The following is a 111,002-nucleotide window of genomic DNA, read 5'->3' on the forward strand; positions in this document are numbered from 1 at the left end:
TCGCGCAACGGCGCTACGCTGCCGTTGGTGCTGTACAGCGCGTCGACCACGATCAGCCCGCGACCGTGGCGCGCCAGCTGCTTTTGCAGATGCTCCAGGTCGTTGTGCAGGAAGGGCACCGGCAGCGCGCCGGCCGACTGCACGCCCTCCCACAGCGAGGCGTGCGCCTGCATGTCGAGGTAGACCGGGATGCCGGGCGCCGCCAGCGTCTGCACCAGGCCGACGTTGGCGGCCCAGCCGGACTGCGCCAGGATGCCGTCCTGCGCCCCCATGAAGCGGGCGAACTTGCGCTCCAGCCGGTGCTGCGCGCTGCCTTCCTGCAAATAGACGGCCGACATCAGCAGCTCGCCCTGGCTGTTGGCCAGCGCCGCCATCTGCGCCTGCATCAGCGACGGCTCGCCGGCCAGGCACAGGTAGTCATTGCCGGCCAGAAACACCGCGCCGGCCGGCGTCGGTTGCCACGCGTGCGGGTGTTCACCACCCAACAGTAACTCGATACGGGTAACGTAGTGTTCATCCATGCGACGGGTGACAAAGTCGGGCATGTGCTGCTCGGCTGGCAAGGCAAAAATCCGGGCCTGGACATGATCTTGAGCAATCGCGTTGGGCATTTTTCTGGTTCCTTTCGTTGTTTCGGAATGGTTGTTTTTTTATGAATCCAATGCCAACCTTGAGGCCAAAAAAACAAGAGGTGATTGATACCGATCAATTAATGATTTGATATGCGTGAGCGCGCTGCAATTTAAGGCGATCATGGCACCTTGATAAAAGTCAATTTGCTCATGACGCCTCCCCTGCAAGAACGCTGGAAACACTGGCAGCACGGCATGCTCCAGTCGCTGTTGCTCTACCATGGCCGCGAGGACCATGCGCTGGTGCGCGTGCTGTTGCTGGCCAGCATAGGCACGGTGGGCATGCCGCTGTACTACGTGATCTGGCAGAATTTCTTCCCGCAGGAGTACGAAAGCCTGCCGCTGCGCCTGCTGGGCATCCTGCTGTGCGCGCTGGGCCTGTTCGCCCGCCAGTTCAGCCGCCGCATGCTGTACCTGTACCTGCTGGTCACGCTCAGCTACATCTTCCCGTTCTTCTTCACCTTCATGTTCCTGATGAACCACGGCTCGGGCGTGTGGAGCGAGTCGCTGCTGATCGGGCTGGTGGTGTTGTTCCACTTCGACACCAGCCTGGCCGCCAAGGCTTACCTGATCGGCACCACCGTGGCCTGCGTGGCCGCCGCTGCGCTGGGCGAAGGCGCGGCCATGCTGAGCCGGCCGGTGCTGCAGCAGTTGCCGATCCACCTGTTCACCATCGCCGCGCTGTCGGCCGCCAAGATCAGCCGCCACGTGCTGGCGCAGGAAAAGCTGGCCGGCCTGGGCGCCGGCCTGGCCACCGTGGCGCACGAACTGCGCACCCCGCTCACCAGCGTCGACGCCAATGTGCGCGGCCTGCTGCGCATGTACACCGACACCACCAACCGCTCCAAGGAAGACCGCCTCGGCGCCATCGACGCGCTGGCGCGCATCCAGTTCGAGGTGCGCCATATGAACCACATGATCGACCTGTTCCTGCTCAGCGCCACGGCGGTGCGGCAGAACCTGCGGCCGGTGGAGGAAGTGAGGATGGAGGGCGTGGTCGAGGCGGTGCTCAAGCGCTACCCCTTCTCCAACGTCACGCAGCAAAAACTGGTGACGCTGGAAATTCGCCGCGACTTCACCTTCGCCGGCCAGACCGAGTTGTCGGTGGTGATCCTGCTGAACCTGCTGCGCAACGCCCTCAAGGCCGTGCAGCGCGCCGGCAAAGGCCGCGTGCGCATCATCGTCGACGGCGCGCACCGGCCGCCGCGCCTGCTGTTCATCGACACCGCCTGCGGCATCCCGGCGCAGCAGATGCCGCTGATCTTCCGCCGCTTTTATTCCCATCCGCCGCACAACGGCGCCGGCATCGGCCTGGCCTTGTGCGAGGAGATCATGCTGGCCTGGAACGCCAGCATCCATTGTGTGTCGCGCGAGGGCGCCTACGCCATCTTTATCCTTGAATTTCCCCAGCAGCAGCCCATCCAGAGGTGACCCATGCATTTGCCAGTCTATTCCCATCCCACCCTGACCGTGCTGGTCGACGACAGCGATTCCTTCCTGCGCAGCCTGTCGTTCCAGCTCGACCCCAGGCTGGCCAGCCAAACCTTCCACGACACCACCACCGCGCTGCAGTGGCTGCGCAAGGAACCGCAATCGGGCTGCGTGCCGCTGCATGTCAACTTCGACATGCACAACCTGCCGGCCGACCAGTGCAACGTGGCGCTGGACCTGGAGCGCATCTACCGCATCGGCGAGCAGCGCCATCGCTTCGCCACGCCGTCGGTGCTGGTGGTCGATTATTCGATGCCGCAGATGAACGGGCTGGAATTCTGCGAAGCGGTGGCGCACCTGCCCTGCAAGAAGATCCTGTTCACCGGCGCGGCCGACGAGAAGATCGCCGTCAGCGCCTTCAACCGCGGCCTGATCGACCGCTACATCAAGAAGAGCGACGACCACGCGCTCGACATCCTGGAGCTGGAAATCGCGGCGCTGCAGCGCGACTACTTCGACACCCAGTCGGAAACGCTGCGCGAGCTGGTGCTGCTGCACAACTACAACTTCCTGGGCGATCCGGCGCTGGCGCGGCTGGTGCAGGAACTGAGCGCCAGCATGGGCTTCGTCGAGCACTACATCTTTCCGAATCCGACCGGCATCCTGTTCCTCGACAAGCACGGCAAGGCCAGCCTGATGATGATAGAAACCGAACAGGGCATGTATGCGCAGTACGAGATCGCGCGCGACAGCGACGCCCCGCCGTCCTTGATGGATGCGCTGCTGGAGCGGCGCGTGCTGCCGTTCTTCTCCGATCCGGACGGCGACGGCATGTACTCGCGCCGGGTCGGCGACAACTGGCACCGCTACTGCGCGGCGCCGCGCGTGTGCCAGGGCCGCGAGACCTACTACTGGGCGCTGTTCGACCTGCCGAAGCACTACTTCGACCAGCAGCCCTATGCCTACGCCGACTTCATCAAGGAGCGGGCGGCGCTGGAAAGCATCGCGGCGTAAAGATCAGGCCTCGCGCAACGTTTGCAAAGGCGGCTGGCGCAGCACGTTGCGCAGGCCCAGCCAGCCGCCGGCGATGGCGCACAGCGCGCCCGCCACCAGGCCGACCAGCCACACCACCGGGCTGAAACTCCAGGCGAACTTGAACTGGTAGGTGGCCAGCGCCCAGCCCATGCCGGCCGCGCCGGTCGCCGCCAGCACGCCGGACAAGGCGCCCACCAGCGAGAACTCGATCAGCTGCGCCTGCGACAGCTGCTTGCGCGTGGCGCCGAGCGCGCGCAACAGGCCCGATTCGCGGGTGCGCTCGTCCTGCGATCCCATCAGCGCCGCGTACAGCACCAGCACGCCGGAGGCCAGCGTGAACACGAACAGGAACTCCACCGCCGTCACCACCTGGTCCAGCACCGCCTGCACCTGGCGCAGCAAGCCGCCGACGTCGACGATGGTCAGGTTGGGATAGTCGCGCGTCAGGGCGTTCATCAGCGCGCCCTGTCCTTGCGGCAGGTGGAAGGCGGTGATCCAGCTCTGCGAGACCTCGGTCATCGCCGCCGGGTTGATGATGACGAAGAAGTTGACCCGCATCGAACCCCACTCCAGCTTGCGCAGGCTGGTGATGGTGGCGTCCACCGGCGTGCCGGCGATGTCGAAGCGCAGCTTGTCGCCCAGCTTCCACTTGAGCGTCTTGGCGATACCCTCTTCCACCGAGGCTTCCGGCGCGCCCGGCTTGTCGGCGAACCACTGGCCGGCGCTGACCTTGTTCTCGGCCTGCATCCGTGCCATCGTCGACAGGTTGAATTCGCGGTCGGCCAGGCCTTTGGCGCGGTCGTCGGTGTAGGTCTCGGCGGTGACCGGCTTGCCGTTCACGGCGGTCAGGCGGCCGCGTATCATCGGATACTGCGGCGCGTAGCTCACGCCCGCCGCCTGCAGGCGCTTGCCGATGTCGGCCGCCTGCTCCGGCTGGATGTTGATGATGAAGCGGTTGGGCGCATCCGGAGGCGTGGCGTTGCGCCAGGCCGTCATCAGGTCGCCGCGCACCACGGTCAGCACCAGCAGCGCCATCATGCCCAGCGCCAGCGAAACGATCTGCACCACCGTGGCGCCGGGCCGGCGCTGCAGCGACGTGATGGCGAAGCGCCAGCTTTGATGGTCGATCGCGCGCCGCATCGGCTTGAGCGCGGCCAGCGCGCCCCAGCCCACCAGGCCGAACAGCGCGAAGGCGCCGAGGAAGCCGACTGCCGTGTACAAGGCCAGTTGCACGTCGCCCGCTTGCCACAGCAGCAGCGCCACGAAGCCGGCCAGGCCCAGGCCGTAGGTGGCCAGCGCGGTCACCTGCGGTGGATCCTGTTCGCGGCGGATCACGCGGTTGTGCGGCACTTTGCGCAGTTGCAGTATCGGCGGCAGCGCGAAGGCGGCCAGCAGCAGCATGCCGGTGGCCACGCCTTGCAGCGCCGGGTAGATGGTCGGCGCCGGCAGGCTGGCCGAGACCAGCTTGCCCAGCACTTCCAGCAGCACGTAGTGGCCGCCGAAGCCGACCGCCACGCCCATCAGGCTGCCGGCCAGGCCCACCATCAGGAATTCGATCAGGTACATCAGCGTGACTTCGTTCTGCGTCAGGCCCAGGCAGCGCAGCATGGCGCAGGCGTCCAGGTGGCGCTGCATGAAGCGGCGCGCGGCCATCGCCACGGCCACCGCCGCCAGCATCGCCGACAGCAGGCCGACCAGCGACAGGAAGCGGTCGGCGCGGTCCAGCGTGGCGCGCATTTCGGGCCGGCCGTTTTCCAGCGACTCGACCCGCACGCCCTTGATATTGTTTTGCTTGATCTGCGCCTGCAGCCATTGTTCGTAGGCGGTGGCGACGGCCGCGCCGTTCGCCAGCGACGCCGGCGCCGCCACCAGCAGGCGGTAGGACACGCGCGAACCGGGCTGGATCAGGTTGGTGGCATCGAGGTCCTCCAGCGCGAACATCACGCGCGGCGCGAAGGCCAGGAAGTTGGCGCCACGATCGGGCTCGGAGGCGATCAGCTGCGCCACCGTAAAGCGCTTGTCGCCCAGCTTGATCTGGCCGCCGATGGAAGTCTTCAGGCTGCCCAGCAGGCCGGCGTCCAGCCACACGGTGCCTGGCACAGGCACGCTGTTGGCTGGCGCGCCGTAGCTTTGCTCGGCCTGTTCCGGATTGGTGGTGATCTTCAACTGGCCGCGCAGCGGGTAGCCGGGGCCGACCGCCTTCAACGACGCCAGCAACGACGTCGACTGCTCGCCCTCGCCCGCCTGCGCCATGCTGGGGAAGCTGATGGTGTCGGTCATCAGCAGGCCGCGTTTGGCCGCCTCCGCGCGCCAGGCCGGATTGACCGGCAAGTCGGCGCTGATGACGACATCGGCGCCCAGCAGCTGGTGGGCGTCGCGATCGAGGCCGCTGCGCAGGCGGTCGATAAAGAAGCCGGTGGCGGACAAGGCGGCCACCGCCACCGTCAGCGCGATCAGCAGAAAGCGCAACTGGCCGGCGCGCCAGTCGCGCGCCGTCATTTTCAGAGCAAGTTTGAGCATGGGTTTCCATCTCGACAGCGGGTACCGTTTACCCCGCACTGCGGCGACTGGGGTCTGACCCCGCATGGGGTCAGACCCCGACTTTTCGGGTTACAGCGCGGCGAAATACGCGTCGACTTCATCGAGGAACTTCTGCTTTTGCGCCGCCGGCAGGAAGGCCGCCGAGAAGCTGTTGCGCGCCAGGCGCTGCGCGTGGGACAGGCCCAGCGGCAAGGCCTCGAAGGTGGCGACGAAGTTGGCGTTCATGTAGCCGCCGAAGTAGGCCGGGTCGTCCGAGTTCACGGTGGCGACGATGCCGGCGTCCAGCAGCTCGAGCAGGTTGTGCTGCTCCATGCGCTCGAACACGCACAGCTTGACGTTCGACAGCGGGCACACCGTCAGCGCGATCTGTTCGCGCGCCAGGCGCTGCGTCAGCGCCGCGTCTTCCAGGCAGCGCACGCCGTGGTCGATGCGCTCGACCTTCAGCACGTCGAGCGCGGTTTCGATATACGCCGGCGGGCCTTCCTCGCCCGCGTGCGCGACCAGGTGGAAGCCCAGCTCGCGGCACTTGGCGAACACGCGCGCGAACTTCTCCGGCGGATTGCCGACCTCCGACGAATCGAGGCCGATGCCCATGTATTTGTCGCGGTAAGGCAGCGCTTCTTCCAGCGTGGCGAAGGCGTCTTCCTCCGACAGATGGCGCAGGAAGCTGAGGATCAGCGTGGCGCTGATCGGGCTGTCCTGGCAGGCGCGGTGGATGCCGTCGATCACGGTCTTGATCGGCACGCCGCGCGCGGTGTGCGTCTGCGGATCGAAGAAGATCTCGGTGTGGCGCACATTGTCTTGCTCGGCGCGCTTGAGGTAGGCGGCGGTCATGTCGTAGAAGTCCTGCTCCTGCAACAGCACGCTGGCGCCGGCGTAGTAAATATCGAGGAAGGATTGCAGGTCGGTGAACGCGTAGGCGGCGCGCAACTCCTCCACCGATCCGTAGGCCAGCTTGACCTGGTTGCGCTGCGCCAGCGCAAAGATCAGCTCAGGCTCCAACGAGCCTTCTATATGGATGTGCAGTTCGGCTTTGGGCATCTGCTGCACGACCGTGCGCAATTGTTCGTTCAACATTATTATTTTTTCCTGTGACAGTGAGCTGGATCATCGCATCTTAGCGCATGCTGCGAGAGTGCGACAGCGGCGGCCAAGTTGCGGCAAAATTTATCTGTTTGAGGCACGATCAGCACAGCGCTGACAGGCGTGATACTGTGGCATAAAGTAGCGCGAAAAAACACCCGAAAACCCACGAAAAATACACAATTTTTCTCAAGAAAAATCTTATAAATCAACAAGTTATGAAAGAGTATTAACCATATTACGACATATCTTTTGACTTCCGGCACCAATAGCGCAATAATCAATTTCATAGACGTAAGAAGCGTTACGACCAACACATAAAAGCCGCCAACCGGCCATAAAGCCAGCTCACCGGCACGGGCAATCCGTGTCACCAAAAGAAGCTGGCGACGTATAAATAATAAGAAGAAAAATAATAACGAAAAGGGTAGGCACGAACCAGGGCCAGGGCAGGCAAACTGCCGGTGACCCGTGACAAGCAGGTTTACATTAAAGGACATCCAAATGACCATTTTTGACAACTACGCCGCACGGTACGAACGGACCAAAGAAGAAGAGATGTCCATGAAGGAGTATCTCGAACTTTGCAAAAAAGATCGACTCACCTACGCCAGCGCCCCCGAGCGCATGTTGGCCGCCATCGGCGAACCGACGTTGGTCGATACCCGCAACGACACCCGGCTGTCACGCATCTTCGCGAACAAGGTCATCAAGATTTACCCGGCATTCCGCGAGTTCTACGGCACCGAGGAAGTGATCGAGCAAGTGGTCTCCTACTTCCGCCACGCCGCGCAGGGGCTGGAGGAACGCAAGCAGATCCTGTATCTGCTGGGCCCGGTGGGCGGCGGCAAATCGTCGATCGCCGAGAAGCTCAAGTCGCTGATGGAGCACGTGCCCTTCTATTGCCTGAAAGGCTCGCCGGTCAACGAATCGCCGCTCGGCCTGTTCAACGAGGAAGAGGACGGCGTGATCCTGGAAGAGGACTACGGCATTCCGCGCCGCTATCTGCGCAACATCCCGAGCCCGTGGGCGGTCAAGCGCCTGCACGAGTTCAACGGCGACATCAACCAGTTCCGCGTGGTCAAGCGCTACCCGTCGGTGCTCAAGCAGGTCGCCATCTCCAAGACCGAGCCGGGCGACGAAAACAACCAGGATATTTCCTCGCTGGTCGGCAAGGTCGATATCCGCAAGCTGGAAGATTATTCGCAGGACGATCCGGACGCCTACAGCTACTCGGGCGGCCTGTGCCTGGCCAACCAGGGCTTGATGGAATTCGTCGAGATGTTCAAGGCGCCGATCAAGGTGCTGCACCCGCTGCTGACCGCCACGCAGGAAGGCAACTACAAGGGCACCGAGGGCTTCGGCGCGATTCCGTTCGACGGCATCATCCTGGCGCACTCGAACGAATCGGAATGGAAGACCTTCAAGAACAACCGCAACAACGAAGCCTTCCTCGACCGTATCTACATCGTCAAAGTGCCGTACTGCCTGCGCGTGACCGACGAGATCAAGATCTACGACAAGCTGGTGGCCAACTCCTCGCTGTACCAGGCCCCATGCGCGCCCGGAACCTTGAAGATGATGGCGCAGTTCGCGATCCTGTCGCGGCTCAAGGATCCGGAGAACTCCAGCATCTTCAGCAAGATGCTGGTCTACGATGGCGAGAACCTCAAGGACACCGATCCGAAAGCCAAGTCCATGCACGAGTACGTCGACTACGCGGGCGTCGACGAGGGCATGAACGGGCTGTCGACGCGCTTCGCGTTCAAGATCCTGTCCAAGGTGTTCAACTTCGACAACACCGAAGTGGCGGCCAATCCGGTGCACCTGCTGTACGTGCTGGAGCAGCAGGTCGAGCGCGAGCAGTTCCCGCCTGAAACCGAACAGAAGTACTTCTCGTATATCAAGGAACACCTGGCGCAGAAGTACGTGGAGTTCATCGGCAAGGAAATCCAGACCGCCTACCTGGAATCGTATTCGGAATACGGCCAGAACATCTTCGACCGCTACGTGACCTTTGCCGACTTCTGGATCCAGGATCAGGAATACCGCGATCCGGACACCGGCGAAAGCTTCGACCGCGAGTCGCTGAACAACGAGCTGGAGAAGATCGAGAAGCCGGCCGGGATTTCCAATCCCAAGGACTTCCGCAACGAGATCGTCAACTTCGGCCTGCGCGCCCGCGCCAACAACGGCGGCAAGAATCCGGCCTGGACCAGCTACGAGAAGTTCCGCACCGTGATCGAGAAGAAGATGTTCTCCAACACCGAGGAACTGCTGCCGGTGATTTCGTTCAACGCCAAGGCCAGCGCCGAAGACGCCAACAAGCACGCCGACTTCGTCGCCCGCATGGTGGAGAAAGGCTATACGGCCAAGCAGGTCCGCTTGCTGTGCGAATGGTATTTGCGTGTGAGGAAGTCGTCGTAAGCAAGCCCGCACGCTTTGAGCGACACGCGTGCGTCACCACTTAGGGGTCGGACCCCGAGGGGTCTGACCCCGCCAGGCCGTGCGGGTATAAATAGCAGCAGGAGGCATCTTTTGACTTACCTCATCGACCGACGTTTGCAGGGCAAGAACAAGTCTGCGGTCAACCGCGAGCGCTTCTTGCGGCGCTACAAGGCCCAGATCAAGGACGCGGTGGGACGTGCCATCAAAGGCCGCTCCATCACCGACATTGAGAATGGCGAAAAAGTATCGATCCCGGTCAAGGACGTGGGCGAGCCCTCGTTCGGCCACGCCCATGGCGGCGTGTGGGAAACCATCAACCCCGGCAACCAGGAATACCTCAAGGGCGACCTGATCAATCGTCCCAAGGGCGGCGGCGGGGCCGGCCGCGGCAAGGCCGGCAATAGCGACCAGATGACCGAGGACGATTTCATCTTCGAGCTGTCGCGCGAAGAATTCATGAACTACTTCTTCGAAGACCTGGAGCTGCCCAACCTGGTCAAGACCCAGCTGACCGCCACCACCGAATTCAAGAACCAGCGCGCCGGCTACAATATGTCGGGCACGCCGTCCAACATCCATGTGCTGCGTTCGCTGCGCGGCGCATTGGGACGGCGCATCGCGGTCGGCGGCAACTCCCGCAAGCGCGTCATCGAAGCCGAGCGCGAGCTGGAGGAACTGCTGCTGGAAGGCGCGCCGCTGGACGCGCCGCGCGTTGTGGAGCTGAAAAAGCTGATCCACCATCTGCACACGCGGCTGCTGGCCATCCCCTTCATCGACCCGTTCGACCTGCGCTACAGCAACCGCGTCAAGGTGCCCAAGCCGATGACGCAGGCGGTGATGTTCTGCATCATGGACGTCTCCGGCTCGATGGACGAAACCCGCAAGGACACCGCCAAGCGCTTCTTCATCCTGCTGTACCTGTTCCTCAAGCGCGTGTACGACAAGATCGAGGTGGTGTTCATCCGCCACCACACGGCCGCGGCCGAGGTCAACGAGGAGGAATTCTTCCACTCGCGCGAGTCGGGCGGCACCGTGGTGTCGTCGGCGCTGCACCTGCTGGACAAGATCATCGACGAACGCTACGGCGCCGGCAGCTGGAACAGCTACGTCGCCCAGGCTTCCGACGGCGACAACTGGGACAACGATTCGGTGCTGTGCCGCCAGCTGCTGGTCAACACCATCATGCCCAAGGTGCAGTACTACACCTACGTCGAGATCACCGACGGCCCGCCGCAAAACCTGTGGGAGCAATACTCGCAGATCCCGGACCATCATGCGCATTTCGCCATGCAGAAAATAGTCACGCCGGCCGACATCTATCCGGTGTTCCGTGAACTGTTCAAGAAACAGCCTAAATAGGCAGCCCACATCATGAACGATATGACGCATGCCCCCGCCCCCAAGAAGCCGCGCCATCCGCGCGCCCTGCCCGAACAGTCCGAGTGGACGTTTGAACTGATCGAGCAGGCCCATCAGGAAATCCGCCGCGTCGCCGAGGCCTTCGGGCTCGATACGTATCCGAATCAACTGGAGATCATCACCGCCGAGCAGATGATGGACGCCTACACCTCGGTCGGCATGCCGGTGTCGTACAACCACTGGTCGTTCGGCAAGCATTTCCTGTCGACCGAAAAAGGCTACAAGCGCGGCCAGATGGGCCTGGCCTACGAGATCGTCATCAACTCCAATCCCTGCATCGCCTACCTGATGGAGGAGAACAGCCTGACCATGCAGGCGCTGGTGATCGCGCACGCCGCGTACGGCCACAACTCCTTCTTCAAGGGGAACTACCTGTTCCGCACCTGGACCGACGCCGACGCCATCGTCGACTACATGGTGTTCGCCAAGAACTACATCGCCGAGTGCGAGCAGCGCCACGGCATCGACGCGGTCGAGCTGCTGCTCGATTCCTGCCACGCGATCCAGAACTACGGCGTCGACCGCTACAAGCGGCCGGCCAAGCTGTCGATGATGGAAGAGCGCGCGCGGCAGAAGGAGCGCGAAGCCTATGTGCAGTCGCAGATCAACGACCTGTGGCGCACCCTGCCCCGGCGCGAGGAGGAGGAAGAGGAAAAGGCCGCGCCCCGCTTCCCGCCCGAGCCGGAAGAGAACCTGCTGTACTTCATCGAGAAGTACGCGCCGCTGCTGGAGCCGTGGCAGCGCGAGATGGTGCGCATCGTGCGCAAGATTTCGCAGTACTTCTACCCGCAGCGCCAGACCCAGGTGATGAACGAGGGCTGGGCCACCTTCTGGCACTACACCATCCTCAACCAGTTGTACGACGAGGGCGTGGTCGGCGACGGCTTCATGATGGAGTTCTTGAAGAGCCATACCAACGTGGTGTACCAGCCGCCGGTCAACAGCCCGTACTACAGCGGCATCAATCCGTACGCGCTGGGTTTCGCGATGATGACCGACATCCGCCGCATCTGCGAGCATCCGACCGACGAGGACCGCGAATGGTTCCCGGACATCGCCGGCAGCGACTGGCGCAAGACGCTGGACTTCGCGATGCGCAACTTCAAGGACGAAAGCTTCATCGCCCAGTACCTGTCGCCCAAGCTGATCCGCGAATTTCATTTCTTTGCTGTACTGGACGACGACAATAACGAAAAGCTGGCAATCTCCGCCATACACGACGATCTTGGCTACCGCTACGTCCGCCAGCAGTTGGCCGAGCAGTACAACCTGGGCAATCGTGAACCGAACATCCAGGTGTGGTCGGTCAACACCCGCGACGACCGCGCGCTGACCCTGCGGCATACGCAGTTCCAGCGGCGGCCGCTGAACCAGCAGGCCGGCGAGGTGCTCAAGCATGTGGCGCGGCTGTGGGGTTTCGACGTGCACCTGGAAACCGTGGGGCCGAACGGCGAAATCGTCAGTTCGCTGGAGGTCAAACGGGAGAAGCGGGCGCGCGGAAGCTGACTGACATATATATAGGGCTTTTGCCGAACTCGGGCATGGCTCTTGCAAGGGATGAATCGGGGTCAGAGGAGCAGCTCTGGCCCCGGTTTTTTTAGAAAAGGCATGCCGCAGGGCGGAAGTCAACAGCTTTCGTCACCGGCCGGCTAGGTGTTTCCCGCAAGAATTTCACGAAAGAAACTTTTGCGGCCAAATTATCAATTGTTCGTAGTAAAATTACGTGCATAATATTCCGTTTTTGGGCTTAAGGGAAAACTAAGTAATGTCGTGGTGCGTTCCGCCCCAAAATTGCGCCGGAGAAGCTTGCAAATTGAGCTAGAACGGTGCAAAGAGAGCGCTATCACATAGGAAAACCCTATGAAATTTAACCGGTTTTAGGGATGAAAATTCTATGTAAAATCAAGAATTCGTATGTATAATTCGCCGACGTCCCGGATGCGGCTGTTGTTTTGTGTCGCCATTTTGGGGTTTAGTAGCAACAAAAAGAGTTGGTATTGGAGAAAGCAGGCATGAATTTCACGCACAACGAGAAAAGCACCGGGAAGAACTTTACAGGCATTACCATTGTCGTTTTGTTGCACCTCCTGGTTGCTTATGGGATCGTGACGGGCTTGGGTAAACGTCTGGTGAGCAAGATGATCGCACCAGTGGAGACCAAGATCATTGAGGAGGTCAAACCTCCTCCACCGAAAGAACTCCCACCGCCACCACCTCCGCCAGAGATGAAAGCGCCACCACCGCCATTCATCCCGCCAGTCGAGGTGAATGTGCAGCAGCCACCGCCGCCGCAAAACACGATCGCGAATGCGACCAACGTCAAGCCTGCGACGAACGAACTGCAAAAAGCGCCACCAGCACCACCGGCAGCGCCACCGGGACCGGCTAAATCGGTAAACGTAGCTGCTGTAGCTGACTTCAGCACCTGCGCGAAACCGGAGTGGCCAAAATCCTCCCTGCGTAACGAAGAAACCGGTACGGTCACGTTATCGTTCTTGATTGGGGTCGACGGTCACGTTGCCGATTCCAAGATCGTCAAATCCAGTGGTTTTAGGGACTTGGACAAGGCCGCGGTTAACGGTATCGGCAAATGCCGATTCAAACCGGGTCTGACCGACGGGAAACCGACGGAAGCGTGGATGCAGATGCAATACGTCTGGACGCTGGAGTAAAACCGAGGCGGCAGTTTAGTCTCACTTAGTAATTTTCGTTGTCATTACGTTCAGCGATCTGATTATTTTATCAATTTGGAGGAAGCATGTTTAAGAATACCCGTTTGTCCGCTGTACTGGCCGCTGTGCTGTTTTCCGTGACCGCAGCCACCGCCCTGGTAAGCGCCCCAGCTTTCGCTGACGCGCCAGCCTCGGCCGCCGCTTCGGCACCAGCAGCCGCTCCAGCAGCGGATGCGGCAGCCGCACCTGCACCAGCAGCAGAAGCTCCAGCTGCCAAGGGCGGCAAAGAAGAAGTGGACAATCCTTACGGCTTCGAAGCTGTCTGGAACGGTGGTTTCGTTTCCCGCGGCACCCTGATCATCCTGTCGCTGATGTCCATGGGTTCGTGGTACATCATCATCACCAAACTGATCGACCAGATGAAAATCTTCAAGCAGTCGAAAGAAACCTCGGCCAAGTTCTGGAAAGCATCGTCGATCGCTGCTGGTTCGGCAGCCCTGAAAGACGGCTCGCCATTCCGCTTCATCGCTGAAACCGGCACCAAGGCCACCGTGCACCACGACGGCGCCCTGCTGGAACAGATCGACCTGTCGACCTGGGTGACCATGTCGATCCAGCGCGCTGTTGACAAAGTTCAATCGCGTCTGCAAGACGGCCTGTCGTTCCTGGCAACCGTTGGTTCGACCGCACCGTTCATCGGTCTGTTCGGTACCGTTTGGGGTATTTACAATGCACTGATCGCCATCGGCATGTCGGGTAACGCATCGATCGACAAAGTTGCAGGTCCAGTGGGTGAAGCGCTGATCATGACCGCTTTCGGTCTGTTCGTTGCGGTTCCTGCCGTTCTGGGTTACAACTGGCTGGTGCGTCGTAACAAGGCCGCAATGGAAGACGTCCGTTCGTTCTCCGCCGACGTGCACTCGGTACTGATCTCGGGCGCTATGTCCACCAGCGAAGCTGGCCGTGCCGCCGGCGCTAAAAAGATTGGATAATTAATCATGTCGATGTCCGTAGGCTCCGATAGCGGAGACGAAGATCAAGTCATGTCAGAAATCAACACGACGCCCCTGGTGGACATCATGTTGGTTCTGCTGATTATCTTCCTGATCACGAGCCCGGTTGTTCTGAAGCTGATCAAGATCAAGCTGCCAGAAGAAGCCAACCAGGTTATTCAGACCAAGCCGGAAGATGTCAACATCGTTGTAAGCAAGGATGGCGACATTTACTGGAATCAGCGGAAGATGCGCGACGCGAATGAGTTGTTCGACAATCTGAAGGTGGAAGCGGTCAAATTGCCTCAGCCGGAAGTACACGTACGTGGCGACCAAGAAACTCGCTACGAAGCGATCGGCAAGGTTATTTACACTACCCAGCGCGCTGGTATTCAGAAGGTCGGCTTCATCACCGAACCGCCTGATAAGGGTTAATCCCCTCTAGTGCATCGCAGGCCCGCAGTCTGGGCCTGCCCTTCTTAAAAGGAAACACCATGAGTATGAATGTCGGCTCCCCAAGCGGTGGCGCGGATCCGGAACCAATGATGGAAATGAACATGACGCCCCTCATCGACGTGATGCTGGTGCTGATTATCATGATGATCATTACGATTCCGAAGGCCAACCACTCGGTCAACCTGAACATGCCGGTCGGCACCCCGCCTCCGCCTGTCAAGGAACCTGTGGTGATCACGATTGACGTCGACTTCGACGGTACGATTCTGTGGGATAACGCTGTCGTTCCCGACCGCGGTTCCCTGGAAGCGAAACTGACCGATGTCGCAGCGCAAGCTGACCAGCCGGAAGTGCATCTGCGTCCGAACAAGCTGGTATCGTACAAAGTCGTGGCAGGCGTGATGGCTGCGGCCCAACGTCTGGGCGTGACCAAGATTGGCCTGGTCGGCAACGAGCAGTTCCAATAATCAGTTCTATGTTCAACGATAGGCAGGACCGTTCCTGCCTATTTCGCATTTTGAAGAAAGAAAACTTACCCATGACCAAGTTTCGTCTCGCTCATCTCGGCCTGGTAATGGCCGCTATTGGTTTCACAGCAGCAGCTCCTCTGGCAGGTCTTTCCTCGGTTGCCTACGCAGCCGACGCGGTGCGCGCTGAAATCGGCAAACCATTGCAAGAAGCACAGAAACTGGCTGCGGCAGGCAAGAACAAAGAAGCACTGGCCAAACTCAAGGAAGCCGATGCTGTCGGTGGCAAATCGCCCCACGAATCCTATCTGATCGAACGCACCCGCGCTTCGGCCGCAGCTGCCGCTGGCGATAACGACGCCGCCGCCAAGGCCTTCGAAGCCGTGATCAACTCCGGCAAGCTGTCGCCTGCCGAACAACCGAAATTCACCCAGGCCCTGGCCGGCATCTACTACCGCGCCAAGGACTATCCAAAAGCCATCACCTGGATCCAGCGCGCGCTGAAAGACAATCCTAGCGACGGCCAGATGCATGAACTGCTGATCCAGACCTACTACATCAGCGGCAAATACTCGGAAGCGGCCAAGGAACTGCAATCGTCGAAAGCCGGTTCGGAAGCGTCGCTGCAAATGTTGGCCAATATCCAGCTGAAGCAGAACGACAAGGAAGGCTACGTCCAGACCCTGGAAAAACTGGCCGGTTCCTATCCCAAGACCAGCTACTGGGCCGACCTGCTGAACCGCGTGTCCGGCAAGCCTGGCTTCTCGTCGTCGCTGTCGCTGGACGTGCTGCGCCTGCGCCTGGCCAACGGCCTGCTGAGCAAGCCGGGCGAGTACATGGAAATGTCCCAGCTGGCGCTGCAAGCCGGTAACCCTGCCGAGGCGATCAAGATCATCGACCAGGGCTACAAAAAAGGCGCGCTGGGCACCGGCGCCGACGCCGCCCGCCATCAGCGCCTGAAAGACCTGGCCGCCAAGACCCAGGCCGAGTTCGACACCAAGCAAGCCGCGCTGGAAGCGGAAGCCGTCAAGAACAAGGACGCCGACGCGCTGGCCAATATGGGCTACGCGCTGGTTTCCCAAGGCAAGGCCGACAAGGGCCTGGCGCTGCTGGACCAGGCCGTGAAGCTGGGCACCGCGAAAAATCCTGACGCCGTCAAGCTGCACCAAGGTATCGCCCAGTCCATCGCCGGCAAGAAGCCTGCCGCGCTGGCCACCCTGAAAACGGTCAAGGGCAAGGACGGCACCGCCGAACTGGCCCGCTACTGGACGCTGAACATCAACCACCCGATGTAATTCGGGAGTTGCTGCGAAAAAGCGCTGCCCGGCCCCGCCGGCAGCGCTTTTTTTATGCCCGAAACCCGGTAAGGCGGGGTCTGGCCCCGTCCGGGGTCAGACCCCAGCGCCGGCCGCTTTGCGGGTTAACTGTCGGCTACCGCAAACAAACCGTATAATCCTCCATTTAGCGACAGTTTCCCCCCAGATTCCCATGAAGGTATTTCGAGGTCTACCCAATGCAGCGGCGCGCGCGCCCTGCGCGCTCACGATAGGCAACTTTGACGGTGTCCACCTCGGCCACCAGGCATTGCTGGGCCGCGTGCGCGCCGCCGCCACCGGCCTCGGGCTGGAAGCTGCCGTGATGACCTTCGAACCGCATCCGCGCGAATTCTTCGCGCAAAAGGCCGGCGACCTGTCGAAGGCGCCGCCGCGCATCGCCAACCTGCGCGACAAGCTGCAATCGCTGTCCGACAACGGCATCGACCGCGTCATCGTCGAGCACTTCTCGGCGCCGTTCGCCGCTCTGAGCCCGCAGGAATTCACCGAAAAAGTGCTGGTCGAAGGCCTGCACGTCAAATGGCTGATGGTCGGCGACGACTTCTGCTACGGCGCCCGCCGCGCCGGCAACGTCCAGATGCTGCTGGAAGCGGGCCGGCACTACGGCTTCCACGTCGAGACCCTGCCGACCGTGATGAACGGCAGCAACCGCATCTCCTCCTCCGCCGTGCGCGCCGCGCTGGCCGAGGGCGACTTCGTGCACGCCGAGGCGCTGCTGGGCCATCCCTACGCCATCTCCGGCCACGTGATCCACGGCCAGAAACTGGGCCGCACGCTGGGCTTTCCGACGCTGAACCTGCGCGTGCCGCACCGCCCCGCGCTGTCCGGCATCTTCATCGTGCAGGTGCACGGCCTGGCCGGGCAGCCGCTGCCCGCCGTCGCCAGCCTGGGCGTGCGCCCCACCGTCGACGACAGCGGCCGCGTACTGCTGGAAGTGCATGTATTTGGACTGAACGCATCGGTCTACGGCGCGCAGGTTCGCGTCGAATTCCTGCACAAGATCCGCGACGAGGAAAAGTACATCGACCTGCCGACACTGACCGCCGCCATCGAGCGCGATGCCACCATCGCCCGCGAGTACTTCAAAGAGCGCGACGGCGCCACCACGGCCACCGACCGAATTTAACCGCGCGACCAGCTACGCGCGCCGGCTACACAGAATTTCCCGAATAAAAATCACTGAAGATAACCATGTCCGATAACAAATCTGCAAAAAAGCCCGAAAGTAAATACCCGGTCAACATGACCGAAACCCCGTTCCCGATGCGCGGCGATATGGCCAAGCGCGAGCCGAACTGGGTCAAGGAATGGCAAGACAAGAAGATCTACGAACGCGTGCGCAAGGCCGCCGCCGGCCGTCCTAAATTCATCCTGCACGACGGTCCTCCGTACGCCAACGGCGACATCCACATCGGCCACGCCGTCAACAAGATCCTCAAGGACATGGTGGTCAAGGCCCGCGGCCTGGCCGGCTACGACGCGCCTTATGTACCTGGCTGGGATTGCCACGGCATGCCGATCGAGATCCAGATCGAAAAACAGTACGGCAAGAACCTGCCGACCGCCGAAGTGCTGACCAAGGCCCGCGCCTACGCGCTGGAGCAGGTCGACCGCCAGCGCAAGGACTTCATCCGCCTGGGCGTGCTGGGCGAATGGCAGAACCCTTACCTGACCATGAACTACTCGAACGAGGCCGACGAACTGCGCGCCCTCGGCCAGCTGCTGGAAAAAGGCTATGTCTACCGCGGCCTGAAGCCGGTCAACTGGTGCTTCGACTGCCAGTCCGCCCTGGCGGAAGCGGAAGTGGAATACCAGGACAAGCGCGACCCGGCCATCGACGTCGGCTTCAAGTTCGCCGAATTCGACAAGCTGGCCACCGCCTTCAGCCTGGACAAGCTGCCGACCGAGAACGGCTTCATCGTCATCTGGACCACCACCCCGTGGACCATCCCGTCCAACCAGGCGCTGAACGTCAACGCCGAAGTGATCTACTCGCTGGTGCAGACCGAACGTGACGGCCAGCCTTTGCTGCTGATCCTGGCGCAGGACCAGGTCGAAGCCTGCCTGGCGCGCTACAAGCTCGAAGGCACCACCGTCGCCACCTGCAACGGCGCGGCGCTGGCCGGCATCAGCTTCCGCCACCCGCTGCACGCGTCGGACGCCTTCTTCGACCGCCTGTCGCCGATGTACCTGGCCGAATACGTGACCACCGAAAGCGGCACCGGCGTGGTCCACTCGGCGCCAGCCTACGGCCTGGACGACTTTATCTCCTGCCGCGCGCATGGCATGAAGGACGAGAACATCCTGACCCCGGTGATGAGCGACGGCAAATTCGCCTCCACCTTGCCGCTGTTCGGCGGCATGACCATCTGGGAAGCCTCCAAGCCGATCTGCAACGCGCTGAAGGAAGTGGGCGCGCTGTTCGAAGTGAAGATGTTCGACCACAGCTACATGCACTGCTGGCGCCACAAGTCGCCGATCATCTACCGCGCCACCTCGCAGTGGTTCGCCGGCATGGACTCGCACCCGAAAGACGGCGGCCCGACGCTGCGCCAGACCGCGCTCAAAGGCATCGACGAGACCAAGTTCTTCCCGGACTGGGGCAAGGCGCGCCTGCACGGCATGATCGCCAACCGTCCCGACTGGACCCTGTCGCGTCAACGCCAGTGGGGCGTGCCGATGGCCTTCGTGGTCCACAAGGAAACCGGCGCGCTGCATCCGCGCACCCCGGAACTGCTGGAGCAAGTGGCCAAGCTGATCGAAAAGAGCGGCATCGACGCCTGGCTGGCGCTGGACCTGAAAGACCTGATCGGCGACGAAGCGGCAAGCTACGAAAAGAACAAGGACACGCTGGACGTCTGGTTCGATTCCGGCTCGACCCACCAGACCGTGCTGCGCGGCTCGCACAAGGAGCAGTCGGCCTTCCCTGCCGACCTGTATCTGGAAGGTTCGGACCAGCACCGCGGCTGGTTCCACTCCTCGCTGCTGACCTCCTCGATGCTGAACGGCGCGCCGCCGTACAAAGCGCTCCTGACCCACGGCTTCGTGGTCGACGGCGAAGGCAAGAAGATGTCCAAGTCGATCGGCAACACCATCGCCCCGCAGGACGTCTGGAACAAGCTGGGCGCCGACATGCTGCGCCTGTGGGTCGCCACCACCGACTACACCGGCGAACTGTCGATCTCCGACGAGATCCTCAAGCGCGTCACCGAAGCCTATCGCCGCATCCGCAACACGCTGCGCTTCCTGCTGGCCAACCTGTCGGACTTCGACGCCGCCAAGGACGCGGTGGCGATCGACGACATGCTGGAGATCGACCGCTACGCCGTCGCCAACATGGCGGCCCTGCAGGCGGAAATCGCCGAGCACTACATGCAGTATGAGTTCCAGCCGATCTACTCCAAGCTGCAGAACTTCTGCTCGGAAGACCTGGGCGGCTTCTACCTGGACGTGCTGAAGGACCGTTTGTACACCACCGCCGTCACCTCGCCCGCGCGCCGCTCGGCGCAGACCGCGCTGTGGCACATCACGCAAAGCCTGCTGCGCGTGATGGCGCCGGCGCTGTCGTTCACGGCGGAAGAAGCGTGGGCGATCTTCGCCGGCGCCGAAGCCTACAAGGCCAGCGACGAAACCATCTTCACGCAAACCTGGTGGAAGCTGCCGGAAGCGGCCGACGCCGCCGCGCTGCTGACCAAGTACACGGCCCTGCGCGCGGTCCGCACCGACGTCACCAAGCAGCTGGAAGACGTGCGCACCTCGGGCGCGATCGGCTCCTCGCTGCAGGCGGAACTGACCATCAAGGCCGCCGGCGACAAGTACCAGCTGCTGGCCAGCCTGGACGACGACCTGAAGTACGTCTTCATCACCTCGGCCGCCAAAGCGGTGCAGGTGGCGAGCGAAGCGGACGAAGCGGTCGAAGTGGCGGCATCCACCGCCGCCAAGTGCGAGCGTTGCTGGCACTACCGCGCCGACGTCGGTTCGCATGCGGACCATCCGACCCTGTGCGGCCGTTGCCACAGCAACCTGTTCGGTGCGGGCGAAAAACGCAAGTTCGCTTAATATGAGGGCCGCCGCTCCCACCGGGAGCGGCGGCGCCGTCGCCACGAACCAACCTGAAATTTTATGGCCACCAAAAAAATCTTTCCGACCAAATCCTCGGCCAGCCTGACGCCATGGCTGGGCATTGCCGCCATCGTCATCCTGTTCGACCAGCTGTCCAAGATCACCATCACCAAGACCTTCCAGCTCGGTGAAGAGAAAGTCATCACCTCCTTCTTCAACCTGGTGCTGGCCTATAACAAGGGCGCGGCGTTCAGCTTCCTGCAGAACGGCGGCGGTTGGCAGCGCTACTTCTTCACCGCCATCGCGCTGGGCGCGGCGGCCTGGATCATCGTGCTGCTGAAAAAGCACGGCAGCCAGCGCATGTTTTCGTGGGCGCTGTCGCTGATCCTGGGCGGCGCCATCGGCAATGTCATCGACCGGATACTGTACGGCCACGTGGTCGACTTCCTCGATTTCCACTGGAGCGGATTCGGCCACTTCCCGGCGTTTAACATCGCCGACTCGGCCATCTGCATCGGCGCGGCGTTGTTCATCCTCGATGAGCTGCGCCGGGTGAACAAGTAACCCCGCGCTAACTGGAGCACAGCATGATGGAATTGACCGGTAAAAAGATCGTCCTCGGCCTGTCCGGCGGCGTGGCCTGCTACAAGGCGGCGGAACTGTGCCGCGCGCTGACCAAGGCGGGCGCCTCGGTGCAGGTGGTGATGACCGACGCCGCCACCCACTTCATCACCGCCGTCACCATGCAGGCGCTGTCGGGCAACAAGGTGTTCAGCAGCCAGTGGGATCCGCGCGTCGAGAACAATATGGCCCACATCGACGTCACCCGTGACGCCGACGCCATCCTGGTCGCGCCCTGCTCGGCGGACTTCATGTACAAGCTGGCGCACGGCGTCTGCGACGACCTGCTGTCGACCATGTGCCTGGCGCGTCCGCGCCTGGTGCCGCTGCTGGTGGCGCCGGCCATGAACGTGGAGATGTGGCAGAACCCCGCCACCCAGCGCAACGCGCAGCAGCTGCGCGACGACGGCATCGTCATCTTCGGCCCCGCCGCCGGCGACCAGGCATGCGGTGAAGTCGGCATGGGCCGCATGCTGGAACCGGCGCAGCTGCTTGAGGAGCTGGTGGCCTCGTTCCAGCCCAAGGTCCTGGCGGGCAAGCGCATCCTGATCACCGCCGGTCCGACCTTCGAGCCGATCGACCCGGTGCGCGGCATCACCAATCTGTCCTCGGGCAAGATGGGTTACGCCGTGGCGCGCGCCGCGCGCGAAGCCGGCGCCGAAGTGATCCTGGTGTCCGGCCCGACGGCGCTGCCGGCGCCGTTCGGCGTGCAGCGCATCAACGTCCAGAGCGCGCTGCAGATGCACGACGCGGTGATGGCCAATGTCGACCACCAGCACATCTTCATCGCGGTGGCGGCGGTGGCCGACTGGCGCGTGTCCAACGCCAGCGAGCAGAAACTGAAGAAGAACCCGGACGGCTCAGTGCCGGACCTGAAGTTCGAACAGAACCCGGACATCCTCGCCAGCGTCGCCGCGCGCACCACGCTGGCCGGCCATCCGTACTGCGTGGGCTTCGCCGCCGAATCGGAAAACCTGGTGCAGTTCGGCGCCGACAAGCGCGAGAAAAAAGGCATCCCCCTGCTAGTAGGGAATATCGGCCACCACACCTTCGGCCAGGACGACAACACCATCATCCTGTTCGATGAAAACGGCCACACCATACTGCCGCGCGCCGACAAACTGACGCTGGCGCGCCAACTGATTTCCGAGATCTCGAAACGGATCTCCCAGCATTCGCTTTTCGCCAAATAATTAAGAAGTAATTCAATGAAAAACATCGACGTCAAAATCCTCGACCCGCGCATGAAAGACCAGATGCCGGCCTACGCCACCCCGGGTTCCGCCGGCCTCGATCTGCGCGCCTGCATCGACGCGCCGATGGTCATCGAAGCCGGACAGACCGTCCTGATTCCAACCGGCCTGGCGATCCACGTCGCCGATCCGGGCTACGCCGCCATGATCCTGCCGCGCAGCGGCATGGGCCACAAAAACGGCATCGTGCTGGGGAATCTGGTAGGCTTGATCGACTCCGACTACCAGGGCCAGCTGATGATCTCGACCTGGAACCGCGGCCACGGCGCCTTCACGCTGAACCCGATGGAACGCCTGGCGCAGCTGATCATCGTACCGGTACTGCAGGTGGGCTTCAACGTGGTCGAAGAATTCGGCGACAGCGAGCGCGGTGAAGGCGGCTTTGGCAGCACCGGCAAACACTAACAAAAACAGACGGAGACCCTGGATGGTCCAGCAGACAAACAAGATCAATCATTTCGCCTCATTGTCCCTGTTGGCGGCGGCATCGCTGCTGTCGGCCTGCTCGACCTTCCAATCCAAGCCGGCGCCCGCGCCGGCCGAACCGGTGGTGGCCCGCGTCATCCATGAAGAAGCGCCGGTGGTCACCGCCAAGATGGCGGCCGCGCGCGATTCCCTGAGCCAGATGGTGGCCCTGCAGGACCGCCTGTACCGCATCGCCGGCCCGCTGTTGATCAACAACGCGGACCTGTGCCGCACGCAGGCGCGCAACCTGCTCGGCTTCACCGCCAAGAACAAATACTCCTACACCGGCGAATTCGTCGACGCCGCGCAGGCGGTGCTGAACTACGGCGACCGCCTGGAAGTGGCCAGCGTGCTGGCCGGCAGCGGCGGCGCGCGCGCCGGCCTGCGCAAGGGCGACGGCCTGGTCGCCGCCGAGGGCAAGACCCTGCCGACCGGCCAGAACGCCGAAACCCAGGCCGCCGGCATCCTCGGCCCGCTGGTTTCCGGCCACCAGTCGCTCAACCTGATCGTCGCCCGCGATGGCCGCAACCAGGCGCTCAACGTGCCGGTCACGCGCGCCTGCGCCTTCAAGATCGACATCGGCAACTCGGACAATATCAACGCCTACTCCGACGGCCAGCGCGTGCTGATCACGCGCGGCATGGTCAACTTCGCGCAGAGCGACGAAGCCATCGCCTACGTGCTGGCCAAGGACATCGCCCACAATGTGCTGGGCCACGCGGCCACCACCCGTTCGGCCTACACGGTCGGCAGCATCATCGACAACCTGGTCTCGGTACGGCCCGACCTGACGATGTTGATCGGCACCGCCGGCGTCAAGCCCATGCCGCAGGAACTCGACGCGGCGGCCGACTACCTGTCGCTGTACATGGTGGCCCGCGCCGGCTACAGCCTGGACCACGCGCACGCCTTCTGGCAGCGCATGGCGGGCCAATATCCCGCCACCGTGTTAAACGGGTATACTGCCAACCACCCCGCCGTAAACTATCGCCTGTCGGTGATCGACAAGACCATCGCCGAGATCAAGGGCAAGCAGGCGGCCAAGAAGCCACTGGTGCCGTAACTCTGAGAGACCGCCATGAACAAGCCGGGCCTGTTAGCAATCATCTTGATACTGATGTGTAGCTGGGCCCAGGCGGCGCAGTGGGCCAAGGTCAAGGGCGACGGCGCCGGCGTGTTCTACATCGACAAGGCCAGCATCATCAAGGCCGACAAGACGCGCAAGGTCTGGTCGATGCGCAGCTTCGGCAAGCCGCAAACCACGCCAGAGGGCAAGCCTTACCGCTCGGTCAAGGCGCTGCACCTGTATTCCTGCGAAGACCGCACCACCGTGCTGCTGTCGCAGGTGTTCTACCCCGAAGCCATGGGCAAGGGCGAACCGGTCGAAAACTACAAATACGAGAAGTTCAACCCGGAAGACATCGTGCCGGACAGCCCGTTCGACAACGCGCTGGCCGTGGTGTGCAAACCCTGAATTTTAAGTTGTTTCAAAATGAGCGCAGCTAGGCGTGGCGCCGAAGACAGTGCGAATGCACGGCGAGGCGCCACAACGACGCTGCGGTCTTTTTGAAACAACTTAGTTCGGGAAGTTAGGGAACACGTTCCCCATAAGCCAGGTCAGGCCCGCGCACAGCAGCACGGCGAGTATCAGCACGATCAGCAGGCGGCCGAATTTAGGCGAGCCGTCGTCTTCCTTGGGAGTGGTCATGGCAGTTCCTGCAAGCTTTAGAGAGCCGTAGTATATTCCATCCATGGACAGCATCGACCTCGAAGTACTCAAAACCAGCGCCGCCTGGATCGCCGCCGGGCGCCGCTGCGAACTGATCACCGTCATCAAGACCTGGGGCTCCAGTCCCCGTCCGATCGGCGCCACGCTGGCCATCTGCGAGGATGGCACGGTGATCGGCTCCGTCTCCGGCGGCTGCATCGAGGACGACCTGATCGCCCGCGTGCGCGACGAAGGCATACGCCGCACCGTGCCGGAGATCGTCAGCTACGGCATCACCGCCGACGAGGCCCACCGTTTCGGCCTGCCCTGCGGCGGCACCATCGAGCTGGCGATCGAGCCGCTGTCGGCGCGCAGCCGCGTGGCCGAGCTGCTGGAGCGGCTGGAACGGCATGAACTGGTGCAGCGCCGGCTCGACCTGCACAGCGGCGAGGTCGAACTGTCCAAGGCCGCACCGGGCGCGCAGATGCAGGTCAGCGAGCGCGCCATGGTCAGCCTGCACGGCCCGCGCTGGCGGCTGCTGATCATCGGCGCCGGCCAGCTGTCGCGCTTCCTGGCCCAGATCGCCACCGCCATGGACTACCACGTCATCGTCTGCGACCCGCGCGAGGAGTACCGCGCCGGCTGGCAGGTCGACGGCGTGCAGCTGGTGCACGACATGCCGGACGATATCGTGCTGGCCATGCAGCTGGACCGCCGCAGCGCCGTCGTCGCGCTGACCCACGATCCCAAGCTGGACGACCTGGCGCTGATGGAGGCGTTGAAGTCGGACGCGTTCTACGTCGGCGCCATCGGCTCGCGCCTGAACAACGGCAAGCGCCGCGAACGGCTGTTGGAATTCGACCTGACGCCGGAACAGCTGGCGCGCCTGCACGGGCCGATCGGCCTGTACATCGGCAGCAAGACGCCTTCCGAGATCGCCATCTCCATCCTGGCCGAAATGACCGCGATTAAGAACGGCGTGCCGACCGCGATGCTGATCCCGCACGCCGCCACGCCAACCGCCCCCGGCGAGAACGTCTGCGCGGTGGACATCGGCGCGACGTAACCCCACACCCGAAGGGGTCGGACCCCGTACGGGGTCCGACCCCGGCTTTTGCGGTGCGGGTTTCAAAAGCAAGAACCGGCTAGCTTGCCGCCTGCCGATGCCGGACAATAGCGCAACCATACACCGACTGGAATCCGCATGAGCACCGCCAACCTGTTACGCCTGATCTTCCTCGCCGCCATCTGGGGCGGCTCCTTCCTGTTCATGCGCATCGCCGCGCCGGTGCTGGGCGCCGCCGTGCTGATCGAGTACCGCGTGCTGTTTGCGTCACTGTTCCTGGCGGTGATCGCGCTGGTGCTGAAAAAGCCGCTGAACCTGCGCCAGAACTGGAAGCACTACCTGATCCTCGGCCTGTTTAATTCCGCGCTGCCGTTCCTGATGTTCGCCTTCGCCGCGCGCACGCTGTCGGCCTCCCTGCTGGCGGTACTGAACGCCACCACGCCGCTGTGGGGCACGCTGATCGCCGCCATCTGGACCCGTCACATGGTCAGCGCCAAGGTGATGCTGGGCCTGCTGCTGGGCGCCTGCGGCGTGGCGCTGCTGGTCGGCTTCGACCATGTGACCACCAAGCCGGGCGCCGGCATCGCCATCGCGGCGGTGCTGTTCGCCTCCTTCAACTACGGCATCGCCAGCAACTACGCCAAGCAGGCCAAGGCGGTCGAGCCGTTCTCCAACGCGCACGGTTCGATGTGGGCGTCGACGCTGCTGGTGCTGCCGGCGCTGCCGTTCTTCCCGGCGCCTGGCGAGCCGACCATCGGCATCATGGGCGCGGTGCTGGCCCTGGGCGTGTTGTGCAGCGGCGTGGCTTACCTGATCTACTTCCGCTTGATCCAGGACGTCGGACCGTCGTCGGCGCTGACGGTGACCTTCCTCAGCCCCCTGTTCGGCATCCTGTGGGGCATGCTGTTCCTCGGCGAGAGCGTCGGCTGGTACACCTTCGTCGGCGCCGCCATCGTCATCACCGGCACCGCGCTGGTGACGGGCTTCCGTCCCGGCTTCGGCTTCCTGAACAAGGCCAAGCCGGCGTGAAGCCCTACACCCTGCCGCTGCCGGCCAACTACCGGCTGCACGATGTACTGGCCTTCCACAGCCGCGACGCCGAAAGCGTGGCCGAGGAAGTCAGCCCCGAGCGCCTGCGCAAGGGCATGTTGATCGCCGGCGTGCCGGTGGTGCTGGAGATCGTGCCCGACCACGCCGCCGCGCCCACCAGCGCCAGCTGCACCGTGCATGCCGACGGCCAGCTGTCCAGGGCCGCGCAGCAGCAGGTGAGCGAGGCGGCGCTCAGCATCCTCGGCCTGCGCATCGATCCCGAGCCGTTCAGCGCCTTCGCCGCCGGGGACAAGATGTTCGGGCCGCTGACGCGCGCGCAACCCGGCCTGCGCATCGTGCAATCGGCCACCGTGTTCGAGGCGCTGACCTGGGCCATCATCGGCCAGCAGATCAACCTGTCGTTCGCGATTGCGCTGCGCCGCACCTTCATCCTGCAGGCCGGCCGTCAGCACAGCAGCGGCTTGTGGTGCTACCCCGCCGCCGAAGACGCGGCCCGGCTGCAGATCGACGACCTGACCAGCCGCAAATTCTCGCGCGCGAAGGCGGAGACGCTGCTGCGCCTGGCCGGCATGGTCGCCGGCGGCGAACTGCCGCTGGAGCTGTCGCCGTCGAACAGTATCGAACAGGTGTCGGCGGCGCTGCTGGCGGTCAAAGGCATCGGTCCGTGGACCGTCAACTATGGTCTGCTGCGCGGCTACGGCTACGCCGACTGTTCGCTGCACGGCGACGTCGCGATCCGCGCGGCGCTGCAGCACCTGCTGGGAGAAGAGTCCAAGCCTGACATGCCGCGCACCGAAAAAATCCTGGCGCTATACAGCCCTCACCGCACCATGGCCGCCGCCCATCTGTGGGCCAGCCTGCATCCACGCGACCAAGCGTAAAAACCGCGAGTAAGTTTTGCTTGAGCCTGACGCGACGTCAGGCTTTACGCTGCGTGCATTACCGTCAAGGAGCATGCAATGAGCTGGATCGAAAAACTCCTCCCGCCGCGCATCAAGCGCGGCGCCGAACAGCGCCAGTCGATTCCCGCAGGGCTGTGGATCAAATGCGCCGCCTGCGAGGCGGTGCTGTACCGCGCCGACCTCGAAGCCAACCTGCATGTCTGCCCCAAATGCAGCCACCATATGCGCATCCGCGCCCGCACCCGCCTGGACGCGCTGCTCGATGCCGGCGGCCGGCACGAAATCGGCCAGGAAGTACTGCCGGTCGACACGCTCAAGTTCAAGGGCAGCAAGAGCTATACCGAACGCCTGACGGCGGCGATGGAAGCCACCGGCGAAACCGACGCCATGATCGTCATCAGCGGCGCCATCCTGTCGGTGCCGGTGGTGGTGGCCTGCTTCGAGTTCGATTTCATGGGTGGTTCGATGGGATCGGTGGTCGGCGAACGCTTTGTCCGCGGCGTGCAGACGGCGATCGACCAGCATGTGCCCTTCATCTGCATTACCGCCAGCGGCGGCGCGCGCATGCAGGAAGGCCTGCTGTCGCTGATGCAGATGGCGAAGACCACCGCCATGCTGGCCAAACTGGCGGAGAGGAAGCTGCCCTTCGTGTCGGTGCTGACCGATCCCACCTCGGGCGGCATCTCGGCCTCGTTCTGCTTCCTGGGCGACCTGGTGCTCGCCGAGCCGAAGGCGCTGATCGCCTTCACCGGCGCGCGCGTCATCAAGAGCACGCTGGGCGTGACGCTGCCGGAGGGCTATCAGCGGCCGGAGTTCCTGCTCGAACGCGGCGCCATCGACATGATCGTCGACCGCCGCGAGATGCGCGCCGAACTGGCCTCGCTGCTGGCCTTGCTGCTGAAGCTGCCGAAGGACGCGCTGGCCTGAGGCGGCGCGCCTGTCGTACACTGTCGCGCATGAAAGAACATCGCGACAGCACGGTCCTGAAGATCGGCGAACTGGCCGCGCGCTCCGGCCTGACGGTGCGCGCGCTGCACCACTACGACAGCATCGGCCTGTTGACGCCGTCGGCCCGCGCCGATTCCGGCTACCGCCTGTACAACCGCGACGACGTCGCGCGCCTGCATCAGATCCAGACGCTGCGGCGCTTCGGCATGTCGCTGGCCGACATCGCCACCTTCCTGGCCAGCCCGGACGCGCCGTTTGCCGACATCGTCGCGCAGCAGATCGCCGCGCTGGGCAAACAAATCGAACAGGCGGCGGCGCTGCGCGAACAACTGATGCAGCTGCAGCACGTCCTCGGCAGCGGCGGCAGTCCCGATTTGTCCGACTGGCTGGAAACGCTGGAGAAGATGGACCTGTACGACAAATATTTCACCCGCGAGGAGTTGAAGCGCCTGCCCTTCTGGCAGCACCACGCGCGCAGCCACGCCGCTTGGGCCGCGCTGGTGGGCCGGCTCGAAGAGCTGATGGCGCAAGGCGCGCCGCCGGATGACGCACGCGCGGGCGAGCTGGCCGAGCGCTGGATGCAGATACTGCAACACGACACCAACGCCAACCCCGGGTTCGCGCTGCGCCTCACCGCCATGCTGGACCAGGAAGTCACGGTGCGGCAGCAAAGCCGCATCACGCCGGCGATGAAGGAATATGTGCTGGCGGCGCTGGGCGCGCGCAAGCTGGCCATCTACGCGCGCTATCTCAACGCCGACGAAATGCGCACCATGCGCGCAAACAGCGGCAACAACCAGTACGAGTGGATGACGCTGATCGCGGAGGTGCATCGGCACCTGGAAGACGGCACCGCCCACGATGCGCCGTCGGCGCAGGCGCTGGCGCGGCGGTGGATGACGCTTTACCTGGCGCAGATCGGCGGCGACCCGGCCACGCTGGCCAAGATCCGCGCCGCGCACGAGCAGGAACCCGCGCTGCTGAGCGGCACCTGGATCACCCCGGCCATGCTCGACTACATCAGGACCGCCTACGCCACGCTGGCTTGATCAAGCGTAAGGCCGAGGTCCTTATTGCGCCCTAAGATCGCGGAGGTGCCCCCACGTCCCGGAGACCTCAATGATACGATTCAGCAAAAATTCGACCGGCCGGCGTCGTCGCCTGCCGCGCCTGGCGCTGATGCTGCTGACGCTGACGCTTGGCGCCTGCAACGGCGGGCGCGACACCGACAGCTTGATGGCTGATGCCCGGCAATATCGCGCCAAGGGCGAAACCAGGGCTGCCATCATCGAGCTGAAAAATGCGCTGCAAAAAGCGCCCGACAACGCGCCCGCCCGCCTGCTGCTGGGCGAGGTCTACATCGAAGCGGGCGACGTCGCATCGGCCGAAAAAGAAGTGCGCAAGGCCCAGACGCTGGGCATCGGCGCGGCGGAAATCATGCCCCGCCTCGGCAAGATCATGCTGATGCAAGGGCAATTCCAGAAACTGCTCGACGAAGTCAAACCCGACCCGTCCAGTCCGCACCAGACCGAGCTGCTGGTGCTGCGCGCCAACGCCTACCTGGGCCTGGGCGACACGGCGCAGGCCCAGCTGCTGTTCGACGATCTGCTGGCGAAAAAACCGGACCTGGCGGAAGCCATGCTGGGCCAGGCAAAAATCGCCGCCTTTGCGCAGCGCCTGGACCTCGCCTCGCAGCACATCGAACGCGCGCTGGCCAAGCATCCCGGCAATATCGAGTGCCTGCGTTTCAAGGGCGACCTGTTGCGCATGCAAGGAAAAACCGCGGCGGCCCAGCAGGCGTACAAGCAAATCCTGACCCTCCAGCCCAACAATGCGCAAGCCCATATCGATAGCGCCACCCTGCTGATCCAGGACAAAAAACTGGCGGAAGCCCGCTCCGAAATCGACGCCGCCCGCAAGATCTCGTCCAACAGCCTGCAGGTGATCTACACCCAGGCCTTGCTCGACTTCCAGGAGGCGAAATATCCGGCGGCGCGCGATTCGCTGCAACTGATCTTGAGGGTGTTACCCGATCACATGCCTAGCTTGCTCCTGATGGGGTCGGTGCAAATGGCCATGGGCTCGTATCTGGAAGCCGAGCTCACGCTGCGCAAATTTCTCGACGCAAATCCGCACCATGCCTACGCCAGCAAGCGCCTGGCCGGCATCCTTTTGAAGAGCGGCAAGACCGACGACGCCATCGCCGTACTGGAGCCGGTGTTGGACGCGTATCCCAAGGACGTGGAACTGCTGGCCCTGGCGGGACAGGCGCAGATACAGGGCCGGCATTTCGCCAAGGCGGCGGAATATTTCCAGGCAGCCAGCGACCTGGCGCCGCAGACCGCCAGCTTGCATACCTCGCTGGGGCTGAGCCGGCTGGGCGCCGGCGAATCGGCGCGCGCGGTGGCGGAACTGGAACAGGCGACCTCCCTGGATGACAAGAACGGCAAGGCCGGCATCCTGCTGGCGATGACCCACTTGCGCAACCAGGAATACGACAAGGCGCTGCTGGCGGTGGCGGCCATGGAGAAAAAAGACGGCAAAAATCCCCTGGTGCAAAACCTCAAAGGCGGCATCCTGCTGTCCAAGCACGACCTGGCCGGCGCGCGCGCCGGCTTCGAACAGGCGCTGGCGCTGGACCCGGCCTACCTGCCGGCCCTCGACAATCTGGCACAAATGGACCTGATGGAGAAAAAACCCGAACGGGCGCGTCAGCGTTACGAAGCGGCGCTCGCCAAGGACAAGAAAAACGTCGGCCTGGCGACTAGCCTGGCCAAACTGGCCCTGACACAAAATAACACGGCGGAAGCGTTACGCTGGCTGGAACGCGCCACCACCGACCATCCCGAGGCCTTGACCCCGGCCTTGCAGTTGGCGACGCTTTACCTGCGCACCGGCGCCAGGGAAAAATCGCTGAAGCTGGCGCAGGCCATCCAGACCAGCCATCCCGCCGATCCCGACGCGCTGGCGCTGCTGGCGCAGGTCCAGGCTGCGAACGGCAACCAGGAAGCCGCGCTGGAAAACTATACCAAGCTGGCCGCATCGCAACCGGCGTCGGCCGCGGTGCAACTGCGCATCGCCTATGCCCAGGTCGCGCTCAAGGACAATGACGGCGCCCTCGATTCAGTCAAGAAAGCCCTGCGCTTGAAGGAAGACTGGTTCGAAGCCCAGGTCCTGGCGACGACCTTGCTGGTGGATGGCAAAAACTACGCGGAAGCGCTGGCCACCGCTCAAACCGTGCAACGCCAGCGGCCCGAGCTGCCGGCGGGGCTGACGCTGGAGGGCGATATCTGGATGGCCCAGCACAAACCGCAAGAGGCGCTGCGCGCCTACGAGCGGGCATTCAAGATGAGCCAGGTGCCGCCGCTGGCGATCAAGATCCACCAGGCCCTGCTGCTGGCGGGCAAAACCAGGGAAGCGAGCCTGCATGCCGCCCAGTGGCTGCAACAACACCCAAGCGAACCCGTCTTCCGGTTCTACCAGGCCAGTGCCGATCTGGCGGCAGGGCGATACAAGCCGGCGATCAGCTCATTCGAGGCCATTGTCCGGCAAGACCCGAAAAATGCCGTGGCGCTCAACAACCTGGCCTGGGCCTACCAGCAGGACAAGGACCAACGCGCCCTGGCGACCGCCGAACGGGCTTACCAGCTGGCCGGCGCCAATTCCGGCGTCCTCGATACCCTGGGCTGGATCCTGCTGGAGAAAGGCGAAACGGGCCGCGCCCTGCCCTTGCTGCAACAAGCCAAGACCCTGACGCCAGACGTGCCCGACATCGGCTACCACCTCGGCATGGCGCTGATGAAGTCCGGCGACAAACGCGCCGCGCGGCGCCAGTTCGAACAACTGCTGGCCGCTAACAAAGACTTCCCGCAACGCGCCGAGGTGAAGGCGATGCTGGAGTCCTTGTAGGCGTGAGCCGCGTCGCAAGACTGTCGATTTTCTTTACATGCTTTCTCATCGCGCCGGGATATTTTTAAAAAATACTTTAAAAACAATCACTTGGAAGGACCTTCAAGCATGGCTTGGCATTTGCTTAGTAGTGGGTAGCCGACTGACTCCAACTGGTCGGCAAGGTATTGAAACCCCACCCTAGCGTAGCGATACTCCAATCATCAAGGAAGGAAACAAAATGAAAAAATCAAGCATACTAGGCGCTCTGCTGGGAGCGCTATTTGCTGCCGGCGCAGCCCAGGCGACCACGCTGAACACCACCAGCGCCGCCAACGTGATCTTTGCAGGCAACCCAGGTGAACCGGCCGCCCCTTCGGCCTTGGGCGGCGACGGCATCCTCCAGAACTTCACCGGCATCGACTGGCACCAGAACGGCGCGGGCCTGGTTCAGGGCTTTAACCTGACCCCCGCCAACAACACCGGCGATTTCGTCGATTTCACCCTGACGTATCAAGCCTTCGCCGCCGTCATCAACACCACGTCGCCAACGCCGGACCTGCGTGTCGCCCCACCCGGCCCCGCAGTCGGCACCTACGAGCTGACGACGGTCGCCACCCTGCACGAACGGGGAACTTGCCTCAACGCAGGTTGCTCCACGGTGGCGATCACCTTCACGCCCGCCACCAGCAGCAGCTGGTCGATTTATTTCGATAAAGCGCCCAATGCCAATCAAGCGGCCGGCACCGGCTTCACCGATGGTGCGCTGATGCTTTCCGGCAGCTGGGATTCGGAACTGTCGACCTTCCTGGCTACCGGCACCTCCGGCACGCCCGGCGCCACCGGTGTAGGCTCGGCGACCTTGATCGGCACCGTGTTGTTCACCAACGCGGCCTTCGTCTCGCCGGCCCTGGCCGGTACCCGGTTCGACACCACGCTCAACTTCCCCGGCCCCGCCGCGCCTGACTTCACGCGCCCGCTGCTGGTCAATGGCATCGCCACCGGTCCCAACACGGACACGCAATTCGTGTTGAATATCGATGGCGCCCAGCAGTTCACCCCCGTACCTGAGCCAGCCACCCTGGCGCTGGTTGCCGCAGGCATCTTCGGGATGGGTTCGCTGGGCCGTCGCCGCGAGCAGAAGAAATAGTCGGTCGTCAGGGCTAGCAATCGATACAGGCCGGCGCTTCAGGGCGCCGGCCTTTTTTCATTGCCCGGTTTTATTTCAAGCGGCGTGCCGGGCTGCCGCCCCACACTTCGCCGCTGCCGATGCGCGTGCCTTTGGCCACCAGCGAATTGGCCGCCACGATCGCGTTATCGCCTATCGTCACGCCGGACAACACCACCGCATGGGCGCCTATCGTCACATGGTCGCCTATCGTGATGAAATAGTGGCCCAAGGTGTCGCCCTCGATCACATGCGGCACCAGCAAGGCCGTTTCGCCGACCACGCTGTTGGCGCCTATCGTCACGAACGATGGATCGTAAATAATGCCCGAGCTGTAGGTATTGGCGCCCAGGCGGGCGCCCAGCGCAAGATAGATCAAGCGCATGACGGGGATCGGAATGATTCCGCCGCGTATCAAGGAATTGAACAGTATCAGGTAGAACAGGACATACACCTGATAGATGAACTCCTGCCTGGAGCCGAATTCGATATTTCCGTCATGCAGGGGCCGCACCCACAGGAAAATACGAAATATGAGCAAGCCGTACAGGTAGACCAGCAGCACCGCCGCCGCGCTGACGGCCACGCCCCTGAAATCGCCCAGGCCGGGAATGTTGCCCACGCCGCAGTAGGCGCTCAGCACGGCAAGCAGCAGCACCAGCGCCAGCATGGATAAGAAGACAACAATGGAGGTCGGTCGGATTTTTCGCATGAAAACACTCCCCGCAAGAACATCGATTATAGGGAAAGGGAGGTTTTGTAGTCGCGGAAACGAAAAAGCCGCTGATACCTGACGGTATCAACGGCTTCAAATTTGGTTGCGGGGACAGGATTTGAACCTGTGACCTTCGGGTTATGAGCCCGACGAGCTGCCAGACTGCTCCACCCCGCGTCTGTATGTAGTTATTATAGGGCAGATCGTTGGTTTAGGCAATATTAATCCTGAAATCGGCTGCGATAGTCCGGATATATGCAGTTACCTATAGGCATAGGCCATGCCGCACCGGCTTCAATCGGTGTAAAGTAGCCAAAATGAGCCTACTTACCGACTGAGCTATCCCCTATGAAATTCTGTTCCGAATGCGCCTCCCCCGTCAGCCTGGCCGTCCCGGCCGGCGACAACCGTCCGCGCTATGTGTGCGGCAACTGCGCCACCATCCACTACCAGAACCCGAAAATGGTGCTGGGCTCTATACCCGTATGGGAACGCGACGGCGAACTGAAAGTATTGCTGTGCAAACGCGCGATCGAACCGCGCCACGGCTTTTGGACGCTGCCGGCCGGCTTCATGGAAAACAATGAAACCACCGCCGAAGGCGCCATCCGCGAAACCCAGGAAGAAGCGGGCGCCAACATTGAGCTGGGTCAGCTGTTCTCGCTGCTGAACGTGGCGCGCGTGCACCAGGTGCACCTGTTCTACCTGGCCACGCTGCTGGACCTGGAGTTCGCCCCCGGCGAGGAAAGCCTGGAAGTGCAGCTGTTCAGCGAAGCGGAGATCCCGTGGGACGAGCTGGCCTTCCCCACCATCCGTACCACGCTGGAACTGTTCTTCGCCGACCGCGCCAGAATGCGCGAGGGCGGCGATTACGGCTTCCACACCCAGGACATCACCCGCAACATGCGTTCGGACCTCTGATTAGATGACGCTGTCCCTATGATCCCGTGGTTAGAAACCGATAGCCCCTTCCCCGACGTCGCCCAGGCGCTGACCACCGACGCGCCCGGCCTGCTGGCGGCCGGCGCCGACCTGTCGCCGCAGCGGCTGCTGATGGCTTACCGTAACGGCATCTTCCCCTGGTTTTCCGAAGGCCAGCCCATCCTGTGGTGGAGCACCGATCCGCGCATGGTGCTGATGACCGAGCAGTTCCGCATCTCGGACAGCCTGAAGAAGACCCTGCGCAAGGTCGAGCGCGAGATGGCCGCCGGCGGACGCTGGCAGGTGCGCTTCGACAGCGCCTTCGAGCAGGTGATGCGGGCCTGCGCCGCGCCGCGCCGGGACGGCCCCGGCACCTGGATCTCGGAAGATATCATCGCCGGCTATACCGGCCTGCACCGGCTGGGCTACGCCCACTCGTCCGAACTGTGGCTGGACGGCCAGCTGGTCGGCGGCGCCTACGGCGTGTCGATCGGCCGCATGTTCTACGGCGAATCGATGTTCGCCCGCGTCACCGACGGTTCCAAGATCGCGCTGGCCTACCTGGTGCGCTTCCTGCGCCAGCACGGTGTAAAGATGGTCGATTGCCAACAGGAAACCGGCCACCTGGCCTCGCTGGGCGCGGCGCCGATTCCCCGGGCGCAATTCCTGGCGCATCTGCGCAACAGTATTGAATTGCCTCAGATCACCTTGTGGGAACCCATTGCACCACTGGCTGCGGACAGTTAAGCTAAAGGTGACAAGCGCCTTGCGAAACTTGGCGCTATCATAGGTCTAAACCACCCGCCCTCGATAGGACGTGCATGACGCACCTGAACGATCTGCCTTTCGCGACGCTGCAGTTTTACACCACGGCGCCCTACCCTTGCAGCTATCTGGACGCGCGCCAGGCGCGTTCGCAGGTGGCTACCCCTTCGCACCTGATCAACGCAGACGTCTACTCCGAGCTGGTGAAAAACGGCTTCCGCCGCAGCGGCATCTTCACCTACCGCCCGTATTGCGACGGCTGCCAGGCCTGCATCCCGGTGCGCGTGGTGGCCGACCAGTTCAGCCCCAGCCGCGGCCAGCGGCGCGCCCGGGCCAGGCATGGCGATCTGACGGCGGGCGTCGCCACGCTGTCGTTCTCGGACGAGCACTACGACCTCTACCTGCGTTACCAGAGCAAGCGCCACGCCGGCGGCGGCATGGACCAGGACAGCCGCGACCAGTACGCGCAATTCCTGCTGCAAAGCCGGGTCAACACACGGCTGGTGGAGTTCCGCGAGCCCGACGGCACGCTGCGCATGGTCAGCATCATCGACGTGCTGTCGGACGGCCTGTCGTCGGTCTACACCTTCTTCGATCCCGATGTCGAGGGCGCTTCCTACGGCACCTTCAACGTCTTATGGCAGATCGCCCAGGCGCGCGAACTGAAGCTGCCCTATGTCTACCTGGGCTACTGGATCAAGGAAAGTCCGAAGATGTCCTACAAAACCAACTTCAAGCCGCTGGAGGCGCGCATCAAGGGCGTGTGGAGCGTGCTGGACGCCTGATAAAATACGGGGAACTACAACAAGAGCTCCCCCATGTCCGAAAAATTCCTGTACTCGCTGGCCCGTCCGCTGCTGTTTTCGATGGACGCCGAAGCCGCCCACCATTTCACCCTTCCCGCGCTCAAGCGCGCCGCCGCCCTGGGCCTGACCAAGCTGGTCAAGCAGCCCAAGGCCGATCCGCGCACCGTGATGGGCATTACGTTCAAGAACCCGGTCGGCCTGGCCGCCGGCCTGGACAAGGACGGCGCCTACATCGACGCGCTGGCCGACCTGGGCTTCGGCTCGATCGAAGTGGGCACCGTCACGCCGCGCGCACAGCCGGGCAATCCCAAGCCGCGCATGTTCCGCCTGCCGGAAGCGAACGCCATCATCAACCGCATGGGCTTCAACAACGGCGGCGTCGACGCCTTCGTCGCCAACGTACAGTCGTCGCGCTTCTACCAGGACAAGGCCGGCGTGCTGGGCCTGAACATCGGCAAGAACGCCGACACCCCGATCGAACGCGCCACCGACGACTACCTGCACTGCCTGGAAAAAGTCTACCCCTACGCCAGCTATGTGACGGTCAACATCTCGTCGCCCAACACCAAGAACCTGCGCCAGCTGCAGGGCGGCTCGGAGCTGGACGGCCTGCTCGGCACGCTCAAGGAGGCCCAGCTGCGCCTGGCCGACCGGCACAAGCGCTACGTGCCGCTGGCGCTGAAGATCGCGCCGGACATGGACGGCGACCAGGTCAAGAACATCGCCGACGCGCTGCTGCGCCACAAGATCGACGGCGTGATCGCCACCAACACCACGCTCAGCCGCGACGCCGTCACCGGCATGCTGCACGGCGCCGAGGCGGGCGGCCTGTCGGGCGCGCCGGTGTTCGAGCTGTCCAACACGGTGATCCGCCTGCTCAAGGCCGAGCTGGGCGACGCCCTGCCGATCATCGGCGTCGGCGGCATCATGCGCGGGGCCGATGCCCGCGTCAAAATGGAGTGCGGCGCGCAGCTGGTGCAGCTGTACAGTGGACTGATCTACGCCGGCCCGGCGCTGGTGCGCGATTGCGCGGACGCCGTACGCGGCAAATAAAAGGAGGCGGCATGCAGCAGACACAACTTGGCACGAGCGACCTGAGCGTCAGCAAGATCTGCCTGGGCACGATGACCTTCGGCGAGCAGAACACCGAAGCCGACGCGCACAGCCAGCTGGACTATGCGCTGGAGCGCGGCGTCAACTTCATCGACACGGCGGAAATGTATCCGGTGATGCCGCGCGCGGAAACCCAGGGCTCGACCGAGCGCTACATCGGCAGCTGGCTGAAGAAGAGCGGCGCGCGCAGCAAGGTGGTGCTGGCTACCAAGGCCGCCGGCCCCAGCCCGTACGTCACCTGGGTGCGCGAAGGCAAGCAGAACTTCGACGCCGCCAATCTGCGCGCGGCGGTCGAGACCAGCTTGCAGCGGCTGCAAACCGACCATATCGATTTATACCAATTGCACTGGCCCAGCCGCAACGTGCCGGTGTTCGGCTCCAACGCCTTCAATCCCAAGCTGGAGCGCGAGTGCGTGGCGATCGAGGAAACGCTGGCCGCGCTGGGCGAGCTGATCAAGGAAGGCAAGATCGGCGCGATCGGCGTGTCGAATGAATCGTGCTGGGGCGTGAACGAGTTCACCAAGCAGTCCGAGATGCAGGGCTTGCCGCGCATCGCCACCATCCAGAACCTGTACAACCTGACCGCGCGTCATTTCGAGACCAGCCTGCTGGACGAGACCTGCTTCCGCGAGAACGTCAGCCTGCTGGCCTACAGCCCGCTGGCCTTTGGCCAACTGACGGCCAAGTACCACGACGACCCGAAGACCAAGGGCCGCCTGACGCTGTTCCCGGTGACCTGGAGCCCGCGCTACCTGCGTCCGACGGTGGTGTCGGCCGTGGCGCAATACGCCGAGCTGGCGCGCGCCAACGGCATCACGCCGACCCAGCTGGCGTTGGCGTGGTGCTACTCGCGCTGGTTCGTCGCCTCGACCATCATCGGCGCCACCAATCTGGCGCAGCTGAAGGAAAACATCGACGCCTACGGCCTGCAACTGCCGGCCGAAGTACTGGCGCAAGTGGACGCCATCCACGCCGCGATCCCCAATCCCGGCCAATAAACCCCTGGGGGTCAAGTCTGACATTCGGACACGAGTTCTGCCGTAATACATGCTTACGGCAGAGCTCGTGTCCGAATGTCAGACTTGACCCCCGGCGCTTTTAAACAACACTCTTCCATCGCTCATGCGCAAAAAGCCCGGCGCGCCTGCACGTTATCCAAATCTTGAATATCATTAGACGTAACCATTCGTGTGCAGCAACTTTGCGCACTGGTAAGCTTTCCTCATCACTAACGTAGAAAGACCGTCACATGAGCACACGCCGAATCGCCCGCCCCCTCCTGCTCAGCAGCCTGATCGCCACCGTCGTCATTCCCGCCTTCGCCCAGCAAGCCGTGGCCGACGGTGAATTGCAGTCCGTGGTCGTCACCGGCACCTATGCCAAGAACCGCCGCACCATCGATTCCGAATCGCCGGTCGATGTCATCGGCGCCAAGGAGTTACAGGCGAGCGGCTCGTCCGAACTGGCCACCGTGCTGGGCCGTCTGCTGCCGTCGATGAATTTCCCGCGCCCGTCCGGCGCCGACGCCAGCGACGCCGTGCGCCCCGCGCAACTGCGCGGCCTGTCGCCGGACCAGACGCTGGTGCTGGTCAATGGCAAGCGCCGCCACACCACGGCCGTGGTCAATGTCAACGGCACCCAGGGCCGCGGCTCGGCGCCGGTGGACCTGAACGCGATTCCGCTGGCGGCCATCGACCACATCGAGGTGTTGCGCGACGGCGCGGCGGCCCAGTACGGCTCGGACGCGATTGCCGGCGTGATCAACATCATCCTGAAAAAAGGCGCGGCCGGCGGCGAGGCCGAAGTGGGCTGGGGCGAATACCAGAAGCGCGACGGCAAGGCGCTCACCGTGCGCGGCTCGACCGGCTTCAACCTGGGTGACCAGGGCTGGGTGCGCGTGGCGCTGGAAGCGTCCGACCGCGATCCGACCAACCGCGCTGGTCCCGACCTGCGCAACCCGGCCGAGCCGCGCTACGGCAAGGTCAACCAGCGCTTCGGCGATCCGGAAACCCGTCCGCGCACCGTGTTCGTCAACAGCCAGTACCGCGTCAACGACGATATCGACTGGTACGCCTTCGCCAACTACGGCCAGCGCAACACCTCGGCCGCCGCCACCTGGCGCACTGCGCTCAACGGCACGGCCCAGCGCACGCCACTGTTCCCGGAAGGCTTCCTGCCGCTGGAGAACAGCGAATCGACCGATACCTCGCTGGTCACCGGCCTGCGCGGCGAAGCGGGCGGCTGGCGCTGGGACACCAGCCTGAACTACGGCAGCAATGAATTCCAGCTGGACCTCGACCACACCGTCAACCAGACGCTGGGCGCGAACAGCCCGACCCACTTCTACGCCGGCAAGCTGAAGAATACGCAGCAGCTGTTCAACTTCGACGTCGCCAAGGAATATCCGGTGGCGGCCTTCAGCGGTCCGCTGACGGTGGCGCTGGGCGTCGAGGCGCGGCACGAGAAATACGAGATCGGCGCCGGCGATGAAGCGTCCTACACCGGCACCGGCGCGCAGGGCTTCTCCGGCTTCCGTCCGGTCAACGCCGGCAGCAACAGCCGCCACAACGAATCGATCTACGCCAACCTGGAAGCGGAAATCACCAAGCAGTTCTCCGCCTCGGGCGCGCTGCGCCATGAGCGCTACAGCGATTTCGGCAGCACCACTTCGGCCAAGGGCTCGGCGCGCTATGCGTTCACGCCGGACTTCTCGCTGCGCGGCACCGCCTCGTCGGGCTTCCGCGCGCCGTCGCTGGCGCAACAGTTCTACACCATCACCACCACCAACTTCTCGGTGGTGAACAATGTCAACACGCCGATCGAAACCGGCACCTTCGCGGTCGGCAGCGCCGCCGCCTCGGCGCTGGGCGCGACCCCGCTGAAGGCCGAGAAGGCCCGCAACTACAGCCTCGGCGTGCAATGGTCGCCGACCCGCAACTGGAACACTTCGGTCGACGCCTACCGCATCGACATCGACGACCGCGTGGCGCTGTCGGCCAACATGACCTTGTCGCCGGCGCTGCAGGCGGCGCTGGCCAAGCAAGGCATCCTGGTCGGCGCGGGCCGCTACTTCACCAACGCCATCGATACGCGCACCACCGGCGTCGACGTGGTCAGCACCTACCGTTGGGAGACCACGGGCGCGGGCCGCTACGACTTCACCGCGGCCTACAACCACAACAAGAACTCGCTGGAGCACGTGAACGCCAACCCGGCCATCCTGACCACCAACGGCCTGACCTTGATCGACCGCCAGACCATCAACCGCCTGACCGTCGGTTCGCCGAAGGACAAACTCAGCCTGGCCACCGACTGGTCGCTGGGCGCCTGGGGCGCGCGCGGCGTGGTAACGCGCTACGGCAGCTTCACCGTGCCGCAGAATAACGCCACGCTGGACCAGGTCTACGATCCGCAATGGGTGCTGGATTTGTCGGGCAGCGTCAAGCTGAACAAGAACTGGCGCCTGAGCGCGGGCATCGACAACGTGACCAATCGTTATCCCGACCAGGTCACGTCGGCGGGCAACCTCAACAACAACGGCATCAATCCGTACAGCGGCTTCGCGCCGAACGGCTTCAACGGCCGCTACTACTACGCCAAGGCGGGTTACAGCTGGTGATCGGCAGCCACCCCGCACGGCAAAGGGGTCGGACCCGCAGGGTCCGACCCCGGTTTGTCCGGGTTCAGGCAGCGGTCAATTGCCGCATGTGTTGACGGGCCGCTGGCGGCTGTCCCGCCAGCTTGAACACGCTGACCGCCTGCGCCAGCAAGTCCGCCTGGTCGCGCATGCTTTGCGCGGCCGCGGCGGCCTCTTCCACCAGGGCGGCGTTCTGCTGTGTCACATCGTCGATCGAGACGATGGCCTGGTTGACCTGCTCTATCCCCGTGCTCTGCTCGCTGCTGGCGGCGCTGATTTCCGTCATGATGTCGGCCACCTGCTTGACCGCCTTGACGATGCCGTCCATCGTCGCGCCGGCCTCGTCGACCAGCAGCGATCCCGCATCCACCGTCTGCACCGAGCGCGCGATCAACTCCTTGATCTCCTTGGCGGCGCTGGCCGAACGCTGGGCCAGCGTGCGCACCTCCGAAGCCACCACCGCGAAGCCGCGTCCCTGCTCGCCGGCGCGCGCCGCTTCCACCGCCGCATTCAGCGCCAGGATATTGGTCTGGAAGGCGATGCCGTCGATCACGCTGATGATGTCGACTATCTTGCCTGAGCTTTCCTTGATCGCGCCCATCGTCGTCACCACCTGGCCGACCACCTGCCCGCCCTTGGTGGCGAAGTCCGACGCCGCCACCACCAGCTTGGTGGCCTGGCGCGCGTTCTCGGCGTTCTGCGTCACAGTCGACGTCAATTCCTCCATCGACGATGCGGTCTCCTCCAGGCTAGACGCCTGCTGCTCGGTGCGGCTGGACAAATCCAGGTTGCCGCTGGCGATCTGATTGGAGGCGGTGGCGATGGTATCCGTGCCCGAGCGCACCTGGCCGACGGTACGCGCCAGGCTGTCGTTCATGTCGATCAGCGCGCGCAGCAGCTGCCCGGTTTCATCGGTGGTGTCACACTCCATCTGCATGGTGAGATCGCCGCCCGCCACCGCCTGCGCCATGCCGACGGCGCGGTTCAGCGGCTGCGTGATGCTGCGCGTGATCCAGTACAACACCCACGATGCCAGCGCGGTGGCGATCACCGTCAACAAGACCATCATGTTGCGTGAGCTGGCGTAGGATTGCTCGGCCACGACGCTGGCATCTTCGATCGCCGCGTTCTGGAATTTGACCAGCTCGGTCAGCGCGTTCAGGTAGGCGGTTTGCTCCTTGCGCACCGTGCTCAGCAGGTAGCTGACCGACTCTTCGCGCTTGCCGTCGTCGGCCGACATCTTGAGGAAGGCGGTCTGCACCACCGTGTATTTGTCGCGCGCTTCCAGCACGGCTTGCAGCTTGGCCTTGCTCTGCGGATCCTCATCGTCGGCGATCAGCACGCCGAGCTTGTCGAGCCGGGTGGCGTTGTCGGCCTTGCGCTGCTCCACCCGCGCCAGTTCCGCCTTGACGACTTCGGGGTCCTTGGACAGCATGGCGTTGCGCATGGCGCGTGCCACGTCGTTGAGACCGCCTATCGTTTCGTACGCCAGTATGACCTTGGGTATCTTGTCGGCCTGGAGATCCTGGGTGTTGTTATTCAACTTGCCAAGATTGCCTATGCCGATGGCCGAAATGCCGATCATGAAGACCATCGACACACCCAGTCCGGCAGCGAGCCGGACTCCTATCTTCCAGTTCCCGATACCCATTTACGTGCTCCCCAGAGTAAGACCAACGGACTTAAATTCTTGGTTGCTGCAAACTAGTTTTTGAGTTTTAGTATAGAGTCAATCAGCCGTGCCTGATGGAAAAAATTAGCAGACTGTTTGCTGGCCGCCACATCAGGTCAAATCCCCGCCGTTCAAGGCCGCGTCGATATCGGCGCGGGTCAGGTCGGGGGCGAATTCCTGGATGAAGTGGTAGGCGTAGGAACGCAGATACGCGCCGCGCCGCACCGCCAGCCGCGTGGTGTTTTGCGCAAACAGGTGCGACGCTTCCACCGCGCGCATGCCCTTGTCGCGGCCGTGGTCGAAGGCCATCGAAGCGACGATGCCCACGCCCAGCCCCAGCGCCACGTACTGCTTGATGACGTCCGAATCCATCGCCGTCAGCACGATGTCGGGCTTGACGCCGGCGCGTTCGAACGCCGCATCGATATGGCCGCGACCGGTGAAGCCGACGTCATAGGTAATCAACGGGAACTCGGCCAGGTCTTCCAGCCGGATCGGCGAGCGCGCCAGCAGCGGATGGCCGTCCGGCACCACGATCAAATGGCTCCAGCGGTAGCAAGGGAAAGACACCAGGTCGGGGAATTGCGACAGGCCTTCGGTGGCGATGCCGATGTCGGTCTTGCCGGACAAAATCCATTCGGCGATGTGCTCGGGCGCGCTCTGCTGCAAGGCGATGCGCACGTCGGGGTAAGCCGTGCGGAAGCTCTGCACCACTTTGGGCAGCGCGTAGCGCGCCTGCGTGTGGGTGGCCGCCACGCTCAGGGTGCCGCTTTGCTGGCCGGTGTATTCCAGGCTGGCCTGCTGCAGGTTTTCCGCCTCGATCAGCAGGCGCTCGATGATCTTCAGGATGCCCTTGCCCGGCTCGGTCATGCCGGTCAGGCGCTTGCCGTTGCGTTCGAAAATCACCACACCCAGCTCGTCCTCCAGCTCGCGGATCTGGCGGCTGACGCCGGGCTGCGAGGTGAACAGCGCGTTCGCCACTTCGGTCAGGTTGTAGCCACGACGGGCGGCTTCGCGGATGGACCGCAGTTGTTGGAAATTCATAAGGAGACTCCGCCATCAACAAATACACGCAGGCGCTTGGGGCGCACTACCAGGGTTTCGCCTTCTTTCAACTGCAGTTGGCTATAACGTTCATCCGACATCACCGCTTCGATCAGCTCGGAGGTATCGCTGCGCTCCAGGTCCAGCTGGGCCAGCGGGCCGATCGCATGCGCGCGGCGCAGCTTGACCACGATGCCTTCCGCGCCCGGCGTGTAGCGGTCGATCTCCAAGTCGTGCGGACGTACATAGGCGGTGCCCTTGCCGTCGGCCGACGGCTGGCCCGGCACGGTGAAGGATGCGTCGCCGCTGGCCAGGATGCCGTCCTGCACGCGGCCGTGGAACATGTTCACGTTGCCGAGGAAGCCGTAAACAAACGGCGAGGCCGGATGGTTGTAGACCTCGTCCGGCGCGCCGATCTGCTCGACGTTACCCTTGTTCATCAGCACCACCTGGTCGGCCACTTCCAGCGCCTCTTCCTGGTCGTGGGTGACGAAGATCGAGGTCACGTGCAGGTCGTCGTGCAGGCGGCGCAGCCAGCGGCGCAACTCCTTGCGCACCTTGGCGTCGAGCGCGCCGAACGGCTCGTCCAGCAACAGCACGCGCGGCTCGACTGCCAGTGCGCGCGCCAACGCGATGCGCTGACGCTGGCCGCCCGACAGCTGCGGCGGATAGCGGTCGGCCAGCCAGTCCAGCTGCACCAGCTCCAGCAGCTCCTTGACCTTGCGGCGGATCTGGTCCTCCGACGGCCGCTCGGCGCGCGGCTTGACGCGCAGGCCGAAGGCGACGTTCTCGAACACCGTCATGTGCTTGAACAGCGCGTAGTGCTGGAACACGAAGCCGACCTGGCGCTCGCGCACATGGCGATGCGAGGCGTCGTTAGCGTCCAGCAGCACCTGGCCCGAGTCCGGATGTTCGAGGCCGGCGATGATGCGCAGCAGCGTGGTCTTGCCGCAGCCGGAAGGCCCGAGCAGCGCGGTCAGTTCGCCCTGCGGAAAATCCAGCGACACGTTGTTGAGGGCGACGAAATCGCCGAAACGCTTGTTGATGTTTTTAACTTCGATGGTCATGGCATTACTCCGTTGTGCGCACGTCGTCGGCGATCGATTCGTTGAGGCGCCAGGCGATAAAGGATTTCAGGGCCAGCGTCACCAGCGCCAGCAGGGCCAGCAGCGAGGCCACGGCAAAGGCGGCGGCAAAGTTGTATTCGTTGTAGAGGATCTCGACCTGCAAGGGCACGGTGTTGGTCTCGCCGCGGATGTGGCCGGACACCACCGACACCGCGCCGAACTCGCCCATCGCGCGGGCGTTACACAGGATCACGCCGTACAGCAGGCCCCATTTGATGTTGGGCAGCGTGACGCGGCGGAAGGTGTCCCAGCCGGACGCGCCCAGCACGATGGCGGCCTCCTCTTCCTCGTTGCCCTGCGCCTGCATCAACGGGATCAGCTCACGCGCGACAAACGGGAAGGTGACGAAGATGGTGGCCAGCACGATGCCCGGCACCGCGAATAGGATCTTGATGTCGTGCTCCTGCAACCACGGGCCGAACCAGCCCTGCGCGCCGAACAGCAGCACGTAGATCAGGCCGGAGATCACCGGCGACACCGAGAACGGCAGGTCGATCAAGGTCAGCAGGATGCTCTTGCCACGGAACTCGAACTTGGCGATGCACCACGACGCGGCCACGCCGAACACCAGGTTCAGCGGCACGGCGATGACCGCCGTGATCAAGGTCAGCTTGATGGCCGAGATCGCATCGTCCTCGATGATGGCGGCCACATAGGCTTGCCAGCCCTTGCGGAAAGCTTCGACGAACACCGCCACCAGCGGCACGAACAGGAACAGCGTGAGGAAGGTCAGCGCGATGGCGATCAGCGCGATGCGCACCCAGCGCGGTTCCAGCGTTTGCGGAGCGGATGGCAACTCGCCACGACGCACAGGTGTAGTTGGAGTGCCGCTCATTATTTCCCCGACTTTCCGCGAGCCCAGGCTTGCAACAGGTTGATGGTCAACAGCATGATGAAAGACACCACCAGCATCACCACCGCAATCGCGGTGGCGCCGGCGTAGTCGTACTGCTCCAGCTTGGTGATGATGAACAGCGGCGTGATTTCCGACACCATAGGCATATTGCCGGCGATGAAAATCACCGAGCCGTACTCGCCGGTGGCGCGCGCGAAGGCCAGCGCGAAGCCGGTCATCAGCGACGGCAGGATGGTCGGGAACACCACGCGGGTAAAGGTTTGCAAGGCGTTGGCGCCCAGGCTGGCGGCGGCTTCTTCCAGTTCGCGCTCGGCATCTTCCAGCACCGGTTGCACGGTGCGCACCACGAACGGCAGGCCGATGAAGGTCAGCGCCACCACCACGCCGACCGGCGTGAACGCCACCTTGAAACCCAGCGTGCCTTCGAGGAAGCGGCCGAACCAGCCGTTAGCCGAATACAGCGCCGTCAAGGTGATGCCGGCCACGGCGGTCGGCAGCGCGAACGGCAGGTCGACCAGGGCGTCGATGATGCGCTTGCCGGGAAACTCGTAGCGCACCAGCACCCAGGCGACGATGCCGCCGAAGATGACGTTGACCAAGGCGCCCAGCAGCGAGGCGCCGAAGGTCAGCTTATAAGAGGCCATGACGCGGGCCGATGTCACCGCGTTCCAGAAGCCTTCCCAGCTGAGCGTGAAGGTCTTCAGGAATACGGCCGACAGCGGGATCAGGACGATCAGCGTCAGGTAGAAAATGGTGAATCCCAGCGACAGCCGGAACCCCGGCATGACGCGGAAAGGCGCGCCCCGGACGGCGCTGGACGCCGTGGCGGGCGCAGCGAGAACTGCTGACATGGATGCTCCCTTATTACAAATTCTTCTATAAGGGCTGCATAATCTCATCTGCGCTTCATATTACAAACGAAGCATTTTTCATTTGGTTAGACGGTAAAGCTATATGGTTTTTAAGAAACCAGCTTGGCGGCGACCGCGACCAGGGTGAAGGCCAGCAAGCCGCGCAGCAGTCGTTCCGGCACGGCGCGGGCGGCATAAGCGCCGATGGTGATGCCGGGCAGCGAACCGACGAGCAAGGTCAGCAGCAGGCTCCAGTTGATCGAGCCCAGCCACCAGTGGCCGACGGCGGCGATCGCCGTCAGCGGCACCGCATAGGCGATATCGGTGCCGGCCACTTCGGCGGCGGTCAGGCGCGGATACAGCATCACCAGCAAGGTGGCGCCGATGGCGCCGGCGCCGATCGAAGAAATGGTCACCAGCGTGCCCAGCACGGCGCCGGAGACGATGGTGGCGATGCTCAGCGCCCTGCCCTGCAATTGGCGCTCGGGACGGGCCATGACCCATTCGAGCATCTTGCGTTTGAATAGCAAGGCGACCACGGTCAGCATCACCGAACCGGCGATCATATAGCGTATGACCTGGCCGATTTCCTTGTTGAGCGTACCGAAATATTTGAGGGAGATGCTGGCTAACAAGGCCGCCGGCAAAGCGCCGAGGCAGAGGCGGCGCACGATTTCCCAGTGCACCGTGCCGCGCATGCGGTGGGTGAAGGTGCCGACGCCCTTGGTCAACGAGGCGAAAGCCAGGTCGGTGCCGACCGCCACCGCGGGCGAAACACCGAACAACAGCGTCAACAGCGGCGTCATCAGCGAGCCGCCGCCCACGCCAGTCATGCCGACCAGCAGGCCGACCGCGAAACCAGATGCGACAAATGACAAATCCATGCAAATCCCCAAGAGTAGACTGCAGAGTAACTACTCTAGGGGAATATCCAAACAACGCAATCCTTATTTGCTTATGCGTTATTTATTTGGCTGGGGTGTGACGCGCAAGTAAGGTCGTGCAGCCGTATAACCCTTCGGATACTTTTGCTTCAACACGTCCGGGTCCTGCACGGTCAGCGGGATGATGACGTCGTCGCCGTCTTTCCAGTTGCCCGGCGTGGCCACGGTGTAGCCGTCGGTCAGTTGCAGGGCGTCGATTACGCGCAACACTTCGTCGAAGTTGCGGCCGGTGCTCATCGGGTAGGTCAGGCTCAGGCGCACTTTTTTGTTCGGATCGATGACGAACAGCGTGCGCACGGTGGCCGTGGTCGACGCGTTCGGATGGATCATGTCGTACAGCGTGGAGACTTTGCGGTCGGCGTCGGCGATGATCGGGAAACCGACCACGGTGCCCTGGGTTTCCTCGATGTCGGCGATCCACGACTTGTGCGATTCGGCCGGGTCGACCGACAGCGCGATCGCCTTGACGTTGCGCTTGTCAAATTCCGGTTTCAGCTTGGCAGTCAGGCCCAGCTCGGTCGTGCAGACCGGCGTGAAATCGGCCGGGTGCGAGAACAGCACCACCCAGGAATTACCAGCCCACTCATGAAAGTGCAGCTTGCCGATGGAAGAATCTTGTTCAAAATCAGGGGCGGTATCGCCCAGTCGTATCGTCATAGTCAGCTCCAGATGGGAAAAAGAACACCGGCTTTTAGTTCGCCGTCAGCCTGCTATTCTGCGCCTTTTCTGCTAAAAAATACAATGTTTCGAGGCCCTCGGGCCAATCGCCCAAGCCCGACTCGGCATTGATGTGGCCCAGCGGTCCGCCGTTGATGAAGCGGCTGTGCCAGCGCTGCGCCCACAGCTGCGCGCGCGGCGCCGCCATCCATGGATCGTTGGTGCTGCCGACCATGATAGACGGCACCGGCAGCGCCTGCTGCGGTAGCTGGGCCGCGACATTGAATTTGTCGGGATCGGCCGGCGCCACCAGCAGCACGCCCGCCACGCCGGACGGATCGCGCGCCAGGCTGTGCACCGTGGCCAGGCTGCCGAAGCTGTGGGCGACGATCAGCGTCGGCCGCCGGTCGTCGCCCGCCGCACGGCGCGCCTGGTCGATCCGGGCCGACCACTGCGGCAAGTCCGGCACGTCCCAATCGTCCTGCTGCACCCGCTCGAAAGCGGGAAACAGCTTTTGCCAGCGGCTTTGCCAGTGCTCCGGTCCGCTGTTATGCAGACCGGGCGCAATCAACACGCGAAACTGGGCCAGCGCGCCGTTCATGATTACTTGGGCTGGTAGATCTGGTCGAACAGGCCGCCGTCGGCGAAGTGGGTCTTCTGCGCCTTGGTCCAGTCGCCGGCCACGTCGGACAGCTTGAACAGTTTCACGTTCGGGAATTGGGCGGCGTATTTCTTCGCCTCTTTTTCCACTGCCGGACGGTAGTAGTTCTTGGCGATGATTTCCTGCGCTTCATCGGTGTACAGGAAGTTCAGGTAAGCCTCGGCCACCTTGCGGGTGCCGCGCTTGTCGACCACTTTGTCGACCACGGCCACCGGCGGCTCGGCCAGGATGGAGACCGACGGCGCGATGATGTCGAACTTGGCCGGGCCCAGTTCCTTGACCGCCAGCAGCGCCTCGTTTTCCCAGGCGATCAGCACGTCGCCGATGCCGCGCTCGACGAAGGTGGTGGTGGCGCCGCGCGCGCCGGAATCGAGCACCGGCACGTTCTTGTACAGCTTGCTCAAGAAATCCTTGGCCGAGGCTTCGGTGCCGCCCGGCAGGCGCAGCGCGTAGCCGTAGGCGGCCAGGTGGTTCCAGCGGGCGCCGCCGGAGGTTTTCGGATTCGGGGTGATGACGGCAACGCCCGGCTTGACCAGGTCGTTCCAGTCCTTGATGCCTTTAGGGTTGCCCTTGCGCACCAGGAACACGATGGTCGAGGTGTACGGGGTGCTGTTGTGCGCCAGCTTCTTCTGCCAGTCCGGCGACAGCAGCTTGTGCTCGGCGATGGCGTCGATGTCGTAGGCCAGCGCCAGCGAGACCACGTCCGCCTCCAGGCCGTCGATCACGGCGCGGCCCTGCTTGCCGGAGCCGCCGTGCGATTGTTTGATCTTCAGCGTGTCGCCGGTCTTGGCTTGCCAGCTTTTGGCGAAGGCGGCGTTGACGTCCTGGTACAGCTCACGGGTCGGATCGTAGGACACGTTCAGCAACGAGATTTCTGCCGCCAAGGCTGGAGCGACGGCTGTGACGGCGAGAATAGCAGCAGCAATAATTTTCCTGGACAGCATTTTGTGGTTCCCCTTGTAGTGAAGGTCTCCAGATTACGGCTGTCCTTTATAAATGAGAACTAAGCTTTTAGCAGTTCCTTATACCGAAACTTTATATACCTTCAATAGAAACGGTTGAACAGCACCACGCCCCAGGCTCCGGCCGCCAGCAGACAGGTCAGCAACACGGCGGCGCTGCCGAAGTCCTTGGCGTTCTTGGACAGCGGGTGGCGCTCCAGCGAAACGCGGTCCACCACGGCTTCGATGGAGGAATTGATCAGTTCCACGATCAATATCAACATCAGCACGCCGATCAGCATCAATTTCTCGAACGCCGAGATGCGCAGCACCAGCGCGATGATGGTGCCGACCACGAACAGGCTCACTTCCTGGCGGAAGGCGTGCTCATGCTTCCAAGCCGACTTGAAGCCGTCGATGGAGTATAAAAAGGCTGAAAAGATACGTTTCAGGCCGCTCTTGCTCTTGAATTCGCTCACTGGTTCCATGAATAAGCCGCAAATGATGAATGTATCATTATGCATCAATTCCTATTTTTTTCACATTATGGTATAAAGTAGCTATCGCATACTGCACCGCACCAACCACATCATGAAAATCGAAACCGTTCCAGAGCAAAAGACCACTATCCAGGTGATCGAGCGCATGGTGGCGCTACTCGATGCGCTGGCCAAATACCCCGACCCTGTGAGTTTGAAGGAATTGTCCAAGGTTTCCGGGCTACACCCGTCGACCGCCCACCGGATTCTGAACGACATGGTGCTGACGCGCTTTGTCGACCGCATCGAGCCGGGCACCTACCGGCTCGGTATGCGGCTGCTGGAACTGGGCAATGTTGTAAAGAGCCGACTGTCGGTGCGCGAGGCCGCGCTGGACTTCATGCGTGCACTGCACAAGAAAACCCAGCAGACCATCAACCTGTCGGTGCGCCAGGGCGACGAGATCGTCTACATCGACCGCGCCTTCTCGGAACGCTCGGGCATGCAGGTGGTGCGCGCCATCGGCGGCCGCGGCCCGCTGCACCTGACCTCGACCGGCAAGCTGTTCCTGTCGGTGGACGAGCCGAAAGCCATCCGCGCCTACGCCACGCGCACCGGACTGGCCGGCCACAACAAGAATTCGATCACGGACCTGGCCAAGCTGGAGCGCGAGCTGAGCCTGGTGAAGTCACGCGGCTACGCGCGCGACAATGAAGAACTGGAGCTGGGGGTGCGTTGCATGGCCGCCGGCATCCACGACGACAGCGGCAAGCTGATTGCCGGGCTGTCGATCTCGGCGCCGGCCGACCGTCTGCAGGACGAGTGGCTGGAAGACCTGGTCATGACCGCCAACCAGATCTCCGCCACACTGGGTTACATTCCGGTCGAATAAGTCGACGGTGAGCTGAGCGGCGCGCTGAGGGCGGCCGGCTTCAGCGCCTCCAGCCATTTGCGCATGCGGCCGGCGTCGGCGATACGCGACTGCTTGCCCTTGGAATCGAGGAACACCATGATGACCGAGCGGCCTTCGATGACCGCCTGCATCATCAGGCAGCGCCCCGCTTCGTTGATGAAGCCGGTTTTCTGCAAGCCGATCGCCCAGTCCGGATTGGCCACCAGGTGATTGGTGGTGCCGAACTGCATCGGACGGCCGTTGGTTTCGACCATGGCCTTGGCGTCGGTCGAGTACTGGCGCAGGATGGGCTGCTGATACGCCGCCATAGCCAGCTTGGCCAGATCGCGCGCGCTGGCCACATTCATTTTCGACAGGCCGCTGGAATCGACGTAATGGGTGTCGACCATGCCCAGTTCGCGGGCCTTGGCGTTCATCGCCTCGACAAACGCAGGCTTGCCACCAGGATAGTTACGGCCCAGCGCCGACGACGCCCGGTTTTCCGAGCTCATCAGGGCGATGTGCAGCATGTCGGCGCGGCTCAGCTGGGTTCCCACCTTGAGGCGCGAGCTGCTGAATTTTTCGCGGTCGACATCCTCGTCGGTGATGCTCAGGATCTCGTCCATGTTCTGCTTGGCTTCGACCACGACCAAGCCGGTCATCATCTTGGTGATCGAGGCGATCGGCAGGGCGACGTTGGAATTCTTTTCAAACAGCACTTCGGAATTGGCCTGGTCCAGCACCAGCGCCACATTGGACTTCAGGTCCAGCGGATCGTGCGTCCTGTTCAGGCCGGCCAGGTCGCCCATGGTCGGCACCGCCGGTGCGGCCACGATCATGCGCTGGTAGACCACTTTGCGGCGGCCATTGACCTTGATCACGCGCTTGACCACACGTTCGCCAGGCTCGGCGGCGGCCACGCGCACCGGTCCACGGGCCTTGACCTTCTTCACATGGTGTTTTTTCGATGCGGCGCCTTCGGCAGCCTGGGCTGTCGTTGCGGTGAGGGCCGTGCTGGCGAACATCAGCGAAATGAGCGCACTTAAAGCTAGTTTATACATTCATATCCCCGAAAAAAACGCTGTAGAGAAAGCGAAAGACCTGTTGCAGTGTAGCAAAACTGCGGGCAAGCGCAAGCAAATTTAACATTGAGCGCATCGATGGTTGCATCGATACAATAAGGCGCCGTAGGTTTTAAACAAGCTAGTTCTAATCAACAAATTTAACAAATTCCTCAAGCGCCATACGGTCCGTGATCAAGGTATTCTCAACTTTCGACCAGTCGGCGTAACCGAGCGCCATGCCGCACACCACGGTTTCATTGTCCGGTAGGCCCAACTGGCTGCCGATGATTTTATGATACTGGGTAAAAGCCGCCTGCGGGCAAGTATCGAGGCCCCGCGCCCGCGCCGCCACCATGATGTTTTGGAGGAACATGCCGTAGTCCAGCCACGAGCCCTGCTCCATGATGCGATCGATGGTAAAGATGAGACCTACCGGAGCGCCAAAAAATTCATAATTGCGGCCGTGTTGTGCAGCCATGCCGGCCTTATTGTCGCGCGTCAAACCCAGTAACGCATACAAATCCCAGCCGACCTTGCGACGGCGCTCAATAAAAGGCGAAACCCACTCGCGCGGATAGTAGGCGTATTCCTCGGTGTGCTGTTTAGCCTGCTCTGGATCACTATGTGCGGCCAGTATCGCCGATGACAACTGCTGCTTGCGTTCGCCATCGAGCACGTAGACTTTCCACGGCTGGGTATTGGTGCCGGACGGCGCCCGCGCCGCCACCTGCAAAATCTGCGCGACATCCTCGCGCGCCACGGCTTGCGGCAGGAAGGCGCGGATCGAGCGGCGGCTGGTGATGGCGGCGTCCACCGCTTGCTGGTCGGGAGTTGAAATCATATGCACTCGCTTATCTGGTTTTCTTGACTACAAATATCACACCGGTGACCGCCAGCGCCATCCCGGCTATGCCGAGGGCGTTGAAAGCCTCGCCGAACATCAGCCAGGCCATGACGGCGGTGGTCGGCGGCGTCAGGTACATCAGGCTGGTGACCTGGGTGGCGTCGCTGCGGCGTATCAGCGCGAACAACAGGAAGATGGCGCCGATCGACAAGCCCATTACCGACCACAGCAAAGCGCCGACGAAACGCGGCGTCCACTGCACCGCAGCAAAGTCCGGCGTCAGCCCTTCGAAGATGACCGCCAGCGGCAGCACCAGGACCAGCGAGGCGGCAAACTGGATCACGGTGCCGGTGCGCAGGTCGAATTGCGGGCAATAGCGTTTTTGATACAGGGTGCCGGCGGTGATCGACAGCAGCGCCAGTACGCAGAACAGGATGGCGTCGACCGACAATCCGACCAGCTTGATCTTGGCGGCCACCACCAGCCCCACCCCGGCCAGGCCGAAGACCAGGCCCAGCCATTGTAGCGGCCGCACTTTCTCTCCGATCAGCGGCGCGGCGAAGGCGGTCAGGATCGGCTGCATGCCGACGATCAAGGCCGACAAGCCGGCCGGCATGCCCAGCTTGATGGCGCACCAGACACCGATCAGGTAGCCGGCCTGCACCAGCAGCCCGGCCAGCGCGATCTGCCAGACCTTGCCCTGCGGCCAGGGCGCCTTCAGCAGCAGCACGGCCGGCGCCAGGAACAGCAACACGCCTACAAAGCGCATCACCAGGAAGGTCAGCGGCGGCGCATATGGCAAGCCGAACTTGGCGACGATGAAGCCGCTGCTCCACAACAGCACGAAAAACAGCGGCAGCGGCGACAGGAAAGTGGCGTGTTTGACAACCGCGGCGGCGCTCGGGGTGTTGGGCATGGGAAACCGGTAAAACTTACTTGCAGCATGAAAGGAAATCGGCGCCGGAATGCGGCGCCGACTCGACAGGATGCAAGTCTATCACGGCGACCATTTTGCCACCGGCTATGCCTTGCCAAGCCGCATTTTCCCTGCGGAAATACTTTCCTTAAGCTAGATTTGGTTCTTTGGTGCAATGCACAAAAAAATCGCTTGACTTAATTTCTGAAGGCCGTAAAATCGGGTTTGTTGCGTTGCACAATTAGTTGTTCGGTCTGAAACGTGGATAGCCTGTTTCTCGCCGGCCGTAAGAAACAAGCAGTACCTCAGCAGTACTTAATCAATGACTACTTTCCTGGAGATTCAAATGTTTTCTATCCCTGAGCAATTTTCCAATGCGACCAAAGCCAATTTCGAAGCTCAATTTGCGATCTTCTCGGCCCTGACCAACAAAGCTTTTGAAGGCGTGGAGAAATTCGTCGATCTGAACCTGACCGCTGCCAAGGCATCGCTGGAAGAGTCGTCGATCACCACCAAGCAGCTGCTGTCGGCTAAAGATCCACAAGAATTCTTCTCGTTGGCTTCGGCACAAGCCCAGCCTAACGCAGAAAAAACCATCGCTTACGGCCGTCATCTGGCGACCATCGCTTCGAGCACCGGCGCTGAATTCAGCAAAGCTGCTGAAACCCAGATCGCTGAAACCAACCGTAAAGTCATCTCGCTGGTGGAAGAAGTCAGCAAGAACGCCCCAGCTGGTTCGGAAAACGCCGTCGCCATCCTGAAATCGGCCATCGGCAACGCCAACGCCGGCTACGAGCAGTTCGCCAAGACCGCCAAGCAAGCTGTTGAGTCGATCGAATCGAACATGACTTCGGCCGTGAACCAGTTCACCGCTGCTGCCGCCAAAGCTGCTCCAGCCAAGAAGTAATCAAGGAATTCCGGCGCGGTAGGGCGCCGGATCCCACAAAATAAAGCCTCGGCCACGGCCGAGGCTTTATTATTTGAGAATCAGACCGCGATCCAAAGACTCATCTACTTGCTGGTTGAACGCCAGCATTGCCAAGCTCACACGCGACGACTCGTCCGCATCCAGCACGTTTTCACCGCACACTGGACAGCTATCCCCCCCAACCGCTGTGATTAAGATCGTCCGGCCTTTGTACAGATAGGTGATATCGCGAATGCCATGTACCAATGCAGCTTCGCCACAGACGGGACATTTCATATCTATAGCTCCTTAAACGACACAATGAGCACGCCATCGATAACGGTAAGTTTCAGATAGACTCTTCCGACCTTGGTAGCGGGACGATAAACATCCTGCCAAACACGATGGTCCGCCTGAGTAGTCATGCTCTTGTAAAAGTCACGCTGGCAAAGTGCCATGACTACGCCGAGCATCTCGTCAAATCCCATGCCAAGTGCTGCGGCACCGGACAAAGCGGACAGAGTCGCCCTAACTCTTCCTGAAATGACCAAGGCTTTCACAACAGAGAGCCGATGGTGAGGCCTGTGCTTTTCCATTTCATATTAACTCATATGCCGGATTCGACGACTCAACCGCTACGTTAGGTAGTAGTGCATGAGGACGATTATCTGCATTGGGAATAGTCAGACGTAAACCAAAAAACCGGAGCAAGCTCCGGTTTTTTAAGGCAAAAAAGTCAATTATTCGCCGAGGTAGGCCGCTTTGACGCGCGGGTCGTCCAGCATGTCCTTGGCGTTGCCGGTCATGGTGATGTGGCCGGAGTCCATGACGTAGCCGCGGTGCGCCGCTTGCAACGCCAGCTTGGCGTTCTGCTCCACCAGCAGGATGGTGATGCCCTCTTTCGAGACGTTGCGGATCACTTCGAAAATCTTCTCGACCATGATAGGCGACAGACCCATCGACGGCTCGTCCAGCAGCAACAGCTCGGGATGCGACATCAGCGCGCGCGCCATCGCCAGCATCTGCTGCTCGCCGCCCGACAGCGTGCCCGCCATCTGCGCCGCGCGCTCCTTCAGGCGCGGGAATACGTCGAACCACTTGGCGATGTCGGCGTCGATGCCGGCCTTGTCGTCACGGGTGTAGGCGCCCATCATCAGGTTTTCCTGGATCGACATGCGGGTGAACACGCCGCGCCCTTCCGGCACCATCGCCAGCCGCTTCTCGACCAGGTGGAAGGACTTGCTGCCTTTCAGCGACTCACCCTTGTACGACACCGTGCCCTCGACCTTGCAAGGCGGCAGCGTGCCGGTGATGGCTTTCAAGGTGGTGGTCTTGCCGGCGCCGTTGGCGCCGATCAAGGCGACCAGCTCGCCCTTGTTCACTTCCAGATCGATACCTTTGACGGCCTTGATGCCGCCGTACGCGACTTTCAGTCCCGATACTTTAAGAACGTTGTCGCCCATTAGTGCGATCCTCCCAGGTAGGCGTCGATTACCGCCTGATTGCTTTGTATTTCCGCCGGCAGACCTTCGGCGATCGGCTTGCCGTATTCCAGCACCATCAGCCGGTCGCACAAGCCCATCATCATCTTGACGTCGTGCTCGATCAGCAGCACGGTCTTGCCTTCGTTCTTGATCTTGACCAGCAGCTCGCGCAGCGCCAGCTTCTCGGTGGCGTTCATGCCGGCCGCCGGTTCATCCAGCGCCAGCAGCTGCGGATCGGTGGCCAGGGCGCGGGCGATTTCCAGGCGGCGCTGGTCGCCGTAGGACAGGAACTTCGAGGTGCGGCTGGCGAACTGGCCGATGCCGACGAAGTCCAGCAACTCCTGCGCGCGCTTGCGGATAGCCGCCTCCTCCTCGCGCGCCGCCTTGTGGCGGAACACGGCGCCGAACACCCCCTGATGCGAGCGCACGTGGCGCCCGACCATGACGTTTTCCAGCGCGGTCATCTCGCCGAACAGACGGATGTTCTGGAAGGTGCGGGCGATGCCGGCCTTGGCCACCGCATGCGGCGCCGACGGCGAGTACGGCTTGCCGGCCAGCTCGAAGGTGCCGGTGTCCGGCTGGTACAAGCCGGTGATGACGTTGAAGAAGGTGGTCTTGCCGGCGCCGTTGGGGCCGATCAGACCGTAGATCTGGCCCTTCATGATCTTGATGCCGACATCGGTCAGCGCCTGCAAGCCGCCGAAGCGCTTGTTGACGCCGGCGATGTGGAGAATAACTTGTTCGCTCATTTCTGCTTTCCTCAGGCCGCCACGGTGCCGGACGATTGATCTTTGGTGTCGGAGTCGCCGTCGGGACGGTCTTCATGCTTGGGCGCCGGCCACAGGCCCGCCGGGCGGTTCAGCATGATCAGCACCATCGCCAGGCCGTACAACAGCTGGCGCAACACTTCCGCTTCGATCAGCACGTGGCCGAACAGTTTTTCCTGCAGCGGCTCGACCACGTGGCGCAGCACTTCCGGCAGCGCCGCCAGCAGCGCGCCGCCCATGATGACGCCGGGAATGTGGCCGATACCGCCCAGCACCACCATCGCCAGCACCGCGATCGACTCGGTCAGCGAGAACGATTCCGGCGACACAAAGCCCTGGAACGACGCGAACATGGCGCCGGCGACGCCGCCGAACGAAGCGCCCATCGTGAACGCCAGCAGCTTGACGTTGCGGGTGTTGATGCCCATCGCCTTGGCGGCGATCTCGTCTTCGCGGATCGCGACCCAGGCACGGCCCAGGCGCGAGTGCTGCAGGCGCGAGGTGACGAACACCACGGCGATGCACAGGAACAGGAACAGGAAGTAATAGGCGTTCACCGACGGCATGGAGAAGCCGCCGACGACGACGTTGGCGCGCGAACCCGCCTCCCCCGCCAGGTTGACGCCGAACACGCGGATCGGGTCGATCAGGTTGATGCCCTGCGGACCGTTGGTGAAGTTGATCGGCTCGTTCAGGTTGTTCATGAAGATGCGGATGATCTCGCCGAAGCCCAAGGTCACGATGGCCAGGTAGTCGCCGCGCAGCTTCAAGGTCGGCGCGCCCAGCAGCGCGCCGAACAGGCCGGCCAGCGCGGCCGCCAGCGGCACGATCACCCATACCGACAGGTGGATGCCATTTTGCTGGATGTCCGGCCCCAGGATGGCGACCAGCGAATTGCCGACCACCGGGTACTCGTTGATCAGCGATTCCAGCAAGGTCGCGAACTGCGGCGAGGCCAGCAGGCCGGTCATGTAGGCGCCCACCGCGTAGAAGGCGATGTAGCCCAGGTCCAGCAGGCCGGCGAAGCCGACCACGATGTTCAGGCCCAGCGCCAGCATGATGTACAGCAGCGCCATGTCGATGATGCGGACCCAGGAGTTGCCGAACTGCGAGGCGACGAATGGGAAGATCAGCAAGCCGATCAGGACCACAGCCATGCTGCTGTAGGCCTTGCGCGGGTTGCGGGTGGTGTCGAAATTCAGGATAGCCATGTGTAGTTCCTCAGCTTAGGCACGGTCCGCAACGCGCTCGCCCATGATGCCGGACGGACGCACCGTCAGCACGATGATCAGCACGACGAAGGCAAAGATGTCCTGGTAGTGGCTGCCGAGGAAGCCACCGGTCAGGTCGCCGATGTAACCGGCGCCCAGGCTCTCGATAATGCCGAGCACGATACCGCCTATCATCGCGCCGTAGATGTTGCCGATGCCGCCCAGCACCGCGGCCGAGAAGGCTTTCAGGCCGGGCACGAAGCCCATCGCGAACTGGATCGACGCGTAGTTGGCGCCCCACATCACGCCGGCCACGGCGGCCAGGCCCGCGCCCAGCGCGAAGGTGGCGACGATGACCTTGTTGGAGTCGACGCCCATCAGGCCGGCGACACGGGGATTTTCCGCCGTGGCGCGCATGGCGCGGCCCATCTTGGTTTTTTCCACCAGCAGCACCAGGCCCGTCATCGACAGCGCGGCCAGCACCAGCAGCAGGATCTGGGTCTGCGAGATCAGCGCGCCGCCGACCGTGATCGGTTCCGACGACAGCAGTTGCGGGAAGGCCAGCGGGTTGCGGGTCCAGATCATCATGGCGATGGTCTGCAGCAGGATGGACACGCCGATGGCGGTGATCAGCGGCGCCAGGCGCGGCGCATTGCGCAGGCGGCGGTAGGCGACCCGCTCGATCAGGATGTTGACCACGATGCAGACCGGGATGGCGCCGCCAATGGCGATCGCCAGCTTGACGTAGCCAGGCAAGTCCGGCGCGTACTCGTTCAGGTATTTGAGGATGGTCAGGCCGGTCATCGCGCCGATCATCAGCACGTCGCCGTGGGCGAAGTTAATCAGGTTCAGCACGCCGTAGACCATGGTATAGCCCAGCGCGACCAGTGCGTACATGCTGCCGAGCACCAGTCCGTTAATAATTTGTTGGATAAATGTATCCATGAAGAGTGCCTTTACTTTTTGTGTTTATGCCTGCACAGCGGTTCATCTAACAAAAACGGCACCCGGAGTATGTCTCCGTAGTGCCGCCGTTGACTACACGTTCATGATGCAAATTTCATGCCTGAACCAGTAGCGTCTCCTGCGAGCCGCGCCCTCCTCCGTTCCTTCGTTTATAAGCCTAAACGACAACTTTTTGAGAGCGAGGCAATGATAGCGAGATTCTGGAAAAACTAACTGCGGAATAACGGAAAGATGCAAAATTTAATTCCGTTTCATCCCGAAAGTTGTTAAACCACGCCCTCCGCTGGTGCAGCTTTCTGTCCATCCAGGCCTCTGGGCAGCGGGAAAGTGACCGCTTCCTGCACGCCATCGAGCGTGCGCACGCTGCGCGCACCCAATTCCTTCAGGCGATCGATGACCGCGTGCACCAGCACTTCGGGCGCCGACGCACCAGCGGTGACGCCCACGCGCAATTTGCCTTCCAGCCAGAGCGGATCGATCTGCGTGGCGTTGTCGACCATGTAGGCCGGCGTGCCCTTCTTCTCCGCCACTTCGCGCAGGCGGTTGGAATTGGAGCTGTTCGGACTGCCGACCACGATCACCACTTCCACTTGCGGCGCCATGAATTTCACGGCTTCCTGGCGGTTGGTGGTGGCGTAGCAGATGTCGCCCTTTTTCGGCTCGATAATCGCCGGATATTTGCGCTTCAGCGCTTCGATGATGTCGGCGGTGTCGTCTACCGACAACGTTGTCTGCGAAACATAGGCCAGTTGGTCCGGCTTGGTGACGTTCAGTTTGTCGACGTCGGCCACGGTTTCGACCAGATACATGCCCTCTTCGGTCTGGCCCATCGTGCCTTCGACTTCCGGGTGACCGTCGTGGCCGATCATGATGATCTCGCAGCCCTGCTTGCGCATCTTGGCCACTTCCACATGCACCTTGGTGACCAGCGGGCAAGTCGCGTCAAAGATGCTGAGGCCGCGCGATTCCGCCTCCGCCCGCACCGCCTTGGACACGCCGTGCGCCGAGAATACCAGCGTATTGCCGGCAGGCACGTCGTCCAGGTCTTCGATGAAGATGGCGCCCTTGTTGCGCAGGTCTTCCACCACGTAGGCGTTGTGGACGATCTCGTGACGCACATAGATGGGCGCGCCGAACTGGGTCAGCGCGCGCTCGACGATTTCAATGGCGCGGTCGACGCCGGCGCAAAAGCCGCGCGGCTGGGCCAACAGGATTTCTTTATCGCTCATGAGTTCCTCACAGCACGGAAATAAGTTTGACTTCGAATTTCAGCGGCTGGCCGGCCAGCGGGTGGTTGAAGTCGAACAGACAGGTTTCATCGCCCAGCTCGCGCAGGATGCCGGCGAAGCGGCCGCCGCCCGGCGCGGCGAAGTCGACCAGGTCGCCCACTTTGTAGTCGGCGCCCGGCACCGAGTTGTCGTCCAGCGTGGCGCGGGTGACTTCGCGCACCAGTTCCGGGTTGCGCGGGCCGAAGCCGACGCCCGGCTCCAGGTCGAAGGTCTTGTGCGTGCCTTCAGGCATGCCGATCAACAACTCTTCCAGCACCGGCGCCAGCTGGCCCTGGCCCAGCATCAGCGTGGCGGGATTTCCGCTGAAGGTTGTAACGATATCAGTACCGTCCAGCGAGGCGAGACGATAATGCAGTGTTAAGTAAGCCGATTTGGTGACAACAGCAGGTTGCGCGTTAGACATGACGTGGGATTCAGTAAGCTGGCAAAGGCTCTATTGTAAGCCACCTTGCCTGCCGCGCCCGTCGTCTGTGCTGATTTGCGGAGGATATCGATGGCAATTACCGAATGGCCGCTGGAGCGCCGCCCGCGCGAACGGCTGATACGCGAAGGCGCGGCGGCGCTGACGGACGCCGAATTGCTGGCGGTTTTCCTGCGCACCGGCGTGCCGGGCAAGGACGCCGTGCAACTGGGGCAGGAAATGCTGCACCATTTCGGCTCGCTGCAAGCCATGTTCGGCGCCAGCCTGAAGGAGTTTTCCGCCCTGCGCGGACTGGGCACGGCCAAGTTCGCCCAATTGCAGGCGGTGATGGAACTGGCGCGGCGCGCCATCCTGGAGGAAATCAAGGCCGGCAACACGCTGAGTTCGCCCCGCGCGGTGAAGGAATACCTGCGCATCACCTTCAGCGGCAAGGACTTCGAGTCGTTTTACGTGCTGTTCCTGGACGTGAAGAACCGCCTGATCGACGCCAAGGAAATGTTTCGCGGCACCTTGACGCATACCAGCGTCTACCCGCGCGAGGTGGTGAAAGCGGCGCTGGCCTGCAACGCCGCCAGCATCATGCTGGCCCACAACCACCCGTCCGGCACGCCAGACCCCAGCGAATCGGACCTGCTGCTGACGCGGGCGCTGGTGCAGGCCATGGCGCTGGTGGATATCCGCATCCTCGACCATTTTGTCGTGGCCGGCCACCAGGTCCACTCGTTTGCCGAGCACGGCCAGCTATGAGTTTACCCCTATGGGCTCAAGGGTTTACGAGTGAATTCACAATTGTTAAATATTTTCAGATATACGAGACACAATTGTTTTTCACAAGTCATTGAAAAAGCTGAGGTTTTTGGATATACTCTTGTTTTTCCAATTGTGGAATGTCTTTTAAGGAGTGCGTTATGGCACGTGTTTGCCAAGTTACTGGGAAGAAGCCGATGGTCGGCAACAATGTTTCCCACGCAAACAACAAAACCAAACGTCGTTTCCTGCCTAACCTGCAGAACCGTCGTATTTTTGTTGAATCTGAAAACCGCTGGGTCTCCCTGCGTCTGTCCAACGCTGGTCTGCGCGTAATCGACAAAGTCGGCATCGATGCCGTACTGGCCGACATGCGCGCCCGTGGCGAAAAAGTCTAATTAGGAGCTACCATGGCAAAAACTGGCCGCGACAAAATCAAACTGGAATCGACCGCAGGTACGGGTTTCTTCTACACCACTACCAAGAACAAGCGCACCACGCCTGCTAAAATGGAGATCATGAAGTTCGATCCTAAAGCACGCAAGCACGTCATGTTCAAAGAAACCAAGATCAAGTAATCCGATCTTCGCTTCTCGCAAAAAAGCCGCTCAGCATCAGCTCAGCGGCTTTTTTATTTTACAGGCAGCCTTCGATGTACTGCACTTCCTTCCAGGCGCCGGCGTAGATCGCGCCGACCTTGCCTTTGCTGGTATCGAAACGGATCGCGTACTGGCCGCCACCGGCTTTGACGGTCAGGGTCTGCTCGCTGTCGTCGTAGGCCTGCGGCGTCGAGGTCACCGCTTCGCCATAGACCTGGCGTATCTTTTCCACCGGGTCACCCAGGCCGATGCCGCGCTCGGATAGTATGCCCTCCTCCATCACGTCCACCCGCTTCAACACGTCGCCGACAAACATCAGCAGCAAGCCGGGCTGGCGCGCCGGCTCCAGCTGGAAGCAGTTCGGCGAGCCGCGCAACGCTTTCGGCGTGCGCTCCATGTGATCGCCCAGCACTTTGTTGACGGCGTCGAAACGCATACCGATCTTCAACGGACCGGCGCCGTCGAAGCGCACGGTCCAGTCAGCGGCGTGCGCGCCGCACAGCGGCAGAGCCAACGCCAGGGCCGCCAAATAAGTTCGCAATGTCATGTCACTCCCTGAAATGAAAAACGGCCCCGAATTTCGGGGCCGTTCAATTGTATCAATACTTTCTTATGCGTAGCTGCGCAGGCGGAGCGAGAAGTCTTGCAGCGACTTGATGCCCGACGCTTCCGCGCGGTTGCACCAGTCTTGCAGCTTGTGCAGCAACTGGTCGCGGGTGAAGTGCGAACGCTCCCAGATCACGCCCAGTTCCACGCGCATCGTGTGCATGGTTTCCAGCGCTTTGCTGTGCTGGAACAGTTCCACCAGTTGCTGCTGCTGCGGCGCTTCCAGCTTGCCCGGCTCGCGCTGCAACAGCTTGCGCGACGATTTCAGGAAGCGCGCTTCCAGCTGGGCCTTGTCTTTCAGGTGTTCCAGCTCTTCTTTCCAGGCGTGCTTGACCGACTTGGCGTACTTGGCCATCACGTCGTAGCGGTTGGCGATGACCGATTGCAGCGTGTCGAAGTCGGCTTCGATCTTGCCTTTGGCGAACTTCGGCTCCGGTGCGCGTTTCTTGACCTTGGCCAGGCCCATCATTTCCAGCGCACGGATATAGCCCCAGCCGATGTCGAACTCATACCACTTCGACGACAGCTTGGCCGAGGTGGCAAAGGTGTGGTGGTTGTTGTGCAGCTCTTCGCCGCCGATCAGGATGCCGAACGGGATGATGTTGGTCGCCGCGTCGGAGCAATCGTAGTTGCGGTAGCCCCAGTAGTGGCCGATGCCGTTGATGATGCCGGCCGCCGTGACGGGGATCCACATCATCTGCACTGCCCACACGGTGATGCCGATCACGCCGAACAAGGCGACGTTAATCACCAGCAGCGCAGCCACACCCTGCCAGCTGAAGCGGGTGTACAGATTGCGCTCGATCCAGTCGTCCGGCGTGCCATGACCATATTTTTCCATGGTTTCCAGGTTCTTCGATTCAGCGCGATACAGCTCGGCACCTTCCCAGAATACTTTCTTGATGCCGCGCGTAACCGGGCTGTGCGGATCTTCCTCGGTGTCGCACTTGGCGTGGTGCTTGCGGTGGATCGACGCCCATTCCTTGGTCACCTGGCCGGTCGTCAGCCACAGCCAGAAACGGAAGAAGTGGCTAGGGATGGCGTGCAGCTCCAGCGCACGGTGCGCCTGGTGGCGGTGCAGGTAGATGGTCACACTGGCGATGGTGATGTGCGTAACTGCCAGCGTATAGAAGAACACTTGCCAGGCGGTGAGTCGGGTGACGCCGTTAGACAAAAAATCCAGTACAGCATTTAAACTAAAAATCATTACTACTCCAAAGTGGGCGTGTCTCGCTGTGCGGTCGTTCCGCCAATCTTGCGTTTTTAACAGGCGCAGGAAGTCCGTCAGTCGTACTTTTGGACGTTATTGTACGCTGATTTAAACGTGATTAGCGGAAGGATTTCCTGTAGTCACGGACGATTTCTGTGGCACGGTCGTGCTTTCCTGCGGGCCCATTTGCTCCGGCACGGGGCCGAGGATGCGCATTTCCCGCTGCGGGAACGGCACGGAAATGTTGGCGGCCTTCAGCGCGCGCCAGATCGCGCGGTTGACGTCCGAGGTCACGCCGCCGCGGCCGTTCTGCGGATCGTTGATCCAGAAGCCCAGTTGCAGATCCAGGCCGTCCGCGCCAAAGCTCAGCAGCTGCGCCGACGGCAGCTTGTCTTCCTTCAGCACGCGGTCCACTGTCAGCGCGGCCTCTTCCAGCAGCTTGAGCACCGTGTCGACATCGGTGTCATATGCCACCGAAACCTTGGTCGCAATCCACAGCGTGCTACTCGACAGCGAGGAGTTCTGCACCGCGCCCGACACCAGCATCTCGTTCGGCACGATGGACTCGACACCGTCCAATCCTTGCAGCACGGTGTAGCGGGTATTGATCTGCGTCACACGGCCGCTGTATTTATCGACGGTGATCATGTCGCCGATGGTCAGGCTGCGGTCCAGCAGGATCACGAAGCCGGACACGTAGTTGCTGGCGATCTTCTGCAGACCCAAGCCGAGGCCGACGCCGAGCGCGCCGCCGAACACCGACAGCACGGTCAGGTCGATCCCCACCAGCGACAGGCTCATCAGCACGGCCACCAGGATCAGCACCGCGCGCGCCGTGCGCGCCACCACCACCCGCAGGTTGGTGTGCATGCCCTGCACTTTCATCAGCTGCTCTTCCAGCGCCGCGCCGGCCCACATCGCCAGCATCAGCAGCACGATCACCGAGACGGTGGCTTGCAAAATGTCGGCCAGCGACACCTTGTATTTACCCAGCGGCAGGATGGTGCCGTCCATGAAGTCGAACACATCCTGGTACAGGCCGGTGATGTACAGCACGAAAGCCAGCCACACCAGCAACTGGAACACTTTCTCGAACGCCAACATGGTGGCGCTGATCTCGCCGTGGCGCGCAAACACGCGGCGCAGCAGGTAGACGGTAAAACGGATCACGACCAGCGAGCCGAAGATGGGCAAGGCCACCTTGATCAGGTTGACGTGAAAATGGTACTTGGCCAGCGCCACGCGCGACAAGGCCAGCAGGCCGACCACGGCCAGCGGCGCCATCACGCGGCCAAAACTCTCGACGCCGAAGCGCATCATGCGGCCGTGCGTATCCTGGCGGCCAAAGCGCTTCTTCAACAGCCGCGCCAGGCCCCAGCCCAGGATCACGGAACCGACGATGGCGGCGATTTGCCACAGTCGGCTGGGATCTTGCAGGTCGCCGGTCAGGTCGTCGATCAGATTGAGCAGGGGCTGTTGTTGAGTCATAGGTACCGGGTGTGATGGCTGAGGTGTGTAGATTAACGTAAAAAAGGCCGGAAGCCCGGCCTTTTGAGATGAGTCGTGCTGCCGATTACTCGTCGGCGGCTTCCTCTTCATCCTTGACGATGACTTTCTTGACCATCGGCTTGCGCTCGAACACGGCGGCGAAGAAGCCGTCGGTCTGGTGCTTGTGCGGCAACAGCTTCAGATAGTCGCCCATCTCCAGCTCGATGCGCTGTTCGGCCAGCACCTTGGTCATCGGCACCAGCTCGAAGTCCGGATGCGTGTCCAGGAATTGCTTGGCGATGAATTCGTTCTCGTCGTCCAGGAAGCTGCAGGTGGCGTAGACCAGGCGGCCGCCGCCCTTCAACAGACGCGCGGCGCCGGCCAGGATGGCGGCCTGCTTGACCTGCAGTTCGCCGATCGCGCTCGGCTGCTGGCGCCATTTGACGTCCGGATTGCGGCGCAGGGTGCCCAGGCCCGAGCATGGCGCATCGACCAGCACGCGGTCGATCTTGCCGGCCAGGCGCTTGATCTTGGCGTCGCGTTCGTGCGCGATCTGCACCGGATGCACGTTGGACAGGCCGCTGCGCGCCAGCCGCGGCTTCAGCTTGGCCAGGCGCTTCTCGGACACGTCGAAGGCGTACAGGCGGCCGGTGTTGCGCATGGTCGCGCCTATCGCCAGCGTCTTGCCGCCGGCGCCGGCGCAGAAGTCCACCACCATCTCGCCGCGCTTGGCGCCGACGATGGCCGACAGGATCTGGCTGCCCTCGTCCTGCACTTCGATATGGCCGTCCTTGAACAGCGGCAGGTTTTGCAGCGCAGGCTTTTGCAGCACGCGCAGGCCCAGCGGCGCGAACGGCGTCGGCGTGCTGCGGATCGGCGCTTCGGCCAGCTTGGCGGCCACTTCGTCGCGGGTCGCCTTCATGGCGTTGACGCGCAAATCCAGCGGCGCAGGCGAGTTCATGCCGTCGGCCAGCGCCAGCGTTTCTTCTTCACCCATCTGCTCGACCAGCTTGTCGAACAGCCACTTCGGCATGTTCGAGCGGCTCGACTTGTGCATCACCTTGCGGTCGATCTGCAGGATGCGCTCGACCCACGACACTTCATCCTCGGTCAGGCCGCCCAGCGATTCCACGCCGACCGCGTCCGCCATGCCCAGCAGGGTCAGGCGGCGCATGGTGGCGCCGCCGCCCGCTTCGGAGAAATCGGTATAAAACGATTTGTTGCGCAGCACGTTGTAGATGCACTCGGCGATGGCGCCGCGCTCACGGCCGCCCAGGCGATGGTGGTCTTTGAAATAGCGCGACAGGGTGGTGTCGGCCGGCGCGGCAAAGCGCAAAATCTCGCGCAACACTTCTTCGGCGTTGGCGAGTATCGCTGGTGGCAATCTCATGGAATTCCTTGGTTAGTTTTACTTTGTGTGGTCCACGTGGACCGCGCCCTGCGCTATCGTCAACCTGTCTTCGACAAACCAGCGTATCGCACGCGGGTAAATGACATGCTCCTGCTGCAGCACGCGGGCGGACAGGGTTTCAACCGTATCGTCGGGCAACACGGGCACGGCGGCTTGCGCCACCATCGGCCCGTGATCGAGTTCGGCCGTCACGAAATGCACCGTCGCCCCATGCTCTGCCACGCCGGCGGCCAGCGCCTGCGCATGTGTCGCCAGGCCGGGAAACAGCGGCAGCAGCGATGGATGGATGTTGAGCATGCGGCCGGCGTAATGCGCGACAAACTGCTCCGTCAAAATCCGCATGAAACCTGCCAGCACCACCAGATCGGGCTGGAAGCCGTCGATCACGGTTTGCAGCGCCGCGTCGAACTCGGCGCGGCTGGCATAGTCTTTATTGGCAACAATTGCCGTCGGGATTCCGTGTTCAGCAGCGAATACCAGCCCGGAGGCGTCGGCGCGGTTGCTGATGACGGCGGCAATACGGGCGGGCCAGCGCTCGGCTTGCGCCGCGCGGACGACCGCTTCCATGTTGCTGCCGCGACCGGAAATCAGGATGACGATGTTTTTCATAGGCCGACATTGTACCTTGTTCAGGCAGTCGGGACTACAACTGAACAAGATTTGTTGCAATGCAGCAGGGCGCCACGGGGCGCAGAACACCCGCTCCCACGCTGGCGTGGGAGACGGCTCCGGCTTACTCGAAGGAGTAAAATACCCGGAACGGGACTTTTTTGTCGGCCCAGTAATCGGCAGCGTCGCGGAAGACATCCAGCAGGGTTTCCCGTGCTTCCTTGTCAAATTTCTGGGTATTGGGCAATTGCTCCAGCACCACCAGGAAACCCTGCTGGGTGCCGGCGCCGGCCATGGTTTCGGTCAATGTTGTCCGTAAACCATCGAAATTCTTGCCTATACCCTTGGGGAACTGGAACGATTCCGCAATGATGCCCAGGACTTGCTGCTTGGTCGCGCCGGCGATGCAATGCGCGTACAGGAAGTGGTGTCCGAGGCGGGCCGCTTCTTCTTGCAGCTCGACCACGCGGAAGGCGCGGATCGATTGCACGAGGTTGGGCGGCACGGTCATTAGCAAACTCATGTTTCCCTCAATTTGACCTGGTATGTACGGTGTGTCCACTTTACTGTCGAGCGTGCCTATTTTGTGAATTAAAGAGTAAATAATTTGAGCACCTGTCCACTTTACACGGCAAACTGGTCTGCGTTCGCCATGGCTGATTCAATATGTTTCTCGAATCCCATACGCATATTAGGGTAACGTGTTGTTCCTCCTAGATCAACACGAATGTGATGGCCCACGCAATATTTGTTAAAAACAGAACATTTTGTAAGTGTTTTAGGGGTCAAATCGGCACATTTCCCACTTTTGGCCGGGCGACGCCGTTTCGTGACCACTGTTACAATTTGTTGCCACAGATACCTGTTTAGCACTAGTTGCAGCCCGCATACCGGATTACCATACAAACCATGCAATATCAGAGCCCCTGATAAGACATCCAAACTGAAACGAGGTACCAAATGAACTTGCAAGCCAAATTGATCGCATCCGTACTGTGCGTAGGCGCCCTGCCTTTCGCTGCTCAAGCTCAAGCTGCCGATTTTGAAGATTTCGGCCGTGTGGTTCGTGTAACCCCGCAAGTGGAGCAAATCAACCGTCCGCGCCAGGAATGCCGCACCGAGTACGTGCAGGTCCAGCAGCCGGCGCCCCAGCGCGGCGTGGGCGGCGCCATCATCGGCGGCCTGATCGGCGGCTTGGCCGGTAACCAGGTCGGCGGCGGCACCGGCCGCTCGGTCGCCACCGCGGCGGGCGCCATCGCCGGCGCCGTTGCAGGCGACCGCATCGACAACGCCAACACCCCGTCCAGCGGCGGCGTGCAGGAACAGCAAGTGAAACAGTGCCGCACCGTCGACCATTGGGAATCGCGTACTTCCGGCTATGAAGTCACCTACGACTACCGCGGCCGCAACTACACCAGCGTGATGTCCTACGATCCGGGCGAGCGCGTGCGCCTGCGCGTGGTCGTGGAACCGATGCAGCGTTAATCCCCCGCTACTCCCCCAGCACTGCCGGTCCAATGACCGGCAGTGTCGTTTTCAGGCTTGCTTTGCTGCAAGGCATCGCGGGATAATGCCGGTTCACCTCTGTCGCCCCCTCATGCCATGCTGATCAAACGAAAATCCATCGAACAAGTAGAGTCCTCCCGTCCCGCATCGGCCCCCACCCGCAAGCCCAGGTACGCGCCGGTGACGCTGTCGGAGCAGGATGGCGTGCGCTACCTGCATTTCGGCACGGAATGGGTGCAGGGCGCGATGCGCATCCGCAAGCCGAACTGGCCCGAGCTGGAATACGCGCAACAGATGATGGCCTGGATGCTGTGGCTGGAAAAACCGGCGCACATCGCCCAGCTGGGCCTGGGCACGGCCACGCTGACCAAATACTGCTACACCACCTTCCCCGAGGCCGCCGTCACGGCGGTCGAGCTGAACCCGTCGGTGATCGCCATCTGCGCCTCGATGTTCAAGCTGCCGGACAACGACGAGCGCCTGCGCGTGGTGGAGATGGACGCCCTCGACTACGTCAACGACGAGGCCAACGCCGGCACGCTGGACGTGCTGCAGGTCGACCTGTACGACGCCACCGCGCGCGGCCCGGTGCTCGACAGCGCCGAGTTCTACCAATCCTGCAACGCCTGCCTGGCCGACGACGGCATCATGACGGTCAACCTGTTCGGCGACCACCCCAGCTACGCGCGCAACATCAAGGCCATCAAGTTCGCGTTCGAGCAAGTCATTTGCCTGCCGCAGGTACATGATGGTAACGTGGTGGCGATCGCCTTCAAGCGCAAGCGCGCGATCGACCTGGAGGCGCTGGCGGCGCGCGCCGCGCAGATCACCGCCGACACCAAGCTGCCGGCCAAGACCTGGGTCAAAGGCATAGCAGCGAAGTAAGCAAAGCAAGCAGAGGCAATGCGGCAGCGGGCCGTTCCGCTGCCGACTTTTGAAAGTGGCACGATGTCCGCAACGTCCGCACCTAGCATCAGTCCCGCCGGCAAACCGGCGCCGCTCGATCTGCAGCAGATCTACACCTGGCTGCTGGCCGACGGCATGATACGCAAGGCCGAAGTCAAGGAACTGTACGCGCAAAGCCAGGGCATCCTGAAGAACGCGATCGGCCCCATGCACCCACTATGCGCGGTGGCGCATGGCAAGCTGCTGTCGGCGCTGCCGCCGCACAAGCTGCTGACGCTGGACGCGCTGTGCGAATGGCTGGCGGCGCGCACCGGCCTGGCCTTCACCCGCATCGATCCGCTGAAGATAGACTTCACCCGCGTGGCCGACGTGATGTCGGCCAGCTACGCGGCGCGCTTCAACATCCTGCCGCTGGAACTGAACGGCGACACGCTGGTGGTGGCCACCGCCGATCCCTACGCGGTCGAATGGGAAGCGGAGATCGCCAAGATCTCGCGCCGCACGATACGCCGCGTGATCGCCAACCCGCTCGACATCGCGCAGTACACCACGCAGTTCTTCAGCCTGGCCAAGTCGATCAAGAAGGCCAACAAGAACAACACCAACGACCTGGCGCTGCGCAACAACTTCGAGCAGCTGGTCGAGATGGGCAAGACCAACAAGCAGGTCGACGCCAACGACCAGCACGTGATCAACATCGTCGACTGGCTGTGGCAGTACGCGTTCGAGCAGCGCGCCTCGGACATCCACCTGGAACCCAAGCGCGACATGGCGGCGATCCGCTTCCGCATCGACGGCGTGCTGCACCAGGTGTACCAGGTGCCGGCGGTGGTGATGATCGCCATGACCGCGCGCATCAAGCTGCTGGGACGCATGGACGTGATCGAGAAGCGCCGCCCGCAGGACGGCCGCATCAAGACCCGCACCGCCGGCGGCCAGGAAATCGAGCTGCGCCTGTCGACGCTGCCGACCGCCTTCGGCGAAAAACTGGTGATGCGTATCTTCGATCCCGACGTGGTGGTGAAGACCTTGCCGGAACTGGGCTTCCCTGTCGACGACGCGCAGCGCTGGGACGAGCTGACCGCGCGCCCGCACGGCATCATCCTGGTGACGGGGCCGACCGGCTCCGGCAAGACCACCACGCTGTACACCACGCTCAAGGCGCTGGCGACGTCGGAGGTCAACGTCTGCACGGTGGAGGATCCGATCGAGATGGTGGAGCCGGCCTTCAACCAGATGCAGGTGCAGCCGGGCATCGACCTGTCGTTCGCCGACGGCGTGCGCGCGCTGATGCGGCAAGACCCGGACATCATCATGGTCGGCGAGATCCGCGACCTGGCCACCGCCGAGATGGCGATCCAGGCCGCGCTGACCGGCCACCTGGTGCTGTCGACCCTGCACACCAACGACGCGCCGTCGGCCGTGATGCGGCTGCTGGAACTGGGCGTGCCCTACTACCTGCTGGAGGCGACGCTGATCGGCATCATGGCGCAGCGCCTGGTGCGCACGCTGTGCGTCGAGTGCAAGAGGGACGACGGCGAACTGAGCGACGACATCTGGCACAGCATAGGCGGCGCCTGGGACTTGCCCAAGCCGACCACGGTGTATCGGGCGGTGGGTTGTCCCGAATGCCGTCAGACCGGTTACCGCGGCCGCACCGGCATCTACGAGCTGCTGACGGTGACCGAGGGCTTCAGCGAGATGGTGCGCGAACAGACCGACATCCAGGCGCTGCGCCGCCAGAGCGTGGCCGACGGCATGAAGCCGCTGCGCATCGCCGGCGCGATGAAGGTGCAGGAAGGCGTGACCACGGCCGATGAAGTGCTGAAGGTGACGGCGGCGCTGGGGATGAAATAAGAAGGGAATAAATTGTTTTCACAAAACCCTTTGCAGTTCGCGGCAGGCTGTATATAATACGGCCTCTTTCGGGGGTCGTTAGCTCAGCTGGTAGAGCAGCGGACTTTTAATCCGTTGGTCGCAGGTTCGAATCCCGCACGGCCTACCACCGAATTCAGTAGTACCAATTGAGGCTTACCCGCTCCGGCGCGTAGGCCTTTTTTGCGTCCCGGTTTTCTCCGGTGATAGCTCACTCCTCTTGCCGGCCATACGTGCGCCAATCCCGGACTCATGAGATGCATCAAAGAGCGAAGTATCGGACAGTCCATCCTAATCGCGCACCAGCCATCGCAACGTACATGTTGTTTCTCAATCTAACAGGAGAAGAAATGAATACCGTCACTGAAAAATCAAATCAACTCAGCGAGGCATCAAAGAAAATTGGCGATGCGCACGACCTTCTGATTAAAGCAGCGAAACTTGCGAGTCTTTTGGGGTCCTTATGCGGCTTTATCTATTTTTGGGCTTTTACCGCTGAGATTGGGATACCATTTCCGCTAGAACTCAACACGCTTCCTACTACGCTTCTTATCGTCGGGGTCATTTCGGTTGCCGGCACACTCATCGTAATAGGCGGCATTTTCGTCCCTGGACTCGCAGCAAACGATTCACGCAGGACCAGCAACGGCTACTTCCTCGCCCGCGATTCCAAGGGCGATATCCAGTACACCCGTCTTTTCCGATACTTCAAGTGCATATGGGTACCTATGGCGGCAGCACTTTGGGCACTCGTGTTGGGCTTGGGCGTGATCACGGATGGTATAAAGGCACAGATAACTACCGGCGTCCTTTTATTGTTTTCAATTGTGTGGATATTTTTAACGCCCTGGTTTGTCGATGCACTCAAAGAGAAGAAATGGCCATACATAACGATCACCCTCATTCACACGCTACTGGCGGTATGGGCCTACTCTTTAACGATCATGGTGACGCTTATCATCGTCCCAGAAATAGACGACTTGCCCGCCTGGGTCGGGTGTCTCGCCCTGTTTGCTTTATTTTCTTTACTGCACATGGCAGTGTGGGTACCTACCGACAAGGGACGAGGGGGAGTCATTGTTCTTCCTCCCCACTTTGAATATGAGACCACTCCTGCAGTAGCGATTGCAATAGTCCTTGCGTGCATACTAACCGCCATGACCGTAGTGATGCCTCCGGCAAACAGCAAAATCGGGAGAGCCGTGCTCAAGGCGTTCCGTGTCGGCGGAGGTATCCCCGTCACGCTCTGTCTGAAGACAGTACCCCCGGCTCAGATAGCACAGCGATTTAACTTTGACGCAGACAATTGCTCGGAGACCGTACTGATGCAACTAGACAGTGGTGACAAGGTATATGTGTCAAAATTTATTCCAGAACAAAAAAGTGCAAAGCCAACGTCAACCTTGGCAGTCGAAGCGGTCTATTTCCGACAAGACGAAATTCGGCAAAAAATCTATCTCCGCTTAGCAAAGAAAGAGCCAATCCACCAGAAATAGGGCTGAAATCAGGGGATGTCCTTTACCATTTTCATTCCACCTGATACTTGCCAACATAGCGCGCCCGGGGACGGATCATGCCACCGTCGGCGATCTGCTCCGCCGCTTGCGCGATCCAGCCGGCTGAACGTGCCAGCGCGAACAGGATTTCTCCGGCCGCCGGCGGCCATCCACAGACGATGCTCATGGCCGCCAGCGCGAAGTCGGCGTTGGCCGGCATGCCCAGCCTGGCGGCGACGCGATCGCCGATCGCCAGCACGGCATGGGCTTGCGGCCACTGCGCCATGCGCTCCAGCAGATAGGCCCCGCGCGGATCGCCTTGCGGGTACAGGGGATGCGAGAAACCGAACAGGCTGGGATCGCGGCCGTCGAACCAGCTGGCGATGCCGTCCTCTGGCCTATCCGACGCCAGCGCCGCTTCCAGCATGACGCGGATCAGCGTGCTGCCGCCGCCGTGCTGCGGGCCGGACAAGGCGGCCAGGCCGGCGCTGAGCGTTGCGGCCAGGCTGGCGCCGGTCGAGGCGACGCAGCGCACGGTGAAGGTGGATGCGTTCAATTCATGATCCGCCAGCAGCACCAGCGCCGCGCGTATCCAGTCGGCCTGCGCGGCGTCGGCCTGCCAGGCTTGCGCGACTTGCAGATGCAGCGGCTGGGTATCAGGCGGGCGCTTCAGCAGCAGTCCGGCCAGCATGCGCATCAAGGCGGCGCCGGCGACGAAGCGGCCGCGGACATCGTCCAGCTGCGCAGGGATGGCTTGCGCGTGCATAGGCAACATGCACATCGCCGCTTCCAATGGCGGCATCGATGGCAGCTGGCCGTAGGCCGTCTCGATGGCGGCGATCGACGCCAGCGCATGCGCGGGCAGCGCGGCCTGAACGGCGGCTGCGGCAAAGTAGTCTTGACCTCCGTCGTCCCACAACAGGCAGGCCACCTGCTCCAGCGTGGCGTTCGCGGCCAGCATCAGCACGTCGTGCCCGCGATAGTGCAGACGGCCGTCGGCGATGCCCGAAATGCGCGTCTCCAGCACCGGCGTGCCCCAGTTCATCGCGGCGGCGACCTTGTGCCCTCCCCGCTTGCCGTCGGCCTTGCGCGCCGCCAGCCGCAGCACCTCGTCGTGCGGATAACGTTTGCGGCGCTCGGCCTGCGCGCTGCTCGGCGTCAGCAAGCCCCGGCTGACGTAGGAGTACAGGGTGGCGAGGCTGACGCCGAGGATGCGCGCCGCCTCGGACGCGGACAGGTCTTTGTTCATGCGCGTATTGTAATGTCGATTGCAGGAATCAAGATTGACCCGCCCGGCGCCGCGCTTTTAGACTTCAGCCATGCAATCTCCTTCTGACGCCGTTTCGATCTTCCAGCCGCTGCGCCACGCGCGCTTTCGCCAGCTGTGGCTGGCCAATCTGCTGTCCAACCTGGGCAGCCGGATGCAGGCGTTTGCCGCGGCGTGGCAGATCGCCTCGCTGTCGCATTCGCCGCAGCTGACGGCGCTGGTGCAGACCGCGACCTGGGCGCCGATGCTGCTGTTCGCCCTGCCCGCCGGCGCGCTGGCCGATACGCTGCACCGGCCCACGCTGCTGTTCCGCAGCAACGCCGTGATGGCGCTGGCCGCCGTCGCCATGGCGCTGCTGGCCTACGGCGGCAGCCAGCCGGTGCCGGCCTTGCTGCTGCTGACCTTTGCCATGGGCGCCGGCCTGGCGTTCACGATGCCGGCCTGGCAGGCTTCGATGTCCTCGCTGGTGCCGTTGCAGGAAGTGGAGGCCGCCGCCACGCTGAACAATCTGAGCTACAACCTGGCGGCGCTGGCCGGCCCCGCGCTGGGCGCCGTGCTGTTCCAGCTGGCGGGAGCCGGCCCGCTGTATTTGTTCAACGCGCTGTCCTTCAGCGCGCTGCTGTGGATCTACCGGCAATGGCGATCGGCCGAACGGCCGCGCGCGACGACGCCCGCCGTCCGCCGCCACAGCGTGGGCAGCGCGCTGCGCATCAGCTGCGCCTCGCCCCGCTATCGATCGCTGCTGCTGCATGGGATGGGCATCTTCTTCGTGTCGGCGGCGTTCGCGGCGCTGTTGCCGCTGCTGCACCCCGACGCCGGCACCTACGGATCGCTGATGGGCGCACTGGGCGCCGGCGCGGTGCTGGCCGCCGTCGTGCTGCCGGCCGTGCGCCGCCATGCGGCCAGGCGCATGGTGCTGGCCGGCGGCCTGGCAGTCTATGGCGCCATGCTGACCACCATCGGCCTGGTCGCCTCACAACCGCTGAGCCTGCTACTGGTGGTGATCGGCGGCATGGCATGGTCGGCCATCGTCACCACGCTCAACGGCGCGGCGCAGAAGGCTTTTCCCGACGCGGTGCGCGCCCGCACGCTGTCGGTGCACATCCTGGCGATCGCCGCCGGCCAGACCGCCGGCAGCGCGGCGTGGGGATTGTTGGCCGCGCACTGCGGCATCGTTCCCGCGCTGACGGCGGCGGGCATGGCCACGCTGGCTTGCGCGGGCCTGGTCGCCAGCGCGAAGGATTTTTTGGAGACGACATGAACGACATCCTCATCAGAACCCTGCAACATGAAGACGCCGCGCCGCTGCTGCAATTCGAGCTGGAGAACCGCGCCTGGTTCGAGCAGCACATCGCACCGCGCGCGCAGGAGTTCTATACGCCACAAGGCGTGCGGCGACATATCGAACAATACCTGGACGGCCACGCCGCCGGCATCTGGCATCCCTGCATCATCCTGAACGGGCAAGGCCGCATCGTCGGACGCGCCAACCTGAAGGACATCGACCGCCGCGCGGTCACTGCCGAGGCCGGCTATCGCATCGCCAGCGACCAGACCGGCAAAGGGCTGGCCACGCAAGCGCTGCGCCACCTGATCGCGCTGGCGGAGCAGCGGTGGCGGCTGCGTTGCTTGCTGGCCTATGTCAGCGACGACAATCTCGCCTCGGCCCATGTGCTGCGCAAATGCGGCTTCGTGCAGGGCGAGCACCAGGACGGCATGGAAATCATCGCCGGCGCGCCGCGTGGCGGCCATCGATTTATCCGAACATCCCCATGAGACGCCAGGCCGATACTGGTGTAAGCTTGACGTCAAACAGAGCTCACTGGGATATGGAGAGAGACAGATGGCAGGACAGCAAAGCAAGTGGGGCCGGCTGCTCGTCGCGGCATGCTGCGCGCTTGTGCTTTCGGCCAGCCTGCCTGTCCATGCCATCGTGCTACGCACCGCCGCGCAAGAGGGCACGGAACCCAAGTTCATTGCAGATGGCAAGGACCACGTGGTCGGACTGTGCGTCGACATCATGCGCGCCGTCGAACAGGTCGAACCCTCGCTGCAATTCGTCGGCGACCAGCGCTGGAAGCCGCTGATACGCGCCTACTCCGAACTGGAAACCGGCCAGCAGGATGTGCAATGCGCCATGCAGCGCACCGCCGAGCGCGAACAGCGCTTTCATTTCCTCGGGCCGGCGCTGTACAGCATCGATTACCACTTCCTGGTGCGTGTCCAGGACACGATCAACATCATGCAGTGGGACGACGTGCGCCGCCTGGCACCCGACAATGTCGTATTGATCAACCGCGGCTTCGCCGCCGGCGATATCCTGGCCGAAATGGGCGGCATCGAAGTCGACGCCAATTCCACCAATCCGCAACTGAATCTGCAAAAGCTGATCGCCGGACGCGGACGCATGTTCTTCCATCGCGGCCCCGGCCTGCAGAGGCTGCTGCTGCGCACCGGCACCGCCGACAAGGTGCGCATCCTGCCGCAAGTGATGTACAGCGCCAAGCTGTATTTCGTGACTAGCAAAAAACTCGCCGCCTTCATCAACGAGCGGCTGGAACGCGCGCTGTTCCAACTCGAAAAAAACGGCGAGCTGGAACGGCTGATGCGCAAATGGGACTGACATGAAGCGCGCCGTCCTGGCCACGCTGGCGTTGCTGTGGTCGACGGCGGCGCGCGCGCAGGACGGTGAGCTGACGGTGCGCATGGCGCCGCAACAGGCGCAGCAAGCGATCCTGCAAGCGGTGCAGCACATCCCCGCGCAACGCGAGGAACACCGGCGCTACCGCATCGCCCTGCCCTACGGCGCGCCGCTGTTTCCGCCCGATGCCGACCTGGCCTTGCCGCCGGCCAGTCCGGCGCTGGCGGCGTGGCTGCAACTGCCGGCGCCACAGCGCCGCCACGATGTGCTGATCACGCCCGACGTCGACTACTACTGGAACGCCGAGGGCCGCCAGTACGCCTGCCAGTTCATCGTGCACCTGCGGGCGGCGGGCGACGGCCGGACGCAACTGGCCTTGCTGCAAGTGCGACCCACCGTCTACGCCGGCAAGTCCTTCAAGCTGCTGGGCCGCACCGGTCCCCACGCCTACCTGGATGTGCGGCCCGCCGCGCCCTCACCCCAGAGCGCGGCCGAACTGCGAGCCTTCCTGGCGGCGGCGCTGGCCCAGCCACAGTAGCGGCAAGCCCAACGCCAGCAGCCACAGGCTGCCCGGCAAGGGCACGCCCGTCACCGCCAGCGTGACCGAGAGCGGCGCCAGCTGCACATCGGACGCTTGCAGGAAGCTGGCGCCGCCCAGCGGGTCGCCGTTCCACCATTCGCCGGACACGCTGAAGCTGCCGATGTCGCTCATTCCCGGCAAGGCGAATGCAAAAATCTGCAAGCCGTACAAGCCGGTGTGGGCCAGCGCATCGAAGGCGACGGTGGTGCTGGCGCCCGGCGCCAGCACCGGGAAGTCGAAGTAGCTGGCGTCCGGTATGCCGATGCTGAACGACGAGGCGTTCAGCTGGGTCGGCACGAACCAGTTCAGCGGGTCGGTGTTGACCAACTGGTAGCCCCATCCCACCGTATCGCCGGGATGGCCGGTCAGCGCGCCGCCGGCAGGCAAGGTGGCGAAGGTGAACACCAGCGGCGCCGCCTGCGCGGTGGGCGTCCACAACACGGTACACAACAGCATATTCCACAACAGCGCGGCCAGCGCGCACAGGTATCGAGCTTTCATGACGGTTCCTCCGGTTTATTTCGGGATGACGGATTGGGCCTGCGAGTAGGCGTAGATCACGCCGCTCAGGTCGGTGACGCTGCCGTTTTCGATCACGCTGAAGCGCCGCACGGTGGCGGGCACGTTGAAGGTCAGGCGCACCGTGAAGAAGCTGCCGACGTCGACGTTCGGCGTCACCATCGGCAGCGCCGGCGACAAGGCAGTGTTGAGCGTGACGGTGCCGGTGCCGGCCAGCGTGCGCAGCGACAGCGAGGACAAGGTCAGGTCGCGCGCGGTGCCGACGCCGATGTTGGTGAGCCGCACATCGAGGCCGATCATGCCGGGCGCCACGTTTTCCTGGCCGACGATGGCGGCGGTAAAGTCCGGCCGTCCCGGCACCTGCACCGCGCCGGTGACGAACACCGTCAACGAGGCGCTGTTGTGGACCGTGGCGACAGCGGTGCTCTGCGCCGAGACCGTGATGCTGTCGGAACTGCCGATGCGCGCGCCGGCCGGCGGCATCAGCGTGACGGCGACGCTGGCGCTCTCGCCGCTGGCCAGGGTCAGCGTGGTCGGCGAGACCGACTGGATGTAGTGCTGGTCGTCGGTGGCGCTGACGCTGAAGGTGCCGGCCGGGCCGTCGTTGCGCACCTGGTACATCAGCGTGGTGCTGACGCCGGGGCGCAGGTCCTGGCGCGACGGCGGCGTCACCGACACCGTCTGCGGCTGCACCATCACGCTGACCAGCCGCTGATACGGGAAGCCGGAACTGTCGGTGCCGGTGGCGTAGGCGACGAAGGCTTCATTCGGTATGGTCAGCGCGCCGAAGAACTTGCCGCCGTCGGTCTGGTCCTGCTCCAGCGCCAGCGGCGACAGCAGCTCGAAGTTCTTGCGGCGCAGCTGGAATTGCGGCGCGCTGGCGATGCCGGTCAGCGAGGCCACCGCATACAGCGCCTGCCCCGGACCCGGTTCGCCGTCGATGGCCAGCAAGCCCTGGTGCGGCGGTTGCGCGCCGAAGCGGTTCAGCCGGAAGGAGTTGAAGGCCAGGTCGGCCACGCCGTTGACGTTGACATAGGTCTGGCTGGTCGAGCCGTTGATGGACAGCGTCCAGGCGCCGCGCGGCGGGCTGTCGATCGAGATGATGACGCCGCTCGACAGGCTCAGGTATTTGGTGGCGTTGGCGGCGGTCACCACCACGCCGTCCGGCCGCGTCAGCGTGACCACCGGCTGCACGCCCTGCACCGTGCCGCTGACCGACACCGTCAGCCGGCTCATGCTGCTGTCGACCGGCAGCGTGTAGCTCTTGGCGCTGGGATAGGTGTCGACCAGCGACAGCACCTGCACCACGTTGTTGCGCACCACCAGGTCGGCCAGCTGGGTGACGTTGGCGGCCTCGCTGCCGAACAGGAAGAACACCTGGCCGCCGGTCTCGGCCGCCGCCTGCAGGAAGCCCGGCGTCAATGGCGAGCAGCTGCCGAACAGCACCGGATAGATCTTGATGTCCTTGCTCTTGGCCAGGCTGATGACGGCGCCGGCCAGGCCGGCGTCCTTGGCGGTGGCGTCGGTGTACATGAACAGGTCGCCGCCGGGATCGGCCAGCGACAGGCCGTTGTACATGCCGGTCATGGCCAGCTCGGGGCAGTCGCCGCCGCCCGAGGCGCCCAGGCCGCTGATGGCGCCCTTGAACAGGCCGGCGTCGTTGGTGGCGATGGTGGGGCCGGTGAAGGGGTCGTTGAACGGCGCCAGCACGTATTGCAGCGGTTCCTCGTCGGTGCCGAGGCGGGCGTCGACGATGCTGATGGCCGAGGCGCGCACGCCGGCGATGATGCCGCCCATGCTGCCGGTGGTGTCGATGGCGAAGGCCAGCGTGGGGCCGGCGCCGAGCAGCGCCTTCAGCTGGGCCGGCGTGATCTCGGCCTTGATGTCTTCGACGAACTGTTGGGTGCCGGCGATGGCGGCGGCCGCCGCCGTGTTGTGGAAGCCGCTGTGCGGCGAGATGTCGCAGTACAGCGTGTCCTTGTTGATGCCTTCGCGGAAGTAGCCCACGATATCGCTGGACGGCGAGCTCTTGTCGAGCGGGCCGCCGTGGCTGCATTTGAAGGAACCCGGCTTGACCCGGTCCTCGCCGCCGTAATAGCCGCTGGTGAGCAGGCTGCCGATCAGGTTGGACGAGTTGGCGCAGAACAGGCCGGTGTCGGTGAAGCCCGAACAGGTCGGCGTGGCGGGGCCGGCGAAGGGCAGCGAACCGGGGCGGCCGACGCCGGGATGGGCGCCGCTGTTGCCCTGCTCGACCCAGTTGCTGTGCGAGTAAAAGTCCTGGATGGTGTGCAGCGCGCTGCCGAGATTGTCGCGCGCGCCGGTGGTATTGATCGGGTCGCTGCGCAGCGCGTCCAGCACGTTCTGCTTGAGCGTGGCCAGCCGCAGCTGGGCGCCGGCCGCGTTCTCGCCATCGAAGTGCTTGGCCGAGCTGGTCTGGTCTTCATCGACCTTGGCGTCGGCCTCGATGATCTGGTCCAGCGCCTTTTGCATCGACGCCGTCAGCTTGGGCACGGCGAAGTAGCGCTTGTCGAGCGCTTCGATGCCGCGTTGGGTAATGTCCTGGTGGGTCAGGCTGCCGGCCGACTTGGACGTGATGAAACAGACAAAGCCGTTCTTGGGACAGAAGGCCTTGCCGGGTAGGCTGGCCGCCAACAACAAGGAGGCCAGCAACAGAGAGGGAGCAATGCGCATACGATTTCCTTTCCCATGCGTGGAAACACCAGTCCGCGCCAGGCGGACACGCGGCGGTGTGACGCATTTATCGTGCCGTGCTCTGCTCCTCCTTTGTAATCAGACCATTAGCGTGCGCCGCCGGAACGGCGCGCTGGCCACTGTCAAGTTCGCCGACAGGATCACAGCGGTGCGCCCGGCAATTTCAGGTGCTGGACGGCATTGCCGTTCTTCGGATCGAGCACTGTTATACTTTCTCAAATAAGCCGCCGGAGTAGCTATGTCGCCGAGGAGGAAACTGCGCAGGATGATGGACGCCGGCATGCTGCTGATGCTGCTGGCCGCGCCATTGCCCCCGGCCGCCGCGCAGCCGGTGGCGCTGCGGGTGGCGGCGCAGGAAGGCACGGAACCCAAGTTCATCGCGGCCGGCAAGGACCGCATCGTCGGCCTGTGCGTGGATATCTTCCGCACCATCGAGCGCATCGATCCGGGCCTGATCTTCGTCGGCGACCAGCAGTGGATGCCGCTGATACGCGCCTATCACGAAGTGGCCACGCATCAGCACGACGCGCTGTGCGCGGTCCAGCGTACCGAGCAGCGCGAGCGCCAGTATGTGTATCTCGATCCGCCGCTGTTTCCCATCAACTACATGCTGCTGGTGCGCGCCAACGACGACGTGGTGATCAACAACTGGGACGACGTGCGCAAGCTGGGCAAGAACGGCGTGGTGCTGGCCAACCGCGGCTATGCCACCACCGATTTCCTGATCGCGCAGGGCGGCTTGCAGATCAACGCCAGCGCCACCAGCCCGGCCATGAATGTGCAAAAGCTGCTGGCCGGCCGGGCACGCTTTTTCCTGCACCGTTCGCCGGGTTTGGAGGGCTTCCTCGCGCGCGCAGGCGCGTCCGGCAAGGTCAAGATACTGCCGCAGGTGATGTCCACCGCGCAGCTGCACATGGTGATGGGCCGGCATGTCGACCCCGGCGTGGTGGCCCGCGTGCGGCGCGCGCTGGAGCAGATGGAAAAAACCGGCGAGCTGGCGCGCCTGCTGAAGAAGTGGGACCAGTGAACCGCGACTAGTCGCCCAGCATGCGGGCGTTGCCGGAAACGCGGATCGAACTGCCGGCCTGTTTGGAAATCTCCACCCGCAGATGGCAGGGCGCGCCCATGTCCTCGCCCTGGACGATGTCGATGGCGCCGCCGTGCGGCCAGTCGAGGTCGCGCAGATAGCCGCCCAGCGCGGCCGCCGCGGCGCCGGTGGCCGGGTCTTCGTAGACGCCGCCGGAGGCGAACGGATTGCGCGCGTGGAAGCGCTGCATGGTTTCCGCGTGCACCAGCGAAATCGTCGCCAGGCCGTGGTCGCGCATCAGGCTGCGGCCGTCCGCCAGCTGGTAGCGCATCGCCCGCAGTTGCTCGCGGCTGGCCAGCGCCAGCACCAGGTGGTTGGCGCCGCCGTTGGCGATGGCCGGCGGGATGCGGTCGTCCAGGTCGGCAAGGCGGTAGCCGAACAGCGCCAGCGCGGCCGTCACCAGGGCGGCCGGGGCCGGCGCGCTGGCGGTGGCCGGCGACTGCAGCGCGGCGCTGCCCTGCCCGCCCTTGCTCTGCGCCTCGACCGTGACGCGGGCGTGGTTGGTGGTCAGCGGGAAGATGCCGTCGCCGTTCTGCTGCGCCAGCACCGCGCCCAGCGCGATGGTGGCGTGGCCGCAGAACGGCACTTCGCCGTCCGGCGAGAAATAGCGCACCCGCCAGCCGTCGCCGGTGGGCGCGGCAAACACGGTTTCCGAATACCCCATCTCGGCGGCGATGCGCTGCATGGCCCCCTCGTCCGGCAGCGCCGAACGGATCATGACGCCGGCCGGATTACCGCCCAGTTCGCCTGCGGTGAAGGCTGCGACTTTATGGATCTTGGTGATGGTCTGCATAGATGGCTACTCCACGGGTTGGATGGATACTTGATTGACAGCAATGGGAGATTTGGTCACTATCGTCGCTTCACCGACATTACAGCGACCTCGTCATGACTATACCGCGACTTTCCATTTTTGCCATGTTGATTTCGGCCGGCCTGGCCGGCGGCGCCGCCGCATATGCAGCCCCGGCCGCCGACGCCGCCGCCAAACACGCGATCACCCACGAAGACGTGTGGCTGATGAAGCGGGTCGGGGCGCCGCTGCCCAGCCCGGACGGCAAGTGGGCCGTGTTCCCGGTCACCGATCCGGCCTACGACAGCAAGGAGCAATGGTCGGACCTGTGGATCAAATCGCTGACCGACGACACGCCGGCGCGCCGCCTGACCTTCAGCAAGGGCGGCGAGAGCGGCGCCGTCTGGTCGCCGGACGGCCGGCAGCTGGTGTTCGTGGCCAAGCGCGACGGCGACGACGCCGCCCAGCTGTATCGCATCGACGTCGCGGCCGGCGGCGAGGCGCAGCGCCTGACCACGCTGACCCTGGGCGCGCGCCAGCCGAAGTACAGCCCGGACGGACGGCAGCTGCTGTTCGTCAGCGATATCTATCCCGGCAACGCCAGCGAGGCCGACGTCAAGCAAAGCGCCAAGGAACGCAAGGACCGCAAGTACACCGCGCGCGCCTACGAAACCTTCCCGCCGCGCTTCTTCGACAAGTGGCTCGACGATAAGAAAGTGCGGCTGTTCGTGATGGACGCCGAAGTCGGCGCCAAGCCACGCGACCTGCTGTCCGGCAGCAAGCTGGCGGCGCTGCCGGGCTTTGGCGGCGGCCAGGGCGACGAGGGCCAGTCGCTGGACGCGATCTGGTCGCAGGACGGCAAGGCCGTGGTGTTCTCGGCCTCGACCAACCGCGACGAAGCGGCGCGCGCCTCCGGCTACACGCAGATCTTCAGCGTGGCGGCGGCCGGCGGCGAGCCGCAGCAACTGACCCGGGACAAGCACAGCTACCACGGCCTGAAATTCAGCGCCGACGGCAAGACGCTGTTCACGCTGACCGAGGCCGAGGAGGAAGGCAAGGTCTACGACGTCAGCCGCCTGGCCAGCTTCGCCTGGCCGCTGAGCAATCCGACGCCGAAAATATTGACGGCCACGCTGGACCGCTCGATCTCGCGCTTTGCGCTGCCGGCCGGCGGCAACCGCATCGTGTTCAGCTACGAGCACGCCGGCCTGGAACAACTGCATTCGATCAACTACGCCGGCGGCGACCTGCGCGACGAGGCGTCGCCGCCGACCGGCAGCATCGGTTCGCTGGCGGCCGGCGGCAAGGCGGTGGTGGGCGTGTGGGAATCGTCCATCAACCCGCCCGAGGTGTACGCCTTCGGCAACGGCGCGCCCAAGCGCCTGACCTCGTTCAACACCGAGCGCGCGGCCGGCATCGACTGGCAGGCGCCCGAGCATTTCTGGTTCAAGGCCAGCGACGGCCGCATGATCCACAACATGATCGTCAAGCCCGCCAATTTCGATCCGGCCAAAAAATATCCGCTGTTCGCGGTGATCCACGGCGGCGCGGCCAATATGTGGCGCGACCAGTTCGTAATCCGCTGGAACTACCACCTGCTGGCGCAGCCGGGCTATGTGGTGCTGCTGACCGACTACAAGGGGTCGACCGGCTACGGCGAAGAATTCGCGCGCGCGATCCAGGGCGATCCGCTCAAGGGTCCGGGCGACGAGCTCAACGAAGCGGTCGACGAAGCGGTCAAGAAATACAACTACGTCGACGGCAGCAGGCTGGCGGCCGGCGGCGCCAGCTACGGCGGCCACCTGGCCAACTGGCTGCAGGCGACCACCACGCGCTACAAGGCGTTCGTGTCGCACGCCGGCGAGATGGACCTGGTGATGCAGTGGGGCAGCAGCGACAGCATCCACGGCCGCGAAGTCAACAGCGGCGGCCCGGTGTGGGGCGACAAGGCGGTGTGGCGCGAGCAGAGCCCGGTGATGCAGGCGGGGAATCACGACAAGGGCACCGGCTTCACCACGCCGATCCTGATTTCGGTGGGCGAGCTCGATTACCGGGTGCCGGCCAACAACGCGCTGATGAATTACGCGACCCAGCACCGCCTGAACGTGCCGGCCAAGCTGCTGGTGTTCCCGGACGAGAATCATTGGATCCTGAAAGGCGATAACAGCCGCTACTTCTACAGCGAAGTGCACGGCTGGCTGGCCAGGTACCTGAAGTAAAACCGGCGGCCCATCAAAAAAGCCCCGCCTGCCCGAACGCGCTCTGGAGCGCGCCCGGTGCAGGCGGGGCTTTTTAACGCCTGCTAGATCAGGCTTGCTTGCGGCGGCGGGCCACGCCCACCAGCGCCAGGCCGGCCAGCATCATGGCGTAGGTTTCTGGTTCCGGCACGGCGGTCACCGAGTTGATCCAGCCGATATGCGAGTACGTCGCGGTGGAGCCGGACAGATCGCCGAAGCTGGAGTGGTTGTTGGTGGAGTTGTCGCAGCCAGCCAGACCGAAGTCAGGGCAGGCTTCGCTGCCCTGCCAGCCCCACGAGTGCACGCCCGACAGCAGCCATTCCTTGCCGTTCCAGACGAAGTCGCCACCGCCCGAATCGCCGCCGGCGATCAGCGCTTCATCGGCGCCGCGGCCGGTGCTGCTGCTCCACTGGTTGCCGGTCACGCCAGCGATACGGCCCAGCGTGTTGCGTGCTGCGGTGCCGTCGTCGAAGTCGCTCATGTAGGTCGCGCCCGGAGCGTAGTAGCTGGCGTCGTAGGCATAAACGCCTGCATCGCCGGCTGCCTTGTTGAATGTCTTGCTGTCGACGTCGAAGGTGTTGAAGCCGTAGTGGCCGTAGCCGCCATCGTTCCAGTTGGTGGCGCTGTTGGTGGTGGACTTCTGGGTGGTGCCGTAGCCGGCCATCAGGTAGTCCTTGCCGACGTCGTTGGTCGTGCTCAGGTTGTAGCCTTTGATGCCGGTGACAGCGGTGTCCAGCTTCAGGATCGCGATGTCAGCGCCGGTATCGAGCGCGCCGGTCCATGCCTTGTTCACGTAGGCGTTGCCGACGGAAACATTGCGGGTCACGGCGGCGTGGCCGTTATCCCAGCCGAACTGCACGGTCATCTTGCTGAAGTCATCGGCGCAGTGTGCGGCGGTCAGCACGTATTGGCCACCTGCCAGCAGCGAACCGGAGCAAGCCCAGTTGCCCTCGGAATTGCTGAAGCTCAGACGGGCGACGCCGTCCAGCGCGCCGACCACGCCGTTGAAGCTCTGGCCGGCGGTGAAACGCCAGTTGCTCACGGCTGAGGTATTGCCGGTCAGCGGTTCCAGCATTGCGACATCGCTGGTCTTGGCGTTCGACGCGTGAGCTGCGCCGGTGGCCATCAGGGCTGCGGCCAGGGCGACGAGTTTGAATTTTGGAGTATCGAAGATCATGAAAACTATCCTTACTATTTTGGTTTCTTGTGGAAAGATTTATAGCCCTGAATTACAACCGCCAGCCATCATCACCGAAGTGCATCCCAGATGACTGTGGTCGGAAAAGCAATATAACATTGTTCTTTTATGCACGATTGTTGTTGTTGGAATATTTATTTTTACACCACTTTCTTGATATTTGTTACGATTTGTGACAGCTATTGCAGAGCTTGTCTGAATCTAGTTGAAACTTATGCCACTGTTGTTGACGCCGCTCAACGCTTTGACTTTCAGATCGATGGCGACAAGGCGCCAAAGCCATGTAGCATGGCTTTCCATCAACAAATCAAGGGGACAGGGATGACGATTGCAAACTGGTGTGTTTTGGCGGCCTGCATGCTGCCGGCCGCGACAGTGGGGCTGGCGAAGCTCGCCTCAGCCAAGCTACCGTCCGGCGGCGGACGCTACGACAACAAGCAGCCGCGCACGTGGGCGGCCGGCCTGACCGGCTGGCAGGCGCGCGCCAATGCGGCGCAGATGAATGGATTCGAGATCTTGCCGCTGTTCATCGCGGCGGTGGTGCTGGCGCAGCAGGCTCACGCCGACCAGGCGCGCATCGACCTGCTGGCGCTGGGTTTTATCGGCCTGCGGCTGGTCTACATCGGCCTCTACCTGGCCAATGTCGACGCGCTGCGCACGCTGGCGTGGTTCGCGGGCGTGGGCGTCAGCATCGCGCTGCTGGCGATGGGCTGACGCCCTCCCCTCAGGCGGCCTCGGCCGGCGCGGCCGCGCTGGCGGCCGCGGCCACAGCCGGCTTGCGGATCAGCAGGATGATGCCGGCCGCCACCAGGCAGGCGGCGCCGGCGGCAAACAGCGCCGGGTTGTAGGTCAACATCAGGGTGCGCACGCGGCCGGCGCCATACGCGGCCACGGCGGCGCCCAGCTGGTGGCCGGCGAACACCCAGCCGAACACCATGCCGGCCTTTTCCTTGCCGAAGGTGGCGCCGGCCAGCCGCACCGTCGGCGGCACGGTGGCGATCCAGTCCAGGCCGTAGAACATGGCGAACAGCGACAGGCCGTACAGCGTGAATTCCGAATACGGCAGCCAGAACAGCGACAGCCCGCGCAAGCCGTAGTACATGAACAGCAGCTTGCGGTTGTCGTAGCGGTCCGACAGCCAGCCGGAGGCGATGGTGCCGACCAGGTCGAAGGCGCCCATCATCGCCAGCACCGAGGCGGCCGGCACCGCCGACAGGCCGGCGTCGCCGCACAGCGAGATGAAGTGGGTCTGGATCAGGCCGTTGGTGCTGAGGCCGCAGATGAAGAAGGTGCAGAACAGGATCCAGAACACGCGCTGATTGGCGACCCCGGCCAGCACCTTGAACGGCGTGGCGAAGGTGATCCGCATCGGCGGGGCCGGCGGCGCGACCGGCGTGCCGGCAGGCGCGCCATACGGCGCCAGGCCCACTTCGTTGGGACGGTTGCGCATGAACAGCAACACCAGCACCGCCACCAGCGCGCAGGCCAGCAGCACCGGGATCACCGCCGTGCGCCAGCCGTAGTGCTCGATCAACCAGGCGCCGATCGGCAGGAACACCAGCTGGCCGGTGGCCGAGGCGGCCGTCAGCATGCCCACCACCAGGCCGCGGTGGGTGTCGAACCAGCGGGTCGAGACCACGGCGCTGAGCACCAGCGCGGTCATGCCGGAACCGACGCCGAGCATGATGCCCCAGAACAGCACCAGCTGCCAGAACTGCGTCATCTGCGTGGCCAGCGCCAGGCCGCTGGCGACCAGCGTCAGCGCGGTGACGACGACATTGCGCAGGCCGAAACGTTCCATCAGGATGGCGGCGAACGGCCCCATCAACCCGAACAGCACGAAGCGCACCGCCAGCGCCGACGAGATCTGCTCGACGTCCCAGCCGAATTCCTTCGACAGCGGTTGCAGCAGCGCGCCCGGCAGGCCCAGCGCGGCCGACGAGCTGAGTCCGGTGAGGAAGGTGATGGCGACGATCACCCAGGAAAAGTGCAGGCCGCGGCGTTGCAGCCAGCGGGAAAACGGTAGGGCGAACATGACGGTCCTCGCGTGGTCGGTGCGCGCGGAAGGCACGCTTGCAAGCACTTTACATTATGATCGTAATGAATACAAGCAAAAAAAGGGACCGCAGGCCGGCGGTCCCTGGCGGCCCGGAGGCCGGCGGGGGACAACTTACTTGATGCGCAGCGAGCTCTGCACTTTGTTCACGCCCTTGACGTTGCGGGCCACGTCGACAGCCTTGTCCACCTCAGCCTGCGAGGGCACGAAGCCGCTCAGCATGACGGTGCCGTTGGTGGTTTCCACATGCACGTCCAGCGACTTCAGTGCGGGCTCGGCCAGCAGTTCGGTCTTGACCTTGGTGGTGATCACGGAATCGGCCACGGTGTCCTTGGCCATCGAGCTCTTCTGCTTGGTTTCGCAGGATGCCTTGTCGGCGCCGCTCATGGTGCTGCAATCGATGCCGGTCTGGGCCACGTCGGCCATTTTCTTGCCGGCCTTGGCGTCATTGATGGCGGCGACATGCATGGACTTGGCGCTGCCCAGGCAGCTGTCCTTGTCGGCGCCGGTCATCGGTGCGCATTTGGCCTTGGCCAGGTTGTAGTCAGCGTCCGCCACTTCGGTCAGGGCTTTCTGCACCGACCGCTTGTCGTTCTTGTACTGCATCGTGGCGTTGGCCTCGCTGTTGGCGCGGGCCACCTTGGCCTGGTCGACGCAGATATCCTTGGACGTGCCCGATTGCGCATCGCAAGCCGCCTTGGCGCTCTTGTAGTCGATCTCGGCCTGCTTGACCGTGGCCTTGTACGCCACCGTATCGTTGTTGGGAGTGGTGGCGGCGAAACTAGCGCTGGCGGCCGTGGCCATGACGAAGAGAAGTACTTTGTTCATGATGTGTCCCTTTTTGGTGGTTAGTGGACACATTAGACGCCCGCCCGCGCCCCTGCTCTGTGCGGGAACGTACACAGTTATGGAATTGGCTGCGGGGATTATTCGTCGCGCAGCAAGCCCTGGCGCCACAGGCTGGCGGCCTGCTCGAACAAGGGCTGGCCGGCGCTGAACGCGGCGCCGGTGGGCGCCAGTTGCAGCCAGGCCAGCGTGCCGTGCGAACCGGCGGCGGACGTGGCGGACGCCGGTTGACGCACCTGCCGCATCCAGGCGGCGACGGCGGCGTATTGTTGCGGATGGCGGCGCTGGGTCCAGGCCAGCGCGACCAGGTCGGCAAAGCCCTCCTCGCGGCGGGTCAGGCGCAGCGCCTGGGCTTGCTCCGGCGCCGACTGGGCGGATTCTTCAAAGCCGGCCGGCAACACATGCCACACGCCTTGCGCATAGCGCCAGCAGTGGCCGATCTCGTGCGCCACCATGGCTTCGATCATCAGCGCCTGCTGCTCGGCGGGCACGCCGGCGAGCACGTCTTCAGCGTTGGGATTGCCGCGCATCGACAGCACCAACTTGCAGCGGCCGTTCTGGAAGCCCAGCGCCAGCGGCACATCGGTGGGTCGGGCCTGCGGTTGCACGGTGATATCGATCGGCAGCTTGAGTTCCTGCTTGGCGTAGCCCAGCACGGCGGAACCGGCGGTGAGCCAGCGGGTTTCCATATCGGTCAACTGGGCGGCGGAGGCCAGGCTGGCGGACGACAGGAGCAACAGGAATAAGGTGCGCTTGATCATGGTGATCAAACTGTAGCACGCAGCGGGCAATATTAATTGCCATCAGGCAGGTTCTACAACAGATTATTTCTACGTAGAAAAAGAGGAATCATTGAGGTTTTGAAACGGCCGGGGGTCAAGTCTGACATTCGGACACGGCCTCTGCCGTAGCGGCCGCTACGACAGAGGCCGTGTCCGAATGTCAGACTTGACCCCCGTGGTTTATTTGCCCAGCAGCGTGTTGGCGGTCTTGAATTCAGGACGGATGTCGTTCGGCACCGTCTTCATCTTGTCCAGCGCCTTTTGCACGTCGGGACGGATCACCACGTACTTGGCCATCATGTCCTTGGCGCGGGCATAGTCGCCGGTCGCCTCGATGGTCAGGAACTCGCGGTCCAGGTCGATCACGGCCTGCTTGATCTTCTTGTAGTCCACCGCGAACGTGCCGTCGCCGTGCGAGATGAAGCCGCCCTTGTCGAGGATGTAGTTCATCTGGATCGCCATGCCGCGCGCGTGCGAGTCGGTCAGGCCGAAGTGCAGCGTGCGGAAGGCCGAGGCCAGGAAGGTGGTGTACAGCTTGCGCTCGGCCACGGCGCCCTGTCCCAGCGTGCCGGCCAGCTGCCCCTTGTCCATCATGTAGGCCAGCGCGTACAGGCCGGTGATGTCAGCCTTGGCTTCCTCGATGGTCGAGTAGGCTTCCTTCAGGTCCTGGCGCGGCGTCGATTCGGCGCCGTTGTTCTTGGTGATGTGCGGTCCCAGGCCGTGCGTGATTTCATGCGCCAGGATGTGGGTGAAGAAGGAGTCGAAGTCGACGTCCTTCTGGTCGGCCGGCTTCAGCACCAGCTTGGAGATCGGCGTCAGCGTGGACTTGAATTTGGCTTGCTGCACGTTCTTCAGCATCACGCGCTTGGAGCCGCGCTGGCTGATGATGCGCTCGTCGTTCGGCAGGTTGTAGGCGGCCGTCTGCACGCCCATGTTGCCGTCGCCGGCGCCGTACACCTGGTTGACCACCACCATCGGCGCCAGCGCGCCGACTTTCGGGTTGCGGTACTTGGCGTCCAGCGGCAGGTTGTCTTCCAGCTCCTGCATGTGCTTGGCGAAGAAGTCCAGCTTCTGCGTTTCCTTCTGGTCGCGGATGTTGACGTAGGCTTCGAACGCGGCCTTGTAGCCGAACAGCTCGTCGTTATAGGTTTCGTAGGGGCCGATGGTGATGTCGACCGGCGCGTCCAGATCCATCCAGGCGAAGTCGGAGGCCAGGTAGTCGTTGCTCAGGAAGGCGTCGGCGCGCAGTTGCAGGAACTTCTTCAGCGAGGCGTTGTCCGTGTCGGCGGCCGCTTGCTTCAACAGCGCGGCGGCCTTCTCCAGCTCCGGCTTGTACTCGTCCGAGTATTTGACGATGGTGAACTGGCCCGCAACGTTCTTGCGGATGGTGGTGAAGAACCATTGCGCCTGCTCTTTGTCCTTGGCAGGCAGCGCGTTCATCCAGCTTTCCAGCGCTTGCTTGGTCGCGCCTTCGGGATAGAAGTTTCCAGCTTCCGGCTTCTTGGCCGGGATCGCGATGCCGGACAGTTCGGCCGGCAGGAAGCTTTGATGGTCGTCCAGGATCGACCACGGGCCCTTGTTGAGCCAGAAGTAGTTCAGGCGCGCCTTGCCCAGCGGCGTTTGATCCTTCTGCAGCGCGGACCACAGCGCCTCGTTGCCGGACCAGCGCTGGCGCAGTTGCAGCACATCGATGATCTTGGCCGCTTCGATCAGCTTGGCGATGGCCTTCTTGTCGCCGGCCGAGAGCTGGCTGGTGTCGGCGGTCAGGGCGACCGGCGCGAAACGCTTGGTCATCTTGTCCAGATCGGTCACGCTGGCCGGTGCGGCGTAAGCGGAGGCGCAGGCAACAGCCAGGGCCAGAGGGAGCAGTATTTTTTTCATTCGAACCTCAGGGTGGAGTGAGATCCGCATTGTAGTACAACGGATACCACTCCCTCACCTCTACCAGGCCCGATATACCCGTCCCGTTTCAGCGCCGTCGACGCTGCGGGCGTAGGACAAGGCGGCGCGGCTGCCCTGGATCGGCTCGAAGCCGGTGAACAGGCTGCCGAACAAATGCACCGACTCCTGCAACACCGTCGGGCTGACGGCATTGATGCGCAAGCCGCGCGGCAGCTCGATCGCGGCGGCCCGCACAAAGCCCTGCACCGCCGCATTGGCCGTCGATGCCGCCACCGCGCCGCGGATCGGATGCTCGGTGTCGACGCCGCTGGTCAGCGTGATCGAACCGCCGTCGTTGAGGAACTCCTGCGCCACCAGCGCCACGTTGACCTGCCCCATCAACTTGCCGTTCAGGCCCACGTAAAAATGCTCCGGCGTCAGCTCGGCCAGCGGCCCCACATGCAGCGCGCCCGCAGCCACCACCACCGCGTCGACGCGCCCGACCTTGGCGAACAAAGCCCGTACCTGCGCGATGTCCTCGATATCGACCTGATGCTGCCCGCCGCGCGCGCCAACCACCACGATCTCATGGCGCTGCCCCAGCTGCTCGACCACGGCGCTGCCGATGGTCCCGGTGCCACCGATCACCAGCACCTTCATGACGATGCTCCCCAGGCGCGGTAGACCTGCCCGGTCTGCGCGCCATCGACGCTGCGCGCATACGCCAGCGCCACACGGTGCGCAGGCAGCGGCTCGAAGCCGATGAAGAACGGGCCGTAACTGCCCATCGATTCCTCCAGCACGGTCGGGCTGACGGCATTGATGCGCAAGCCGCGCGGCAGCTCGATCGCGGCCGCCCTCGCAAAGCCCTCGACGGCGGAGTTGACCATGGTGGCGCTGACGCCGTTGCGGATCGGCTCATCGGCGACGATGCCGCTGGTGAGCGTGATCGAACCGCCGTCGTTCAGGTATTCCTGCGCCACCAGCGCCACGTTGACCTGCCCCATCAACTTGCTGTTCAGGCCCACATAGAAATGCTCCGGCGTGAAGCCGGCCAGCGGCGCGAAATGCAGCGAGCCGGCCGCCACCACCACCGCATCCACGCGGCCGATCTTGGCGAACAGGGCGCGCACCTGCGCGATGTCGGCGATATCCGCCTGATACTGGCCGCTGGAGGCGCCGACCGTGACGATCTCGTGCCGCTGGCCCAGTTGCTCGACGACTGCCTTGCCGACCGTGCCGGCCGCACCTATGACGACTACTTTCATGCTGCTCTCCCTGTGAGTGAAAACACCAGTATCGGCCACAACGCCCCAGGAATAAATACGCTAAGATGACGATCATTACTAACCCACGATTGGCAATCACATGGACAAGCTGCGCAGCATGGAGATCTTCGTCGCCGTCGTCGACGCCGGCAATTTCACGGCCGCCGCCAGCGCCTTCCAGCTGTCGCCGGTCATGGTCGGCAAACACATCGCCCACCTGGAGGCCACGCTGGGCGCGCGCCTGCTGACGCGCACCACGCGCCGCCAGAGCCTGACGGAGATCGGCGCCCAGTACGTCGACCAGTGCCGCGCCATCCTGGCGCAGATCGCCGCCGCCGAAACCGGCGCCGAGGCGATGCGCAGCGTGCCGCGCGGCCGGCTGCGCATCACCGCGCCGGTCTCCTTCGGCAGCGAATGGCTGGCGCCCGCGATCAGCGACTACCTGCGCCTGCATCCGGAAGTGGGCGTGGACCTGACCCTCAACGACCGTCTGGTCGACATGGTGGAGGAAGGCTACGACGCCGCCGTGCGCATCGGTCCCCTGGACGATTCCGGCATGATCGCGCGCCCGCTGTTCAACTACGCGATGTCGATCTGCGCCTCGCCGGCCTATCTGAAAAAACGCGGCACGCCGCTCACGCCGGACGACCTGGCGCGGCACGAATGCCTGGACTTCATGGTGGGGACGGTGGGGGTGAGTTGGCGCCTGCAATCGGTACACCAGGTACAGCACGGGCGCGGCAAGCGTGAACTGCCGGCCAGCCGCTTCCGCACCAACAGCGGCCAGGCGCTGCGCATGGCCGCGCTCAAGGATTTCGGGATCGTGATGCAGGCCGAGGTGCTGCTGGCGCAGGACATCGCCGCCGGACGGCTGGTGCCCGTGCTATGCGACTACCTGCCGCCGGCGCGGCCGATGCACCTGGTTTACCAGCGCGACCGCCGGGCCACGCCCAAGCTGACCACCTTCATCGACTTCATCGTGGAACGCTTCGGGCCAGCGGCAGCACTGCCGCTGGCCTCTTCCGCGTAGGGACAACGCCCGGCGTTGCACCGGGCGTTCAAAGAAAATTACTGCGCCAGCGGCTTGATCGCGCCGTTCTGCGCCACCGTCGCCAGCTGCGCCGACGGCTGCCAGCCCGCGCCCAAGGCGCGCGCCACCGACACCGCCGCCAGCAGGCGCTGGGTGTTGATCTGCACCGCCGCACGGTCGGCCGCCAGCGCGCTGCGCTGCGCATCGGTCACGTCCAGGTAGGTCGACACGCCACGCTCGTAGCGTGCACGCGCCACCAGGTAGCCGCGCGCCGCCGCCACTTGCGAGGCCGACTGCGCCTCGCCCTGCAACTGGCGCTCCTGCACATCCGACAGCGCGTCCTCCACTTCACGCAGGGCCGTCAGCAGCTTGGTCTCGTGGTTGGCGATCGCCTCTTCATAACGGGCTTTCGAAATGGCCAGGTTGGCCTTGTTGCGGCCACCGTCGAAGATCGGCAGCGACAGCGCCAAAGGACCGATGCTGAACTGGCGCGAACCGCCCTTGCCCAGTTCCTTCAAGCTCTCCGACGCGTAGCCGAAATTGCTGGTCAGCGTCAGCGAAGGATAGAACGCGCCTTCGGCCACGCCGATCTGCGCGTTGGTCGAACGCAGGTTGGCCACGCTGCCCGCCAGGTCCGGACGCTGCGCCAGCAGGCTGGCCGGCAGGCCGACCGGGATCGCCGGCGGCTGCGGCAGCACGGCGGCATTCGCTTTCGGCGCCGTCAGCAGCGCCGACGGCGAAGCGCCGACCAGCGTCGCCAAACTGTGTTCCAGCAGGTTGCGCTGACGCTGCACTTCATGCAGGTCGGCTTGCGCGTTGGCGCGTTCGATGCGGGCGCGCGATACGTCCAGCTCATTCGACAGGCCGGCGTTGAAGCGCGCCGTCACCAGCTCCTCGGTTTCGCGGCGGGTGTCCAGCGCGCCGTTCAGGATCGCCATCTCGGCGTCCAGGCCGCGCAGTTGCCAGTAGGTGGTGGCCAGTTGCGACGACAGCAGCAACAGCACGCCGTCGCGGTCGGCCTCGGCCACCAATGCCTGCGCATCGGAGGCTTCGACCAGGCGGCGCACGCGACCCAGCAGGTCGACTTCATACGACAGCGAAGCGCCCACCGCGTAGTTGTTACCCTTGATCGAACGGCCGCCCAACGCCAGACCCTGCGAAGTCTCGGCCGAGGTGCGCGAGTTCGACACCGAAGTGCTGACGCTCAGCGACGGCTGCTGGCTCGAACGCGACACGCCGGCTTGCTCCAGCGCGATCACCAGCCGCTGCGCGGCGGCCTTGATGCTCGGGTTGTCGCGCAGCGCGGTTTGCTCAAGACGGTTCAGGGTGTCGTCGTTGAACACGGTCCACCATTGCGCAGGCAGGTGCGCCTCGCTGGCGCCGGCTTGCGGCAGGTGGCGGAACGACGCGTCGGCGACGTTCTTCGGCGCGGAGAAATCGCTGCCGACGGTGGCGCAGCCGGTGACGGCCAGCGTTACGGAAACAGCGAGCGTCAGGCGCTTCAAAGCTGAATTCAACATGGTGTTACCTCACTTTTAATTTAATTGAAGGCTGGCGCTTAGTGCGCGCCGCCACCGCCACTGGAAGGGGCTTTGACTTTGTCCGAGAACCACAGCACGCCGATGCATCCGAACAGCACCATCGCGACCAGGAAGAAGCCGTCGTTGTAGGCCATCACATAAGCCTCGCGCCGCACGATGCCGTCGATCGCCTTGAGCGCCATGTCGCCGGCGCTGGTGGCGTCGAAGCCCTTGCTCATGAACGACTGCGTCAGCGCGGCCAGGCGGTCCTGCGTGGCGGCCGCGAAGCCGGTCACCGATTCGCCGATGCGCTGCGAGTGGAAATGCTCGCGCGAAGTCAGCGCGGTGGCCAGCAGCGCGATACCGATCGAACCGCCCAGGTTGCGGGTCATGTTGATCAGGCTCGATGCCGACGGCATGTCCTTCGGCGAGATGCCGTTCATCGCGAAGTTCGACAGGGTCAGCATCACGAACGGCTGGCCCAGCGCCCGCACCACCTGCGACAGCAGCAGCTGGTCGTAGCCGGTGGTAGCGTCCATGTAGGCGTTCATCAGGCAGGAGCCGCCGAACAGCAGCAGGCCGAAGGAACACAGGATACGATTGTCGATCTTGGACGACAGCTTGGCCACGAACGGCATGATGAACAGCTGCGGCAGGCCGACCCACATGATGACTTCACCGATCTGCATCGGCGAGTAGCCGGCGATCTGGCCCAGGTACAGCGGCAGCAGGAACGACGAACCGTACAGCCCCATGCCCATCGCCATCGACAGCGCGGTGGCGGCGAAGAAGTTGCGCTGACCGTACAGGCCCAGGTTGACAAAGGGTTGCTTGCGCGTCGCCCCCGTCACCATCCAGCCCAGCAGGCCGATGATCGCCATCGCCGCGAAGGTGATGATGAAGGACGAATCGAACCAGTCCTTGCTGTTGCCCTCTTCCAGGAAGATGGTCAGGCTGCCCAGGCCCAGCGCCATGAAGGCGATGCCCAGCCAGTCGGCGTTGAACAGCTGGTTGAGCTGGACCTTTTCCTTGTCCAGGCCGATCGCGATACCGCCGATCAGCAGCACGCCCGGCACCCAGTTGATGTAGAAGATCGACGGCCAGCCATACAGCTCGCTCAGGTAGCCGCCGAAGGTCGGGCCCATCGCCGGCGCCAGCGTCGCCGTCAGGCCGAAGATGGCCATGCCGGTGGCGCGCTTGGACGGCGGCAGCTTGCTCATCACCAGCGTCATCGCCATCGGGATCAGCGCGCCGCCGGTGAAGCCTTGCAGCATGCGGAACACGATCATGCTCGGCAGGTTCCAGGCGAAGCCGCACAGCGTGGAGAAGCACAGGAACAGCGCGGTGGTGCCCATCATGTAGGCGCGCATGCCGAACACGCGGGTCAGCAGCGCGGTCATCGGAATGACGATGATCTCCGCCACCAGGTAGGCGGTGGCGATCCACGAGCCCTCTTCCTGCGTGGCCGACAAGGTGCCGAGGATGTCCTTCAGCGACGAGTTGGTGATCTGGATGTCGAGCACCGCCATGAAGGCGCCCAGCATGCCGGCGGCCACCGCCATCCAGGTGCGGCCGGAGACCTTCTCGCCCGGCATGATCGGCGCGAGCGCAGGTTTCCCCACGCCGCCGGCCGGCGTATCGATTGTGGTGCTAGCCATGACAGGGCTCCTTAGTGCGCGGCTTTGGCTTCGGATTGCGCAGTCGACTGCGCAGTCGACTGATTAACCGCGACTTCGGCGATCGCCGACATGCCCGGCACCAGACGGCCGCTCAGGGCCTTGACGTCTTCCGGCTTGAAGGTGATCTTGACCGGCACGCGCTGGACGATCTTGGTGAAGTTACCGGTGGCGTTATCGGCCGGCAGCAGCGCGAACTGGGCGCCGGAGGCTGGCGCGAAGCTGTCGACTTTGCCGATCAGTTCATGGCCCGGGATCGCGTCGATGGAGACTTTGACTTCCTGGCCCGGCTTCAGGTCGGCCAGCTGGGTTTCCTTGAAGTTGGCGGTCAGCCAGACGTTTTCCTGCACGATGGCGGTCAGCTGCTGGCCGGCCGTCACGCGCTGGCCCACCTCGATGCTGCGCTTGCCGATACGGCCGCCGACCGGCGCCAGGATGCGGTTGTAGGCCAGTTGCTGCTGGGCGTCCTTCAATTGCACGCGCAGCACGTTGACCTGCGCCTTGAGCACGTCGCGCGCCGAATGGGCGGCGCTGATCTGGGCCTTGGCGGCAAGGGCGTTGTCCTTGCGGGCGGCCAGGTCGGCCACGGCGCTGGCGCGGCCGGCGACGGCGCTGTCCAGCTCCGCTTTCGAGACGGCCTTCATCTGGCTGTTATACAGCTGGCCGTAACGTTCGGCGTCCTGCTTGGCGCGCACCAGCTGCGCTTCCGACTGCGCCACCTGGGCGGCGGCGGCGCTGGCCTGGGCTTGGGTCTGGGCGATCTGCGCGTCGGACTGCGCCACCTGCTGCTCGGCGGTGGCGATCTGCGCCTGGATCTGCTCGACCTTGACGTGCTGGTCGAACGGATCCAGCTCGGCGATGACATCGCCTTCCTTGACGATCTGGTTATCGTCGATCAGCACCTTGGTGACCACGCCGGAAATGCGGGCCGAGACCGGATGCACGTGGCCGGCCACATAGGCGTTTTCCGTCTCGACGAAATAATGGCTGCGATACCACATGCGGCCGCCGGCGGCCAAGGCGGCCAGCGCGACGACGGCGGCGATCACCAGCACGCGGGTATTGGACTTGGCCGGGCCGGCCGGCGCAGCGGCGGCGGCCGGCGCCGCAGGCTGGGCAGCCGGTACGGCGCTGAGCACTTTTTGTTCTTGGTTGTGCTGAGTGGACATGTGCAGCTCCAAATAAATGAAATGGGAGAAGTGCATTATTAGCCCGATTTTCGGCAAAGTCAAGAAATGAAACGATTGCATTTCATTTTATTTTGGACTACGATGTCCGCATCCTTTAACATGTCAGCCCATGAAGATCACCGCCAACGCCGCCGCCCTGGAAGAACCGGATTGCCCGGAAGACGCCGCCAATGACTCCCCCGACTCGCCCTGCTTCGGCAAGGCGGCCGGCCGCCCGCGCGCGGCCGACAAGGAAGCCCGCCTGCAGTCGCTGCTGCACACGGCGGCCAGACTATTCCTGGAGAAGGGCTACAGCAAGGTCAGCCTGGAAATGATCGCCCGCGAGGCCCACGTCGCCGTGCGCACGATCTATGTCAAGTTTGGCGGCAAGGCCGGGCTGCTGAACGCCGTCATCACCAACGGCCGCGCGCGTTTCTTCGCCGGCATGACGGACATGCAAGCGGATCCGCGGCCGTTCCGCGAAGTGATGGATGATTTCGCGCTGCGCTTCCTTGAGCTGGTGACGGCGCCCGCCTTCGTCAGCCTGCACCGCATGGTGGTGGCCGAGGCCAGGACCACGCCGGAGCTGGCCGACACCTTTTACCAGGCCGGCCCGCTGCGCACCCGCCAGGAGTTGATGCGCTTCTTCAGCCGTCCCGACATCAGCGCCCAGCTGCGTCCGGAGATACCGGTGGAGACGCTGGCGGTGCACATGCTTGCCTGCATCATGGGCGACACCATGGTGCGCATGCTGTTCCCGACCGACCAGCCGCCCACCGTCGAAGAACTGCGCGCCCGCGCCACCCAAGGGCTGGATCTGTTCTTCCGCGCCGTGCTGCGTTAGAAGCTGTGCTTTTTTATCATTTGCTCTATACTGTTTTTTTACCCACGGAGCACACATGAGCAAATCGAATCGACTGGACTGGAGCAGGCAGGTAACGCTCATGAACGAGCGCATTAAAATGTTCCAGGCCAATCCAGGCCAGGAACAGCTCGACGCCGTCATCCAGGAAATGCAAGCCTACGCTGAAGCCGCGCGCAACGGCGGCATCGAAATCCCGACCCGCTTCACCGTCAACTGAAGCACCGCCGGCGCCGCGCGGCTGTTTATTCGGCTGCGTCGATCGCCTTGCGGGCCCAGACCAGCATCTGCTCGGGATCGTCCAGCAGGAACTCCGGCGCCGTATAGAATTTGCGGACCATCACCGTGCCCTTCTTCGTCTCGTAGGAAAACGGCGCCGCGCCTTCGGCCTCGAATTCGGCGCGGGTGACGTCGTTGACGCGCAGGTACAGCGTGCTGCCGATCACCCACGCGAACTGCAGGCCGTGATATTTGAACGCGCGGCCGCCGAAGAACGCACCGTCCGACAGGGCCGCGCCAAGCGGCGCGAATTGCTCGCGCATCCAGCCGACAAATTCGGCGCTGGCCGCCAACTTATTTGCGCGACATCGCGACCAGCGCGTCCAGCACCTGCAAGGTGGCCTGGTCCAGCTGCGGACGCGGAATGCTTCCTGGGTTGCTGGCATCCACCATCGATGGATTGGTCAGGTAGCGGCCGTTGACGATCAGCGTCGGCGTGCTGGTGACTTCATACGTGCTGGCCACGCGGCCGGCGCTTTTCAGCTTGGTGATGACCGAGAACGAGTTGTACATGGCCAGGTATTTATCCTTGTCGACGCCGTTCTTGACCGCCCAATCTACATTGTCCGCATCGCTCTTCAGGCGGCGGCGCTCGACGTGCCAGGTGGTCAGCAACTTGGCGTGCAGCGACTCTTCCAGCTTCATCGCCTCCAGCGTCAGGAACATATGCGCTTCCGGATCGTTCTCGCCGGTCAGCGGCAGGTGGATGCGGCGGAACGTGATGCTGTCGCCCTGCTTCTTCACCCACGCCAGCATGGCCGGCTCCAGCGCGTAGCACGCCGGGCAGTGGTACATGAAGAACTCGATCACTTCGACCTTCTTGCCCTCGGCCAGAACCGGCTGCGGCGTTTTCAGGGTGGTGTACTCGGCGCCGTTCTTCGGCGCGGTGGGCGAGGCGAAGGCGGAACCGGCCAGCAAAGCGGCGGCGGCGACAGCGAGTTTCAGGCGAAGCATGGTTATCCTTTATGAAAAAATCTGCACAGCGAATATAACAGCTTCCATTACTGTGCGGCGGGCGGATTAAGGCTGCATTAAGTCGGCACTAGGGCTCCACCGGCCGCGCCTCCAGACCGGCGATGTCCTTCATCAGCGCGATCAGGCGCTGCGCGCCCAGGCCCAGCGGACGGTCGTTGAGCCACACCACATCCACCCACAGGCGCACCTGGTTGCTCATGTGCGCGAAGCCTATGCCCAGCAGCTCGCCCGCGTCCAGCAGCGGCGCCGCCAGCCGGTGCGGCAGATAGGCCCAGCCGACGCCGGCGCGCACCAGGCTCAGTGTCGCCAGATGGCTGTCGGTGCGCCACAGTTTGCGCGAGATGAGCACGCGCTCGTCCTCGATGCGCGCATCGCGGCTGACGATGGCGATCTGGCGCATGTCGATCAGGTCTTCCAGCCGGAACTGGCCGTTGCGCTCGCGCGCCTGCGGATGCCGCGGCGAGATCACCGCCACCAGCACCTCGCTGCCCAGCTCCTGGAAGCTCTCGCGCTGGTCGATCTGCGGCCGCTCGTAGATCAGCGCCAGTTGCGCGGAACCGTCGTGCAGCATGCGCAGCGCGTCGTTCTGCGGCGCCGACAGCACATCCACCTCCAGCGACGGGAACTCCTCGGCCAGCCGCGCCAGCGGATCGCTCCACGGCGCAGACAGCAGTTCCGGAGCGATGGCCAGCGTCAAGCGCCGCTCCAGTCCCTGATGCAGCGACAGCGCGTGCGCCTGCAGGCGGCGCAGCTGGCCGGCCATCTGCCGCGCTTCCGCCTCCAACGCGCGCGCAGACTCGGTGGGCCGCACCTCGCGCGAGGTGCGATCAAACAGCTGCAAATCGAGTTCCGCCTCCAGGTTGGCGATCGCCATGCTGATGGCCGACGGCACCCGCCCAAGCGCCCGCGCCGCTGCGGAAAAAGAACCGTGATCTAGCACGGCGAGAAAGATGGCGATGTTATCGCTGGAGAAGGCCATGACCCCATGCTGTCAGAAAAACTGATAGCTGTCGACTTTTTCAATCAGAAATTTGCTATTAACATGGTCACCTCGTATTTAGGAGGAAGCATCATGCAAGGATTGAAACGCAAAGTCGTCTACGTATCGCTGTTTGAATTGATCGCCGTGGGTTTGACCAGCAGCGTGCTGGTGCTGCTGATGGGGCATGACGCCGGCCATGCCAGCGTCGCCGCCGTGGCCTCGTCGCTGGTCGCGGTGGTGTGGAACTTCGTCTACAACGGCATGTTCGAAGCTTGGGAAGCGCGTCAGGCGGTGCGAGGCCGCAGCTGGATGCGCCGCGCCGCGCACGCGCTGGGCTTCGAAGGCGGCCTGATAGTGATCCTGGTGCCGCTGTTCGCCTGGTGGCTGGGCATCTCGCTGTGGGAAGCCTTTGTGCTGGACTTGGGGCTGGTGTTATTCTTTATGTTTTATACCTTTCTCTTTAGCCTGGCCTTCGACCGCATCTTCGGACTGCCAGCGTCGGCGCAAGCTTGATTGATCACCCCGGAGTCCACATGGCATTGAAACCGTTCGCGTTCGCAGCACTGGTGTTGGCAATGAGTAGCGCAGGCGCAGCAACGCTGTCGCCGGTCGAGCAGAAGATCGTCGCCGAGGTCAAGGCGCATTCGGAGCAAGGCTTGCAGCTGCTGGAGCGCTCGGTGAACATCAACAGCGGCACCATGAACCACGAGGGTGTGCGCGAAGTCGGCAAAGTGTTTCGCGAGCAGTTCGACCAGCTGGGCTTCACCACCCGCTGGATCGACATGCCGCCCGCCGTCAAGCGCGCCGGCCACCTGCTCGCCACGCGCGAGGGCAAGCAGGGCAAGCGCCTGCTGCTGATCGGCCATCTGGATACCGTGTTTGAAAAGGACAGCCCGGTGCAGCTGTGGAAGCGCGATGGCGCCCGCGTGCGCGGCCAGGGCGTCAACGACATGAAGGGCGGCGACGTGATCATCATTGAAGCGCTGCGCGCCTTGCAGCGCGTGGGTGCGCTCGATAACACCACCATCACCGTCATGTTCAGCGGCGACGAGGAGAACGCCGGCGACCCGGTCGAGATCTCGCGCTCCGACATGGTCGCCGCAGCCAAGCGCAGCGACATCGCACTGGCCTTCGAAGCCACTGTGCGCGACAAGAGCGGCAAGGACACCGGCACCATCGGCCGCCGCGCCTCGTCGTCGTGGGATCTGGAAGTGAAAGGCAAACAAGGCCACTCCAGCGGCATCTTCACCGAGAGCGCCGGCTATGGCGCGGTGTACGAAGCGGCGCGCATCGTCGACGGCTTCCGCCAGCAGGTGATCGAGCCTGACCTGACCTTCAGCCCCGGTTTGATCTTGGGCGGCACCGATGTCAGCCTCGACGCCATCGGCTCGAAAGGCCAGGCCGCCGGCAAGGGTAACGTGATCGCGCGCACCGCCACCGTGCATGGCGACCTGCGCTACCTGACCTACGAACAGCGCGACCGCGCGCACGCGAAGATGAAGGCCATCGTCGCGCAGAACCTGCCGGGCACCAGCGCCAGCATCAGCTTCCATGAATCGTATCCACCGATGTCGCCGACCGCCGGCAACCTGGCCGTGCTGAAGACCTATTCGCAAGCCAGCAGCGACGCCGGTCTCGGCGAGATCCCCGCCCTGCCGCCGGGCCAGCGCGGCGCCGGCGACGTGCAGTTCGTCGCCCCGCTACTCGACAGTCTGGACGGCCTGGGCGCCACCGGCAACGGCAGCCACTCTCCGGACGAGGACCTGGAAATCGCCTCCATCGAACGGGCCACCATCCGCACCGCGATCCTACTGTACCGCCTCACACGCTAAAGATCAAACCCGGCGGCGCCACTGCCCCACCCATCAGCGTGCCTCGACGGTGCGCTTCATCGCATCCAGCCCCTGCTCTATCATGGTAGCGATGGCGGGTGCCATGCTGTCGGGCAGCAGGTCGGCGATCCACACCAGCCGGCTGCCGTGCGCACCTTCGCCGAAGACCTGCGCGGAGGCGTTGTGATGGATCAGCCGTCCACCCGCTGCCGACCAGACCACGCGGTGGTCTTCATCGCTGACGGTGACGATCACTTCCCGCACCGTCATGCCGTTGGCAAAGGTCACCATGCGCGCCGCGCCGTCCGGCTCCAATTTGCAATCGGTGACGAAGCCCTTCACCAGCCGAGTATGCAACGCGCCCACGTCGCGCAGCGCATTCCACAGCTGCTCCGGCGGGACGCCAATGTCGATTTCCTTGCGTATCGATGCCATATCACTCTCCGTCATGCGGCGAGCCTCAGACCTGCCAAGGCGACGTCATAAGTCTAGCACCCCTAAGTAGAAACTTGTCGCGAGCTTCGGGAGACTTTAGCCGACCAACGCACCCATCGCCAAGGCGGCCAGCAGGCCCAGAGCGGCGATCAATCCATAAGCGATCAGCGCCAGCATGGCGGCGCCCTTGGCCGCCAACGGCTCGCCGTCGGCCGTGCGCGCACGCGGCGCCAGGTACCACGCGCCGATGCCAACCTGGATCACCATGCCGGCGGCAATCGATACCAGCAGCGGAATTGCGTTGCCCGACAAGCGATTCAGCAGCGTGCCGGCGCCCAGCACCATCAACAGAATCAGGCTGAAGATGCAGGCGTCGCGCCAACTCAAGAGCGCACGCTTGTACAGGAAGGCCGCGAGCTTGACGAGGCTGGTGTACAGCGCGATCGACAGCAGCAGCGGAATGAACGACAGTATTGAAGACATCTTGAAAGCCTATAAAAAAACCGGGAACAAGTCCCGGTTTTGTGATGCTACGTTGCTTAGCGCTTGCGTGGCGGAGGCAGGTCGGTGCAGACGCCTTCGTACACTTCGGCGGCCATGCCGATCGACTCGCCCAAGGTCGGGTGCGGGTGGATCGTCTTGCCGATGTCGGTGCCGTCGCAACCCATCTCGATCGCCAGCGCGATCTCGCCAATCATGTCGCCGGCGTGCGTGCCGACGATGGTGCCGCCGATGATGCGGTGCGTTTCAGCGTCGAACAGCAGCTTGGTGAAGCCTTCGGCGCGGCCATTGGCCACGGCGCGACCACTGGCTGCCCAAGGGAAGTGGCCCTTCTCGACCTTGATGCCCTTGGCTTTCGCTTCGTCTTCGGTGATGCCGGCCCATGCCACTTCAGGATCGGTGTAGGCCACCGACGGAATCACCTTCACATCGAAGTGCGACTTCTGGCCCGCTGCAGCTTCCGCCGCCACGTGGCCTTCGTGCACCGCCTTGTGCGCCAGCATAGGCTGGCCCACCAGATCGCCGATGGCGAAGATGTTCGGCACGTTGGTGCGCATCTGGCTATCGACCGGGATGAAGCCGCGATCGGACACGATCACGCCAGCCTTGTCGGCGGCGATCTTCTTGCCGTTCGGGCTGCGGCCCACTGCGACCAGCACCAGATCGTAGACCTGCGGCGCTGGCGCGGTGGCGCCGGCTTCCGCCGCTTCGAAGGTGACTTTGATCCCTTCCGGCAGCGCTTCAACGCCGACCGTCTTGGTCTTGGTCATGATGTTGTCGAAGCGCTTCTCGTTGAACTTCTGCCAGACCTTGACCGCATCGCGGTCGGCGCCCTGCATCAAGCCGTCCATCATTTCGACCACGTCGATGCGCGCGCCGAAGGTCGAGTACACGGTGGCCATTTCCAGGCCGATAATGCCGCCGCCGATAACCAGCATGCGTTTCGGGATCTGGCGCAGTTCCAGCGCGCCGGTCGAATCGACGATGCGTGGATCTTCAGGCACGAACGGCAGCTTCACCACGGCCGAACCGGCAGCGATGATGGCCTGCTTGAACTGCACCACTTTCTTGGTGCCGTCGCCGGCCGTGACTTCGATGTGGTTCGCGCTCAGGAACTGGCCGACACCGGTGACGACTTGCGTCTTGCGTGCCTTGGCCATGCCGGCCAGGCCGCCGGTCATGTTCTTGATGACGCCTTCCTTGTACTTGCGTACCTGGTCGATGTCGATGGTCGGCTTGGCGAAGGTGACGCCGGTGTTGGACATGTGCGAGGTTTCGTCGATCACGGATGCCACGTGCAGCAGCGCTTTCGACGGAATGCAACCAACGTTCAGGCACACGCCGCCCAGCGTTTCGTAACGCTCGACGATCACGGTGTTCAGGCCCAGGTCCGCGGCGCGGAACGCGGCGGAGTAACCGCCAGGACCGCCGCCCAGCACCATCATGTCGCAGTCGATGTCGACCTGGCCGGCATAGCTGCCACCGGCTGGTGCGGCGATCGGCGCGGCTGGCGCAGCAGGTGCTGCGGCCGGAGCCGGAGCTGCTGCGCCAGCAGGCGCCGGCGCGGCGACCGGAGCGGCAGCTGCGGAACCGGCGGCTTCTTCAACCACCAGCATCAACGAGCCTTCCTTGACCTTGTCGCCAACCTTGACCTTGATTTCCTTGACCACGCCAGCGTGCGAGGATGGAACCTCCATGCTGGCCTTGTCCGATTCAACGGTGATCAGCGACTGGTCGGCCTTGATCGTATCGCCAACCTTGACCATCACCTCGATCACTTCAACTTCTGCGAAGTCGCCGATGTTCGGCACTTTCACTTCTGTGCTCATAGTCGCTCCTTACAGCAGAATTTTGCGCATGTCGCCGAGCACTTCGCTCAGGTACACGGAGAAGCGAGCACCCATCGCGCCGTCGACCACGCGGTGGTCGTAGGACAGCGAGGTACCCATCATCAGGCGAGGCTGGAATGCCTTGCCGTCCCACACCGGCTTGATCGATGCCTTGGAAAGGCCAAGGATCGCCACTTCCGGCGCGTTGACGATAGGCGTGAAGTGCGTGCCGCCGATGCCGCCCAGCGACGAGATGGTGAAGCTGGCGCCTTGCATGTCGGTCGGTTTCAGCTTGCCTTCGCGCGCTTGCAGCGACAACTCGGTCATTTCGCGGGCGATCTGCGAGACCGATTTCTGGTCCGCGCCTTTGATCACAGGTACCACCAGGCCGTTCGGCGTATCGGCCGCGAAGCCGATGTTGTAGTACTGCTTGAGGATCAGGTTTTCACCCTTCTCATCCAGCGACGCGTTAAACGCCGGGAATTTCTTCAGCGCTGCGACCGATGCCTTGATGACGAAGGCCAGCATGGTCAACTTGGCCGCGTCCTTGTTCTTGGCGTTGGCGTTGTTGGTCTCGACGCGGAACGCTTCCAGGTCGGTGATATCGGCATCGTCGAACTGCGTGACGTGCGGGATCATGACCCAGTTGCGGTGCAGGTTAGGACCGCTGATTTTCTTGATGCGCGACAGCGGCAGCAATTCGGTCGGACCGAATTTGCTGAAGTCGATCACCGGCCATGGCAGCACGCTCATGCCGCCGTTGCCGCCGGCTGGAGCCGAAGCGCCGGCAGGTGCGGCGGTGGTGCCAGCCATCACGCCCTTGACGTAGTTCTGCACGTCCAGCTGGGTGATGCGGCCTTTAGGACCGGAGCCCGGCACTTTGCCGAGATCCACACCCAGTTCGCGGGCGAACTTGCGGATCGACGGCGATGCGTGCGCCAGCTTGCCTGTTTGGACCGAGCCTTGCGACGCGGCCGCAACGGCGGCAGGAGCAGCAGGTGCCGGCGAAGGCGCAGCGGCGGCTGGAGCGGTAGCAGGTGCGGCAGCGGCAGCAGGTGCAGCAGCAGCAGCAGCAGCAGCAGCGCCGCCCGTAGCTTCCACCACCAGCACGACGGTACCCATGGCAACCTTGTCGCCAACCTTGATCTTCACTTCCTTCACCACACCAGCGTGCGACGAAGGGATTTCCATGCTGGCCTTGTCCGATTCAACGGTCAGCAGCGACTGATCGACCTTGATCGTGTCGCCAACCTTGACCATCACTTCGATGACTTCAACTTCCTTGAAGTCGCCGATGTCCGGCACCTTGACTTCGACCGGACCGGCCGAAGCTGCGGGAGCCGGTGCAGGTGCGGCGGCAGCGGCAGCGGCAGGCGCCGGTGCTGGAGCCGCAGCGGCTGGCGCAGGTGCGGCAGCGGCAGCAGGAGCTGCGGCGCCAGCGCCATCAGCTTCCAGCAACAGCAGCAAGGAACCCATCGCCACCTTGTCGCCGACCTTTACCTTGATTTCCTTGACCACGCCAGCGGCGGACGAAGGAATCTCCATGCTGGCCTTATCCGATTCAACGGTAATCAGCGACTGGTCTACTTTAATCGTATCGCCTACTTTGATCATCAGCTCGATGATTTCAACTTCCTTGAAATCGCCGATATCCGGGACTTTAACTTCCACAATGCTCATAGCGTTTGCTCCGTTTCTTTTCTCTTAGCGGATTATTGGGTCACCGGATTTGGCTTGTTGGCGTTCAGGCCGTACTTGACGACTGCCTGCTCCACCACCTTCGCGTCGATCTTGCCTTCTTCCGCCAGCGATTTCAGCGCAGCGACCGTGATGTAGTAACGGTTCACTTCGAAGAATTCACGCAGCGCGGCGCGGGTGTCCGAACGGCCGAAACCATCGGTGCCCAGCACGCGGTAGGTGCGGTCTTTAGGAATGAAGGCGCGGATCTGCTCAGCAAACGCACGCATGTAATCGGTCGTCGCGACGATAGGGCCGCTGGTATCCTTCAGCAGCTGCGCCACGTACGGCACGCGTTGTTCCTTGGTCGGGTTGACCAGATTCCAGCGCTCTGCGTCCTGGCCGTCGCGGGCCACCAGCGTCAGCGACGGAGCGGACCACACGTCGGCGGCGATGTTCCAGTCGTTCTTCAGCAGTTCGGCCGCGAAGATCGATTCGCGCAGGATGGTGCCGGAACCGATCAGCTGCACGCGCTGCTTGGCTTTCTCGTCGCCTTTCTGCAGCAGGTACATGCCCTTCAGGATGCCCTCTTCCTGGCCAGGCTTGATGCCTGGGTGCGGGTAGTTCTCGTTCATGATGGTGATGTAGTAGAACACATCTTCCTGATTTTCCACCATGCGGCGCAGGCCATCCTGAACGATCACGGCGATTTCGTGGCCGAAGGTCGGATCGTAAGGCATGCAGTTCGGTACAGCCGCTGCGAACAGGTGGCTATGGCCGTCTTCGTGCTGCAGGCCTTCGCCGTTCAGCGTCGTGCGGCCGGCGGTGCCGCCCATCAGGAAGCCACGGGCGCGCATGTCGGCGGCGGCCCATACCAGGTCGCCGATACGCTGCATGCCGAACATCGAGTAGTACGTGTAGAACGGGATCATCACGCGGTTGTTGGTCGAGTACGAGGTCGCTGCGGCGATCCACGAGCTCATACCACCGGCTTCGTTGATACCCTCTTGCAGGATCTGGCCGGCCTTGTCTTCGCGGTAGTACATGACCTGGTCTTTATCGACCGGCTCATACAACTGGCCCTGCTGGTTGAAGATACCAACCTGGCGGAACAGGCCTTCCATACCGAAGGTACGCGACTCGTCGACCAGCACCGGCACGATACGCTGGCCCAGGCTAGGATCTTTCAGCAGCGTGGTCAGGATACGGACGAAGGTCTGGGTGCTCGATACTTCGCGGCCTTCGGCGGTCGCATCCAGCACGTTCTGGAAGGCGCTCAGTGGCGGCACAACCAGCTTCTCGTCTGCTTTCATGCGGCGGGCCGGCAGGTAGCCGCCCAGCGCGGCGCGGCGCTCGTGCAGGTACTTGATTTCCGGCGCGTCGTCGGCAGGCTTGTAGAACGGGATGTCGGCCAGCTGGTCGTCCGGAATAGGGATCGAGTAGCGGTCGCGCATTTCGCGCACGGCTTCGTCGGTCAGCTTCTTGGTGTTGTGCGCGGTGTTGCGCGCTTCGCCGTGCTTGCCCATGCCGAAGCCCTTGATGGTTTTCACCAGCAGGACGGTCGGTTGGCCTTTGTGTTCCTGTGCGACCTTGAAGGCGGCGTAGATCTTGTGCGGATCATGGCCGCCGCGGGTCAGGCGCCAGATGTCGTCGTCGGTCATGTTGGCGACCATCTCCAGCAGCTTAGGGTGCTTGCCGAAGAAGTGCTTGCGCACGTAGGCGCCGTCTTTTGCCTTGTAGTTCTGATATTCGCCGTCGATGGTTTCCATCATCACTTTGCGCAGGATGCCGTCTTTGTCCTGCTTCAGCAGCGCGTCCCAACCCGGGCCCCAGATGACTTTGACGACGTTCCAGCCGGCGCCGCGGAAGTCCGCTTCCAGCTCTTGAATGATCTTGCCGTTGCCGCGCACCGGACCGTCCAGGCGTTGCAGGTTGCAGTTGACGACGATGACCAGGTTGTCCAGGTTCTCGCGCGCAGCCATGCCGATGGCGCCCAGCGATTCCGGTTCGTCCATCTCGCCGTCGCCGCAGAATGCCCAGACTTTACGGTCGGTGGTGTCGGCGATCGAGCGCGCGTGCAGGTACTTCAGGAAGCGTGCCTGGTAGATCGCCATCAACGGGCCCAGGCCCATCGACACGGTCGGGAACTGCCAGAAGTTCGGCATCAGTTTCGGGTGCGGATACGAGGACAGGCCCTTGCCGTCGACTTCGCGACGGTAATGGGTCAGCTGCTCTTCGCTCAGGCGGCCTTCGAGGAAGGCGCGGGCGTACACGCCCGGCGAGGAGTGGCCCTGGATGTACAGCAGGTCGCCGCCGTGGTTTTC

The 111,002-nt window shown here is 63.2% G+C and carries 106 protein-coding genes and 2 tRNA genes (2 of these 108 cut by a window edge); 52 read left to right on the forward strand and 56 right to left on the reverse strand.

The genetic code is table 11. The features are described from left to right. A protein-coding gene (gene cqsA / locus RUGAMON1_RS22865) for an alpha-hydroxyketone-type quorum-sensing autoinducer synthase (protein WP_445232703.1) crosses the window boundary here: on the reverse strand, positions 1 to 611 show its 5' end (the start). 649 nt of this gene lie to the left of the window's left edge; 611 of the gene's 1,260 nt are visible here — the first part of the coding sequence; the start codon lies at positions 609 to 611; its stop codon lies off the left edge, out of view. A gap of 171 nt (positions 612 to 782) precedes the next feature. Between cqsA and RUGAMON1_RS22870 the strand changes: the two genes are divergently transcribed. Together RUGAMON1_RS22870 and RUGAMON1_RS22875 are read left to right on the forward strand one after the other, a co-directional pair. Next, complete coding sequence (locus RUGAMON1_RS22870) at positions 783 to 2,063, forward strand: sensor histidine kinase (RefSeq protein WP_445232704.1); 1,281 nt, start codon at positions 783 to 785, stop codon at positions 2,061 to 2,063. A gap of 3 nt (positions 2,064 to 2,066) precedes the next feature. Then, positions 2,067 to 3,077 carry a response regulator gene (locus RUGAMON1_RS22875; protein ID WP_445232705.1) on the forward strand — a complete coding sequence of 337 codons (1,011 nt, stop codon included), beginning with the start codon at positions 2,067 to 2,069 and terminating at the stop codon, positions 3,075 to 3,077. Between the two features lie 3 nt (positions 3,078 to 3,080). Here RUGAMON1_RS22875 and RUGAMON1_RS22880 read toward each other — a convergent pair whose 3' ends face one another. The 3 genes from RUGAMON1_RS22880 to RUGAMON1_RS22890 all read right to left on the reverse strand — a co-directional run bounded on the left by RUGAMON1_RS22880 (position 3,081) and on the right by RUGAMON1_RS22890 (position 7,222). Further along, complete coding sequence (locus RUGAMON1_RS22880) at positions 3,081 to 5,618, reverse strand: ABC transporter permease (RefSeq protein ID WP_445232706.1); 2,538 nt, start codon at positions 5,616 to 5,618, stop codon at positions 3,081 to 3,083. A gap of 90 nt (positions 5,619 to 5,708) precedes the next feature. Beyond that, on the reverse strand, positions 5,709 to 6,716 hold the full coding sequence (locus RUGAMON1_RS22885) for an adenosine deaminase (protein ID WP_445232707.1): 1,008 nt from the start codon (positions 6,714 to 6,716) through the stop codon (positions 5,709 to 5,711). A gap of 2 nt (positions 6,717 to 6,718) precedes the next feature. Continuing rightward, on the reverse strand, positions 6,719 to 7,222 hold the full coding sequence (locus RUGAMON1_RS22890) for a hypothetical protein (RefSeq protein WP_445232708.1): 504 nt from the start codon (positions 7,220 to 7,222) through the stop codon (positions 6,719 to 6,721). Between the two features lie 4 nt (positions 7,223 to 7,226). Here RUGAMON1_RS22890 and RUGAMON1_RS22895 point away from each other — a divergent pair, with 4 nt between their 5' ends. From RUGAMON1_RS22895 to RUGAMON1_RS22965, 15 genes are all read left to right on the forward strand, one after another. Next, entirely contained in the window at positions 7,227 to 9,149 is a 1,923-nt protein-coding gene (locus RUGAMON1_RS22895; protein WP_116990439.1) for a PrkA family serine protein kinase, read from the forward strand. 111 nt (positions 9,150 to 9,260) lie between these two features. Continuing rightward, positions 9,261 to 10,529 carry a YeaH/YhbH family protein gene (locus RUGAMON1_RS22900; protein ID WP_445232709.1) on the forward strand — a complete coding sequence of 423 codons (1,269 nt, stop codon included), beginning with the start codon at positions 9,261 to 9,263 and terminating at the stop codon, positions 10,527 to 10,529. Positions 10,530 to 10,541: 12 nt separating this feature from the next. Continuing rightward, positions 10,542 to 12,095 (forward strand): SpoVR family protein, encoded by a 1,554-nt coding sequence (locus RUGAMON1_RS22905; protein ID WP_445232710.1) that lies wholly within the window; start codon positions 10,542 to 10,544, stop codon positions 12,093 to 12,095. 506 nt (positions 12,096 to 12,601) lie between these two features. Then, positions 12,602 to 13,261, forward strand: coding sequence for an energy transducer TonB (locus RUGAMON1_RS22910; RefSeq protein WP_116990442.1), 660 nt, complete (start codon positions 12,602 to 12,604; stop codon positions 13,259 to 13,261). 86 nt (positions 13,262 to 13,347) lie between these two features. After that, positions 13,348 to 14,253: a MotA/TolQ/ExbB proton channel family protein gene (locus tag RUGAMON1_RS22915; protein ID WP_218087933.1), complete on the forward strand. Its 906-nt coding sequence runs from the start codon at positions 13,348 to 13,350 to the stop codon at positions 14,251 to 14,253. 6 nt (positions 14,254 to 14,259) lie between these two features. Next, a complete protein-coding gene (locus RUGAMON1_RS22920) occupies positions 14,260 to 14,688 on the forward strand; it encodes an ExbD/TolR family protein (RefSeq protein ID WP_116990444.1) in 429 nt (142 codons plus the stop codon). A 59-nt stretch (positions 14,689 to 14,747) separates the two neighbouring features. Further along, entirely contained in the window at positions 14,748 to 15,176 is a 429-nt protein-coding gene (locus RUGAMON1_RS22925; RefSeq protein ID WP_445232711.1) for an ExbD/TolR family protein, read from the forward strand. A 71-nt stretch (positions 15,177 to 15,247) separates the two neighbouring features. Further along, positions 15,248 to 16,471 (forward strand): tetratricopeptide repeat protein, encoded by a 1,224-nt coding sequence (locus RUGAMON1_RS22930; RefSeq protein WP_445232712.1) that lies wholly within the window; start codon positions 15,248 to 15,250, stop codon positions 16,469 to 16,471. Positions 16,472 to 16,664: 193 nt separating this feature from the next. Then, on the forward strand, positions 16,665 to 17,636 hold the full coding sequence (locus RUGAMON1_RS22935) for a bifunctional riboflavin kinase/FAD synthetase (RefSeq protein ID WP_445232713.1): 972 nt from the start codon (positions 16,665 to 16,667) through the stop codon (positions 17,634 to 17,636). 65 nt (positions 17,637 to 17,701) lie between these two features. Beyond that, on the forward strand, positions 17,702 to 20,569 hold the full coding sequence (gene ileS, locus RUGAMON1_RS22940) for an isoleucine--tRNA ligase (RefSeq protein ID WP_445232714.1): 2,868 nt from the start codon (positions 17,702 to 17,704) through the stop codon (positions 20,567 to 20,569). Positions 20,570 to 20,632: 63 nt separating this feature from the next. Further along, the gene (lspA, locus tag RUGAMON1_RS22945) at positions 20,633 to 21,136 is read left to right on the forward strand and encodes a signal peptidase II (RefSeq protein ID WP_445232715.1); all 504 of its coding nucleotides are present in this window, start codon (positions 20,633 to 20,635) and stop codon (positions 21,134 to 21,136) included. Positions 21,137 to 21,162: 26 nt separating this feature from the next. Next, a complete protein-coding gene (gene coaBC, locus RUGAMON1_RS22950) occupies positions 21,163 to 22,386 on the forward strand; it encodes a bifunctional phosphopantothenoylcysteine decarboxylase/phosphopantothenate--cysteine ligase CoaBC (protein WP_445232825.1) in 1,224 nt (407 codons plus the stop codon). Between the two features lie 15 nt (positions 22,387 to 22,401). Next, positions 22,402 to 22,851 (forward strand): dUTP diphosphatase, encoded by a 450-nt coding sequence (gene dut, locus RUGAMON1_RS22955; protein ID WP_445232716.1) that lies wholly within the window; start codon positions 22,402 to 22,404, stop codon positions 22,849 to 22,851. A gap of 22 nt (positions 22,852 to 22,873) precedes the next feature. Continuing rightward, positions 22,874 to 23,974, forward strand: coding sequence for a M48 family metalloprotease (locus RUGAMON1_RS22960; protein WP_445232717.1), 1,101 nt, complete (start codon positions 22,874 to 22,876; stop codon positions 23,972 to 23,974). 15 nt (positions 23,975 to 23,989) lie between these two features. Beyond that, positions 23,990 to 24,385 (forward strand): surface-adhesin E family protein, encoded by a 396-nt coding sequence (locus RUGAMON1_RS22965; RefSeq protein WP_445232718.1) that lies wholly within the window; start codon positions 23,990 to 23,992, stop codon positions 24,383 to 24,385. 102 nt (positions 24,386 to 24,487) lie between these two features. Here RUGAMON1_RS22965 and RUGAMON1_RS22970 read toward each other — a convergent pair whose 3' ends face one another. Continuing rightward, on the reverse strand, positions 24,488 to 24,619 hold the full coding sequence (locus RUGAMON1_RS22970; protein ID WP_256367505.1) for a hypothetical protein: 132 nt from the start codon (positions 24,617 to 24,619) through the stop codon (positions 24,488 to 24,490). A gap of 43 nt (positions 24,620 to 24,662) precedes the next feature. On the opposite strand from RUGAMON1_RS22970, the gene RUGAMON1_RS22975 reads away from it, so the two are divergent. The 7 genes from RUGAMON1_RS22975 (at position 24,663) to pepA (ending at position 33,623) form a co-directional block, all read left to right on the forward strand. Continuing rightward, positions 24,663 to 25,685, forward strand: a complete 1,023-nt coding sequence (locus tag RUGAMON1_RS22975; protein WP_445232719.1) for an XdhC family protein — start codon at positions 24,663 to 24,665, stop codon at positions 25,683 to 25,685. A 138-nt stretch (positions 25,686 to 25,823) separates the two neighbouring features. After that, on the forward strand, positions 25,824 to 26,714 hold the full coding sequence (locus tag RUGAMON1_RS22980; RefSeq protein WP_445232720.1) for a DMT family transporter: 891 nt from the start codon (positions 25,824 to 25,826) through the stop codon (positions 26,712 to 26,714). Next, complete coding sequence (locus RUGAMON1_RS22985) at positions 26,711 to 27,616, forward strand: DNA-3-methyladenine glycosylase family protein (RefSeq protein WP_445232721.1); 906 nt, start codon at positions 26,711 to 26,713, stop codon at positions 27,614 to 27,616. Before RUGAMON1_RS22980 ends, RUGAMON1_RS22985 begins: the two co-directional genes overlap by 4 nt. Positions 27,617 to 27,694: 78 nt before the next feature. Beyond that, on the forward strand, positions 27,695 to 28,564 hold the full coding sequence (gene accD, locus RUGAMON1_RS22990) for an acetyl-CoA carboxylase, carboxyltransferase subunit beta (protein ID WP_445232722.1): 870 nt from the start codon (positions 27,695 to 27,697) through the stop codon (positions 28,562 to 28,564). A gap of 29 nt (positions 28,565 to 28,593) precedes the next feature. Beyond that, positions 28,594 to 29,634, forward strand: coding sequence for a MerR family transcriptional regulator (locus RUGAMON1_RS22995; protein ID WP_445232723.1), 1,041 nt, complete (start codon positions 28,594 to 28,596; stop codon positions 29,632 to 29,634). A 70-nt stretch (positions 29,635 to 29,704) separates the two neighbouring features. Next, positions 29,705 to 32,494 carry an XrtA/PEP-CTERM system TPR-repeat protein PrsT gene (gene prsT / locus RUGAMON1_RS23000; protein ID WP_445232724.1) on the forward strand — a complete coding sequence of 930 codons (2,790 nt, stop codon included), beginning with the start codon at positions 29,705 to 29,707 and terminating at the stop codon, positions 32,492 to 32,494. A gap of 220 nt (positions 32,495 to 32,714) precedes the next feature. Then, positions 32,715 to 33,623: a flocculation-associated PEP-CTERM protein PepA gene (gene pepA, locus RUGAMON1_RS23005; RefSeq protein ID WP_445232725.1), complete on the forward strand. Its 909-nt coding sequence runs from the start codon at positions 32,715 to 32,717 to the stop codon at positions 33,621 to 33,623. 70 nt (positions 33,624 to 33,693) lie between these two features. Here pepA and RUGAMON1_RS23010 read toward each other — a convergent pair whose 3' ends face one another. Further along, on the reverse strand, positions 33,694 to 34,353 hold the full coding sequence (locus RUGAMON1_RS23010) for an acyltransferase (protein ID WP_445232726.1): 660 nt from the start codon (positions 34,351 to 34,353) through the stop codon (positions 33,694 to 33,696). A gap of 103 nt (positions 34,354 to 34,456) precedes the next feature. Continuing rightward, positions 34,457 to 34,533: transfer RNA gene (locus tag RUGAMON1_RS23015), tRNA-Met, on the reverse strand. 171 nt (positions 34,534 to 34,704) lie between these two features. Between RUGAMON1_RS23015 and RUGAMON1_RS23020 the strand changes: the two genes are divergently transcribed. From RUGAMON1_RS23020 to RUGAMON1_RS23045, 6 genes are all read left to right on the forward strand, one after another. Beyond that, positions 34,705 to 35,277, forward strand: coding sequence for an NUDIX hydrolase (locus RUGAMON1_RS23020; protein ID WP_116990461.1), 573 nt, complete (start codon positions 34,705 to 34,707; stop codon positions 35,275 to 35,277). A gap of 18 nt (positions 35,278 to 35,295) precedes the next feature. Beyond that, complete coding sequence (gene aat, locus RUGAMON1_RS23025) at positions 35,296 to 36,024, forward strand: leucyl/phenylalanyl-tRNA--protein transferase (RefSeq protein ID WP_445232727.1); 729 nt, start codon at positions 35,296 to 35,298, stop codon at positions 36,022 to 36,024. A gap of 74 nt (positions 36,025 to 36,098) precedes the next feature. Further along, the gene (locus RUGAMON1_RS23030) at positions 36,099 to 36,827 is read left to right on the forward strand and encodes an arginyltransferase (protein WP_445232728.1); all 729 of its coding nucleotides are present in this window, start codon (positions 36,099 to 36,101) and stop codon (positions 36,825 to 36,827) included. A 33-nt stretch (positions 36,828 to 36,860) separates the two neighbouring features. Beyond that, a complete protein-coding gene (locus tag RUGAMON1_RS23035; RefSeq protein ID WP_445232729.1) occupies positions 36,861 to 37,901 on the forward strand; it encodes a quinone-dependent dihydroorotate dehydrogenase in 1,041 nt (346 codons plus the stop codon). An 11-nt stretch (positions 37,902 to 37,912) separates the two neighbouring features. Further along, positions 37,913 to 38,959 (forward strand): aldo/keto reductase, encoded by a 1,047-nt coding sequence (locus RUGAMON1_RS23040; RefSeq protein ID WP_445232730.1) that lies wholly within the window; start codon positions 37,913 to 37,915, stop codon positions 38,957 to 38,959. A gap of 251 nt (positions 38,960 to 39,210) precedes the next feature. Beyond that, a complete protein-coding gene (locus RUGAMON1_RS23045; RefSeq protein ID WP_445232731.1) occupies positions 39,211 to 41,580 on the forward strand; it encodes a TonB-dependent receptor plug domain-containing protein in 2,370 nt (789 codons plus the stop codon). A 64-nt stretch (positions 41,581 to 41,644) separates the two neighbouring features. Here RUGAMON1_RS23045 and RUGAMON1_RS23050 read toward each other — a convergent pair whose 3' ends face one another. The 10 genes from RUGAMON1_RS23050 to RUGAMON1_RS23095 form a co-directional block, all read right to left on the reverse strand. Next, positions 41,645 to 43,249, reverse strand: coding sequence for a methyl-accepting chemotaxis protein (locus RUGAMON1_RS23050; RefSeq protein WP_445232732.1), 1,605 nt, complete (start codon positions 43,247 to 43,249; stop codon positions 41,645 to 41,647). Positions 43,250 to 43,381: 132 nt separating this feature from the next. Beyond that, complete coding sequence (locus RUGAMON1_RS23055; protein ID WP_332853104.1) at positions 43,382 to 44,314, reverse strand: CysB family HTH-type transcriptional regulator; 933 nt, start codon at positions 44,312 to 44,314, stop codon at positions 43,382 to 43,384. Next, a complete protein-coding gene (locus tag RUGAMON1_RS23060) occupies positions 44,311 to 45,381 on the reverse strand; it encodes a sulfate/molybdate ABC transporter ATP-binding protein (RefSeq protein WP_445232733.1) in 1,071 nt (356 codons plus the stop codon). The genes RUGAMON1_RS23055 and RUGAMON1_RS23060 overlap by 4 nt, the downstream gene beginning before the upstream one ends. A gap of 4 nt (positions 45,382 to 45,385) precedes the next feature. Continuing rightward, complete coding sequence (cysW, locus tag RUGAMON1_RS23065) at positions 45,386 to 46,276, reverse strand: sulfate ABC transporter permease subunit CysW (protein ID WP_445232734.1); 891 nt, start codon at positions 46,274 to 46,276, stop codon at positions 45,386 to 45,388. Further along, positions 46,276 to 47,148, reverse strand: a complete 873-nt coding sequence (cysT, locus tag RUGAMON1_RS23070; protein WP_445232735.1) for a sulfate ABC transporter permease subunit CysT — start codon at positions 47,146 to 47,148, stop codon at positions 46,276 to 46,278. Before cysT ends, cysW begins: the two co-directional genes overlap by 1 nt. A 110-nt stretch (positions 47,149 to 47,258) precedes the next feature. Beyond that, entirely contained in the window at positions 47,259 to 48,032 is a 774-nt protein-coding gene (locus RUGAMON1_RS23075) for a sulfite exporter TauE/SafE family protein (RefSeq protein WP_445232736.1), read from the reverse strand. A gap of 78 nt (positions 48,033 to 48,110) precedes the next feature. Then, positions 48,111 to 48,749: a peroxiredoxin gene (locus RUGAMON1_RS23080; RefSeq protein ID WP_445232737.1), complete on the reverse strand. Its 639-nt coding sequence runs from the start codon at positions 48,747 to 48,749 to the stop codon at positions 48,111 to 48,113. A 34-nt stretch (positions 48,750 to 48,783) separates the two neighbouring features. Next, positions 48,784 to 49,350, reverse strand: coding sequence for an RBBP9/YdeN family alpha/beta hydrolase (locus RUGAMON1_RS23085; RefSeq protein ID WP_445232738.1), 567 nt, complete (start codon positions 49,348 to 49,350; stop codon positions 48,784 to 48,786). A 2-nt stretch (positions 49,351 to 49,352) separates the two neighbouring features. Next, positions 49,353 to 50,354 carry a sulfate ABC transporter substrate-binding protein gene (locus RUGAMON1_RS23090; RefSeq protein WP_445232739.1) on the reverse strand — a complete coding sequence of 334 codons (1,002 nt, stop codon included), beginning with the start codon at positions 50,352 to 50,354 and terminating at the stop codon, positions 49,353 to 49,355. Between the two features lie 101 nt (positions 50,355 to 50,455). Further along, positions 50,456 to 50,839 (reverse strand): diacylglycerol kinase, encoded by a 384-nt coding sequence (locus RUGAMON1_RS23095; protein WP_116990671.1) that lies wholly within the window; start codon positions 50,837 to 50,839, stop codon positions 50,456 to 50,458. A 103-nt stretch (positions 50,840 to 50,942) separates the two neighbouring features. Here RUGAMON1_RS23095 and RUGAMON1_RS23100 point away from each other — a divergent pair, with 103 nt between their 5' ends. Then, positions 50,943 to 51,722 (forward strand): IclR family transcriptional regulator, encoded by a 780-nt coding sequence (locus tag RUGAMON1_RS23100; RefSeq protein WP_116990476.1) that lies wholly within the window; start codon positions 50,943 to 50,945, stop codon positions 51,720 to 51,722. On the opposite strand, the gene pbpG is transcribed toward RUGAMON1_RS23100, so the two are convergent. The 3 genes from pbpG to RUGAMON1_RS23115 all read right to left on the reverse strand — a co-directional run bounded on the left by pbpG (position 51,704) and on the right by RUGAMON1_RS23115 (position 54,546). Then, positions 51,704 to 52,783, reverse strand: coding sequence for a D-alanyl-D-alanine endopeptidase (gene pbpG, locus RUGAMON1_RS23105; RefSeq protein WP_445232740.1), 1,080 nt, complete (start codon positions 52,781 to 52,783; stop codon positions 51,704 to 51,706). The two genes, RUGAMON1_RS23100 and pbpG, sit on opposite strands and share 19 nt — an antisense overlap. Before the next feature lie 148 nt (positions 52,784 to 52,931). Continuing rightward, a complete protein-coding gene (locus tag RUGAMON1_RS23110; RefSeq protein WP_445232741.1) occupies positions 52,932 to 53,627 on the reverse strand; it encodes a nitroreductase in 696 nt (231 codons plus the stop codon). 10 nt (positions 53,628 to 53,637) lie between these two features. After that, a complete protein-coding gene (locus tag RUGAMON1_RS23115; protein ID WP_445232742.1) occupies positions 53,638 to 54,546 on the reverse strand; it encodes a DMT family transporter in 909 nt (302 codons plus the stop codon). Positions 54,547 to 54,892: 346 nt separating this feature from the next. On the opposite strand from RUGAMON1_RS23115, the gene RUGAMON1_RS23120 reads away from it, so the two are divergent. Then, the gene (locus RUGAMON1_RS23120) at positions 54,893 to 55,453 is read left to right on the forward strand and encodes a phasin family protein (protein ID WP_020701528.1); all 561 of its coding nucleotides are present in this window, start codon (positions 54,893 to 54,895) and stop codon (positions 55,451 to 55,453) included. A gap of 69 nt (positions 55,454 to 55,522) precedes the next feature. On the opposite strand, the gene RUGAMON1_RS23125 is transcribed toward RUGAMON1_RS23120, so the two are convergent. From RUGAMON1_RS23125 to RUGAMON1_RS23160, 8 genes are all read right to left on the reverse strand, one after another. Next, positions 55,523 to 55,750, reverse strand: a complete 228-nt coding sequence (locus tag RUGAMON1_RS23125; protein WP_445232743.1) for a type II toxin-antitoxin system MqsA family antitoxin — start codon at positions 55,748 to 55,750, stop codon at positions 55,523 to 55,525. Between the two features lie 2 nt (positions 55,751 to 55,752). Next, positions 55,753 to 56,049, reverse strand: coding sequence for a type II toxin-antitoxin system MqsR family toxin (locus tag RUGAMON1_RS23130; RefSeq protein WP_445232744.1), 297 nt, complete (start codon positions 56,047 to 56,049; stop codon positions 55,753 to 55,755). A gap of 144 nt (positions 56,050 to 56,193) precedes the next feature. Then, a complete protein-coding gene (locus tag RUGAMON1_RS23135; RefSeq protein ID WP_116990481.1) occupies positions 56,194 to 56,916 on the reverse strand; it encodes an ABC transporter ATP-binding protein in 723 nt (240 codons plus the stop codon). Beyond that, the gene (locus tag RUGAMON1_RS23140) at positions 56,916 to 57,686 is read right to left on the reverse strand and encodes an ABC transporter ATP-binding protein (RefSeq protein WP_116990482.1); all 771 of its coding nucleotides are present in this window, start codon (positions 57,684 to 57,686) and stop codon (positions 56,916 to 56,918) included. Before RUGAMON1_RS23140 ends, RUGAMON1_RS23135 begins: the two co-directional genes overlap by 1 nt. Positions 57,687 to 57,697: 11 nt before the next feature. Beyond that, entirely contained in the window at positions 57,698 to 58,915 is a 1,218-nt protein-coding gene (locus RUGAMON1_RS23145; protein WP_445232745.1) for an ABC transporter permease subunit, read from the reverse strand. 15 nt (positions 58,916 to 58,930) lie between these two features. After that, positions 58,931 to 59,860, reverse strand: a complete 930-nt coding sequence (locus tag RUGAMON1_RS23150; RefSeq protein ID WP_116990484.1) for a branched-chain amino acid ABC transporter permease — start codon at positions 59,858 to 59,860, stop codon at positions 58,931 to 58,933. Positions 59,861 to 60,147: 287 nt separating this feature from the next. Then, the gene (ispH, locus tag RUGAMON1_RS23155) at positions 60,148 to 61,110 is read right to left on the reverse strand and encodes a 4-hydroxy-3-methylbut-2-enyl diphosphate reductase (protein WP_445232746.1); all 963 of its coding nucleotides are present in this window, start codon (positions 61,108 to 61,110) and stop codon (positions 60,148 to 60,150) included. A 7-nt stretch (positions 61,111 to 61,117) separates the two neighbouring features. Continuing rightward, positions 61,118 to 61,573, reverse strand: coding sequence for an FKBP-type peptidyl-prolyl cis-trans isomerase (locus RUGAMON1_RS23160; protein ID WP_026334141.1), 456 nt, complete (start codon positions 61,571 to 61,573; stop codon positions 61,118 to 61,120). A gap of 90 nt (positions 61,574 to 61,663) precedes the next feature. On the opposite strand from RUGAMON1_RS23160, the gene radC reads away from it, so the two are divergent. From radC to rpmG, 3 genes are all read left to right on the forward strand, one after another. Beyond that, on the forward strand, positions 61,664 to 62,338 hold the full coding sequence (radC, locus tag RUGAMON1_RS23165; RefSeq protein ID WP_445232747.1) for a RadC family protein: 675 nt from the start codon (positions 61,664 to 61,666) through the stop codon (positions 62,336 to 62,338). Between the two features lie 161 nt (positions 62,339 to 62,499). Further along, a complete protein-coding gene (gene rpmB / locus RUGAMON1_RS23170; protein ID WP_008451488.1) occupies positions 62,500 to 62,736 on the forward strand; it encodes a 50S ribosomal protein L28 in 237 nt (78 codons plus the stop codon). 12 nt (positions 62,737 to 62,748) lie between these two features. Beyond that, complete coding sequence (rpmG, locus tag RUGAMON1_RS23175) at positions 62,749 to 62,916, forward strand: 50S ribosomal protein L33 (protein ID WP_008451489.1); 168 nt, start codon at positions 62,749 to 62,751, stop codon at positions 62,914 to 62,916. Between the two features lie 58 nt (positions 62,917 to 62,974). On the opposite strand, the gene RUGAMON1_RS23180 is transcribed toward rpmG, so the two are convergent. The 6 genes from RUGAMON1_RS23180 to RUGAMON1_RS23205 form a co-directional block, all read right to left on the reverse strand. Further along, positions 62,975 to 63,484 carry a hypothetical protein gene (locus RUGAMON1_RS23180; RefSeq protein ID WP_445232748.1) on the reverse strand — a complete coding sequence of 170 codons (510 nt, stop codon included), beginning with the start codon at positions 63,482 to 63,484 and terminating at the stop codon, positions 62,975 to 62,977. A gap of 63 nt (positions 63,485 to 63,547) precedes the next feature. Beyond that, entirely contained in the window at positions 63,548 to 64,750 is a 1,203-nt protein-coding gene (locus RUGAMON1_RS23185) for a DesA family fatty acid desaturase (RefSeq protein ID WP_445232749.1), read from the reverse strand. 111 nt (positions 64,751 to 64,861) lie between these two features. After that, positions 64,862 to 66,241: a mechanosensitive ion channel family protein gene (locus tag RUGAMON1_RS23190; protein ID WP_445232750.1), complete on the reverse strand. Its 1,380-nt coding sequence runs from the start codon at positions 66,239 to 66,241 to the stop codon at positions 64,862 to 64,864. A gap of 85 nt (positions 66,242 to 66,326) precedes the next feature. Next, entirely contained in the window at positions 66,327 to 67,631 is a 1,305-nt protein-coding gene (locus RUGAMON1_RS23195) for an RsmB/NOP family class I SAM-dependent RNA methyltransferase (protein ID WP_445232751.1), read from the reverse strand. A gap of 18 nt (positions 67,632 to 67,649) precedes the next feature. Further along, the gene (purN, locus tag RUGAMON1_RS23200; RefSeq protein WP_008451497.1) at positions 67,650 to 68,261 is read right to left on the reverse strand and encodes a phosphoribosylglycinamide formyltransferase; all 612 of its coding nucleotides are present in this window, start codon (positions 68,259 to 68,261) and stop codon (positions 67,650 to 67,652) included. Positions 68,262 to 68,385: 124 nt separating this feature from the next. Further along, entirely contained in the window at positions 68,386 to 68,784 is a 399-nt protein-coding gene (locus tag RUGAMON1_RS23205; RefSeq protein ID WP_008451499.1) for a barstar family protein, read from the reverse strand. A 437-nt stretch (positions 68,785 to 69,221) separates the two neighbouring features. On the opposite strand from RUGAMON1_RS23205, the gene RUGAMON1_RS23210 reads away from it, so the two are divergent. The 5 genes from RUGAMON1_RS23210 (at position 69,222) to RUGAMON1_RS23230 (ending at position 74,044) form a co-directional block, all read left to right on the forward strand. Next, on the forward strand, positions 69,222 to 69,746 hold the full coding sequence (locus RUGAMON1_RS23210; protein ID WP_445232752.1) for a glycine zipper 2TM domain-containing protein: 525 nt from the start codon (positions 69,222 to 69,224) through the stop codon (positions 69,744 to 69,746). A 117-nt stretch (positions 69,747 to 69,863) separates the two neighbouring features. After that, positions 69,864 to 70,652: a spermine/spermidine synthase domain-containing protein gene (locus RUGAMON1_RS23215; RefSeq protein WP_445232753.1), complete on the forward strand. Its 789-nt coding sequence runs from the start codon at positions 69,864 to 69,866 to the stop codon at positions 70,650 to 70,652. A gap of 63 nt (positions 70,653 to 70,715) precedes the next feature. Further along, a complete protein-coding gene (tfpB, locus tag RUGAMON1_RS23220) occupies positions 70,716 to 72,530 on the forward strand; it encodes a type IV pilus assembly ATPase TfpB (protein ID WP_445232754.1) in 1,815 nt (604 codons plus the stop codon). Between the two features lie 72 nt (positions 72,531 to 72,602). Then, positions 72,603 to 72,678 (forward strand) — tRNA-Lys (locus tag RUGAMON1_RS23225). A gap of 220 nt (positions 72,679 to 72,898) precedes the next feature. Next, complete coding sequence (locus tag RUGAMON1_RS23230; RefSeq protein WP_445232755.1) at positions 72,899 to 74,044, forward strand: hypothetical protein; 1,146 nt, start codon at positions 72,899 to 72,901, stop codon at positions 74,042 to 74,044. A 31-nt stretch (positions 74,045 to 74,075) separates the two neighbouring features. Here RUGAMON1_RS23230 and RUGAMON1_RS23235 read toward each other — a convergent pair whose 3' ends face one another. Further along, positions 74,076 to 75,293 (reverse strand): citrate synthase family protein, encoded by a 1,218-nt coding sequence (locus RUGAMON1_RS23235; protein ID WP_445232756.1) that lies wholly within the window; start codon positions 75,291 to 75,293, stop codon positions 74,076 to 74,078. Between the two features lie 70 nt (positions 75,294 to 75,363). On the opposite strand from RUGAMON1_RS23235, the gene RUGAMON1_RS23240 reads away from it, so the two are divergent. The 4 genes from RUGAMON1_RS23240 (at position 75,364) to RUGAMON1_RS23255 (ending at position 78,490) form a co-directional block, all read left to right on the forward strand. Beyond that, entirely contained in the window at positions 75,364 to 76,572 is a 1,209-nt protein-coding gene (locus RUGAMON1_RS23240; RefSeq protein WP_445232757.1) for an MFS transporter, read from the forward strand. Continuing rightward, on the forward strand, positions 76,569 to 77,087 hold the full coding sequence (locus RUGAMON1_RS23245; protein WP_445232758.1) for a GNAT family N-acetyltransferase: 519 nt from the start codon (positions 76,569 to 76,571) through the stop codon (positions 77,085 to 77,087). The genes RUGAMON1_RS23240 and RUGAMON1_RS23245 overlap by 4 nt, the downstream gene beginning before the upstream one ends. Before the next feature lie 67 nt (positions 77,088 to 77,154). Then, on the forward strand, positions 77,155 to 77,934 hold the full coding sequence (locus RUGAMON1_RS23250) for a substrate-binding periplasmic protein (protein WP_445232759.1): 780 nt from the start codon (positions 77,155 to 77,157) through the stop codon (positions 77,932 to 77,934). 1 nt (position 77,935) lies between these two features. After that, complete coding sequence (locus RUGAMON1_RS23255; RefSeq protein ID WP_445232760.1) at positions 77,936 to 78,490, forward strand: hypothetical protein; 555 nt, start codon at positions 77,936 to 77,938, stop codon at positions 78,488 to 78,490. Here RUGAMON1_RS23255 and RUGAMON1_RS23260 read toward each other — a convergent pair. Both RUGAMON1_RS23260 and RUGAMON1_RS23265 read right to left on the reverse strand, forming a co-directional pair. Beyond that, on the reverse strand, positions 78,428 to 79,033 hold the full coding sequence (locus RUGAMON1_RS23260; RefSeq protein ID WP_445232761.1) for a hypothetical protein: 606 nt from the start codon (positions 79,031 to 79,033) through the stop codon (positions 78,428 to 78,430). The genes RUGAMON1_RS23255 and RUGAMON1_RS23260 overlap by 63 nt on opposite strands. A gap of 15 nt (positions 79,034 to 79,048) precedes the next feature. Next, complete coding sequence (locus RUGAMON1_RS23265; RefSeq protein ID WP_445232762.1) at positions 79,049 to 81,742, reverse strand: hypothetical protein; 2,694 nt, start codon at positions 81,740 to 81,742, stop codon at positions 79,049 to 79,051. A 259-nt stretch (positions 81,743 to 82,001) separates the two neighbouring features. On the opposite strand from RUGAMON1_RS23265, the gene RUGAMON1_RS23270 reads away from it, so the two are divergent. Next, positions 82,002 to 82,790, forward strand: a complete 789-nt coding sequence (locus tag RUGAMON1_RS23270) for a substrate-binding periplasmic protein (RefSeq protein WP_445232763.1) — start codon at positions 82,002 to 82,004, stop codon at positions 82,788 to 82,790. 7 nt (positions 82,791 to 82,797) lie between these two features. Here the strand turns inward: RUGAMON1_RS23270 and RUGAMON1_RS23275 are convergent, their stop codons facing one another. Beyond that, positions 82,798 to 83,643 carry a PhzF family protein gene (locus tag RUGAMON1_RS23275; protein ID WP_445232764.1) on the reverse strand — a complete coding sequence of 282 codons (846 nt, stop codon included), beginning with the start codon at positions 83,641 to 83,643 and terminating at the stop codon, positions 82,798 to 82,800. Positions 83,644 to 83,768: 125 nt separating this feature from the next. Here RUGAMON1_RS23275 and RUGAMON1_RS23280 point away from each other — a divergent pair, with 125 nt between their 5' ends. Beyond that, positions 83,769 to 85,862, forward strand: coding sequence for a prolyl oligopeptidase family serine peptidase (locus RUGAMON1_RS23280; protein WP_445232765.1), 2,094 nt, complete (start codon positions 83,769 to 83,771; stop codon positions 85,860 to 85,862). Between the two features lie 88 nt (positions 85,863 to 85,950). Here RUGAMON1_RS23280 and RUGAMON1_RS23285 read toward each other — a convergent pair whose 3' ends face one another. Further along, positions 85,951 to 87,057, reverse strand: a complete 1,107-nt coding sequence (locus tag RUGAMON1_RS23285; RefSeq protein ID WP_445232766.1) for an FxDxF family PEP-CTERM protein — start codon at positions 87,055 to 87,057, stop codon at positions 85,951 to 85,953. Between the two features lie 342 nt (positions 87,058 to 87,399). Between RUGAMON1_RS23285 and RUGAMON1_RS23290 the strand changes: the two genes are divergently transcribed. Next, the gene (locus RUGAMON1_RS23290) at positions 87,400 to 87,792 is read left to right on the forward strand and encodes an MAPEG family protein (protein ID WP_445232767.1); all 393 of its coding nucleotides are present in this window, start codon (positions 87,400 to 87,402) and stop codon (positions 87,790 to 87,792) included. 10 nt (positions 87,793 to 87,802) lie between these two features. Here the strand turns inward: RUGAMON1_RS23290 and RUGAMON1_RS23295 are convergent, their stop codons facing one another. The 6 genes from RUGAMON1_RS23295 to RUGAMON1_RS23320 form a co-directional block, all read right to left on the reverse strand. Beyond that, entirely contained in the window at positions 87,803 to 89,113 is a 1,311-nt protein-coding gene (locus RUGAMON1_RS23295) for an MFS transporter (protein ID WP_445232768.1), read from the reverse strand. Positions 89,114 to 89,248: 135 nt separating this feature from the next. Further along, entirely contained in the window at positions 89,249 to 89,962 is a 714-nt protein-coding gene (locus tag RUGAMON1_RS23300) for a BON domain-containing protein (RefSeq protein ID WP_445232769.1), read from the reverse strand. 98 nt (positions 89,963 to 90,060) lie between these two features. Further along, positions 90,061 to 90,741: a DUF2268 domain-containing putative Zn-dependent protease gene (locus tag RUGAMON1_RS23305; protein WP_445232770.1), complete on the reverse strand. Its 681-nt coding sequence runs from the start codon at positions 90,739 to 90,741 to the stop codon at positions 90,061 to 90,063. A gap of 201 nt (positions 90,742 to 90,942) precedes the next feature. Then, on the reverse strand, positions 90,943 to 92,643 hold the full coding sequence (locus RUGAMON1_RS23310; protein ID WP_445232771.1) for a DUF8614 domain-containing protein: 1,701 nt from the start codon (positions 92,641 to 92,643) through the stop codon (positions 90,943 to 90,945). Positions 92,644 to 92,703: 60 nt separating this feature from the next. Further along, the gene (locus RUGAMON1_RS23315) at positions 92,704 to 93,303 is read right to left on the reverse strand and encodes a short chain dehydrogenase (protein WP_445232772.1); all 600 of its coding nucleotides are present in this window, start codon (positions 93,301 to 93,303) and stop codon (positions 92,704 to 92,706) included. After that, positions 93,300 to 93,911 (reverse strand): short chain dehydrogenase, encoded by a 612-nt coding sequence (locus tag RUGAMON1_RS23320; protein WP_445232773.1) that lies wholly within the window; start codon positions 93,909 to 93,911, stop codon positions 93,300 to 93,302. Before RUGAMON1_RS23320 ends, RUGAMON1_RS23315 begins: the two co-directional genes overlap by 4 nt. Before the next feature lie 100 nt (positions 93,912 to 94,011). On the opposite strand from RUGAMON1_RS23320, the gene RUGAMON1_RS23325 reads away from it, so the two are divergent. Then, complete coding sequence (locus RUGAMON1_RS23325; RefSeq protein ID WP_445232774.1) at positions 94,012 to 94,941, forward strand: LysR family transcriptional regulator; 930 nt, start codon at positions 94,012 to 94,014, stop codon at positions 94,939 to 94,941. 38 nt (positions 94,942 to 94,979) lie between these two features. Here RUGAMON1_RS23325 and RUGAMON1_RS23330 read toward each other — a convergent pair whose 3' ends face one another. The 3 genes from RUGAMON1_RS23330 to RUGAMON1_RS23340 are packed head-to-tail and all read right to left on the reverse strand — an operon-like array spanning position 94,980 to position 99,306. Further along, a complete protein-coding gene (locus RUGAMON1_RS23330) occupies positions 94,980 to 96,461 on the reverse strand; it encodes an efflux transporter outer membrane subunit (protein ID WP_445232775.1) in 1,482 nt (493 codons plus the stop codon). Positions 96,462 to 96,499: 38 nt separating this feature from the next. Next, on the reverse strand, positions 96,500 to 98,119 hold the full coding sequence (locus RUGAMON1_RS23335) for a DHA2 family efflux MFS transporter permease subunit (RefSeq protein WP_445232776.1): 1,620 nt from the start codon (positions 98,117 to 98,119) through the stop codon (positions 96,500 to 96,502). A gap of 11 nt (positions 98,120 to 98,130) precedes the next feature. Continuing rightward, positions 98,131 to 99,306, reverse strand: a complete 1,176-nt coding sequence (locus RUGAMON1_RS23340; RefSeq protein ID WP_445232777.1) for an HlyD family secretion protein — start codon at positions 99,304 to 99,306, stop codon at positions 98,131 to 98,133. 130 nt (positions 99,307 to 99,436) lie between these two features. Here RUGAMON1_RS23340 and RUGAMON1_RS23345 point away from each other — a divergent pair, with 130 nt between their 5' ends. Beyond that, complete coding sequence (locus RUGAMON1_RS23345) at positions 99,437 to 100,150, forward strand: TetR/AcrR family transcriptional regulator (protein WP_445232778.1); 714 nt, start codon at positions 99,437 to 99,439, stop codon at positions 100,148 to 100,150. Between the two features lie 55 nt (positions 100,151 to 100,205). Then, a complete protein-coding gene (locus RUGAMON1_RS23350) occupies positions 100,206 to 100,388 on the forward strand; it encodes a hypothetical protein (RefSeq protein WP_147328111.1) in 183 nt (60 codons plus the stop codon). A 25-nt stretch (positions 100,389 to 100,413) separates the two neighbouring features. Here the strand turns inward: RUGAMON1_RS23350 and RUGAMON1_RS23355 are convergent, their stop codons facing one another. The 3 genes from RUGAMON1_RS23355 to RUGAMON1_RS23365 all read right to left on the reverse strand — a co-directional run bounded on the left by RUGAMON1_RS23355 (position 100,414) and on the right by RUGAMON1_RS23365 (position 102,401). After that, positions 100,414 to 100,740, reverse strand: coding sequence for a TfoX/Sxy family protein (locus tag RUGAMON1_RS23355; RefSeq protein ID WP_445232779.1), 327 nt, complete (start codon positions 100,738 to 100,740; stop codon positions 100,414 to 100,416). Between the two features lies 1 nt (position 100,741). Further along, entirely contained in the window at positions 100,742 to 101,401 is a 660-nt protein-coding gene (locus tag RUGAMON1_RS23360) for a thiol:disulfide interchange protein DsbA/DsbL (protein ID WP_445232780.1), read from the reverse strand. Between the two features lie 88 nt (positions 101,402 to 101,489). Then, a complete protein-coding gene (locus tag RUGAMON1_RS23365; protein WP_445232781.1) occupies positions 101,490 to 102,401 on the reverse strand; it encodes a LysR family transcriptional regulator in 912 nt (303 codons plus the stop codon). Positions 102,402 to 102,494: 93 nt separating this feature from the next. Here RUGAMON1_RS23365 and RUGAMON1_RS23370 point away from each other — a divergent pair, with 93 nt between their 5' ends. Next, complete coding sequence (locus tag RUGAMON1_RS23370) at positions 102,495 to 102,917, forward strand: PACE efflux transporter (RefSeq protein WP_445232782.1); 423 nt, start codon at positions 102,495 to 102,497, stop codon at positions 102,915 to 102,917. A gap of 20 nt (positions 102,918 to 102,937) precedes the next feature. Continuing rightward, entirely contained in the window at positions 102,938 to 104,236 is a 1,299-nt protein-coding gene (locus tag RUGAMON1_RS23375) for a M20/M25/M40 family metallo-hydrolase (RefSeq protein WP_445232783.1), read from the forward strand. 33 nt (positions 104,237 to 104,269) lie between these two features. Here the strand turns inward: RUGAMON1_RS23375 and RUGAMON1_RS23380 are convergent, their stop codons facing one another. From RUGAMON1_RS23380 to aceE, 5 genes are all read right to left on the reverse strand, one after another. Next, the gene (locus RUGAMON1_RS23380) at positions 104,270 to 104,671 is read right to left on the reverse strand and encodes an SRPBCC family protein (protein WP_445232784.1); all 402 of its coding nucleotides are present in this window, start codon (positions 104,669 to 104,671) and stop codon (positions 104,270 to 104,272) included. A gap of 96 nt (positions 104,672 to 104,767) precedes the next feature. Further along, positions 104,768 to 105,154, reverse strand: a complete 387-nt coding sequence (locus RUGAMON1_RS23385; protein WP_445232785.1) for a hypothetical protein — start codon at positions 105,152 to 105,154, stop codon at positions 104,768 to 104,770. 56 nt (positions 105,155 to 105,210) lie between these two features. After that, positions 105,211 to 107,001 (reverse strand): dihydrolipoyl dehydrogenase, encoded by a 1,791-nt coding sequence (gene lpdA, locus RUGAMON1_RS23390; RefSeq protein ID WP_445232786.1) that lies wholly within the window; start codon positions 106,999 to 107,001, stop codon positions 105,211 to 105,213. A gap of 9 nt (positions 107,002 to 107,010) precedes the next feature. After that, complete coding sequence (aceF, locus tag RUGAMON1_RS23395; protein WP_445232787.1) at positions 107,011 to 108,681, reverse strand: dihydrolipoyllysine-residue acetyltransferase; 1,671 nt, start codon at positions 108,679 to 108,681, stop codon at positions 107,011 to 107,013. 32 nt (positions 108,682 to 108,713) lie between these two features. Beyond that, on the reverse strand, positions 108,714 to 111,002 hold the 3' portion of the coding sequence (aceE, locus tag RUGAMON1_RS23400) for a pyruvate dehydrogenase (acetyl-transferring), homodimeric type (protein WP_445232788.1). Its footprint extends 402 nt past the window's final position; the window shows 2,289 of its 2,691 coding nt (coding positions 403-2,691); its start codon lies beyond the right edge, outside the window; it ends in the stop codon at positions 108,714 to 108,716.

It is taken from the genome of Duganella rhizosphaerae (assembly GCF_040364205.1).
In the GTDB taxonomy this organism is placed as follows: domain Bacteria; phylum Pseudomonadota; class Gammaproteobacteria; order Burkholderiales; family Burkholderiaceae_D; genus Rugamonas; species Rugamonas rhizosphaerae.

What these genes read in the sequence shown, in the direction of transcription:
- RUGAMON1_RS22870 (WP_445232704.1), top strand. Translation starts at nt 783, where the DNA reads ATGACGCCTCCCCTGCAAGAACGCTGGAAACACTGGCAGCACGGCATG.
- RUGAMON1_RS22875 (WP_445232705.1), top strand. Translation starts at nt 2,067, where the DNA reads ATGCATTTGCCAGTCTATTCCCATCCCACCCTGACCGTGCTGGTCGAC.
- RUGAMON1_RS22880 (WP_445232706.1), bottom strand. Translation starts at nt 5,618, where the DNA reads ATGCTCAAACTTGCTCTGAAAATGACGGCGCGCGACTGGCGCGCCGGC.
- RUGAMON1_RS22885 (WP_445232707.1), bottom strand. Translation starts at nt 6,716, where the DNA reads ATGTTGAACGAACAATTGCGCACGGTCGTGCAGCAGATGCCCAAAGCC.
- RUGAMON1_RS22890 (WP_445232708.1), bottom strand. Translation starts at nt 7,222, where the DNA reads ATGTCCTTTAATGTAAACCTGCTTGTCACGGGTCACCGGCAGTTTGCC.
- RUGAMON1_RS22895 (WP_116990439.1), top strand. Translation starts at nt 7,227, where the DNA reads ATGACCATTTTTGACAACTACGCCGCACGGTACGAACGGACCAAAGAA.
- RUGAMON1_RS22905 (WP_445232710.1), top strand. Translation starts at nt 10,542, where the DNA reads ATGAACGATATGACGCATGCCCCCGCCCCCAAGAAGCCGCGCCATCCG.
- RUGAMON1_RS22910 (WP_116990442.1), top strand. Translation starts at nt 12,602, where the DNA reads ATGAATTTCACGCACAACGAGAAAAGCACCGGGAAGAACTTTACAGGC.
- RUGAMON1_RS22915 (WP_218087933.1), top strand. Translation starts at nt 13,348, where the DNA reads ATGTTTAAGAATACCCGTTTGTCCGCTGTACTGGCCGCTGTGCTGTTT.
- RUGAMON1_RS22920 (WP_116990444.1), top strand. Translation starts at nt 14,260, where the DNA reads ATGTCGATGTCCGTAGGCTCCGATAGCGGAGACGAAGATCAAGTCATG.
- RUGAMON1_RS22925 (WP_445232711.1), top strand. Translation starts at nt 14,748, where the DNA reads ATGAGTATGAATGTCGGCTCCCCAAGCGGTGGCGCGGATCCGGAACCA.
- RUGAMON1_RS22930 (WP_445232712.1), top strand. Translation starts at nt 15,248, where the DNA reads ATGACCAAGTTTCGTCTCGCTCATCTCGGCCTGGTAATGGCCGCTATT.
- RUGAMON1_RS22935 (WP_445232713.1), top strand. Translation starts at nt 16,665, where the DNA reads ATGAAGGTATTTCGAGGTCTACCCAATGCAGCGGCGCGCGCGCCCTGC.
- ileS (WP_445232714.1), top strand. Translation starts at nt 17,702, where the DNA reads ATGTCCGATAACAAATCTGCAAAAAAGCCCGAAAGTAAATACCCGGTC.
- lspA (WP_445232715.1), top strand. Translation starts at nt 20,633, where the DNA reads ATGGCCACCAAAAAAATCTTTCCGACCAAATCCTCGGCCAGCCTGACG.
- coaBC (WP_445232825.1), top strand. Translation starts at nt 21,163, where the DNA reads ATGGAATTGACCGGTAAAAAGATCGTCCTCGGCCTGTCCGGCGGCGTG.
- dut (WP_445232716.1), top strand. Translation starts at nt 22,402, where the DNA reads ATGAAAAACATCGACGTCAAAATCCTCGACCCGCGCATGAAAGACCAG.
- RUGAMON1_RS22960 (WP_445232717.1), top strand. Translation starts at nt 22,874, where the DNA reads ATGGTCCAGCAGACAAACAAGATCAATCATTTCGCCTCATTGTCCCTG.
- RUGAMON1_RS22965 (WP_445232718.1), top strand. Translation starts at nt 23,990, where the DNA reads ATGAACAAGCCGGGCCTGTTAGCAATCATCTTGATACTGATGTGTAGC.
- RUGAMON1_RS22970 (WP_256367505.1), bottom strand. Translation starts at nt 24,619, where the DNA reads ATGACCACTCCCAAGGAAGACGACGGCTCGCCTAAATTCGGCCGCCTG.
- RUGAMON1_RS22975 (WP_445232719.1), top strand. Translation starts at nt 24,663, where the DNA reads ATGGACAGCATCGACCTCGAAGTACTCAAAACCAGCGCCGCCTGGATC.
- RUGAMON1_RS22980 (WP_445232720.1), top strand. Translation starts at nt 25,824, where the DNA reads ATGAGCACCGCCAACCTGTTACGCCTGATCTTCCTCGCCGCCATCTGG.
- accD (WP_445232722.1), top strand. Translation starts at nt 27,695, where the DNA reads ATGAGCTGGATCGAAAAACTCCTCCCGCCGCGCATCAAGCGCGGCGCC.
- RUGAMON1_RS22995 (WP_445232723.1), top strand. Translation starts at nt 28,594, where the DNA reads ATGAAAGAACATCGCGACAGCACGGTCCTGAAGATCGGCGAACTGGCC.
- prsT (WP_445232724.1), top strand. Translation starts at nt 29,705, where the DNA reads ATGATACGATTCAGCAAAAATTCGACCGGCCGGCGTCGTCGCCTGCCG.
- pepA (WP_445232725.1), top strand. Translation starts at nt 32,715, where the DNA reads ATGAAAAAATCAAGCATACTAGGCGCTCTGCTGGGAGCGCTATTTGCT.
- RUGAMON1_RS23010 (WP_445232726.1), bottom strand. Translation starts at nt 34,353, where the DNA reads ATGCGAAAAATCCGACCGACCTCCATTGTTGTCTTCTTATCCATGCTG.
- RUGAMON1_RS23020 (WP_116990461.1), top strand. Translation starts at nt 34,705, where the DNA reads ATGAAATTCTGTTCCGAATGCGCCTCCCCCGTCAGCCTGGCCGTCCCG.
- aat (WP_445232727.1), top strand. Translation starts at nt 35,296, where the DNA reads ATGATCCCGTGGTTAGAAACCGATAGCCCCTTCCCCGACGTCGCCCAG.
- RUGAMON1_RS23030 (WP_445232728.1), top strand. Translation starts at nt 36,099, where the DNA reads ATGACGCACCTGAACGATCTGCCTTTCGCGACGCTGCAGTTTTACACC.
- RUGAMON1_RS23035 (WP_445232729.1), top strand. Translation starts at nt 36,861, where the DNA reads ATGTCCGAAAAATTCCTGTACTCGCTGGCCCGTCCGCTGCTGTTTTCG.
- RUGAMON1_RS23040 (WP_445232730.1), top strand. Translation starts at nt 37,913, where the DNA reads ATGCAGCAGACACAACTTGGCACGAGCGACCTGAGCGTCAGCAAGATC.
- RUGAMON1_RS23045 (WP_445232731.1), top strand. Translation starts at nt 39,211, where the DNA reads ATGAGCACACGCCGAATCGCCCGCCCCCTCCTGCTCAGCAGCCTGATC.
- RUGAMON1_RS23050 (WP_445232732.1), bottom strand. Translation starts at nt 43,249, where the DNA reads ATGGGTATCGGGAACTGGAAGATAGGAGTCCGGCTCGCTGCCGGACTG.
- RUGAMON1_RS23055 (WP_332853104.1), bottom strand. Translation starts at nt 44,314, where the DNA reads ATGAATTTCCAACAACTGCGGTCCATCCGCGAAGCCGCCCGTCGTGGC.
- RUGAMON1_RS23060 (WP_445232733.1), bottom strand. Translation starts at nt 45,381, where the DNA reads ATGACCATCGAAGTTAAAAACATCAACAAGCGTTTCGGCGATTTCGTC.
- cysW (WP_445232734.1), bottom strand. Translation starts at nt 46,276, where the DNA reads ATGAGCGGCACTCCAACTACACCTGTGCGTCGTGGCGAGTTGCCATCC.
- cysT (WP_445232735.1), bottom strand. Translation starts at nt 47,148, where the DNA reads ATGTCAGCAGTTCTCGCTGCGCCCGCCACGGCGTCCAGCGCCGTCCGG.
- RUGAMON1_RS23075 (WP_445232736.1), bottom strand. Translation starts at nt 48,032, where the DNA reads ATGGATTTGTCATTTGTCGCATCTGGTTTCGCGGTCGGCCTGCTGGTC.
- RUGAMON1_RS23080 (WP_445232737.1), bottom strand. Translation starts at nt 48,749, where the DNA reads ATGACGATACGACTGGGCGATACCGCCCCTGATTTTGAACAAGATTCT.
- RUGAMON1_RS23085 (WP_445232738.1), bottom strand. Translation starts at nt 49,350, where the DNA reads ATGAACGGCGCGCTGGCCCAGTTTCGCGTGTTGATTGCGCCCGGTCTG.
- RUGAMON1_RS23090 (WP_445232739.1), bottom strand. Translation starts at nt 50,354, where the DNA reads ATGCTGTCCAGGAAAATTATTGCTGCTGCTATTCTCGCCGTCACAGCC.
- RUGAMON1_RS23095 (WP_116990671.1), bottom strand. Translation starts at nt 50,839, where the DNA reads ATGGAACCAGTGAGCGAATTCAAGAGCAAGAGCGGCCTGAAACGTATC.
- RUGAMON1_RS23100 (WP_116990476.1), top strand. Translation starts at nt 50,943, where the DNA reads ATGAAAATCGAAACCGTTCCAGAGCAAAAGACCACTATCCAGGTGATC.
- pbpG (WP_445232740.1), bottom strand. Translation starts at nt 52,783, where the DNA reads ATGTATAAACTAGCTTTAAGTGCGCTCATTTCGCTGATGTTCGCCAGC.
- RUGAMON1_RS23110 (WP_445232741.1), bottom strand. Translation starts at nt 53,627, where the DNA reads ATGATTTCAACTCCCGACCAGCAAGCGGTGGACGCCGCCATCACCAGC.
- RUGAMON1_RS23115 (WP_445232742.1), bottom strand. Translation starts at nt 54,546, where the DNA reads ATGCCCAACACCCCGAGCGCCGCCGCGGTTGTCAAACACGCCACTTTC.
- RUGAMON1_RS23120 (WP_020701528.1), top strand. Translation starts at nt 54,893, where the DNA reads ATGTTTTCTATCCCTGAGCAATTTTCCAATGCGACCAAAGCCAATTTC.
- RUGAMON1_RS23125 (WP_445232743.1), bottom strand. Translation starts at nt 55,750, where the DNA reads ATGAAATGTCCCGTCTGTGGCGAAGCTGCATTGGTACATGGCATTCGC.
- RUGAMON1_RS23130 (WP_445232744.1), bottom strand. Translation starts at nt 56,049, where the DNA reads ATGGAAAAGCACAGGCCTCACCATCGGCTCTCTGTTGTGAAAGCCTTG.
- RUGAMON1_RS23135 (WP_116990481.1), bottom strand. Translation starts at nt 56,916, where the DNA reads ATGGGCGACAACGTTCTTAAAGTATCGGGACTGAAAGTCGCGTACGGC.
- RUGAMON1_RS23140 (WP_116990482.1), bottom strand. Translation starts at nt 57,686, where the DNA reads ATGAGCGAACAAGTTATTCTCCACATCGCCGGCGTCAACAAGCGCTTC.
- RUGAMON1_RS23145 (WP_445232745.1), bottom strand. Translation starts at nt 58,915, where the DNA reads ATGGCTATCCTGAATTTCGACACCACCCGCAACCCGCGCAAGGCCTAC.
- RUGAMON1_RS23150 (WP_116990484.1), bottom strand. Translation starts at nt 59,860, where the DNA reads ATGGATACATTTATCCAACAAATTATTAACGGACTGGTGCTCGGCAGC.
- ispH (WP_445232746.1), bottom strand. Translation starts at nt 61,110, where the DNA reads ATGAGCGATAAAGAAATCCTGTTGGCCCAGCCGCGCGGCTTTTGCGCC.
- RUGAMON1_RS23160 (WP_026334141.1), bottom strand. Translation starts at nt 61,573, where the DNA reads ATGTCTAACGCGCAACCTGCTGTTGTCACCAAATCGGCTTACTTAACA.
- radC (WP_445232747.1), top strand. Translation starts at nt 61,664, where the DNA reads ATGGCAATTACCGAATGGCCGCTGGAGCGCCGCCCGCGCGAACGGCTG.
- rpmB (WP_008451488.1), top strand. Translation starts at nt 62,500, where the DNA reads ATGGCACGTGTTTGCCAAGTTACTGGGAAGAAGCCGATGGTCGGCAAC.
- rpmG (WP_008451489.1), top strand. Translation starts at nt 62,749, where the DNA reads ATGGCAAAAACTGGCCGCGACAAAATCAAACTGGAATCGACCGCAGGT.
- RUGAMON1_RS23180 (WP_445232748.1), bottom strand. Translation starts at nt 63,484, where the DNA reads ATGACATTGCGAACTTATTTGGCGGCCCTGGCGTTGGCTCTGCCGCTG.
- RUGAMON1_RS23185 (WP_445232749.1), bottom strand. Translation starts at nt 64,750, where the DNA reads ATGATTTTTAGTTTAAATGCTGTACTGGATTTTTTGTCTAACGGCGTC.
- RUGAMON1_RS23190 (WP_445232750.1), bottom strand. Translation starts at nt 66,241, where the DNA reads ATGACTCAACAACAGCCCCTGCTCAATCTGATCGACGACCTGACCGGC.
- RUGAMON1_RS23195 (WP_445232751.1), bottom strand. Translation starts at nt 67,631, where the DNA reads ATGAGATTGCCACCAGCGATACTCGCCAACGCCGAAGAAGTGTTGCGC.
- purN (WP_008451497.1), bottom strand. Translation starts at nt 68,261, where the DNA reads ATGAAAAACATCGTCATCCTGATTTCCGGTCGCGGCAGCAACATGGAA.
- RUGAMON1_RS23205 (WP_008451499.1), bottom strand. Translation starts at nt 68,784, where the DNA reads ATGAGTTTGCTAATGACCGTGCCGCCCAACCTCGTGCAATCGATCCGC.
- RUGAMON1_RS23210 (WP_445232752.1), top strand. Translation starts at nt 69,222, where the DNA reads ATGAACTTGCAAGCCAAATTGATCGCATCCGTACTGTGCGTAGGCGCC.
- RUGAMON1_RS23215 (WP_445232753.1), top strand. Translation starts at nt 69,864, where the DNA reads ATGCTGATCAAACGAAAATCCATCGAACAAGTAGAGTCCTCCCGTCCC.
- tfpB (WP_445232754.1), top strand. Translation starts at nt 70,716, where the DNA reads ATGTCCGCAACGTCCGCACCTAGCATCAGTCCCGCCGGCAAACCGGCG.
- RUGAMON1_RS23230 (WP_445232755.1), top strand. Translation starts at nt 72,899, where the DNA reads ATGAATACCGTCACTGAAAAATCAAATCAACTCAGCGAGGCATCAAAG.
- RUGAMON1_RS23235 (WP_445232756.1), bottom strand. Translation starts at nt 75,293, where the DNA reads ATGAACAAAGACCTGTCCGCGTCCGAGGCGGCGCGCATCCTCGGCGTC.
- RUGAMON1_RS23240 (WP_445232757.1), top strand. Translation starts at nt 75,364, where the DNA reads ATGCAATCTCCTTCTGACGCCGTTTCGATCTTCCAGCCGCTGCGCCAC.
- RUGAMON1_RS23245 (WP_445232758.1), top strand. Translation starts at nt 76,569, where the DNA reads ATGAACGACATCCTCATCAGAACCCTGCAACATGAAGACGCCGCGCCG.
- RUGAMON1_RS23250 (WP_445232759.1), top strand. Translation starts at nt 77,155, where the DNA reads ATGGCAGGACAGCAAAGCAAGTGGGGCCGGCTGCTCGTCGCGGCATGC.
- RUGAMON1_RS23255 (WP_445232760.1), top strand. Translation starts at nt 77,936, where the DNA reads ATGAAGCGCGCCGTCCTGGCCACGCTGGCGTTGCTGTGGTCGACGGCG.
- RUGAMON1_RS23260 (WP_445232761.1), bottom strand. Translation starts at nt 79,033, where the DNA reads ATGAAAGCTCGATACCTGTGCGCGCTGGCCGCGCTGTTGTGGAATATG.
- RUGAMON1_RS23265 (WP_445232762.1), bottom strand. Translation starts at nt 81,742, where the DNA reads ATGCGCATTGCTCCCTCTCTGTTGCTGGCCTCCTTGTTGTTGGCGGCC.
- RUGAMON1_RS23270 (WP_445232763.1), top strand. Translation starts at nt 82,002, where the DNA reads ATGTCGCCGAGGAGGAAACTGCGCAGGATGATGGACGCCGGCATGCTG.
- RUGAMON1_RS23275 (WP_445232764.1), bottom strand. Translation starts at nt 83,643, where the DNA reads ATGCAGACCATCACCAAGATCCATAAAGTCGCAGCCTTCACCGCAGGC.
- RUGAMON1_RS23280 (WP_445232765.1), top strand. Translation starts at nt 83,769, where the DNA reads ATGTTGATTTCGGCCGGCCTGGCCGGCGGCGCCGCCGCATATGCAGCC.
- RUGAMON1_RS23285 (WP_445232766.1), bottom strand. Translation starts at nt 87,057, where the DNA reads ATGATCTTCGATACTCCAAAATTCAAACTCGTCGCCCTGGCCGCAGCC.
- RUGAMON1_RS23290 (WP_445232767.1), top strand. Translation starts at nt 87,400, where the DNA reads ATGACGATTGCAAACTGGTGTGTTTTGGCGGCCTGCATGCTGCCGGCC.
- RUGAMON1_RS23295 (WP_445232768.1), bottom strand. Translation starts at nt 89,113, where the DNA reads ATGTTCGCCCTACCGTTTTCCCGCTGGCTGCAACGCCGCGGCCTGCAC.
- RUGAMON1_RS23300 (WP_445232769.1), bottom strand. Translation starts at nt 89,962, where the DNA reads ATGAACAAAGTACTTCTCTTCGTCATGGCCACGGCCGCCAGCGCTAGT.
- RUGAMON1_RS23305 (WP_445232770.1), bottom strand. Translation starts at nt 90,741, where the DNA reads ATGATCAAGCGCACCTTATTCCTGTTGCTCCTGTCGTCCGCCAGCCTG.
- RUGAMON1_RS23310 (WP_445232771.1), bottom strand. Translation starts at nt 92,643, where the DNA reads ATGAAAAAAATACTGCTCCCTCTGGCCCTGGCTGTTGCCTGCGCCTCC.
- RUGAMON1_RS23315 (WP_445232772.1), bottom strand. Translation starts at nt 93,303, where the DNA reads ATGAAGGTGCTGGTGATCGGTGGCACCGGGACCATCGGCAGCGCCGTG.
- RUGAMON1_RS23320 (WP_445232773.1), bottom strand. Translation starts at nt 93,911, where the DNA reads ATGAAAGTAGTCGTCATAGGTGCGGCCGGCACGGTCGGCAAGGCAGTC.
- RUGAMON1_RS23325 (WP_445232774.1), top strand. Translation starts at nt 94,012, where the DNA reads ATGGACAAGCTGCGCAGCATGGAGATCTTCGTCGCCGTCGTCGACGCC.
- RUGAMON1_RS23330 (WP_445232775.1), bottom strand. Translation starts at nt 96,461, where the DNA reads ATGTTGAATTCAGCTTTGAAGCGCCTGACGCTCGCTGTTTCCGTAACG.
- RUGAMON1_RS23335 (WP_445232776.1), bottom strand. Translation starts at nt 98,119, where the DNA reads ATGGCTAGCACCACAATCGATACGCCGGCCGGCGGCGTGGGGAAACCT.
- RUGAMON1_RS23340 (WP_445232777.1), bottom strand. Translation starts at nt 99,306, where the DNA reads ATGTCCACTCAGCACAACCAAGAACAAAAAGTGCTCAGCGCCGTACCG.
- RUGAMON1_RS23345 (WP_445232778.1), top strand. Translation starts at nt 99,437, where the DNA reads ATGAAGATCACCGCCAACGCCGCCGCCCTGGAAGAACCGGATTGCCCG.
- RUGAMON1_RS23350 (WP_147328111.1), top strand. Translation starts at nt 100,206, where the DNA reads ATGAGCAAATCGAATCGACTGGACTGGAGCAGGCAGGTAACGCTCATG.
- RUGAMON1_RS23360 (WP_445232780.1), bottom strand. Translation starts at nt 101,401, where the DNA reads ATGCTTCGCCTGAAACTCGCTGTCGCCGCCGCCGCTTTGCTGGCCGGT.
- RUGAMON1_RS23365 (WP_445232781.1), bottom strand. Translation starts at nt 102,401, where the DNA reads ATGGCCTTCTCCAGCGATAACATCGCCATCTTTCTCGCCGTGCTAGAT.
- RUGAMON1_RS23370 (WP_445232782.1), top strand. Translation starts at nt 102,495, where the DNA reads ATGCAAGGATTGAAACGCAAAGTCGTCTACGTATCGCTGTTTGAATTG.
- RUGAMON1_RS23375 (WP_445232783.1), top strand. Translation starts at nt 102,938, where the DNA reads ATGGCATTGAAACCGTTCGCGTTCGCAGCACTGGTGTTGGCAATGAGT.
- RUGAMON1_RS23380 (WP_445232784.1), bottom strand. Translation starts at nt 104,671, where the DNA reads ATGGCATCGATACGCAAGGAAATCGACATTGGCGTCCCGCCGGAGCAG.
- RUGAMON1_RS23385 (WP_445232785.1), bottom strand. Translation starts at nt 105,154, where the DNA reads ATGTCTTCAATACTGTCGTTCATTCCGCTGCTGCTGTCGATCGCGCTG.
- lpdA (WP_445232786.1), bottom strand. Translation starts at nt 107,001, where the DNA reads ATGAGCACAGAAGTGAAAGTGCCGAACATCGGCGACTTCGCAGAAGTT.
- aceF (WP_445232787.1), bottom strand. Translation starts at nt 108,681, where the DNA reads ATGAGCATTGTGGAAGTTAAAGTCCCGGATATCGGCGATTTCAAGGAA.